92 protein-coding genes, 8 pseudogenes and 1 riboswitch are annotated in these 115,343 nt (G+C 69.4%); of the genes and pseudogenes, 29 read left to right on the forward strand and 71 right to left on the reverse strand.

From position 1 onward, the window contains the following. Nucleotides 1-209 precede the first annotated feature (209 nt). Nucleotides 210-491, forward strand: coding sequence for a hypothetical protein (locus AB0915_RS00005; protein ID WP_366688888.1), 282 nt, complete (start codon nucleotides 210-212; stop codon nucleotides 489-491). 21 nt (nucleotides 492-512) lie between these two features. Beyond that, on the forward strand, nucleotides 513-653 hold the full coding sequence (locus tag AB0915_RS00010) for a hypothetical protein (protein WP_366688889.1): 141 nt from the start codon (nucleotides 513-515) through the stop codon (nucleotides 651-653). A 31-nt stretch (nucleotides 654-684) separates the two neighbouring features. On the opposite strand, the gene AB0915_RS00015 is transcribed toward AB0915_RS00010, so the two are convergent. Genes AB0915_RS00015 through AB0915_RS00030 form a run of 4 tightly spaced genes read right to left on the reverse strand, consistent with a single transcriptional unit; the run spans nucleotide 685 to nucleotide 5,622 of the window. Then, nucleotides 685-2,187 carry an ATP-binding cassette domain-containing protein gene (locus tag AB0915_RS00015; RefSeq protein ID WP_366688890.1) on the reverse strand — a complete coding sequence of 501 codons (1,503 nt, stop codon included), beginning with the start codon at nucleotides 2,185-2,187 and terminating at the stop codon, nucleotides 685-687. 32 nt (nucleotides 2,188-2,219) lie between these two features. Next, nucleotides 2,220-3,065: an ABC transporter permease subunit gene (locus AB0915_RS00020; protein ID WP_366688891.1), complete on the reverse strand. Its 846-nt coding sequence runs from the start codon at nucleotides 3,063-3,065 to the stop codon at nucleotides 2,220-2,222. Further along, the gene (locus tag AB0915_RS00025) at nucleotides 3,062-4,069 is read right to left on the reverse strand and encodes an ABC transporter permease (protein WP_366688892.1); all 1,008 of its coding nucleotides are present in this window, start codon (nucleotides 4,067-4,069) and stop codon (nucleotides 3,062-3,064) included. The genes AB0915_RS00020 and AB0915_RS00025 overlap by 4 nt, the downstream gene beginning before the upstream one ends. Then, on the reverse strand, nucleotides 4,066-5,622 hold the full coding sequence (locus AB0915_RS00030; protein ID WP_366688893.1) for an ABC transporter substrate-binding protein: 1,557 nt from the start codon (nucleotides 5,620-5,622) through the stop codon (nucleotides 4,066-4,068). The genes AB0915_RS00025 and AB0915_RS00030 overlap by 4 nt, the downstream gene beginning before the upstream one ends. 378 nt (nucleotides 5,623-6,000) lie before the next feature. On the opposite strand from AB0915_RS00030, the gene AB0915_RS00035 reads away from it, so the two are divergent. The 6 genes from AB0915_RS00035 to AB0915_RS00060 are packed head-to-tail and all read left to right on the forward strand — an operon-like array spanning nucleotide 6,001 to nucleotide 11,873. Further along, nucleotides 6,001-6,990: a TauD/TfdA family dioxygenase gene (locus AB0915_RS00035; protein ID WP_366688894.1), complete on the forward strand. Its 990-nt coding sequence runs from the start codon at nucleotides 6,001-6,003 to the stop codon at nucleotides 6,988-6,990. A 45-nt stretch (nucleotides 6,991-7,035) separates the two neighbouring features. Then, complete coding sequence (locus AB0915_RS00040; protein ID WP_366688895.1) at nucleotides 7,036-8,025, forward strand: ornithine cyclodeaminase family protein; 990 nt, start codon at nucleotides 7,036-7,038, stop codon at nucleotides 8,023-8,025. Further along, complete coding sequence (locus tag AB0915_RS00045; protein ID WP_366688896.1) at nucleotides 8,016-8,930, forward strand: hypothetical protein; 915 nt, start codon at nucleotides 8,016-8,018, stop codon at nucleotides 8,928-8,930. Before AB0915_RS00040 ends, AB0915_RS00045 begins: the two co-directional genes overlap by 10 nt. After that, nucleotides 8,855-9,388 carry a hypothetical protein gene (locus tag AB0915_RS00050; protein ID WP_366688897.1) on the forward strand — a complete coding sequence of 178 codons (534 nt, stop codon included), beginning with the start codon at nucleotides 8,855-8,857 and terminating at the stop codon, nucleotides 9,386-9,388. The genes AB0915_RS00045 and AB0915_RS00050 overlap by 76 nt, the downstream gene beginning before the upstream one ends. Nucleotides 9,389-9,443: 55 nt before the next feature. Next, nucleotides 9,444-10,475 carry a cysteine synthase family protein gene (locus tag AB0915_RS00055; protein WP_366688898.1) on the forward strand — a complete coding sequence of 344 codons (1,032 nt, stop codon included), beginning with the start codon at nucleotides 9,444-9,446 and terminating at the stop codon, nucleotides 10,473-10,475. A gap of 6 nt (nucleotides 10,476-10,481) precedes the next feature. Further along, nucleotides 10,482-11,873, forward strand: coding sequence for an MATE family efflux transporter (locus tag AB0915_RS00060; protein ID WP_366688899.1), 1,392 nt, complete (start codon nucleotides 10,482-10,484; stop codon nucleotides 11,871-11,873). 447 nt (nucleotides 11,874-12,320) lie between these two features. Here the strand turns inward: AB0915_RS00060 and AB0915_RS00065 are convergent, their stop codons facing one another. The 4 genes from AB0915_RS00065 to AB0915_RS00080 form a co-directional block, all read right to left on the reverse strand. Further along, a complete protein-coding gene (locus AB0915_RS00065) occupies nucleotides 12,321-13,694 on the reverse strand; it encodes a class I SAM-dependent RNA methyltransferase (protein ID WP_366688900.1) in 1,374 nt (457 codons plus the stop codon). 101 nt (nucleotides 13,695-13,795) lie between these two features. Further along, nucleotides 13,796-15,841 carry an APC family permease gene (locus tag AB0915_RS00070; protein ID WP_366688901.1) on the reverse strand — a complete coding sequence of 682 codons (2,046 nt, stop codon included), beginning with the start codon at nucleotides 15,839-15,841 and terminating at the stop codon, nucleotides 13,796-13,798. A 120-nt stretch (nucleotides 15,842-15,961) separates the two neighbouring features. Continuing rightward, the gene (locus AB0915_RS00075) at nucleotides 15,962-16,996 is read right to left on the reverse strand and encodes a 1-aminocyclopropane-1-carboxylate deaminase (RefSeq protein ID WP_366688902.1); all 1,035 of its coding nucleotides are present in this window, start codon (nucleotides 16,994-16,996) and stop codon (nucleotides 15,962-15,964) included. A gap of 63 nt (nucleotides 16,997-17,059) precedes the next feature. After that, entirely contained in the window at nucleotides 17,060-17,749 is a 690-nt protein-coding gene (locus tag AB0915_RS00080; RefSeq protein ID WP_366688903.1) for a GntR family transcriptional regulator, read from the reverse strand. Nucleotides 17,750-18,055: 306 nt separating this feature from the next. Between AB0915_RS00080 and AB0915_RS00085 the strand changes: the two genes are divergently transcribed. Further along, the gene (locus tag AB0915_RS00085) at nucleotides 18,056-18,724 is read left to right on the forward strand and encodes a TrkA family potassium uptake protein (protein WP_366688904.1); all 669 of its coding nucleotides are present in this window, start codon (nucleotides 18,056-18,058) and stop codon (nucleotides 18,722-18,724) included. Then, the gene (locus tag AB0915_RS00090) at nucleotides 18,724-19,401 is read left to right on the forward strand and encodes a TrkA family potassium uptake protein (RefSeq protein ID WP_037701202.1); all 678 of its coding nucleotides are present in this window, start codon (nucleotides 18,724-18,726) and stop codon (nucleotides 19,399-19,401) included. The genes AB0915_RS00085 and AB0915_RS00090 overlap by 1 nt, the downstream gene beginning before the upstream one ends. Nucleotides 19,402-19,486: 85 nt before the next feature. Here AB0915_RS00090 and AB0915_RS00095 read toward each other — a convergent pair whose 3' ends face one another. The 12 genes from AB0915_RS00095 to AB0915_RS00150 form a co-directional block, all read right to left on the reverse strand. Next, entirely contained in the window at nucleotides 19,487-20,248 is a 762-nt protein-coding gene (locus AB0915_RS00095; RefSeq protein WP_366688905.1) for a DUF3159 domain-containing protein, read from the reverse strand. A gap of 3 nt (nucleotides 20,249-20,251) precedes the next feature. Next, complete coding sequence (locus AB0915_RS00100) at nucleotides 20,252-20,659, reverse strand: OB-fold nucleic acid binding domain-containing protein (RefSeq protein WP_345514291.1); 408 nt, start codon at nucleotides 20,657-20,659, stop codon at nucleotides 20,252-20,254. Between the two features lie 139 nt (nucleotides 20,660-20,798). Next, nucleotides 20,799-21,491, reverse strand: a complete 693-nt coding sequence (locus tag AB0915_RS00105; RefSeq protein ID WP_037701205.1) for a response regulator — start codon at nucleotides 21,489-21,491, stop codon at nucleotides 20,799-20,801. Nucleotides 21,492-21,544: 53 nt separating this feature from the next. Continuing rightward, nucleotides 21,545-24,088 carry a sensor histidine kinase KdpD gene (locus AB0915_RS00110; protein WP_366688906.1) on the reverse strand — a complete coding sequence of 848 codons (2,544 nt, stop codon included), beginning with the start codon at nucleotides 24,086-24,088 and terminating at the stop codon, nucleotides 21,545-21,547. Nucleotides 24,089-24,295: 207 nt separating this feature from the next. Beyond that, nucleotides 24,296-25,045 (reverse strand): ABC transporter ATP-binding protein, encoded by a 750-nt coding sequence (locus AB0915_RS00115; protein ID WP_366688907.1) that lies wholly within the window; start codon nucleotides 25,043-25,045, stop codon nucleotides 24,296-24,298. Between the two features lie 158 nt (nucleotides 25,046-25,203). Next, on the reverse strand, nucleotides 25,204-25,872 hold the full coding sequence (locus tag AB0915_RS00120; RefSeq protein WP_358860405.1) for a potassium-transporting ATPase subunit C: 669 nt from the start codon (nucleotides 25,870-25,872) through the stop codon (nucleotides 25,204-25,206). A 16-nt stretch (nucleotides 25,873-25,888) separates the two neighbouring features. Next, on the reverse strand, nucleotides 25,889-27,985 hold the full coding sequence (gene kdpB / locus AB0915_RS00125) for a potassium-transporting ATPase subunit KdpB (RefSeq protein WP_366689009.1): 2,097 nt from the start codon (nucleotides 27,983-27,985) through the stop codon (nucleotides 25,889-25,891). Nucleotides 27,986-28,029: 44 nt separating this feature from the next. Further along, on the reverse strand, nucleotides 28,030-29,694 hold the full coding sequence (kdpA, locus tag AB0915_RS00130; RefSeq protein WP_366688908.1) for a potassium-transporting ATPase subunit KdpA: 1,665 nt from the start codon (nucleotides 29,692-29,694) through the stop codon (nucleotides 28,030-28,032). A gap of 7 nt (nucleotides 29,695-29,701) precedes the next feature. After that, a complete protein-coding gene (gene kdpF, locus AB0915_RS00135) occupies nucleotides 29,702-29,791 on the reverse strand; it encodes a K(+)-transporting ATPase subunit F (RefSeq protein WP_358860383.1) in 90 nt (29 codons plus the stop codon). 358 nt (nucleotides 29,792-30,149) lie between these two features. Beyond that, nucleotides 30,150-30,923, reverse strand: a complete 774-nt coding sequence (locus AB0915_RS00140) for a DUF3710 domain-containing protein (RefSeq protein ID WP_366688909.1) — start codon at nucleotides 30,921-30,923, stop codon at nucleotides 30,150-30,152. A gap of 1 nt (nucleotide 30,924) precedes the next feature. Continuing rightward, nucleotides 30,925-31,458, reverse strand: coding sequence for a dUTP diphosphatase (gene dut / locus AB0915_RS00145; RefSeq protein ID WP_358860385.1), 534 nt, complete (start codon nucleotides 31,456-31,458; stop codon nucleotides 30,925-30,927). Continuing rightward, nucleotides 31,458-32,042 carry a PaaI family thioesterase gene (locus AB0915_RS00150; RefSeq protein WP_366133744.1) on the reverse strand — a complete coding sequence of 195 codons (585 nt, stop codon included), beginning with the start codon at nucleotides 32,040-32,042 and terminating at the stop codon, nucleotides 31,458-31,460. Before AB0915_RS00150 ends, dut begins: the two co-directional genes overlap by 1 nt. Nucleotides 32,043-32,100: 58 nt before the next feature. Here AB0915_RS00150 and AB0915_RS00155 point away from each other — a divergent pair, with 58 nt between their 5' ends. Next, complete coding sequence (locus tag AB0915_RS00155; RefSeq protein ID WP_366688910.1) at nucleotides 32,101-32,559, forward strand: DUF3093 domain-containing protein; 459 nt, start codon at nucleotides 32,101-32,103, stop codon at nucleotides 32,557-32,559. 13 nt (nucleotides 32,560-32,572) lie between these two features. Here AB0915_RS00155 and AB0915_RS00160 read toward each other — a convergent pair whose 3' ends face one another. From AB0915_RS00160 to AB0915_RS00175, 4 genes are all read right to left on the reverse strand, one after another. Further along, on the reverse strand, nucleotides 32,573-33,553 hold the full coding sequence (locus AB0915_RS00160) for a hypothetical protein (RefSeq protein ID WP_366688911.1): 981 nt from the start codon (nucleotides 33,551-33,553) through the stop codon (nucleotides 32,573-32,575). A 12-nt stretch (nucleotides 33,554-33,565) separates the two neighbouring features. Beyond that, complete coding sequence (locus AB0915_RS00165; protein ID WP_003965732.1) at nucleotides 33,566-33,862, reverse strand: DUF4193 domain-containing protein; 297 nt, start codon at nucleotides 33,860-33,862, stop codon at nucleotides 33,566-33,568. 406 nt (nucleotides 33,863-34,268) lie between these two features. Then, on the reverse strand, nucleotides 34,269-35,504 hold the full coding sequence (locus AB0915_RS00170; RefSeq protein WP_366688912.1) for an ATP-binding protein: 1,236 nt from the start codon (nucleotides 35,502-35,504) through the stop codon (nucleotides 34,269-34,271). Nucleotides 35,505-35,510: 6 nt separating this feature from the next. Continuing rightward, complete coding sequence (locus AB0915_RS00175; RefSeq protein WP_358860390.1) at nucleotides 35,511-36,164, reverse strand: response regulator transcription factor; 654 nt, start codon at nucleotides 36,162-36,164, stop codon at nucleotides 35,511-35,513. A 357-nt stretch (nucleotides 36,165-36,521) separates the two neighbouring features. Here AB0915_RS00175 and AB0915_RS00180 point away from each other — a divergent pair, with 357 nt between their 5' ends. Continuing rightward, complete coding sequence (locus AB0915_RS00180; RefSeq protein ID WP_366688913.1) at nucleotides 36,522-36,695, forward strand: hypothetical protein; 174 nt, start codon at nucleotides 36,522-36,524, stop codon at nucleotides 36,693-36,695. Nucleotides 36,696-36,795: 100 nt separating this feature from the next. Here the strand turns inward: AB0915_RS00180 and AB0915_RS00185 are convergent, their stop codons facing one another. Together AB0915_RS00185 and AB0915_RS00190 are read right to left on the reverse strand one after the other, a co-directional pair. Next, nucleotides 36,796-37,614, reverse strand: a complete 819-nt coding sequence (locus AB0915_RS00185; RefSeq protein WP_366689010.1) for an inositol monophosphatase family protein — start codon at nucleotides 37,612-37,614, stop codon at nucleotides 36,796-36,798. Nucleotides 37,615-37,647: 33 nt separating this feature from the next. Then, nucleotides 37,648-38,775 (reverse strand): ferrochelatase, encoded by a 1,128-nt coding sequence (locus AB0915_RS00190; RefSeq protein WP_366688914.1) that lies wholly within the window; start codon nucleotides 38,773-38,775, stop codon nucleotides 37,648-37,650. A 380-nt stretch (nucleotides 38,776-39,155) separates the two neighbouring features. Here AB0915_RS00190 and AB0915_RS00195 point away from each other — a divergent pair, with 380 nt between their 5' ends. Continuing rightward, nucleotides 39,156-40,403: an MFS transporter gene (locus AB0915_RS00195; RefSeq protein WP_366688915.1), complete on the forward strand. Its 1,248-nt coding sequence runs from the start codon at nucleotides 39,156-39,158 to the stop codon at nucleotides 40,401-40,403. Next, on the forward strand, nucleotides 40,360-41,682 hold the full coding sequence (locus AB0915_RS00200; protein WP_366688916.1) for a D-arabinono-1,4-lactone oxidase: 1,323 nt from the start codon (nucleotides 40,360-40,362) through the stop codon (nucleotides 41,680-41,682). Before AB0915_RS00195 ends, AB0915_RS00200 begins: the two co-directional genes overlap by 44 nt. Nucleotides 41,683-41,698: 16 nt before the next feature. On the opposite strand, the gene AB0915_RS00205 is transcribed toward AB0915_RS00200, so the two are convergent. Next, on the reverse strand, nucleotides 41,699-42,820 hold the full coding sequence (locus AB0915_RS00205) for a hypothetical protein (RefSeq protein ID WP_366688917.1): 1,122 nt from the start codon (nucleotides 42,818-42,820) through the stop codon (nucleotides 41,699-41,701). A 495-nt stretch (nucleotides 42,821-43,315) separates the two neighbouring features. On the opposite strand from AB0915_RS00205, the gene sepH reads away from it, so the two are divergent. Beyond that, nucleotides 43,316-44,371: a septation protein SepH gene (gene sepH, locus AB0915_RS00210; protein WP_366688918.1), complete on the forward strand. Its 1,056-nt coding sequence runs from the start codon at nucleotides 43,316-43,318 to the stop codon at nucleotides 44,369-44,371. Between the two features lie 100 nt (nucleotides 44,372-44,471). Here the strand turns inward: sepH and AB0915_RS00215 are convergent, their stop codons facing one another. Beyond that, entirely contained in the window at nucleotides 44,472-45,299 is an 828-nt protein-coding gene (locus AB0915_RS00215; RefSeq protein WP_366688919.1) for a sulfurtransferase, read from the reverse strand. Between the two features lie 233 nt (nucleotides 45,300-45,532). Between AB0915_RS00215 and AB0915_RS00220 the strand changes: the two genes are divergently transcribed. Further along, nucleotides 45,533-46,309: a VOC family protein gene (locus tag AB0915_RS00220; protein ID WP_366688920.1), complete on the forward strand. Its 777-nt coding sequence runs from the start codon at nucleotides 45,533-45,535 to the stop codon at nucleotides 46,307-46,309. Nucleotides 46,310-46,540: 231 nt separating this feature from the next. Here AB0915_RS00220 and AB0915_RS00225 read toward each other — a convergent pair whose 3' ends face one another. The 6 genes from AB0915_RS00225 to AB0915_RS00250 all read right to left on the reverse strand — a co-directional run bounded on the left by AB0915_RS00225 (nucleotide 46,541) and on the right by AB0915_RS00250 (nucleotide 52,873). Then, nucleotides 46,541-46,960, reverse strand: coding sequence for an SRPBCC domain-containing protein (locus tag AB0915_RS00225; RefSeq protein ID WP_366688921.1), 420 nt, complete (start codon nucleotides 46,958-46,960; stop codon nucleotides 46,541-46,543). Further along, nucleotides 46,957-47,280 carry a metalloregulator ArsR/SmtB family transcription factor gene (locus tag AB0915_RS00230; RefSeq protein WP_366689011.1) on the reverse strand — a complete coding sequence of 108 codons (324 nt, stop codon included), beginning with the start codon at nucleotides 47,278-47,280 and terminating at the stop codon, nucleotides 46,957-46,959. The genes AB0915_RS00225 and AB0915_RS00230 overlap by 4 nt, the downstream gene beginning before the upstream one ends. A gap of 76 nt (nucleotides 47,281-47,356) precedes the next feature. Further along, entirely contained in the window at nucleotides 47,357-48,007 is a 651-nt protein-coding gene (locus tag AB0915_RS00235; RefSeq protein ID WP_366688922.1) for a thymidine kinase, read from the reverse strand. Between the two features lie 53 nt (nucleotides 48,008-48,060). Further along, complete coding sequence (locus AB0915_RS00240; protein WP_366688923.1) at nucleotides 48,061-49,248, reverse strand: nucleotide pyrophosphatase/phosphodiesterase family protein; 1,188 nt, start codon at nucleotides 49,246-49,248, stop codon at nucleotides 48,061-48,063. After that, entirely contained in the window at nucleotides 49,248-49,844 is a 597-nt protein-coding gene (locus tag AB0915_RS00245) for a DUF5998 family protein (RefSeq protein WP_037701269.1), read from the reverse strand. Before AB0915_RS00245 ends, AB0915_RS00240 begins: the two co-directional genes overlap by 1 nt. 74 nt (nucleotides 49,845-49,918) lie before the next feature. Next, entirely contained in the window at nucleotides 49,919-52,873 is a 2,955-nt protein-coding gene (locus AB0915_RS00250) for a GNAT family N-acetyltransferase (RefSeq protein WP_366688924.1), read from the reverse strand. Between the two features lie 165 nt (nucleotides 52,874-53,038). On the opposite strand from AB0915_RS00250, the gene AB0915_RS00255 reads away from it, so the two are divergent. Then, complete coding sequence (locus tag AB0915_RS00255) at nucleotides 53,039-53,320, forward strand: HPr family phosphocarrier protein (RefSeq protein WP_366688925.1); 282 nt, start codon at nucleotides 53,039-53,041, stop codon at nucleotides 53,318-53,320. A gap of 193 nt (nucleotides 53,321-53,513) precedes the next feature. On the opposite strand, the pseudogene AB0915_RS00260 reads toward AB0915_RS00255, so the two are convergent. From AB0915_RS00260 to AB0915_RS00275, 4 genes and pseudogenes are all read right to left on the reverse strand, one after another. Then, nucleotides 53,514-54,232, reverse strand: a pseudogene (locus AB0915_RS00260) (GntR family transcriptional regulator). 214 nt (nucleotides 54,233-54,446) lie between these two features. Beyond that, nucleotides 54,447-55,229: a M23 family metallopeptidase gene (locus AB0915_RS00265; RefSeq protein WP_366688926.1), complete on the reverse strand. Its 783-nt coding sequence runs from the start codon at nucleotides 55,227-55,229 to the stop codon at nucleotides 54,447-54,449. Between the two features lie 13 nt (nucleotides 55,230-55,242). Then, nucleotides 55,243-55,409, reverse strand: a riboswitch (cyclic di-AMP (ydaO/yuaA leader). A gap of 208 nt (nucleotides 55,410-55,617) precedes the next feature. After that, nucleotides 55,618-57,000 carry a pitrilysin family protein gene (locus tag AB0915_RS00270; protein WP_366133806.1) on the reverse strand — a complete coding sequence of 461 codons (1,383 nt, stop codon included), beginning with the start codon at nucleotides 56,998-57,000 and terminating at the stop codon, nucleotides 55,618-55,620. A 26-nt stretch (nucleotides 57,001-57,026) separates the two neighbouring features. Then, the gene (locus AB0915_RS00275; RefSeq protein WP_366688927.1) at nucleotides 57,027-58,403 is read right to left on the reverse strand and encodes a pitrilysin family protein; all 1,377 of its coding nucleotides are present in this window, start codon (nucleotides 58,401-58,403) and stop codon (nucleotides 57,027-57,029) included. Nucleotides 58,404-58,616: 213 nt separating this feature from the next. On the opposite strand from AB0915_RS00275, the gene AB0915_RS00280 reads away from it, so the two are divergent. Next, nucleotides 58,617-61,067, forward strand: coding sequence for a DNA topoisomerase IV subunit A (locus AB0915_RS00280; protein WP_366688928.1), 2,451 nt, complete (start codon nucleotides 58,617-58,619; stop codon nucleotides 61,065-61,067). A gap of 37 nt (nucleotides 61,068-61,104) precedes the next feature. Here AB0915_RS00280 and AB0915_RS00285 read toward each other — a convergent pair whose 3' ends face one another. Next, on the reverse strand, nucleotides 61,105-62,208 hold the full coding sequence (locus AB0915_RS00285; RefSeq protein ID WP_366688929.1) for a GTP-binding protein: 1,104 nt from the start codon (nucleotides 62,206-62,208) through the stop codon (nucleotides 61,105-61,107). 23 nt (nucleotides 62,209-62,231) lie between these two features. Further along, nucleotides 62,232-62,461 (reverse strand): annotated as a pseudogene (locus tag AB0915_RS00290) (citrate/2-methylcitrate synthase); the annotation flags it as partial. A gap of 15 nt (nucleotides 62,462-62,476) precedes the next feature. On the opposite strand from AB0915_RS00290, the pseudogene AB0915_RS00295 reads away from it, so the two are divergent. After that, a pseudogene (locus tag AB0915_RS00295) lies at nucleotides 62,477-62,614 on the forward strand (citrate synthase); the annotation flags it as partial. On the opposite strand, the pseudogene AB0915_RS00300 reads toward AB0915_RS00295, so the two are convergent. After that, a pseudogene (locus AB0915_RS00300) lies at nucleotides 62,605-62,818 on the reverse strand (LacI family transcriptional regulator); the annotation flags it as partial. The pseudogenes AB0915_RS00295 and AB0915_RS00300 overlap by 10 nt on opposite strands. A 53-nt stretch (nucleotides 62,819-62,871) precedes the next feature. Here AB0915_RS00300 and AB0915_RS00305 point away from each other — a divergent pair. After that, nucleotides 62,872-63,677, forward strand: a pseudogene (locus AB0915_RS00305) (PAS domain-containing protein); the annotation flags it as partial. A gap of 64 nt (nucleotides 63,678-63,741) precedes the next feature. Here the strand turns inward: AB0915_RS00305 and AB0915_RS00310 are convergent. From AB0915_RS00310 to AB0915_RS00335, 6 genes are all read right to left on the reverse strand, one after another. Continuing rightward, a complete protein-coding gene (locus AB0915_RS00310) occupies nucleotides 63,742-65,334 on the reverse strand; it encodes a cation acetate symporter (protein WP_366688930.1) in 1,593 nt (530 codons plus the stop codon). Beyond that, nucleotides 65,331-65,774, reverse strand: a complete 444-nt coding sequence (locus AB0915_RS00315) for a DUF485 domain-containing protein (protein WP_366688931.1) — start codon at nucleotides 65,772-65,774, stop codon at nucleotides 65,331-65,333. The genes AB0915_RS00310 and AB0915_RS00315 overlap by 4 nt, the downstream gene beginning before the upstream one ends. A 131-nt stretch (nucleotides 65,775-65,905) precedes the next feature. Beyond that, nucleotides 65,906-66,586, reverse strand: a complete 681-nt coding sequence (locus AB0915_RS00320; RefSeq protein ID WP_366688932.1) for a response regulator transcription factor — start codon at nucleotides 66,584-66,586, stop codon at nucleotides 65,906-65,908. Next, entirely contained in the window at nucleotides 66,583-67,746 is a 1,164-nt protein-coding gene (locus AB0915_RS00325; RefSeq protein WP_366688933.1) for a histidine kinase, read from the reverse strand. Before AB0915_RS00325 ends, AB0915_RS00320 begins: the two co-directional genes overlap by 4 nt. Then, the gene (locus tag AB0915_RS00330) at nucleotides 67,743-68,261 is read right to left on the reverse strand and encodes a DUF1453 domain-containing protein (protein ID WP_366688934.1); all 519 of its coding nucleotides are present in this window, start codon (nucleotides 68,259-68,261) and stop codon (nucleotides 67,743-67,745) included. Before AB0915_RS00330 ends, AB0915_RS00325 begins: the two co-directional genes overlap by 4 nt. Nucleotides 68,262-68,393: 132 nt before the next feature. Continuing rightward, a complete protein-coding gene (locus AB0915_RS00335) occupies nucleotides 68,394-70,514 on the reverse strand; it encodes a DNA topoisomerase IV subunit B (protein WP_366688935.1) in 2,121 nt (706 codons plus the stop codon). A 435-nt stretch (nucleotides 70,515-70,949) separates the two neighbouring features. Here AB0915_RS00335 and AB0915_RS00340 point away from each other — a divergent pair, with 435 nt between their 5' ends. Then, a complete protein-coding gene (locus AB0915_RS00340; protein ID WP_037701300.1) occupies nucleotides 70,950-71,183 on the forward strand; it encodes a hypothetical protein in 234 nt (77 codons plus the stop codon). 105 nt (nucleotides 71,184-71,288) lie between these two features. Here AB0915_RS00340 and AB0915_RS00345 read toward each other — a convergent pair whose 3' ends face one another. From AB0915_RS00345 to AB0915_RS00375, 7 genes and pseudogenes are all read right to left on the reverse strand, one after another. Next, nucleotides 71,289-72,119 (reverse strand): serine protease, encoded by an 831-nt coding sequence (locus AB0915_RS00345; protein WP_366688936.1) that lies wholly within the window; start codon nucleotides 72,117-72,119, stop codon nucleotides 71,289-71,291. A 128-nt stretch (nucleotides 72,120-72,247) separates the two neighbouring features. Next, nucleotides 72,248-73,798, reverse strand: a complete 1,551-nt coding sequence (locus AB0915_RS00350; protein WP_366688937.1) for an RNA polymerase sigma factor — start codon at nucleotides 73,796-73,798, stop codon at nucleotides 72,248-72,250. A gap of 325 nt (nucleotides 73,799-74,123) precedes the next feature. After that, complete coding sequence (locus tag AB0915_RS00355; protein ID WP_366138294.1) at nucleotides 74,124-75,011, reverse strand: FadR/GntR family transcriptional regulator; 888 nt, start codon at nucleotides 75,009-75,011, stop codon at nucleotides 74,124-74,126. 160 nt (nucleotides 75,012-75,171) lie between these two features. Further along, entirely contained in the window at nucleotides 75,172-76,998 is a 1,827-nt protein-coding gene (locus AB0915_RS00360; RefSeq protein ID WP_366688938.1) for an ATP-binding cassette domain-containing protein, read from the reverse strand. A gap of 112 nt (nucleotides 76,999-77,110) precedes the next feature. After that, entirely contained in the window at nucleotides 77,111-77,875 is a 765-nt protein-coding gene (locus AB0915_RS00365) for an NUDIX domain-containing protein (protein ID WP_366688939.1), read from the reverse strand. Between the two features lie 284 nt (nucleotides 77,876-78,159). Further along, a complete protein-coding gene (locus tag AB0915_RS00370; RefSeq protein WP_366688940.1) occupies nucleotides 78,160-79,458 on the reverse strand; it encodes a DUF4192 domain-containing protein in 1,299 nt (432 codons plus the stop codon). A gap of 442 nt (nucleotides 79,459-79,900) precedes the next feature. Continuing rightward, a pseudogene (locus tag AB0915_RS00375) lies at nucleotides 79,901-80,619 on the reverse strand (helix-turn-helix domain-containing protein). 170 nt (nucleotides 80,620-80,789) lie between these two features. Here AB0915_RS00375 and AB0915_RS00380 point away from each other — a divergent pair. Further along, nucleotides 80,790-82,241, forward strand: coding sequence for an APC family permease (locus AB0915_RS00380; protein ID WP_366689012.1), 1,452 nt, complete (start codon nucleotides 80,790-80,792; stop codon nucleotides 82,239-82,241). Nucleotides 82,242-82,612: 371 nt separating this feature from the next. After that, on the forward strand, nucleotides 82,613-84,040 hold the full coding sequence (locus AB0915_RS00385) for an amidase (protein ID WP_366688941.1): 1,428 nt from the start codon (nucleotides 82,613-82,615) through the stop codon (nucleotides 84,038-84,040). 251 nt (nucleotides 84,041-84,291) lie between these two features. Here AB0915_RS00385 and AB0915_RS00390 read toward each other — a convergent pair whose 3' ends face one another. Next, entirely contained in the window at nucleotides 84,292-86,451 is a 2,160-nt protein-coding gene (locus AB0915_RS00390; RefSeq protein ID WP_366688942.1) for a RecQ family ATP-dependent DNA helicase, read from the reverse strand. 198 nt (nucleotides 86,452-86,649) lie between these two features. Here AB0915_RS00390 and AB0915_RS00395 point away from each other — a divergent pair. Together AB0915_RS00395 and AB0915_RS00400 are read left to right on the forward strand one after the other, a co-directional pair. After that, nucleotides 86,650-86,977 (forward strand): annotated as a pseudogene (locus AB0915_RS00395) (hypothetical protein); the annotation flags it as partial. 284 nt (nucleotides 86,978-87,261) lie between these two features. Beyond that, nucleotides 87,262-87,900, forward strand: coding sequence for a hypothetical protein (locus AB0915_RS00400; protein WP_366688943.1), 639 nt, complete (start codon nucleotides 87,262-87,264; stop codon nucleotides 87,898-87,900). Between the two features lie 66 nt (nucleotides 87,901-87,966). Here AB0915_RS00400 and AB0915_RS00405 read toward each other — a convergent pair whose 3' ends face one another. The 8 genes from AB0915_RS00405 to AB0915_RS00440 form a co-directional block, all read right to left on the reverse strand. Beyond that, on the reverse strand, nucleotides 87,967-88,587 hold the full coding sequence (locus AB0915_RS00405) for a hypothetical protein (RefSeq protein ID WP_366688944.1): 621 nt from the start codon (nucleotides 88,585-88,587) through the stop codon (nucleotides 87,967-87,969). A gap of 60 nt (nucleotides 88,588-88,647) precedes the next feature. Beyond that, entirely contained in the window at nucleotides 88,648-89,358 is a 711-nt protein-coding gene (locus AB0915_RS00410) for a ribonuclease HII (RefSeq protein WP_366688945.1), read from the reverse strand. Nucleotides 89,359-89,475: 117 nt separating this feature from the next. Then, on the reverse strand, nucleotides 89,476-89,892 hold the full coding sequence (locus AB0915_RS00415) for a TetR-like C-terminal domain-containing protein (protein ID WP_366688946.1): 417 nt from the start codon (nucleotides 89,890-89,892) through the stop codon (nucleotides 89,476-89,478). A gap of 75 nt (nucleotides 89,893-89,967) precedes the next feature. Then, a complete protein-coding gene (locus tag AB0915_RS00420) occupies nucleotides 89,968-91,194 on the reverse strand; it encodes an IS701 family transposase (protein WP_366689013.1) in 1,227 nt (408 codons plus the stop codon). 144 nt (nucleotides 91,195-91,338) lie between these two features. Continuing rightward, on the reverse strand, nucleotides 91,339-91,776 hold the full coding sequence (locus AB0915_RS00425) for a hypothetical protein (protein WP_366688947.1): 438 nt from the start codon (nucleotides 91,774-91,776) through the stop codon (nucleotides 91,339-91,341). Nucleotides 91,777-92,052: 276 nt separating this feature from the next. Continuing rightward, nucleotides 92,053-92,394 (reverse strand): hypothetical protein, encoded by a 342-nt coding sequence (locus AB0915_RS00430; RefSeq protein WP_366688948.1) that lies wholly within the window; start codon nucleotides 92,392-92,394, stop codon nucleotides 92,053-92,055. Between the two features lie 564 nt (nucleotides 92,395-92,958). Continuing rightward, nucleotides 92,959-93,429: an NUDIX domain-containing protein gene (locus AB0915_RS00435; protein WP_366688949.1), complete on the reverse strand. Its 471-nt coding sequence runs from the start codon at nucleotides 93,427-93,429 to the stop codon at nucleotides 92,959-92,961. A 2-nt stretch (nucleotides 93,430-93,431) separates the two neighbouring features. Then, nucleotides 93,432-94,151, reverse strand: a complete 720-nt coding sequence (locus AB0915_RS00440; RefSeq protein WP_366689014.1) for an XRE family transcriptional regulator — start codon at nucleotides 94,149-94,151, stop codon at nucleotides 93,432-93,434. Between the two features lie 273 nt (nucleotides 94,152-94,424). Here AB0915_RS00440 and AB0915_RS00445 point away from each other — a divergent pair, with 273 nt between their 5' ends. Further along, entirely contained in the window at nucleotides 94,425-94,676 is a 252-nt protein-coding gene (locus AB0915_RS00445) for a hypothetical protein (RefSeq protein ID WP_366689015.1), read from the forward strand. After that, entirely contained in the window at nucleotides 94,664-94,909 is a 246-nt protein-coding gene (locus AB0915_RS00450) for a hypothetical protein (protein WP_366688950.1), read from the forward strand. The genes AB0915_RS00445 and AB0915_RS00450 overlap by 13 nt, the downstream gene beginning before the upstream one ends. 818 nt (nucleotides 94,910-95,727) lie before the next feature. On the opposite strand, the gene AB0915_RS00455 is transcribed toward AB0915_RS00450, so the two are convergent. Next, the gene (locus AB0915_RS00455; RefSeq protein ID WP_366688951.1) at nucleotides 95,728-97,008 is read right to left on the reverse strand and encodes an IS701 family transposase; all 1,281 of its coding nucleotides are present in this window, start codon (nucleotides 97,006-97,008) and stop codon (nucleotides 95,728-95,730) included. Nucleotides 97,009-97,089: 81 nt separating this feature from the next. On the opposite strand from AB0915_RS00455, the pseudogene AB0915_RS00460 reads away from it, so the two are divergent. Beyond that, nucleotides 97,090-97,839 (forward strand): annotated as a pseudogene (locus AB0915_RS00460) (site-specific integrase); the annotation flags it as partial. A gap of 231 nt (nucleotides 97,840-98,070) precedes the next feature. Here the strand turns inward: AB0915_RS00460 and AB0915_RS00465 are convergent. Beyond that, the gene (locus AB0915_RS00465) at nucleotides 98,071-98,715 is read right to left on the reverse strand and encodes a hypothetical protein (RefSeq protein ID WP_366688952.1); all 645 of its coding nucleotides are present in this window, start codon (nucleotides 98,713-98,715) and stop codon (nucleotides 98,071-98,073) included. Nucleotides 98,716-98,793: 78 nt separating this feature from the next. Then, complete coding sequence (locus tag AB0915_RS00470) at nucleotides 98,794-106,761, reverse strand: polymorphic toxin-type HINT domain-containing protein (protein WP_366689016.1); 7,968 nt, start codon at nucleotides 106,759-106,761, stop codon at nucleotides 98,794-98,796. A gap of 613 nt (nucleotides 106,762-107,374) precedes the next feature. Between AB0915_RS00470 and AB0915_RS00475 the strand changes: the two genes are divergently transcribed. Then, on the forward strand, nucleotides 107,375-110,572 hold the full coding sequence (locus AB0915_RS00475; RefSeq protein ID WP_366688953.1) for an FG-GAP-like repeat-containing protein: 3,198 nt from the start codon (nucleotides 107,375-107,377) through the stop codon (nucleotides 110,570-110,572). An 85-nt stretch (nucleotides 110,573-110,657) separates the two neighbouring features. On the opposite strand, the gene AB0915_RS00480 is transcribed toward AB0915_RS00475, so the two are convergent. From AB0915_RS00480 to AB0915_RS00500, 5 genes are all read right to left on the reverse strand, one after another. After that, complete coding sequence (locus AB0915_RS00480) at nucleotides 110,658-110,837, reverse strand: hypothetical protein (protein ID WP_366688954.1); 180 nt, start codon at nucleotides 110,835-110,837, stop codon at nucleotides 110,658-110,660. Nucleotides 110,838-110,864: 27 nt separating this feature from the next. Next, nucleotides 110,865-112,616 (reverse strand): DUF4153 domain-containing protein, encoded by a 1,752-nt coding sequence (locus tag AB0915_RS00485; RefSeq protein ID WP_366688955.1) that lies wholly within the window; start codon nucleotides 112,614-112,616, stop codon nucleotides 110,865-110,867. Nucleotides 112,617-112,800: 184 nt separating this feature from the next. Next, nucleotides 112,801-113,712 (reverse strand): ADP-ribosylglycohydrolase family protein, encoded by a 912-nt coding sequence (locus tag AB0915_RS00490; protein WP_366688956.1) that lies wholly within the window; start codon nucleotides 113,710-113,712, stop codon nucleotides 112,801-112,803. A 12-nt stretch (nucleotides 113,713-113,724) separates the two neighbouring features. Further along, on the reverse strand, nucleotides 113,725-114,384 hold the full coding sequence (locus AB0915_RS00495) for a histidine phosphatase family protein (RefSeq protein ID WP_366688957.1): 660 nt from the start codon (nucleotides 114,382-114,384) through the stop codon (nucleotides 113,725-113,727). 291 nt (nucleotides 114,385-114,675) lie between these two features. Then, nucleotides 114,676-115,281 (reverse strand): YdbC family protein, encoded by a 606-nt coding sequence (locus tag AB0915_RS00500; protein WP_366137315.1) that lies wholly within the window; start codon nucleotides 115,279-115,281, stop codon nucleotides 114,676-114,678. Nucleotides 115,282-115,343 lie beyond the last annotated feature (62 nt).

Consider the following 115,343-nt stretch of genomic DNA (forward strand, 5'->3'; position numbering starts at 1 on the left):
GATCCCGGCGGAGAGCGTGCGACCCGCCCGGATTGCACCCGTGGCATCCATCACAGTGATCTGATCTGACCAGATCACTCAGAAAGCAACGCACCCGTCATCGGAAACATGTCCCGCGACCAGACTCAAGAAAAGATGCAGGTCAGAGAACGTTTCGGGCGCTGCTACCAGGCGCAGAGCGTCAAACGAGCGTCACGACGAAGACCAGGATGACACTCCCCGAGACGCACCTGCACTACCGGGCCACCACCAGGCCGTGTGAAGTTCCCCCCGAAGTTCCCCCATGGGGCTGGACAGCCCCATGGGGGAACTTCGCCTCGCTGGTCACGACCTACGTCAACGCCAGCGGCGCGCTCGGCCCCTGCCTGGCCCATCCGCGGCCCCTGCTCGTCGGTGCCGCGATGACAGCAGCCACCGCGGTGTGCGGGGCGTCGTTTCTGCTGGGGCACGCGGCCGGCACGACACTGCGGCTGGACCGGGGCGGACGTTGATCTCTCGCACTGGCCTGCGGAATGAGCGACAGCAGCGCGGGCGCCGTACTGATCACGGCGGCGATGCCGGACAAGCCGTACCTGCTCATGCCCGTCCTGGCCTACGGAATCGTCCAGAAGAGCCTTGCCGGACTCGTGGTTCGCCAGCCCGCCCCGTCATGACCGGGCGTCGCCCAGAGATCAACTGTTGTTGTCAGCTGCAGGGACGCGTTTGGTCGTGGTCGCCGGTGAGGTTCCGGTCGCCGAACCGCTCCAGGATGACGGCGGTTAGCCCGTTGTCGGCGATGCGGCCGTCCTCCAGGACGTGAACCGCGTCGGTGTAGCGGGCGACCAGGTGGTGCTCGTGGGACACCACCACCAGGGTCATCTGGTGTTCGGCGCGCAGGCGGGTAAGAAGATCCATGATGCTGGCGGCGGTGTAGGCGTCGAGGGCGGAGGTGACCTCGTCGCAGAGCAGGATGTCGGGCCCCGCGGCCAACGCGCGGGCGATGGAGACGCGCTGGCGCTGCCCGCCGGACAGTTCGCCCGGGTAGCGGTCGGCGTAGGCGGCGGGGAGGTCGACCTGGGCAAGGAGTTCGGAGACGCGCTCGGGGCGGACGCTCTTGCGTAGGTCTGCGTGAAGACGCAAGGGGCGAGCCAGCTGCTGGCCGACGGTGTGCCGGGGGTTGAGCGCGGCCAGCGGGTCCTGCGGCACGAGTTGGATGCGCCGCTGTTGTTCCCGGGTACGGCGCTGCACGCGTGAGGCCAGCGGGCGGCCGTCGAGGGCGAGGTGCCCGGTGTGGGTGGGGTGGATTCCGGCCATCACGCGCAGCAGGGTGGTCTTGCCGGATCCGGAGGGCCCGATGATGGCAGTGGCTGAGCCGGGTGCCGCGGTGAACGCGACATCGCGCAGGACGGGACGCTGCCGTCGGCCGTCGCGGAAGAAGGCATCAATCGTGTGGGCTGCGATGCCGTCACCAACAGTGTGGTCGTCTGCGCCGGTTGCCGCGATGGTGGGCTCGCCCGCACGCGTATGCGGCAGGGGAGGTGTCTTCGCGGTGAGCCGGATGGTGTGGTCTGCGCAGGTTTCGACGAGGTGCGGGTCGTGGGTGGCGATGACGACAGCGAGGTTGCGGCTGGCGGCGAGATGGCGTAGCAGCTGGGCGATCTCGTCGCGCACCGCGTTGTCGAGTCCGGCGGTGGGCTCGTCCAGGAGGAGGAGCTTGGGGGCGCGGGCGAGGGCGCGGGCGAGGGCGACCCGGCGTTGCTGTCCGCCGGACAGGGCGGTGGGCCTGCGGCCGGCGATCCCCGTGTCCACGGGCAGGCGGCACTCTGCCAGCAGCTCCAGAACCTTTTCCTCGCCCGGGTCGATGGCTAGTTCGGCGACCAGACGGCGCGCGGTCATGCGCGGGTTGAGGGCGGACCCGGGGTCCTGGCCGACGTAGGCGACCGTGGTGCGGCGGAGCGTGCGCAGTTCCTCGGCCGGCAGCTGGTGCGGGGTGCGGCCAAGGACGTCGAGGCTGCCGGTGACGGCGGCGCATGGGGGAAGGTGGCCGATGAGCGCGCGCAGCAGGGTGGTCTTGCCGGAGCCGGAGGCGCCCATGAGGGCAGTGACCTGTCCGGCGTGGATCTGTGCGGTCGTCTCGGGCAGCAGGACGGGGCCGTCGGGCAACCGTATGGCGAGGCCGGACACGGAGGCGACTGGCGTGTGGGACACGGTGGTTGAGGTGGGGGCAGGGGCGAGGTCGCTCATGAGCGGGTCACCGCCTTCGCTGTGGTGTCGGGGGCCAGGGAGAGCGTGACCAGGTTGACGGTGATGGCCAGCAGCGCGATGGCCAGGCTGGGTGCGATGACGGCCCAGGGGTTGAGGAGGATGCCGGAGGCGTTCTCACGGACCATCAGCGACCAGTCCGAGGCGGGCGGCTGGGGCCCTATCTGCAGGAATCCGGCCATGGAGATGACGTAGACGGCCTCGACGAACCGGAGTCCGAACAGGGTGAGGATGGTGGCGCGGAGATTGGGCAGGATCTCGCGCAGTGCGATGTGCAGGGTGGACTCCCCGCGGGCCAGGGCTGCTTCGACGTAGCCGGCCGTGGCGAGCGGGGCTGCGGCAGCGGCGACGACCCGCACCGCGTACGGGGTGCCGAGGATGATGGCGGCGGCGATCACCGCCCAGCGTCCGCCGCCGGGCCAGGCAAGGGCGATGAGCATGATGCCCAGCAGCGGCGGCAGGAGGATCGCCACGTCCGCGCTGCGTTCGACCGCACGGCCCAGCCCGGGCCGCAGCACCGCGAGGCAGCCGATCAGCATGGCGGCCACGGTGGTGACGAGGGCGACGAGCAGGGCACCGACGATCAGGAGGGTGCCGCCGTGCAGGACACGGCTGAGCACGTCGCGGCCTAGCTGGTCTCCGCCCAGCAGTGCGCCGTCGCCGGGGGTGGCGAACGGTGCGGTGACGGGGGTGTCGATGGTGTGCGGGGCGATCAGCGGCCCAGCGAGCGCGAGTAGCAGCGGCAGGGCTGCTACGACCACGAGTGTCGTGGTCTTGGCCCTGCGGGAGGGCCGGCGTGCGGCCACGGGCAGGGCGGCGGTCATGAGCGGACTCCCAGGATGGCGTAGCGGATGAGGTCGGCGGCCAGCAGCACGAGACTGATGACGGCACCTGCACACATGACGACTCCGGCGATCAGCGGCGTGTCCCGTGCGGCGACCGCGCCGACCAGGACGCTGCCGATACCGGGGTAGTTGAACACGGTCTCCACCACGACCGCCCCGCCGAACAGCAGACCGGTGGAAGTGGCGATGCCGGTGGCAATGGCCGGAACGGCGCCGGGCAGCTGGTGGCGCAGCAGAATCCGGCGCAGCGGCAGGCCGTCGAAGTGCGCGGCCTCGACGTGCGGGGTGAAAGCCTGGTCGGCCAGAGCACCGCGCACGACGCGGGTGTTCCACCCGGTCTGCGGGATGACCAGGGCGAGCACCGGCATGATCAGCATGGTCCAGGTAGCGGGCCTGCCGTCGCCGCCGGTCACCGTGACCGCGGGCAGCCAGCCCGTCCACAGGGACAGCACCAGCAGCAGCACGGCAGAGACCACGAACTCGGGCACCGCGAACGCGGCTGTCGAGGCGTGGGAGATGACCCGGTCGCCCAGACGGCCGGGCCGGGCGGCGGCCCAGCAGCCCAGCAGCAGCGACAGCACCACGGTGATCACGAACGCGGTCACCGCGAGGACCAGGGTGTTGGGCAGCGGGTCGGCGAGCAGGTCGGTGACCTTCTGCCCGCGGGCCGAGGTGCCGAGGTCGCCGGTGGGCAGTGCGCTCATCCAGTCGGCGAACCGCTCCCACACGGGCCGGTCCAGGCCCAGCAGGTGACGACGCTCGGCGAGGTCTGCCGCGCTCTCCCCACGCTCGGATGCGGCGCTGGCCGCGTCCCCCGGCAGCAGTTCGACCGCCGCGAACACCAGCGCGAGCAGCACGACGAGCATCAGCACCCGGCGTGCGACCATCCCCGCGACACGCACGGCGGCAGTCCCCGCCCGGCGCGCGGTGGCCGCTCCCGCAGTGGGAGCGGCCACCGGGCCGGTCTTGGCCGTCTGGCTCAACGCAGCCACACGCCTTCGAGCTGGACGCGGCCGTAGCCGGGCAGCTTGGGCAGGTTCTGCACCTTGGCCGCGGCCAGGTCGATACCGTCGGCCATACCCCACAGCAGGTAGCCGGAGCGGTCGTGCTCGATCTGCTGGAGGTCCTTCAGCGCGGCGGCACGCTTCTTCGGGTCGCTGCTGCTGATGGCCTTGCGGTAGGCGGCGTCGAACCCGGCATCGTCCCAGCCGGCCTCGTTCTGGCCCGCCTCGCTGACCATGGTCTTGGAGGCGAAGAACACGACCGAGTCGTTCGTACCCCAGTAGCTGGTGTAGAAGTCGCCGGACTTCCAGGTCTTCTCCCAGAACGCGCCGGATTCCTGCTTGACGACCTTGATCTTGATGCCGGCCTCGCGGGCCTGGTTGGCGAAAAGGGTCGCGGAGTCTGCCAGGCCGGAGATGTCCTCGGTGGTGACCAGCTCGTAGGTTTTGGACAGGTCGAAGCCCGCGTCCCTCAGCAGCTGCTTGGCCTTGGCGAGGTCCCTCTCGCGCTGAGGGATGTCCTTGGCGAAGTCCACGTCGCCGGTACCCAGGATGTCGTTGGCGACGGTGCCGTACCCGGACAGAACCTGCTTGACCATCGCCTCGCGGTCCACGACCAGGCGCATCGCCTCCCGCACCCGCACGTCCGCGAACGGACTGCCCTTGGCGGTGCGCATCACGATCGGCATCGCCATGTCGTTGGGGCGGCGCAGCACTTGGACGTCGTTGCGGGACTTGGCGGTACGCGCGGCCACCGCGCCGGCATTCGAGGCGAGGTCGATCTGCCCGGCCAGCAGGGCGTTCGTCATCGCTTGGGGGGTTTCGAACATCGTGACCTCGATCGCGTCGAGGTACACGTCCGGGCCGTACCACTTGTCGTTGCGCACCAGGCGGGCGTTGCCGCCCCTGAACCAGTCCAGCTTGAACGGGCCGGTGCCGGGCGCCTTGGCGATGTCCGCGTCCTTGGTGTCCTTCTTCATCACGAAGGACGAGAACCGGGTCATGAGGGGGAAGTCGGCGTTGGCGTAGTCGGATACGACCACGACCGTGTCCGTGCCCTTGGCGCTGATGTTCTTGGCCTGGATGCCGGGCAGGCGTGCCGCGCCGGAGGGGGTGTTGCGCAGCCGCTTCAGCGACCACACCACGTCCTCAGCGGTCACGGGTGTGCCGTCGTGGAAGACCGCGCCCTTGGCTATCTTGAACGTCCAGGTCTTCAGGTCCGCCGACGGCTCCCATGATGCGGCAAGCCGTGGAGCGGTGTTGGTCTTGGCGCCCGGGACGGTGAGGGTGTCGAAGACGAGCGCGAGGATCAGGTAGTCGCTCTCGTTGGCCTGGGTGCCGTGTGGGTCACGGGTGATCGCGCTCGCATGCCCCAGTGCCCCGACGCGCAGCGTGCCTCCGGTGCGGGGCTTACCGGTGGCACCAGAGCCCGCGGTGCCCTTGGAGTTCTCACTGCCGCCACTGCAGGCTGTGAGAAGTCCGGCCACTCCGATGCCGGTGCCGGCCCACAGCAGCTGTCGTCTGGTGACGCCCACGTCTGATCCTCGTCTCAGATGATTACTTGGTCGTTCTTAGGGTTACCTAACCGAAGTCAGCCAGACTCCGCAAGCCACCCCCCCCCCGGCTCCGAGCACCGCCAGACTCGATCGCCTTGCCCTCAAAGCGCCTGGCCAGGGGTCAATTGACGGCTCATCAGATCGCTGCGAAACGGCCATGAACGGGACTGCGTTGATGCAGTTGATCAAATTAGTTAGGGTTGCCTTACCTGAGCGGCGTTGTTACGTTCGCGGTGTCCGGCGGCGCCCCGAGCCGCGCAGCGCCTGACCTTTCGCGTTCCCTTGCCCCGCTTTCGAGCCGGTACGGCGATGCCGCATGCCCGTGCTCTGTTCCGCCCCGCCCTGGAAGGTGCCACCGTGCCCACCTGCCCTGCCCCGGTACGCCCTGTCGACGATGCTGCCGCAGCCGAGCTGACCACCCTCGCGGCGAAGCTGCTGGCCGACCACAGCTCGGCCACCTCTCCCGAACTGCTCGCTGCCCTCCCTGGCGCGTGTGCTCAACTCTCCGACGCAGTCCGGCATGCGCTGCGGCCTGTGGACACCGCCGACGGGCTGTTCGTCCTGCGCGGCCTGCACCTGGATGACACCGAACTCGGCCCCACCCCCGGCCACTGGTCGAGCGTCGGCGACGCCGGCGCGCTCTGGGACGTGATCCTGCTGCTCGTCTCCACGCTGACGGGCACGCCGATCGCCTGGGACGGCCAGCAGGGCGGCCGGTTCGTCCACAACATCGTTCCCTCGCCCGGACACGAGAGCGAGCAGACCGGATCCTCCAGCGATGTGCTGCTCACCCCGCACACCGAGGACGCCTTCCACCCCGGCCGCGCCCACCTCCTCCTGCTGTGCTGCATGCGCAACCACGACAACATCGCCACCACTGCGGCCAGCATCCGCCGCACCGCCCTCACGCAGGCGGACGTGGAACAGCTCAAGCGCCCGGTCGTGCCGATCCTGCCCGACGACGCCTACGAGGACGCCCAGCAGTTCGCCGGACGCCCCGCCCCGGTACCGACCCTGTTCGACACCTCCGAGGGTCTGACCATGCGGTTTGACCCCGCCTACACCCCGCTGGAGGAGGCCGAAGTCGAGTGGCACGAGGCGTACCGGCGGCTGGAGGGCGAACTGGGCCGTGTCTCGGTCGCGGTGAGCCTGGAACCGGGCGATGTCCTGGTCGTGGACAACGACATCGTCGTCCACGGGCGGGTGCCCTTCACGGCCCGCTACGACGGGACGGATCGCTGGCTCAAGCGCGCCTCTGTCCGCGTCGAGGGCCGTCCGACCCGCCCCCTGGCCGAACGCGACGAGCACGGCTACGGGCAGGCCGCCCTGACCGCCTGGGCCGTCTGATCAGCCTGCACCACCTGCCGCTCCACCACTTCGAAAGGGCCTTTCATGGACCGGGACGACACCACCCTGCGCGTACTGTCCACCAGCGACCTCGCCGGTCTGGACATCTCCCTGACCGACGTCGTCGACACCGTCGAACAGGCTTACCGCACCCTGGCGGCAGGCAAGTCGGACAACCCGCGCAAGCTCACCGTCAAGCCCGCCGACGGCCACTCCGTCTCGTACGCGATGCTCGGCCGCGACGGCGTCCGCAACGTCGTCGCGATCAAGACCTCGTACAAGCACGGATTGGCCGAGAGCCGCGAGAGGCAGCACTACTACACGACCCTGACCATCTACGACGACATCACCGGCCTGCCAGTCGCGATGATGGACTGCTCCCGCATCGGATCCCTGCGCACACCGGCCGTCTCCGCGCTGCTGGCCCGCGAATGCGCCGCCCCGGATGCCTCGACCGCGCTGGTGATCGGCACCGGCACCCAAGGCCGACTCGCCCTGCCGTTCCTGCTGACCTCCCTGCCGAAGCTGGACCGCCTGCTGCTGTCGGGCACCCACCCCGACGGCATCGCCGCCGTCCGCGCCGAACTTGCCCGCCACTTCCCCGACCGTGACGTGGAACTGGTCAGCGACCTCAAGGCCGCCGCCCGCCAAGCCGATGTGGTCGTCGCGACCGCCGGCGCCCACACGCCCGCCGCCATCGAAGCCGACTGGCTGCGGCCTGGCGCGACGGCGATCCTCGTCGGCCACGGCCTGGCTCCCTCCACCCTGCACCGCGCCGACCGGGTCATCGCCACGAGCGAGGCTCAGATGCAGGTCACCGGCACCGACATGGCCGACGCCGACGGCAACCTGCCCGCCGTGGACCTGGAGCTTCCGGTCATCATCGGGGGGGTCTCCAAGGCCCGCACCACAGCCGAGCAGCGCATCTTCGCGTACAACAGCGGCCTGGTCGTCACCGACATCACCCTGGGGCACCGTTTCGCGCAGCTCGCCCTCGAACAGGGCCTCGGAACGGAGATATCGCTGTGGAAGTAGCCTCTGCCCCCGCCTGGCCGACGCTTCCCTCCCTGCCCAGCCCGGGCACAATTCCGGTCGTCACCAGTGGACTTGCAGCCGAACTCGCCTACGCGTTGGGCGGCCCGTTCCACTTCCTGCTCCCCGATGCCTTCACCGCCAACCTCATCGCCATGCAGGACGCCCTCGCCGACGCCGGGGTGGACGGTTTCGTCTACTACGCGAAGAAGGCCAACAAGGCAGCCGTCTTCGTCGACCGCGCCGCCACCGGCGGAGCGGGCGTCGACGTCGCCTCCACCGCCGAACTGCGCGAAGCTCTCGGCCACGGTGTCCGCGGCGAACACCTCATGGTGACCGGCCCGGCCAAGGACCCCGTCCTGTTGCGCCTGGCCGTCACGCACAGCGCGACCATCGCCGTGGACGCCCTCGACGAGCTCGATCAGGTGATCTCCCTGGCGCTGACGGGCCGCGTGCGGCCAGCCCGTGTGCTGCTGCGCGCCCTGCCCGATGCCCAGCCGCACTCCCGGTTCGGGATGAGCGAGGGCGAACTGACCACCGCACTCAAGCGTTGCCTGGAGGCCGGGGACGCGATCCGGATGGAGGGCTTCAGCTTCCACCTGTCCGGCTACGCCCTACAGCCCCGCGCGGACCTCGCCGCCCGCCTGGTCGACCTGTGCCTCCCGCCCGGCTCCAGGGCCTGGAGGCCAGCCGGATCTCCATCGGCGGCGGCCTGCCCATCAGCTATACCGACGCCGACAGCTGGCACGCCTTCCTCGCCGCGCAGCGTCCCGCCCACTACCACGCCGGCAAGGCGTTCAAGACCGGCGACTTCTACCCGTACCACTCGCCTGTGGCCGGCGCGGACGCCCTGGCGGCCCTGCTGGCGACCCGCCCGGAGAACACCGACAGCACGCTGGCGGACCTGATCAGGGACGCCGGGCTAGAGCTGCTCCTCGAACCCGGCCGCGCACTGCTCGACCAGGCCGGCGCCACCGTGTTCCGCATCCAAGGCGTCAAGGACCGCGACGGCTATCAGCTCCTGACGGTCGACGGCACCAGCCTGAGCCTGTCCGAGCAGTGGTTCAACAGCGAATACCTCCCCGACCCGCAGCTGATCCCCCAGGAGCAGGACGCCCCCACCGGGGTGTTCCCGGCCAGCGTGGGCGCCGCGACCTGCCTGGAATCGGACATGCTCACCTGGCGCAAGATCCCCTTCGCGCACCCGCCGCGCGTGGGTGACCTGCTGCTCTACCCGAACACGGCCGGCTACCAGATGGACTCCAACGAGTCCCCCTTCCACGACCTGCCGCTGCCGCCCAAGGTCGTCATCGACCACATCGACCGGCCCCGGCCGCGCTGGCGGCTGGACCGCCACTTCACCTGATCACCAGTACCGGCACAGCCGTCGTCTTGCCGTCCCCCCTCACAGGAGTCTTCTGATGCCCGGAGCCCTTCAGCGGCCCGCCGTGGTCTCCCGCATATCCGACCTGATCGGCTACACCCCCCTGCTGGAACTGGCCACCACCGAGACCGGCAGCCGCCTGCTGCTGAAGCTGGAGATGTTCAATCCCACCGGCACTGCGAAGATCCGCATGGCCCGCGCCATGATCGACGCCGCCGAAACCGCCGGCGACCTGCGTACCGGAGGCCGGATCATCGAATCCACGTCCGGCAACACCGGACTTGGCCTCTCCGTCATCGCCGCAGAACGCGGCTACACCTTCACCGCCGTCGTCGACAACCACGCCGCCGCCGACAAACTGCGCGCCATGAAGGCGCTGGGCGCCGAACTCGTCTACGTCGACGCCGACAGCGACGGCGACGAACTCCACACCGCCGCCCGCGAAGAACTCGCCGAGAACATGGCCCGCGGCCAGGACAACACCATCTTCACCGAACAGCACAACAACCCGGCCAACGGCGTCGGTTACTTCCCCGTCGCCCACGAACTCGCTGAAGCCCTGGACGGCCGCCTCGACATCCTCATCGGCGCTGTCGGCACCGGCGGCGGCCTGTGCGGCACAGGCCGCGAACTAGCCAAGTTCATCACCGACTTCACTGTCATCGGCGTTGAGCCCAAGGGCTCGATCGCTTTCGGCGGCACCGCCCACGACTACTACCAGTCCGGCACCGGCACCCCCGAAGGCGCCGAGATCGGCGCCCTGGTCGACTTCGACCTCATCGACGAAGGCGTCAAGGTCGGCGACATCGAAGCCTTCGCCACCTGCCGCGCCGTGGCCCGCACCGGCCTGCTCATCGGCGGCTCCGCAGGCGGAGTCGTCCACGAAGCCCTGACCCGCCTTCCCTTGCTCCCGCCGGGCACCACTATGGTCGCCCTGATCAACGACGGAGGGGAGAAATACATGGACACCGTCTTCAACGACGACTGGATGGCCGAACACCACCTCCTCAGCCCCGACGCCGAACGCGGAGTCGAAGAACAGCTCACCAAGCTTCGCAGGAACCGGTAACCACCCATGCTGACCGCCCTCCTCCGCGACAGCCGCGCACTCGGAGCCCTCGCCGTCCCCCTCATCCTCACCCAGCTCGCGCAGGTCGCCCTGACGACCACCGACACCGTGATGATGGGCCTGCTGGGCACCACCGAACTCGCAGCCGGCGGCCTCGCCATCGTCATCTTCAACCAGATCCGCACCATGGGCGTCGGCCTGGTCACCTCCGTCGGCAACCAGATCGCCGCGGCAGCCGCCCGAGCCGAACAGGCCACACCAGGCGCGGACGACAACAGCACGGAGGAGGTCCGGGGCATCGTCCGGGCCAGCATGACCGTCGCCACCCTGGCCGGCGTCGCCGGGGCGCTCGTCATGATCCTCATCGGACAGGCCCTGTCCCTGCTCGGCCAGGACGCCGACGTCGTCGACCTCGCCCAGACGATGCTCTACGCCCTTGCTCCCGGCCTGCTGCCCTGCCTGTGGTTCCAGGCCATCCGTCAGTTCACCGTCGGCATGCGCCGCCCCCAGGCGCTCCTCCAGATCACCCTCGCCTCCATCGCCGTGAACGCCGGACTCAACTGGGCCTTCATCCACGGCACCTTCGGCCTGCCCCGGCTCGGCCTGACCGGCGTCGGCATCGCCACCTCCAGCGTCTACCTGCTGTCCTTCCTCGCCCTCTACCTGGCCGCGAAGCGAGACAGCGAACTGGCACCGCTCCTCACCCTGGATATCACCCGCGCTGACGTCGCCACCGTCAAACGCCTCTTCGGCCTGGGCATCCCCATCGCGGCCACATACGGATCCGAAGCCGGATTCTTCTCCGTCACCGCGCTCATGGCCGGATCCTTCGGCCCCGACGCGCTCGCCGCGCACACGGCTGTCAACCAGCTCGTCTCCATCGTCTTCCAGGTCGCCGTCGGCCTCTCCCACGCCGCGTCCATCAACGTCAGCCGCGAACTCGCCCTCGGCAACCACGACGGTGCCCGCCGCATCAAGAACACCGCCCTGGCCTGCGCCGGCGCCGTCATGACCCTGGTCGGAATCGTCTACCTCACCCTGCCCCGTCTCGTCCTCGCCCCGTTCCTCGAAACCGGCTCCGACGAGGCCCTCAGCATCGCCACCCACCTGCTGATCGTCACGACGTTCCTGCAGTTCTTCGACTGCACCCAGAACATCGGCGTCGGACTCCTGCGCGGACTGGACGACACCAAGAGCGGCTTCCGCATCACCCTGATCGGCTACTGGGCCGTCGGACTGCCCGCCGCCTGGCTCTTCGCCAACGCCCTGGGCCTCGACACAGTCGGGATCTGGCTCGGACTCCTCACCGGCCTCGCCACAACCGCACTGCTCCTCCTTCGCCGCTACAACGCCGCACTGAACGCCACGCATCCCCAGCCAACCCCCACCGCGGCCTGACCACCGACCCCCGGCACCACACAGCCGCCGGCCCCGCGCGGGGGTGCCGCTCGGTGTCCCGGGTGCCGTATCGAAGCTCGCGTCGCGCCCCACGACAGCTGACGACCCACACCTTCACATCGACCGGGTCCTCGCGGCAGGTCAAAGGAGCGCGGTAGTCGACGACGGACTGGCTGACCACCATCCTGGAGATCCTCGAGAACCTCGCCAACAGACAGGAAGTTGGCCTACGGCTCCCGGCGAAGGCATTTTGGCGCCGCAGCTCTCGACTTCCGGGCACTTCCCCGTAGTCGAAGAGCAGCCCGACCAGCGGCGGAGATGGCCTGACATCCCATCAGAACGAGCGTCAAATGAGCGTCAAGACACCTCTGAGAGCGTCATATGAGCGTCAAAAATTAGCCCGTAACGCCCACAGTGCACATCATGCGCACCGAATGAAACCGCAGGTCAACGGCCCTTTTCGGTAGGCTCCAGAATCGCGACGCACTCCACATGATGCGTCATCGGGAACAGATCGAACGCCCGCAGAGTCCGCACCTTGTAGCCGCCCTCCCGGAAGTACGCCAGGTCGCGGGCGAGTGCCGCCGGGTCGCAGGCGACGTAGGCGATGCGGCGGGCGCCGAGGCCGGTCAGGTGCTTCACCGTCTGCTTGCCCGCGCCCGCGCGCGGCGGGTCGAGGACGATCAGGTCGCACTCGGTGATGCCGGTGCGGGGCAGGACCTGCTCGACCTTGCCGTGCTCGATGCGGACCCGGTCGAGGTCCTGGAGGTTGTGGCGGGCGTCCTCCACAGCGCGCTTGCCGGACTCGATGCCGAGAACCGCGCCCTTCTCGCCGATGCGCTGGCCGAGGGCGCCGGCGAACAGGCCGACGCCGCAGTAGAGGTCGAGGGCCATGTCGTTCTTGCGCGGCAGCAGGCCCTGCATGACGGCTCGGACGAGCGTGTTGGCGGCCTGCGGGTGGACCTGCCAGAAGCCACCGGAGCCGACGCGGTACGTGCGGTCGTCGGCGCGTTCGCGGACGAAGCCGCGGCCGTGGACCCGGTGGATGCCGCCGTCGCGCTCGTCGACGCGCAGCACCGAGACCGGCTTGTCGAGCTCGACGAGCGGCAGCCGGGCGCCGGGCTTCGGGGTGAGGATGACCTGGCGGTCGTTGGAGCCGGTGGCGGTGATGGCTTCCACCGAGGCCATGCCGGTCCAGTCGCGCTTCTCGATGCCGAGTTCGGAGACTCCGGGCGCCGCGATCATGCAGTGCTCGATCGGTTCGACGTCGTGCGAGCGGTGCTTGCGCAGGCCGGCCCGGCCGTTCTCGTCGATGGCGTACTGGACGCGGGTGCGCCACGCGGGCACCTCGCCCTTGGGAAGCTTGTCGCCCTCGGCCGGCATGACGGTGCCGTCCCAGCCTGCCTCTTCGGGGGTGAGGCCCGCGAGGCGCTGGAGCTGTTCGGCGATGACCTCGCCCTTGAGCCGCCGCTGGGCGCCCGGCTTGGCGTGCTGCCAGTCGCAGCCGCCGCACTTGCCGGGGCCGGCGTACGGGCAGGGGGCCTCGACGCGGTCCTTGGACGGTTCGATGATCGTGACGGCGTCGGCCCGCAGGAAGCGGGAGTCCTTCGTGCCGTCGGTGACCCGCGCGACGACCTTCTCGCCGGGGAGGGTGTGCCGCACGAAGAGGACCTGGCCCTCCGAGGTGCGGGCGATGCAGTGGCCGCCGTGGGCGACGGGGCCCACCTCGACCTCGTACTCCTCGCCGATCAGCGAATTCTCGGTCTGTGAGTCCCCGGTCTGCGAGTCCTCGGCCGGCGACGAGGTGGATTCGTTCTGCATGAGGGGGTGGCTCCAGAGATCAAAGGAAAAACGGCCGGACAACAACCCACAAGTCTACGCGGGTGGCGTCCGGCCGCTTACCAAACGGCGGGCAGGGAGGGTCAGCTCTTGCTGGTCTCCTTGGTCCTTCGTTCCACGGGGCCCCGGCGCACCGAACCCGGAGCGTTCCAGTCCGCGCGCTTCCTGGCGCGCTTCTTCGCGGCCTCGGAGGATTCCAGCTGGTACGGGACGGACGTCACCATGACACCGGGGGTGAACAGCAGCCGCCCCTTGAGGCGCAGGGCGCTCTGGTTGTGCAGCAGATGCTCGTACCAGTGGCCGACCACGTACTCCGGGATGTAGACGCTGACCACATCGCGCGGGCTCTCCCGGCGGAGGCTCTTCACGTAGTCGATGACCGGGCGGGTCACCTCGCGGTACGGGGAGTCGAGGATCTTCAGCGGGATGTTGATGCCGCGCCGTTCCCAGTCCTCCTTGAGCGCCTTCGTCTCGGCCGGGTCGACGCTGATGGAGAGCGCCTCCAGTTGGTGGGAGCGGATCAGCTTGGCGTACGCGAGCGCGCGCAGCGTGGGCCGGTGCAGCTTGGAGACCAGGACGATGGAGTGGACCCGGGACGGCTTCATGGTGTCGTCGGACGGGACCTCCTCGGCGGAGATCTCCTCGGCGACGCGGTCGTAGTGCCTGCGGATCGCGGTCATCGTCCCGTAGAAGATCACCATGCCGAGCAGCGCCACCCAGGCGCCGTGGGTGAACTTCGTGGCGAGGACGACGACGAGCACCAGGCCCGTGAAGAAGGCGCCGAAGGTGTTGATCGCCCGCGAGCGGATCATGTGGCGGCGCTTGGCCGGGTCCGTCTCGGTGCTCAGATGCCGGTTCCAGTGCCGCACCATGCCGGTCTGGCTGAGAGTGAAGGAGACGAACACACCGACGATGTAGAGCTGGATCAGCCGGGTGGAGTCGGCTCCGTAGATCCAGGTGAGCAGGATGGCCGCGCCTGCCAGCAGCACGATGCCGTTGGAGAAGGCGAGCCGGTCACCGCGGGTGTGGAGCTGGCGCGGCAGGTACCGGTCCTGGGCGAGGATCGAGCCGAGCAGCGGGAAGCCGTTGTACGCGGTATTGGCGGCCAGGAAGAGCACGAGGGCGGTGGCCGCGGCGAGGAGGATGAAGAAGAACGATCCGTCGCCGAAGACGGCGGCCGCGACCTGGGAGATCACCGGGTCCTGGACGAAGCTCGAACCGACGGGCACGCCGTTGTGGATCAGCTGCTGCGCCGGGTTCTCCGCCATCTTCACACCGGTGGTCATGGCCAGGGCGATGATGCCGCAGAACATGGTGACGGCCAGCAGCCCCATCATCGCGAGAGTGGTCGCGGCGTTCTTGCTCTTCGGCTTGCGGAAGGCGGGGACACCGTTGCTGATCGCCTCGACGCCGGTCAACGCCGCACAGCCGGAGGAGAACGCTCGCAGCAGCAGGAAGACGAGGGCGAAGCCGGCCAGGCCCTCGCGCTCGGGCCTGATCTCGAAGTCCGAGGTCGGGGCGTGCATGGTCTCGCCGAGGACAAGACCGCGGAACGCGCCCCAGGCGATCATGATGAAGACGCCCGCCACGAAGAGGTAGGTGGGGATGGCGAAGAGCTTGCCGGACTCCTTGACGCCCCGCAGGTTCATCAGCGTCAGCAGCACGATGGCCCCGATCGCGCAGAGCGTCTTGTGCTCGACGACGAACGGGACCGCGGAGCCGAGGTTCTCCACACCCGAGGCGATCGACACGGCGACCGTCAGGACGTAGTCGACCAGCAGGGCGCTGGCGACGGTCAGACCGGCCTTGGGGCCGAGGTTGGTGGTGGCGACCTCGTAGTCACCGCCACCGCTCGGGTAGGCGTGCACGTTCTGCCGGTACGAGGCGACGACCGTGAACATCAGGACCACGACAGCGAGGGCGATCCACGGGCTGAAGTGGTACGCCGACACGCCCGCGACGGACAGCACCAGGAGAACTTCTCCTGGTGCGTACGCCACCGAGGACAGCGGGTCGGATGCGAAGACGGGGAGGGCGATGCGCTTGGGGAGGAGCGTTTCCCCCAGCTTGTCGCTGCGCAGCGCCCGGCCGATCAGGATCCGTTTGGGCAGGTCGGTCAGTTTGGACACGCAGAGGATCGTAAGCGTTCCGTATGGAGGCCGCTGACGCACCACCCCCGTGGCCCCGCAATCTCCTGCACATAGCCGAGAACGCCACGGAATCCTTAACGGAATCCTTGCACTCGCCGCCTACGAGAACAGCGCGCTGTAACCGTTCAGTGCCGGTTGGCCACCGAGATGGGCGTAGAGGACGGTGGCGTTCCGGTCGATCTCGCCGCGCGCCACGAGGTCGACGGTGGCGGCCATCGACTTTCCCTCGTAGACGGGGTCGGTGATCATGCCCTCGGTACGGGCGGCCAGCCGCATGGCGTCGAGAGTGGTGTCGTCGGGGATGCCGTACGTCCCCGCGTGGTACCGCTCGTCCAGTTCGATGTCGTCGACGGTGAGTTCCCGCCGTACGCCGATGAGCTGCGCGGTGGCGGCCGCGATCCTGGCGATCTGGTCGCGGGTACGGGCGGGCTCGGCAGAGGCATCGACGCCCAGGACGCGGCGGGGGCGGCCGCCCGCCTCCTCGATGGCGGCGAAGCCCGCGACCATGCCGGCCTGGGTGGAACCGGTCACCGAGCAGACGACGACGGTGTCGAAGAAGACGCCGAGCTCGCGTTCCTGCCCGGCCACCTCGTACGCCCAGCCCGCGAAGCCGAGTCCGCCGAACGGATGGTCGGAGGCACCGGCCGGGATGGCGTACGGACGTCCCCCGCCCTCCTCGACCTGGCGCAGCGCCTGCTCCCAGCTCTCCTTGACGCCAATGCCGAACCCGGCGCGCACCAGGCGGACATCGGCGCCCGCGAGACGGCTGATCAGGATGTTGCCGACCTTGTCGTAGACGGCGTCGGGCCACTCCACCCAGCTCTCCTGGATGAGTACGCACTTCAGGCCCGCCCGGGCCGCGACCGCCGCCACCTGACGGGTGTGGTTGGACTGCACGCCGCCGATCGAGACGAGCGTGTCGCAACCCTTCGCCAGGGCGTCGGCGACGAGGTATTCGAGCTTGCGGGTCTTGTTGCCGCCGTACGCGATGCCGGAGTTGCAGTCCTCGCGTTTGGCCCAGACCGCGGCGCCGCCGAGGTGAGCAGTGAGGCGGTCGAGGCGGTGGACGGGCGAGGGACCGAAGAGGAGCGGATAGCGGGCGTACGAGGAGAGGGAGGCGGCGGAGGTCGTCATGGGGCTCCTGACGTCATGGGGTGGCGGGTTCGGCGGGCTTCTGCTGTTCCTGCGGTCGGCCGGTCAGGGCGCGTCGGCCGATGTCCCTTCGGCGGGTTCGTCAGCGGGTTCGTCAGCCAGTTCTTCGAGGACGCGCCAGATCTCCGCGGTGATCAGGGCGGCGGCCTCCGCATCGCGCGCCGCGCACGCCTCGATCAGCCGGTCGTGCAGTCCGGCCGAGCCGTGCGCAGCGCTCTCCGTGCCGAACTGCCGCCATTCCAGGCGCCGGATCAGCGGTGTATAGCGCTCGACGGTGGCGGCGACGGCCCGATTGCCGCAGGCGGTGACGAGGACGTCGTGCAGTTCGTCGTCGGCGCGCAGCGCGCCCGCGACGTCACCACCCCGCGTCGCTGCCCGGAAGCGGTCGTTCGCCGCGCGCATCGCGGTGATGTCCGCGTCGCTGAGCAGGGGTACGGCGGTGCGGGCGGCAAGTTCCTGCATGGCGCGTACGACGGCGGCAGCGTCGCGTACGTCGCGCGGGACGAGCCGTGTCACCCGTGTATAGCTCTGCGGCTTGCTCTCGACGAGGCCTTCGCCGGTGAGCCGGGACAGGGCGTCGCGGACCGGGGCGCGGGAGAGTCCGAGCCGTTCGGCGAGGTCGGCGTCGCGCACGGACGCGCCGGGTGGGATCTCGCCACGGACGATGGCGTCGCGGATGGCCCCATACGCGGTGTCCCGCAGCAGAGTCCGTTGGACGGGCCGGAGAGTCTCCATGAACTGACATGTTAGATGTCTGTGACCGCGAGACTCAAGAGTTCACCCCCGGGGCCCGATGTCCTGTGCTGTGCACGGCGCCGGCGGCGGGCGCCTGCCCCGGCGTTCCGCTTTACCACCCCTTTGCAGGCACCGCCGCGGTGAAAGCACACTCGAATGGGGCGACGCGTCCACGGCCGCATAAGCTCATCCCGGGCAACGCCGGAAAACGTTGCCCCGTTGTTTGCCCGGCAAGCTGAGGAAAGAGTATGAGCAGGGTGTTTTCGCAGGTCAGCCGGACGACCAGGACTGCGAGGTAGGCGCAAGGTGCACATCGTCATCATGGGCTGCGGGCGAGTAGGAGCCGCTCTCGCGCAGACCCTGGAGCAGCAGGGGCACACCGTCGCCGTGATCGACCGGGACCCCACGGCGTTCCGACGCCTCGGGTCCGGATTCGGCGGACGGCGGGTCACCGGTGTCGGTTTCGACCAGGACACCCTCCGTGAGGCGGGGATCGAGGAAGCCGGTGCGTTCGCCGCGGTGAGCAGCGGCGACAACTCGAACATCATCGCCGCCCGGGTGGCCCGCGAGATGTTCGGCATCGAGAACGTCGCGGCGCGGATCTACGACCCGCGGCGCGCCGAGGTCTACCAGCGCCTCGGCATCCCCACGGTCGCCACCGTGCGGTGGACCGCGGACCAGATGCTGCGGCGGCTGCTGCCGTCGGGCGCCGAGCCGCTGTGGCGGGACCCGAGCGGTGCTGTCCAGCTCGCCGAGGTGCACACCACGCCGTCGTGGATCGGGCACAAGATCAGCACACTGCAGGAGGAGACGGGCGTCCGCGTGGCGTTCCTCACCCGACTGGGCGAAGCCATACTGCCTTCGTCGCAGACGGTGCTGCAGGAGGGCGACCTGGTCCACGTGATGATGCGAACGGACGAGGTCGCGAAGGTCGAGGCGGCCTTCGCAGAGGGTCCTGAGGAGGGCGGTCACTGATGCGTGTCGCGATTGCCGGGGCCGGCGCGGTGGGCCGTTCCATCGCGGGCGAGCTGCTGGAGAACGGCCACGAGGTGCTGCTCGTGGACAAGGCGCCGACCGCCATCTCGGTGGAGCGGGTGCCGATGGCCGAGTGGCTGCTCGCGGACGCCTGCGAGATCACCTCGCTGGACGAAGCGGCGCTCCAACGGTGCAATGTCGTCATCGCCGCGACCGGCGACGACAAGGTGAACCTGGTCGTCTCGCTGCTCGCCAAGACGGAGTACGGCGTGCCGCGGGTCGTCGCCCGGGTCAACAACCCGAAGAACGAGTGGTTGTTCAACGAGTCGTGGGGCGTCGATGTCGCGGTCTCCACACCGCGTCTGATGTCCGCGCTGGTCGAGGAAGCGGTGAGCGTCGGCGATCTGGTCCGGCTGCTGCGCTTCAGCCACGGCGACGCCAACCTGGTCGAACTGACGCTGCCCCCGGAGTCGGCGCTGGCCGGTACCCAGGTCGGCGATGTGGCGTGGCCGGAGGACACCTCGCTGGTCACCATCATCCGCGGAACGCGGGTGCTGACGCCGAGTTCCGAGGAGACGCTGGAGGCCGGTGACGAGCTGCTGTTCGTGGCCGCCCAGGCGCGCGAGGAGCAGCTGGAGGACCTCCTCTCGGTGCGTCGCGAGATCAGCGGCGGCTGACGGCTGCCTTCCCGTATTCATGTACGCCGAAGGGGCCCGGAACCGTATGCAACGGTTCCGGGCCCCTTCGGCTGTCGCGGACCGGTCAGATGTCGTGGTGACGGACGGCCGCGGCGGCCTCCGCCTTGCGGGCTTTCTCGGCCTGCTCCTCCGCCTCCATCTCGGCGAAGACGTCGATCGGCGGCGGCGCCTTCGCGAGGAAGACCCAGGTCAGATACACCGCGAGCAGGAACGGCGGGATCTTCAGGGCGACCAGGACCCAGCCGAGCTGCGCGGTGTCGGCCCACCAGTAGAGCGGGAAGAGGATCGCGCACTTGGCGAGCAGGATCAGCCCCCAGGCCCAGCTGGCCTTGGCGTACGCCTTCTTGCGGCCGGGGTTCCTGGTACGCCAGGAGAGATTCTCCTTGAAGACCGGGCCCAGCATCAGGCCGATCAGCGGCACCCCTGCGAGGGTCGTGACGAGGTACGCGAGGGCCAGACCCAGCGTGTAGAGCATCCCGGGCAGGTAGAAGTCCTTGGCATTGCCCGTCATCATCGCGAAGACCACACCGAAGGCGACGCCGAAGACCCCGCTGAAGGCGTGCTTGACGGTGTCCCTGCGGATCAGCCGTACGGCGACGAGGAGCAGCGACACGGCCAGCGCCGCGATGGCCGAGGTGTGCAGGTCCTTGTTGATGGTGAAGACCGTGACGAAGAGCAGCCCGGGAAGGACTGTCTCCACCATCCCTCTGATGCCGCCGAATGCCTCGAAGAGGGCGGCTTCGGTGACCGCCTTGGCGTCGGCCTCCTGCTGGGCGGTCGGGTTGGTGCGGTCCGTGTCGGACGTCGGCTTGTCGAGAGACGTCACCGGCTACTCCTTGCCGAGCGGTCGGAGTTCGTATTTGGGGTTGAACAGCACCCGGCGCCCGTGACTCATGGCGATCCGGCCCGAGGCGATGAGCTTGCGGCCCGGCTCAATGCCCACGATGGAGCGCCGGCCCAGCCAGACCACGTCGAGCGGTGCGGTGCCGTCGAAGAGCTCCGCCTCCAGGGCGGGCACTCCGGCGCGCGGCCGCAGGGTGACGGTCCGCAACGTACCAGTCACCTTGACGATCTGGCGGTCGGTGCAGTCGGAGATCCGCGTGCAACCCGATGCCTGCGAGTCCTCCTGCAGCTCCTCCGACTCCAGATCCTGCTGGGAGCTGGACAGCCGGTCGAGCATCCGGCGGAAGCGGCCGGACGGCCTCTCCGCCTTCTCGGGACGTGGAACAGCACTCATACCCGAAGGGTACCGGGCCACGGCGGTCCGGGCGGATGTCCGTTCTTTCACTCGAACGGGGTGCCCGGTACGGCTCGTTCTTGATGCCCGTCCAGTACGCGCGGCGCGCCGGCCGCCGTCGGTCCGGTGCGCTCGGGCGTCAGCCGCGTTCGAAGCGGTAGCCCATGCCCGGCTCGGTGACGAAGTGCCTGGGGTGCGAGGGATCCGCCTCCAGCTTGCGCCGGAGCTGTGCCATGTAGACCCGCAGATAGTTGGTCTCGGTGCCGTACGAGGGCCCCCACACCTCCTGCAGCAGCTGCTTCTGGCTGACCAGCCGGCCGCTGTTGCGGACCAGGACCTCCAGCAGATGCCACTCGGTCGGGGTGAGCCGCACGTCGCGTCCCTCGCGGTGGACCTTCTTCGCCGCCAGATCCACGGTGAACCCCTCGGTCTCGACCATCACGACGTCGTCGGCGCCGTCCTGGCCGACCGGCTCGGCCCGCCGTACCGAGGCACGCAGCCGGGCCAGCAGCTCGTCCATGCCGAACGGCTTGGTGACGTAGTCGTCGGCCCCGGCGTCCAGCGCCTCGACCTTCTCGTCGGAGGTGTGACGGGCGGAGAGCACCAGGATCGGCACCCGGGTCCAGCCGCGCAGTCCCTTGATCACCTCGACGCCGTCCATGTCCGGCAGCCCGAGGTCGAGGACGACGACATCGGGGTGGCGCGCGGCGGCGAGCTGCAGGGCGGTCGCACCGTCGGGCGCGGCGTCCACCTCGTACTTGCGCGCCTTCAGGTTGATCACGAGGGCACGTACGATCTGCGGCTCGTCGTCGACCACAAGCACCCGGGTCATCGGGGACCTGCCTTTCTGCTGTACGGAACTGCTGACTGAGGCGTTACGAGGATTCATGAGGCGACCCGCGCCGGCAGGTCGGCGCCGACCGGAACGTATCCCGACACCGCTTTGAGCGTCAGGACCATGGTCATGCCACCGCCGGGGGTGTCCTCGGCTCCGAGGGTGCCGCCCATGGACTCCACGAAGCCGCGGGCGACGGCGAGTCCGAGACCGACCCCGGCGCCGCGCGGGGCGTCGCCGTAACGCTGGAACGGCTCGAAGATCCGCTCCTTGCCCTCGTCGGGGACGCCGGGCCCGCGGTCGGCCACCCGTAGCTCGACCCGGGAGCCCAGCGCGCTGGCGGCCACCGTGACGCGTTCCCCGTCGGGGCTGTACTTGACGGCGTTCTCGACGATGTTGGCGACGGCCCGCTCCAGCAGCCCCGGGTCGACGGCGACCATCGGCAGCGACTCCGGGATGTCCAGGTCGACGCTGTCCTCCGGTACGCCTCCGAGCGCCATCGGGACCACCTCGTCGAGGTCGATCTCGCGGATCAGCGGTGTGACGGTGCCGGTCTGCAGCCGCGACATGTCGAGGAGGTTGCCCACCAGGTGGTCCAGGCGGTCGGCGCCGGCCTCGATGCCTTCCAGGAGCTCCGCCTGGTCCTCGTCGGACCAGGCGACGTCGTCGGAGCGCAGTGAGCTGACGGCGGCCTTGATGGCGGCCAACGGGGTCCGCAGGTCATGGCTGACGGCTGCCAGCAGCGCGGTCCGTATCCGGTTGCCCTCGGCGAGCCGGCGGGCCTCCTCCGCCTCCCCGATCAGTCGCTGCCGGTCGAGTACGACGGCGGCCTGGGCGGCGAACGCGCCGAGCACGCGACGGTCCTCGGCGGGCAGCACCCGGCCGGACAGCGCGAGCGCCATGTGGTCGCCGACAGGCATGTCCACATCGGCGTCCTCGGGGCGGGCGACCGGCCCGGGGCCGACGCTGCCCGCGCAGGTCCATGGGTCGACGTCGCTCTTCCGCTCCAGCAGAGCGACGGACTCCATCGCAAAGGTCTCGCGGACCCGCTCCAACAGGGCGTCCAGCGTCGTCTCGCCGCGCAGGACGCTGCCCGCGAGGAACGAGAGGATCTCGGACTCGGCGCGCAGCCGGGCCGCCTGATGGGTACGGCGGGCTGCCAGATCGACGACGGAGGCCACCGCCACCGCGACCGCGAAGAAGATCACGATGGCGACGAAGTTCCTCGGATCCTGGACCGTCAGGGTGTGGGTCGGTGGGGTGAACCAGTAGTTCAGCAGCAGAGAGCCGACGGCCGCCGAGGCGAGGGCGGGCAGCAACCCGCCGATCAGGGCTGCTGCGACGGTCAGGAAGAGGAAGAGCAGGACGTCGTTGGCGAGCCCCGGACCGCTCTTCATGCCGGTCAGCAGCACCGTGAGGAGGGCCGGGCCGCCGACCCCGACCAGCCAGCCCCAGACGATCCGGGCCCGGCCCAGCCGGGCGCCGCGGGCGATCGGCAGTCCGCGGCCCTTGGCGACCTCTTCGTGCGTGACGATGTGGACATCGAGGTCGGGGCCGGACTCGCGGGCGACGGTGGCTCCGACGCCGGGTCCGTAGATGTACTGCCAGGTCTTGCGGCGGCTGGAGCCCAGCACGATCTGGGTGGCGTTGACACCACGGGCGAATTCGAGGAGCGCCGAGGGTATGTCGTCGCCGATGACGTGGTGGAACGTACCGCCGAGGTCCTCGACGAGGGTGCGCTGGACGGTGAGTTCCTTGGGCGACGCGGAGGTCAGTCCGTCACTGCGGGCGATGTAGACGGCGAGGATCTCGCTGCCGGAGCCCTTGGCGGCCATGCGGGCTGCGCGGCGGATGAGCGTACGGCCCTCGGGGCCGCCGGTGAGTCCGACGACGATACGTTCGCGGGCCTGCCAGGTGGAGCGGATGTTGTGTTCGCCGCGGTACGCCTGGAGGTACTCGTCGACCCGGTCGGCGACCCAGAGGAGGGCGAGCTCGCGCAGGGCGGTGAGGTTGCCCGGGCGGAAGTAGTTGGACAGGGACGCGTCGATCCGGTCCGGCTTGTAGATATTGCCGTGGGCCATCCGGCGGCGCAGCGCCTGGGGCGACATGTCGACCAGTTCGAGCTGGTCGGCGCGGCGGACGACCTCGTCGGGAACGGTCTCGCGCTGCCGTACGCCCGTTATCGACTCGACGACGTCGCCGAGCGACTCCAGGTGCTGGATGTTGACGGTGGAGATGACGTCGATGCCGGCCTGGAGGAGTTCCTCGACGTCCTGCCAGCGCTTGGCGTTTCGGGAGCCCGGCACATTGGTGTGGGCCAGCTCGTCCACCAGGGCGACGGCCGGGGCGCGTTCCAGGACCGCGTCGACGTCCATCTCGGTGAAGACGGCGCACCGGTACTCGATCTCGCGGCGCCGGATCTGTTCCAGGCCGTGCAGCATGACTTCGGTGCGCGGCCGGTCGTGGTGCTCAACGAACGCCACGACGCAGTCGGTGCCCCGCTCCACTCTGCGATGGGCCTCGGAGAGCATCGCGTACGTCTTGCCGACGCCCGGTGCCGCACCCAGGTAGATCCGAAGCTTGCCGCGTGCCATGGCCCCATTGTCTTTCAGAACGGCTGCGGCCTGTGCGGCAGCCGCTCTCGAAGGTACCCCGAAGATTTACGGCGAATGAGACACAGGGTCGGGCAGAAGCCCGAATTGACAGAATTCTGATGCGCCGGACCGGGCTGGTTGCGCATGTCCCGAAAGCGAGCAACAAAAGGTGCCCGGGACGAACCCGGGCACCCGCCTCCCCCGCCCCTACGCGGACTCGGCGATGTGTCCGTCGCTCAGCTCCAGCACCCGGTCCGCCAGTCCCAGCAGCTGCGCATCGTGCGTCGCCACCAGCGCGGTCACCCCCTCGCTCCGTACCACCGCGCGCAACAGCTCCATCACGGCGAGCCCCGTCTCCGCGTCGAGCTGGCCCGTCGGTTCGTCCGCGATCAGCAGTGCGGGCCGGTTGGCGAGCGCGCGGGCGATGGCGACTCGCTGCTGCTGGCCGCCCGAGAGTTCTCCGGGCCGCTGCGCACCGTGGTCGCCGAGCCCGACCAGGGAGAGCAGCAGGGCCACCCGGTCCTCCCGCTCGCGCGGATCCGCCTTGCGCAGCCGCATCGGTACGCCGACGTTCTCCGCGGCGGTCAGGATCGGGATCAGACCGAACGACTGGAAGATGAAGCCGATCCGATCCCGGCGCAGCTCCAGCAGCCCGTTCTCGCCGAGCTCGGAGAGGTCCGTGCCGTCGACGGTGATCCGGCCGCGGTCGGGGCTGTCGAGGCCGCCGACCAGGTTCAGCAGGGTGGTCTTGCCGGAGCCCGAGCGCCCCTTGAGTGCGACGAGTTCGCCACGCGGTATGTCGAAGGAGACCCCCCGCAGCGCGTGGACGGCGCCCGCGCCGGTTCCGTACGAGCGGTGCAGGTCCTCGATGCGGACCATCGGCCCGCAGGCCGGGTCCTCGGCGACGGCCGTGCCGCCCTGTCCGCCGGTGCTCTTTCCGCCGGTGCTGTCGGTCATGCGCTCCCCCATGCGTGGTTGGTCCCCGTCGGCCGCCAGTATGTGCACGAGGCACACGGCTGGGCAATGGCCTGGGCCCCCCGGGCGGGTACGGCGCCGGGCCGCAGTGGTCCCTACAGTACGACCACGGCGACCCGGCGCATTTGCCGACGAAGGGATCAGCCCCCGTTCACCAGCTCCTTGAGCGCGATGTTGAGCTGAAGGACGTTGACTCGCGGCTCGCCCACGAAGCCGAGGATCCGGCCGTCGGTGTGCTGCTTCACGAGCTTCTCGACCTGGTCGACGCCGAGGTGGTTCCGCTCGGCGACGCGGCGCACCTGGAGCTGCGCGTACGCCGGGGAGATGTCCGGGTCGAGACCGGACCCGGAGGAGGTGACGGCGTCGGCCGGCACGTCCGAGGGCTTGACCGGATGCCCGGGTACCGAGTTGTCCTTGACGACGGCGGCCTTGGCGTCCGTGACCCAGTCGATCAGATCCTTGTTGTCGCCGGACCGGTTGGTCGCGCCGGACAGGATCAGCTTGTACTGCGTGTTGACGCTGTTGGTGCCGAGGCCGTTGGACGGGCGTGGCTGGAACCACTTGAGGTCCGGGGCCGGGGTCTCCTGGCCCTTCTTCAGCGGCAGGTCGTAACGCTGACCGATCAGTTCGGAGCCGACGACCTTGCCGTTCGCCGTGATCTCGGAGCCGTTCGCCCTGCCCGGGAAGAGGCCCTGGGCGACGCCGGTGACGGCGAGCGGGTAGATCACGCCGCAGACGATCGTGAGGACGAGCAGGGCGCGCAGCCCGGCCCAGAGCAGCCGAACGGTGTTTCCCGCGGAGTTGTTCATGGAGGTCATGGCGCGATCAGCCGATTCCGGGAATGAGGGAGAGGATCAGGTCGATGATCTTGATGCCGATGAACGGGGCGATCAGGCCGCCGAGTCCGTAGATCCCGAGGTTCCGCCGGAGCATCGAATCGGCGCTGCTCGGCCGGTAGCGCACGCCCTTCAGGGCGAGCGGCACCAGCGCGATGATGATCAGTGCGTTGAAGACGACGGCGGACAGGATCGCGGACTCCGGCGAGGACAGCTGCATGATGTTCAGCCTGTCCAGGCCCGGGTAGACCACCGCGAACATCGCCGGGATGATCGCGAAGTACTTCGCGACGTCGTTGGCGATCGAGAAGGTGGTCAGCGCACCGCGGGTGATCAGCAGCTGCTTGCCGATCTCGACGATCTCGATGAGTTTCGTCGGGTTGGAGTCCAGGTCCACCATGTTCCCGGCCTCCTTGGCGGCCGAGGTACCGGTGTTCATGGCGACGCCGACGTCGGCCTGGGCGAGCGCCGGCGCGTCGTTCGTGCCGTCACCGGTCATCGCGACGAGCTTGCCGCCGGCCTGCTCACGCTTGATGAGGGCCATCTTGTCCTCGGGCGTGGCCTCGGCAAGGAAGTCGTCGACCCCCGCCTCCTCTGCGATCGCCTTCGCGGTCAGCGGGTTGTCGCCGGTGATCATCACCGTACGGATACCCATCCGGCGCAGCTCGTCGAACCGCTCCCGCATCCCTTCCTTGACGACGTCCTTGAGGTGGATGACCCCGAGGATCCGGGCACCCCGCTCGTCGTCGACGGCGACCAGCAGCGGTGTACCGCCCGCCTGGGAGATCCGGTCGGTGAGCGTGCGGGCGTCCGGCGAGACGGTGCCGCCCCGTTCCTCGACCCAGGCGACGACCGAGCCGGTCGCACCCTTGCGGATCCTGCGTCCCTCGACGTCCACACCGGACATCCGGGTCTGTGCGGTGAAACCGACCCACTCGGCCCCGACGAGCTCACCCTGGTGCCGCTCGCGGAGCCCGTACGTCTCCTTCGCCAGGACGACGACGGAGCGGCCCTCGGGCGTCTCGTCGGCCAGCGAGGAGAGCTGGGCGGCGTCTGCCAGTTCGGCCTCCGTCACCCCCCTGACCGGGACGAACTCGGCGGCCTGCCGGTTGCCGAGCGTGATGGTGCCGGTCTTGTCGAGCAGCAGGGTCGACACGTCGCCGGCGGCTTCGACGGCGCGTCCGGACATGGCGAGGACATTGCGCTGGACGAGGCGGTCCATGCCGGCGATGCCGATCGCGGAGAGCAGCGCGCCGATGGTGGTCGGGATGAGGCAGACCAGCAGCGCGGTCAGCACGATCAACGACTGGCGCCGGCCCGCGTAGATGGCGAACGGCTGCAGGGTGACGACGGCCAGCAGGAAGACAATGGTGAGGGACGCGAGCAGGATGTTCAGCGCGATCTCGTTGGGCGTCTTCTGCCGGGCCGCACCCTCGACCAGGTTGATCATCCGGTCGATGAAGGTCTCACCGGGCTTGGTGGTGATCTTGATGACGATGCGGTCGGAGAGCACCTTCGTGCCACCGGTGACGGCCGAGCGATCGCCGCCCGACTCCCGGATGACCGGTGCCGACTCCCCCGTGATGGCGGACTCGTCGACGCTGGCGACGCCCTCGACGACGTCACCGTCGCCGGGGACGATGTCACCGGCCTCGCAGACCACCAGGTCACCGATGCGCAGATCGGTGCCGGGTACGCGCTCCTCGTTCTTCCCGACGAGCCGGCGCGCGACCGTGTCGGTCTTGGCCTTGCGCAGCGTGTCGGCCTGCGCCTTGCCGCGGCCCTCGGCGACCGCCTCCGCCAGGTTGGCGAAGATCGTGGTGAGCCAGAGCCACGCGGCGATCGTCCAGCCGAACCAGTCGGTCGGGTCCAGGGCGGCGAGGACGGTGGTGAGCACCGAACCGACCAGGACCACGAACATCACCGGCGACTTGACCATCACCCGCGGATCGAGCTTGCGGACCGCGTCGGGGAAGGACATGAGCAGCTGCTTGGGGTCGAACAGCCCCGCGCCGACGCGTCCCTCGGTCCGGTGACCGGTGGGCGCGTCCTGGTGCGGTGCCAGGTCCTTGGTGACAGTGGACATCGCGTCCTCATGCATCGATTCGTCGTGTTGCGTCGGTGTGGTGGTCATGACGCCAGCCCTTCGGCCAGCGGCCCCAGCGCCAGTGCCGGGAAGTAGGTCAGACCGGCGACGATCATGATCGTGCCGACCAACAGCCCGCTGAAGAGCGGCTTGTGGGTGCCGAGCGTGCCGACGGTCGCCGGTACGGGCCGCTGCTCGGCGAGCGAGCCGGCCAGGGCCAGGACGAAGACCATGGGCAGGAACCGGCCCAGCAGCATCGCGAGCCCGATCGTGGTGTTGAACCACTGGGTGTCCGCGTTGAGCCCGGCGAATGCCGAACCGTTGTTGTTGGCGGCGGAGGTGTAGGCGTACAGGATCTCGGAGAAGCCGTGCGCACCGGAGTTGGTCATCGAGTGGACCGGAGTGGGCAGGGCCATCGCCGCCGCGGTGAAGCAGAGCACCAGTGCCGGGGTGATGAGGATGTAGCAGGCCGCGAGCTTGATCTCGCGGGTGCCGATCTTCTTGCCGAGGTACTCGGGCGTGCGGCCGACCATCAGGCCCGCGATGAACACCGCGATGATCGCCATGATCAGCATGCCGTAGAGGCCGGAGCCGGTACCACCGGGGGCGATCTCACCGAGCTGCATGCCGAGCATGGTGATGCCGCCGCCGAGGCCGGTGAAGGAGGAGTGGAAGGAGTTCACCGCTCCGGTCGAGGTGAGCGTCGTGGCCACAGCGAAGATCGACGATCCGCCGACCCCGAAGCGGGTCTCCTTGCCCTCCATCGCCCCGCCCGCGATGTCGAACGCGGGTCCGTGGTGGGCAAACTCGGTCCACATCATCAGCGCGGTGAAGCCGAGCCAGATGATGCCCATCGCCGCGAGGATCGCGTAGCCCTGCTTCAGCGAGCCGACCATCCGCCCGAAGGTGCGGGTCAGCGAGAACGGGATGACCAGGATCAGGAAGATCTCAAGGAGGTTGGAGAGCCCGTTGGGGTTCTCGAAGGGGTGCGCCGCATTGGCGTTGAAGTAACCGCCGCCGTTGGTGCCCAGCTCCTTGATGGCCTCCTGCGAGGCGACCGCACCGCCGTTCCACTGCTGCGAGCCGCCCATGAACTGGCCGACCCCGTGGATGCCGGCGAAGTTCTGGATGGCGCCGCACGCCACGAGCGCGAGCGCGGCGATCACGGCGATCGGCAGCAGGATCCGTATCGTGCCGCGCACCAGGTCGGACCAGAAGTTGCCGAGCTCACCGGTGCGGGAGCGGGCGAAGCCCCGTACGAGCGCCACCGCGACGGCGATGCCGACGGAGGCCGAGACGAAGTTCTGCACCGCGAGGCCGCCGGTCTGGACGACATGGCCCATGGCCTGCTCGCCGTAGTACGACTGCCAGTTGGTGTTCGTAACGAAGGAGGCCGCCGTGTTGAACGCCTGATCGGGGTCGATCGAGGAGAAGCCGAGCGAGCCGGGCAGGCTGCCCTGGAGCCGCTGCAGCAGGTACAGGAAGAGGACGCTCACCGCGGAGAACGCGAGGACGCCACGGAGATAGGCGGGCCAGCGCATCTCCGTGTCGGGGTCGGCGCCGATGACCTTGTAGATCCACTTCTCGACCCGGAGGTGCTTCTTCGAGGAGTAGACGCCGGCCATGTAGTCGCCGAGCGGACGGTAGGCCAGGCCCAGTGCCACGACGAGCGCGAGCAGCTGGAGCACACCAGCGAGGACGGGGCTCATATCGGGCTCAGAACCTCTCCGGGTACAGAAGGGCGAGGACGAGATAGCCCAGCAGGGCGGCGGCCACGATCAGACCGACGATGTTCTCGGCAGTCACAGCTTCGCCACCCCCTTGGCGACGAGAGCCACCAGCGCGAAGACCGCGACCGTGGTGACGACGAAGGCCAGATCGGCCACCGTGTGCTCCTAGATGAGGTTCGAATTCTCGGACCTCCTGAGCAAACCCCTGTCCGAAGCCCCCGCGGCCTGCGTTGATGGCTTCCTTACGGGGAAGGACGCGCCCTTGACGGCGCCCATACGTGCCCCATACGCGCCCCATACACGCGCCGGTGAGCGTGCTCGGTCGCACGCTCCGCACGCGCGCTCCGCAGGCATGCAAAAGCCGGTGGGCCGCACCTCCCTCGAAGGGAAGTACGGCCCACCGGCCGAAGCTGTCACACGCCCCGGGAGGCGGTTCAGCGCACCTCGGTGATCTCGGGCCCGCGCTGGAGCTGGCCCATGCCACCGGAGAACTTCGAGCTCTCCTGGTCCTCCTGCTGCACACCCTCGGGCACCATCTGGGCGTCGCTGGGGAGCTTGAGGACGATCGGGTCGCGCGGGGCCATCGGGCCCTCGCCACGGACGACCACGGTGTCCCGGAAGATCGTCTCCAGCAGCCCGGCGGCCTGCGGCTGCACGGCGCCCTGGCCGGAGATCACTCCGCGCAGGAACCAGCGCGGCCCGTCGACGCCGACGAAGCGCACCAGCTGCACGCCGTTCGTCCCGTCCGGAAGCTGCACGGGGACCTGTGCCCGCAGCTCCCAGCCCAGCGGGCCCTCGACCTCGTCGATGATCCCGCCCTGCTGGGTGATGCCGGTGGCGATCTCCTCGCGGACCTCGCCCCAGATGCCCTCCTTCTTGGGGGCGGCGAAGGCCTGCAGCTGGATCGCGCTGTCGCGCAGCACGACCGTGGCGGCGACGATCGCGTCACCGGCGACCTCGACGCGCAGCTCCATTCCGTCGACCCCGGGCACGAAGATGCCGCCCAGGTCGACCCGGCCCTCGCCGGGCTGGGAGACCTCGTCGATGTCCCACGGCCCGTCCGGCCGCGGCGCCGGCGGGAGATTCGCCCGGCGCGCTCCGCTCTCGGCGGCGTCGGTGTCGTCGAGCTCGTCGACGACCTGCTCGGCCTCGCGCGCTTCGTCCGCCGCGTCCTCGGCGGAACCACTCTTCTTGCGACGTCCGAACACGTCACTGTCCTTCCCGGTCGGGTACGACCGAAGCGTAGCTGTTCCCGCCCTGGGTGATCCCGCCCCTGACGCCGTCAACATCACCCGTGGCATGCCCTCCGGTGGAACCGAAGCCGCCCTCGCCCCTCGCCGAGCCGGGCAGTTCCGACACCTCGTGGAAGCGCACCTTCTCGACCTGCTGGACGACCAGTTGGGCAATCCGGTCGAACCTCTCGAACCGCACGGTCTCGCGCGGGTCGAGATTGATGACGATGACCTTGATCTCTCCACGGTACCCGGCATCAACCGTCCCCGGGGCATTGACGAGGGCGACTCCGCAGCGGGCCGCGAGGCCGGACCGCGGATGGACGAACGCGGCGTACCCGTCGGGCAGCGCGATCGACACGCCGGTGGGCAGCATCGCGCGTTCGCCCGGGGCGAGCTCGGCGGCCTCGGTGGTCACCAGATCGACCCCGGCGTCGCCCGGGTGCCCGTACGCCGGAATCGGCACTTCCGGGTCGACCCGGCGGAGCAGTACGTCGACGGGACGGCGCATCAGGGATTCACCTCGAAGGCACGGGCGCGCCTGACCTGGTCCGGGTCGGCCATCGCCGCCTGGATCTCGGCGGGGCGGCCGTTCTCGATGAAGTGGTCGACCTTGACCTCGATGAAGAGGGCCTCGGCGCGGACCGCGACGGGCCCGTCCGGGCCGCCGATCCGGCCGGTCGCCCGGGAGTAGATCTTCCGGCCGTGGACGGCGGTGACCTCGGCGTCCAGGTGCAGCACCGTGTCGACCGGCACCGGGCGCACGAAGTCGGTCTCCAGCCGCCCGGTCACCGCGATCACCCGCAGCAGCCAGTTCAGCGAGCCCAGCGTCTCGTCCAGCGCCGTGGCCAGGATGCCGCCGTGCGCCAGGCCCGGGGCGCCCTGGTGGGCGGCCTTCACCGTGAAATCGGCGGTGACGCTGACACCCTCGCCGGCCCGCGCCTGGAGGTGCAGTCCGTGCGGCTGTCCTTCACCGCAGCCGAAACAGTGTTCGTAGTGCGCACCGAGGAGCTCGCCGGGGACCGGGGCGTCGGGATGCCGGACCGGTTTCACCGCGTCGGCCGGTGGCTGAAGAGCCGCAGATGTTCCACTCACAGGCGCAGACCTTACCCGCGCGGGTAGCCGCAGGTCGCGCCGTGCCAAGCTTGGGTTCATGCAGCCTTCCACCCCGCCTTTCGACGAACGCCTGACCGCACCCCGTTCGTGGTGGTTCATTGCCTTCCTGATGGGGGTCGCCTGCGCCCTGATGCTGCTGCCGCTGGGCACCCTGCCGCTGCTGGCGGGCCTGGTCGGCGGCACCGCGCTGGCCTCGCTCGCGGTCAGCTCGTACGGCTCCGCCCGGATCCGGGTGATGGCGGGCGCCCTGGTCGCGGGTGACGCCCGGATCCCGGTGACGGCACTCGGCGAGGCGGAGGCGCTGGAGGGAGAGGAGGCGCGCGCCTGGCGCACGTACAAGGCGGACACCCGTGCCTTCATGCTGCAGCGCAGCTACATCCAGACGGCGGTGCGGGTGGAGGTCACCGACCCGGAGGACCCGACCCCGTACATCTATCTGTCGACCCGCGAGCCGCAGGCCCTGGTAGCGGCGCTCACGGCGGTACGGGCCGCATAGCCGTTTCGCGCCGTCAGCCCTCGATCTCCTTCGGGAGGTCCGTGTGCGGCTTCCGCGGCCGCTCCAGGGGCGGCAGCTCCGGGAGCCGGTCCCAGGGGATCTGGGCCTTGCGCAGGTCTTTCCTGACCCGATCGGCAAGCTTCTTCGTGTCGCGCCGGTTCATCATCGCGCCGATGGCGGCGCCGGCCAGGAACGGGATCAGGTTCGGCAGATCGCGCATCATCCGCTTCACGATCTGCTGGCGCAGCTCCCGCTTCATCCGGCCGCCGAGCGCCGCATCGATCGTCGCCGGATGGGTGACATCGATGCCGCGCTCCTCCGTCCACGACGTGAGGTACGCGGTGCTGCGCTGGGTGAGGCCGCCCGGCGGGCGCAGGCCGTAGACCTCGTGCAGTTCGGCCACGAGCTTCATCTCGATCGCGGCTACGCCGGTGATCTCCGCGGCCAGCTCGGCGAACATGGCGGGCGGTACGGGCAGCATGGCCGCCGCGCCGATACCGGCGCCCACGGTGGCAGTGCCCTTGCTCGCGCCCGCGACGAGCTTGTCGGCGAGCTCCTCGGGGCCGAGGCCCGGGAACTGCCTGCGCAGGGTGGCGAGGTCGCGCACAGGGACGCGGGGAGCGGTCTCGATGATCCGGTCGGCGATATGACCGATCGCCGCCCTGGCGCTCTCCCCGCCCTTGCGTACGCCCCGTTTGACTGATTGCAGACGGCCTGCCCCGGTCGCGGGCTCCGTCCTGCCGGTCCGCTCGGCCCCATCGGCCGTGCCGGCTGCTGGTATTGCTCGGCCCGTCTCCGCGGCAATGGCGGCTTCCACTGCTTCGAGCGAGGCCGAACGGCCTCGCTCGTCGTCAGAAACGCCCGCGGAGGGTGGCAGGGCGGACCGCTCGGCAAGGGCTGCTACGCCCTCTGCCGGGCCTGTACCGCCCTGATTCGCCTCCGACGGCTCCTTGCGTCGCAAGCGCCGCTTCCGGAACGGTGTGTCGCCTGCCACGTCCGACCGGACCTAGTCGCAGTCGCGGCAGATCGGCTGGCCGTTCTTCTCGCGGGCCAGCTGGCTGCGGTGGTGCACGAGGAAGCAGCTCATGCAGGTGAACTCGTCGGCCTGCTTGGGCAGGACCCTGACGGCGAGTTCCTCATTGGACAGGTCCGCTCCGGGGAGCTCCAGTCCTTCTGCCGCGTCGAACTCGTCGACGTCGACGGCGGACGCCGTCTTGTCGCTCCGACGGGCCTTGAGTTCCTCAAGGCTGTCCTGGTCGACGTCGTCATCGGTCTTGCGTGGGGTGTCGTAATCCGTTGCCATGTGTCGCTCTCCCCCTCTGGGTGTCTGCGGTGTCTCAGCGCACGTAACGCGTGAGAGGCCGGACTTGTGCCCGACCCGAGGCGGAGATTTTGCCTCACATCAAGGTCTGTTACTCAATCGACACCCGAGCGGACCTCTCTGGAGCGGTCGGCTTGGGTGGCGAAGGGGACCGTACACGGTCCGAATGCCGCGCTTCACGGGCGCCACCCCGTGTACTTCCCGTGATATCGACCCCCGAAAACCCCGACTTTTGCCGGATTTTGGTTGGGAGGCCTGGTCACGGAGCGTGGAACGCCCGAGATTCGCTCCTGTGATCGATCACACATGGATCCCTCGGGCGCGGGTCCCGAAAATTCCGCTCAAAGCGAACGAAGTAATCCCTGTACGTGTCGCTCGAACCAGCCTCTCAGACCGGCAGGGTGACGCGCATCACGAGACCACCACCCTCACGGGGTTCCGCGATGATACGGCCGCCGTGAGCACGCGCCACGGACCGCGCGATCGACAGGCCGAGCCCGACCCCCTTGTCGCTGCCCGTTCGCTCCGTACGAAGCCGCCTGAAGGGCTCGAAGAGGTTGTCGATCTCATACGCCGGCACCACGGGGCCGGTGTTCGAGACCACCAGCAGCGCCTGGCCGGGCTGCAGCTCGGTGGTGACTTCCACCCAGCCCTCCTCCCGGATGTTGTAGCGCACGGCGTTCTGTACGAGGTTCAGCGCGATCCGCTCCAGCAGGACACCGTTGCCCTGGACGACGGCGGGCACGATCTCCTCACGGATCTCCACGCCCTTCTGCTCGGCCTCGGCCCGGGTCTGGTCGAGCGCGCGCGTGGCGACCTCCGCGAGGTCGACCGGCTTGCGCTCGATGATCTGGTTGTCGCTGCGGGCGAGCAGCAGCAGCCCCTCGACCAGCTGCTCGCTGCGCTCATTGGTGGCCAGCAGGGTCTTGCCGAGCTGCTGGAGCTCCGGCGGAGCCTGCGGGTCGGAGAGGTGGACCTCCAGCAGGGTGCGGTTGATCGCGAGCGGGGTACGCAGCTCGTGCGAGGCGTTCCCGACGAACCGCTGCTGCGCGGTGAAGGCCCGCTCCAGCCGGTCGAGCATGTCGTCGAAGGTGTCGGCGAGCTCCTTGAGCTCGTCGTCGGGACCGTCCAGCTCGATCCGCCGGGACAGGTCCGTCCCGGCCACCTGGCGGGCAGTGCGGGTGATGCGGCCCAACGGGGAGAGCACCCGGCCCGCCATGGCGTAGCCGAAGGCGAAGGCGATGACGCTCAGACCGACGAGGGCCAGCAGCGAACGGTTCAGGAGGGTGTCGAGCGCCTGCTGGCGCTGATGGTTGACACACGAGTTCATGGCTGCGTTGACGGCAGCCGGTGACGACCCCTCTCCGGAGAGGTTGCACAGATCGCTGGAGACCTGGCCGCTGACGACCTTGAACGGCAGCTCACTGCCCACGTGCAGGGCCTGTGCGGCCAGCATGTAGATGATCGAAAGCAGCAGGATGCCGGCGATCAGGAACATCCCGCCGTACAGAAGCGTGAGCCGTATCCGGATGGTCGGGCGCAGCCAGGGGTACGGGGGCTCCAGCTGTTTGGGGTCCCAGGTGGGTTTCGGGGGCGCTGTCGGGGGCGCCGGGATGGTGGACACCAGGCCTCAGATCCGGTAACCGGAGCCGGGCACGGTGACGATGACCGGTGGCTCCCCGAGTTTGCGGCGCAGGGTCATGACCGTCACCCGGACCACATTGGTGAACGGGTCGGTGTTCTCGTCCCAGGCCTTCTCCAGCAGCTGCTCCGCGGAGACGACCGCGCCCTCGCTGCGCATCAGCACCTCCAGCACCGCGAACTCCTTCGGCGCGAGCTGGATCTCCTGCGCGTCGCGGAAGACCTCGCGGCGGTTGGGGTCCAGCTTGATACCGGCGCGCTCCAGGATGGGCGGCAGCGCGACCGTCGTGCGGCGCCCCAGGGCCCGTACCCGCGCGGTCAGCTCGCTGAAGGCGAACGGCTTGGGAAGGTAGTCGTCGGCGCCGAGCTCCAGGCCCTCCACCCGGTCGCTGACGTCCCCGGAGGCCGTGAGCATGAGCACCCGGGTCGGCATGCCCAGCTCGACGATCCGGCGGCAGACGTCGTCGCCGTGCACCAGGGGGAGGTCCCGGTCCAGCACCACGACGTCGTAGTCGTTGACCTCGATGCGCTCCAGGGCCGCCGCACCGTCGTATACGACGTCGACGGCCATGGCCTCCCGGCGCAATCCGGTGGCCACCGCATCGGCGAGCAGCTGCTCGTCCTCCACGACGAGTACACGCACGGCGCTTTCCTTCCTTAGAAACTTCAGAACGTTCGAATGAGCCCACGGACCGTGATCGGCCCGGCTCAGCAGCACTGTCTGTCCGGCACCATCCTGCCTGCAACGCGTATAAACCGGCGGTAAGGCGGCGCGGCACGACCTGCGGCTTCGGGGAATTCACCGGATTTCCGGGCCAGTTGAGGTTTCTCTGAGCCAGGGCCTGGGGAGGACGAATTCACACCCGCGATCACGCCATGCATGTGGCGCACCATGGCCGCTCCGTCCCCGGAGAGTGCGTGATCACCCGCCCTACCGCCCCTGGCGGAGGGAGACCCGGGCACACCCCCGTGCCACCGACCCACGATGAGGGGGCGCACCATGGACGCTTTCACCGCAGGTCTGCTGCAGCGAATCAAGACCACCGAGTCCGACCTCACCAGGGCCCGCGAGACGGGCGACGACTTCCTCGCGGATGTCGAGCAGGGAGAGCTGGACGACCTGCGCCGCCTCGCCGCCGAGCACGGTGTCGAAGTCGGCGCCACGGCCGTCTGATCAGTCGGCACAGGGCCCCCGGCATCCTCTATGGCGCCGGGGGCTCTGTGCTGTCGTGAACGCCCGCCACAGCGCGCCAGGCGCTTTGCGGCCGGGTGCGTCAGTCGTGCCAGGCGCCCAGATCCTCCAGGAGGATCTGCAGGGGCTCGAAGACGCCCGGTGACGCGGCCACGGTCAGGTCGCCGTCGGCGGCCAGTCCGGGCCGGCCGCCGGTGCGGGCGCCGGCCTCCCGGGCGATCAGGTCACCGGCGGCGAGGTCCCAGGGGTGGAGCCCGCGCTCGTAGTAGCCGTCCAGCCGGCCTGCGGCGACATCGCAGAGATCGACGGCGGCGGAGCCGCTGCGCCGGATGTCGCGGAGTTTCGGGATCAGCTGCTGGGCGACGTCAGCCTGGTGCGTACGGACGTCGGTGACGTAGTTGAAGCCGGTCGAGACCAGCGCCTGGTCGAGCGGCGGTGCGGGCCGGGTGCGCAGCGCGGTGCCGTCGCCGTAGGCGCCGCCCTTGGCGTACGCACCGCCGCCGAGGACCGCGTGGTACGTCTCACCGCGCATCGGGGCCTCCACCACGCCCACGACACGCTCGCCGTCCCGTTCCGCTGCGATGGAGACGGCCCAGGTCGGCTGACCGTAGAGGTAGTTCACCGTGCCGTCGAGCGGATCGATGACCCAGCGGATGCCGCTGCTGCCCGCGGAGCTGGCACCCTCCTCGCCGAGGAAGCCGTCCTGGGGGCGGAGCTCGGCGAGGAAGCCGGTGATCAGCTTCTCGGCGGCGATGTCCATCTCGGTGACGACGTCGATGGGGCTGGACTTGGTCGCGGCCACCCCGAGATCGGCGGGGCGGCCGTCGCGGAGCAGCGCACCGGCGCGCCGGGCGGCCTCCAGGGCGAGGCCGAGCAGTTCGGACAGGACGGGGTCGGCCACAGGGCTCACAGGGGTCACAGGGGTACAACGCTCCTAGGCGTAGGGACTGTCGGCGCCCGCCGCGGCGGGCTTGAGGGCACGGGCCGGGCAGCAGCCGACGGGGCAGAGATCGTGGCTCGGGCCGAGCGCCCCGAGCGCGCACCGCTCCACCGTGCGTCCCTGCTCGGTGGCGGCGCGCTCCAGGACCAGCTCGCGCACGGCCGCGGCGAACCGCGGGTCCGCACCGACCGTCGCGGACCGCCGCACCGGCAGACCGAGCTCGGCGGCCTTCGCGGTGGCCTCGGTGTCGAGGTCGTACAGGACCTCCATGTGGTCCGAGACGAAGCCGATGGGGGCCATCACCACAGCGGGCACGCCCGCCCCGTGGAGCGCCTCCAGGTGGTCGCAGATGTCGGGCTCCAGCCAGGGGGTGTGCGGGGCGCCGCTGCGCGACTGGTAGACGAGCTGCCAGGGATACGCGACACCGGTCTCCTCGCGCACCGCGTCGACGATCACCCGGGCGACGTCGAGATGCTCGGCGACATACGCGCCGCCGTCGCCGTGCGCCTCCTCGGGGCCTGAGGTGTCGGCGGCGGAGGTGGGGATGGAGTGTGTGGTGAAGGCGAGGTGTGCCCCGGCCCTGTCCTCTTCGGGAAGCTCGGCGAGCGACGTGAGGACACCCTCCACCATGGGCCGGACGAAGCCCGGATGGTTGAAGTAGTGCCGGAGCTTGTCCACGCGCGGCACCGGCAGCCCCTCGGCCTCCAGCACGGCCAGCGACTCGGCGAGGTTCTCGCGGTACTGGCGGCAGCCGGAGTACGACGCGTAGGCGCTGGTGGCGAGGACGGCGATGCGGCGGTGTCCGTCGGCAACCATCTCGCGCAGGGTGTCGGTGAGGTAGGGCGCCCAGTTGCGGTTGCCCCAGTACACCGGCAGATCGAGTCCGTGGTGCGCGAAGTCCTTGCGCAGGGCGTCCAGCAGGGCCCTGTTCTGGGCGTTGATCGGGCTGACGCCGCCGAACAGGAAGTAGTGCTTTCCGACCTCCTTCAGCCGCTCCTCGGGGATGCCGCGGCCGCGGGTCACGTTCGCCAGGAACGGGACCACGTCGTCCGGGCCCTCGGGTCCGCCGAAGGAGAGCAGCAGCAGGGCGTCGTAGGGGGCGGGAGCGCGCAGTTCGGACATGGGAACGATCCTGCCACCCGCCTGTGACAGCGCTCCAACCGACATCCATCGGCGTGCCCGTGACCCGGCAACCGCCCCGGCGCCGGACGCCGTGCGCCGCCCGTAGCGGCCTCCCCCGCGACAGGGAGTGGATCAGCGAGCGGCGTCATGCGGCTTCGATGGCAAGGCGGAGGACGGAGTCGACGCGGAGCGTCGGTGCCGACGACAACGCCGAAGGGGGCCCCTCCCTGCTCGAGCGAAGCCGAGCAGGGAGGGGGAGGAGTCGCAAGGCGTCGGGAGCCCACTCCCCGTCGCGGGGAGGCCGTAAGCTGTATCGGCCGCCTTCGCGCCTGACAAGCACCCCTGACACCCCGTGTGACCTCGCCGTACCGGAGCCCTCCTTGCCCAGTCCCTATCGCGCGATCTTCGCCGCCCCCGGCACCAAGCGGTTCTCGGCTGCCGGATTCCTCGGCCGGATGCCGCTGTCCATGATGGGCATCGGTGTGGTGACCATGGTTTCCCAGATCACCGGCCGTTACGGTCTCGCGGGCGCGCTCTCCGCAACGCTGGCGATGTCGGCGGCGGTGCTGGGACCGCAGGTCTCCCGGCTGGTCGACCGGCACGGGCAGCGCCGCATCCTGCGCCCCGTCGTCCTCGTCGCACTGGCGGCGGTGGCCGGGCTGCTGATCTGCGCGCAGCTGCGGCTGCCGGACTGGACCCTCTTCGTGTTCGCCGCCGGGGCCGGCTGCGTGCCCAGTGTGGGGTCGATGATCCGGGCCCGCTGGGCGGAGATCTACCGGGGCTCGCCGCAGCAGTTGCACACGGCGTACTCGTGGGAGTCGATCGTCGACGAGGTGTGCTTCATCTTCGGGCCGATCATCTCGATCGGTCTGTCCACTGCCTGGTTCCCGGAAGCGGGTCCACTGCTGGCTGCCGGGTTCCTGCTGGCCGGCGTCGTCTGGCTGACCGCCCAGCGCGCCACCGAGCCGGTCCCGCATCCGCGCGAGCAGCACACCGACGGCTCGGCGCTGCGCTCCCCCGGTCTCCAGGTGCTCGTGGGCACCTTCGTGGCGACCGGCGCGATCTTCGGCGCGGTCGATGTGGTGACCGTGGCCTTCGCCGAGGACCAGGGGCACAAGGCCGCGGCGAGCCTGGTGCTGGCCGTGTACGCGCTGGGGTCCTGCCTCGCCGGAGCCGTCTTCGGACTGCTCCGTCTCAAGGGGAGGGCGTCCACCAGGTGGCTGGTGGGGGTGTGCGCCATGGCCGTGAGTATGATCCCCCTCCAACTGGCCGGGAACCTGCCGTTCCTGGCCGTGGCGCTCTTTGTCGCGGGTCTCGCCATCGCACCGACGATGGTCACCACCATGGCCCTCGTCGAGCAGCACGTACCGCGCACCAAGCTGACCGAGGGCATGACCTGGACCAGTACCGGGCTCGCGGTCGGCGTGGCGCTCGGCTCCTCGGCCGCCGGCTGGGTCGTCGACGCGTCCGGGGCGAAGGCGGGGTACGCGGTGCCCATCGTGGCGGGAGCGCTCGCGGCCGCGGTGGCGTTCCTGGGGTATCGCCGGCTTGCCAAGCCGGTTCCTACGGGAAGGCGCGGGGAAGATGACCGACACCTACGCACGGACGACGACGAGCGCGTGGCGTAACTGGGCGGGGAATGTCACCGCGCGTCCGGCCCGGGCCGTCTCCCCCGCCTCCGTGGACGAGCTCGCCGAGGCGCTGCGCCGGGCGTCCGAGGACGGCCTGAAGGTGAAGCCGGTCGGCACCGGGCACTCCTTCACCGCGACCGCCGCCACCGACGGTCTGTTGATCCGCCCCGATCTGCTCACCGGCATCCGCGAGATCGACCGCACGGCGATGACGGTGACCGTCGAGGCCGGCACCCCGCTGAAGCGGCTCAACGTCGCGCTCGCCCGGGAGGGCCTGTCGCTCACCAACATGGGCGACATCATGGAGCAGACGGTCGCCGGGGCCACCTCGACCGGCACCCACGGCACCGGCCGCGACTCAGCATCCATATCCGCCCAGATCCGCGCCCTCGAACTGGTCACGGCGGACGGCACGGTGCTGACCTGCTCCGAGAAGGAGAACGCCGACATCTTCGCCGTCGCCCGGATCGGGCTCGGCGCACTCGGTGTCATCACCGCGATCACGTTCGCCGTGGAGCCGGTCTTCCTGTTGACGGCCCGCGAGGAGCCGATGGCCTTCGACAAGGTCACGGCCGACTTCGACGAACTGGTCGCCGAGAACGAGCACTTCGAGTTCTACTGGTTCCCGCACACCGGCAACTGCAACACCAAGCGCAACAACCGCAGCGCGGGCCCCGCCGCTCCGCCCGGAAAGGTCAGCGGCTGGATCGAGGACGAGCTCCTCTCCAACGGGATCTTCCAGGTGGCCTGTTCGCTCGGGCGGGCGGTCCCCGCCACCATCCCGTCGATCGCCAAGCTCTCCAGCCGTGCCCTGTCGGCCCGTACGTACACCGACATCCCGTACAAGGTCTTCACCAGCCCGCGCCGGGTCCGCTTCGTGGAGATGGAGTACGCCCTGCCGCGCAAGGCCGCGACGGAGGCGCTGCGCGAGGTCAGGGCGATGGTCGACCGCTTGCCGTTGCGGATCAGCTTCCCGGTGGAGGTCCGCACGGCCCCCGCGGACGACATCGCGCTCTCCACGGCCTCGGGCCGGGAGAGCGCGTACATCGCCGTCCATCTGTACAAGGGCACGCCCTACCAGGCGTACTTCACCGCGGTCGAGCGGATCATGACCGCGCACGGCGGCCGCCCGCACTGGGGCAAGGTCAACACCCGCGATGCGGAGTACCTGGCCGGGGTGTACCCACGGTTCGGCGAGTTCACCGCCGTGCGTGACCGGCTGGACCCGGACCGGCTCTTCGCCAACGACTATCTGCGCCGGGTCCTGGGCGACTGACCGCCGCGCCGGCCGGTCACCGGCCGGCGCCCGTGCCGGTCGTGGCCGGTGCCTCCTGCCCCGGTGCGACGCCCGCACCGGTGGGGTCCGGGGCGACGCTGCCGGAGTCGCCGGGCGCCGTCGGAGTGGGCGTGGGAGCCGGAGCCGTCGGGCCGCCGCCCGAGCTCGACGGTGTGGGCGCGGGCGTCGGCTCGGCCGTGGAGCGGTCGCCCTGGCCGGTGCCCGGACTCGGGCTCTGCCCGCTCTGCGAGTCCGCGCCCGGCGTCCCGCCGCTCTCCTGACCTGGCGTCCGCCCCTGACCCGGGTCCGTGCTGACGGACGGTGCCGGGTCTACGGGCTCCGAGCCCCGTTCCCCGCCCCGTACGACGGATCCCACGGTCGTTCCGTGACCACCGCTCAGATCGCCGCCGGAGACGAGCTCGTACGTGGTGATCCCGGCCATCGACACGGCGAAGACCGCAGCGGCCCCTACGGCCGACCGCTTCCAGCCGCGGATGCGGGTGCCGTGGGTGGTCGACGCGGAGAACTCCTCGTCCGGGACCGGGCCGTGCGGCACCGGCCGCCGGGCCCCGTCCCCGGGACGCGGCTCGAACAGCCGGGTCCCATCCGTGTCGGGAGACGTGAGCAGCTGGGTCCTGTCCGTGCCGAGGGGCCTCAGCGGCCGGGTCTCGTGATCGGCGAGCGGCTCCAGTATCTGCGTACGGTCCGGGTCGGCCGCGACCGTGCGCAGCACCGCCGTCGCGTCCGCGGATCCCTCGGGCGGTCGGCGAGCACCCCACGTCTCACGCTCCGCCACGTCGCGTGCCGCGGGCGCCTCCTGCGGATCAGCCGCTCCGTACGCGTCCCGCACCTCACGCGTCCCGCCCGCCCTGCGGGTCTCCCGGCCCGTGAGCTTCGCGTGGACCGTGACCTCGCGGATCTGCTCGCCGGTGCGACGGAAGAAGTGCTGGAAGACCGAGCCGCCGCAGGTGGCGACGATGCTCATCACTCCGGCGCCGAGAATCGTTCCGTACACCCCCAGTTGCGAGGCCGCCACTGCCGCCGCGACCGCCGCCACTGCGCTGCCGGCCACCTGCGGCAGGCTCAGATCGATACGCCTCTCTCTGGGTTCTGTGTCACTTTCCGGCTTCCGCACCATTTCCAGCCCTTGATTGACATCTCTCCCACCATGCAACAGGAAGGGACAATTGGGCGAAGTGAATAGTTCCGCTTCAGGTGATTCTGTGAAGCAGGACACGCGTCATGGGCATTTCGCGTCCAGTTGGGTAGTTGGACTCCCGCATCCGCCGAGAACTTCGGCGGCGCGCCGGTCCACCCACGTGGCCCGAATGGAGTACTGTGGCGAGCCCTGGGGCCGGACTCCCACGTGGGGTCCGGGACCTTCGGGGCGGGGCCGAAGGAGGCACTCGATCCGGCGGCGCCACGGCATCGCACGGAGGCCAGCTACGCGGGGTGACATTTGGTCACTCAGCGTTGCGCAAAGGTCACCGTGTCATACCGGCGATCCAGGGCTCACGCCCGACACGCCGGGCAACACGGCAATGTTGTGGCAGGCTGCACCCGGGCAGGCCACACTCGACTAGCGGAAGCAGCGACGCACGTGACGTCGGCAGGCACCACCCGGGAGGTCCCCATGCCCGAACTGCGTGTCGTGGCCGTCTCCAACGACGGCACACGACTGGTGCTCAAGGCTGCGGACAGCACGGAGTACACGCTTCCGATCGACGAGCGACTGCGCGCCGCCGTGCGCAACGATCGCGCGCGCCTCGGCCAGATCGAGATCGAGGTCGAGAGCCACCTCCGCCCCCGCGACATCCAGGCCCGGATACGAGCCGGTGCCTCCGCGGAGGAGGTCGCTCAGTTCGCCGGAATTCCGGTCGACCGTGTCCGCCGCTTCGAGGGCCCCGTGCTCGCGGAGCGCGCCTTCATGGCCGAGCGGGCCCGGAAGACTCCCGTGCGCCGTCCCGGCGAGAACACCGGCCCCCAGCTCGGCGAGGCGGTGCAGGAGCGCCTCCTGCTGCGCGGCGCCGACAAGGAAACCGTCCAGTGGGACTCCTGGCGTCGCGACGACGGCACCTGGGAGGTCCTGCTGGTGTACCGGGTGGCGGGCGAGCCGCACTCGGCGAGCTGGACCTACGACCCGCCGCGACGGCTGGTCCAGGCCGTGGACGACGAGGCGCGTTCGCTGATCGGCGAGACCGACGATGTCGCCGCGCCCGAGCCGAGCTTCCCGTTCGTGCCCCGGATCGCCCGGCTGCCGCGCGACCGGCCGCTGGACCGTGCGCTCGACCGTCAGATGGAGCGGCCCGCTCCGCCGCCTCCGCCCGAGCCGGAGGAGCACATCGTCGGAGTCTCGGCCGGTGAGCGTGACTCGCTGACCAGCCTGCTGGAGGCCGTGCCGAGCTTCCGTGGCGACATGGTGGTGCCGGAGCGGCCCGAGCCGCCGACGACCGAGCCCGCCGCTCAGGAGCCGGAGGCCGACGAGCCGCCGGCCGCGGCAGCCTCCGCGGGCGCCGGTTCCGCCTATGCGGATGTGCTGATGCCGCGCGCGGTGGCCGGCCACCGCGACCGGTTGACCGGGACGACCGACCGCCAGGCGGAGGCGGACGGTGTCCGTCCGGGCCGGCGGGCCGCGGTGCCGAGCTGGGACGAGATCGTCTTCGGCACCCGCCGCAAGAAGCAGGACTGACCCGGGTGACCGTGGCATGACGAGGGCCCGTACGCCGCTGCGTACGGGCCCTCGTGCGGTCTGCCTCCGAAACCGGTCACCGCAGTTCCGGATGGCGCCGCTACTGGGGGTCGGGGCCTGTGGCCACCGGCCGGGACTCGTCGGCGGACCACTCGGACCAGGAGCCCGCGTACAGCGCGGCGGGGATACCCGCGACGGCCAGGGCCAGCACCTCGTGCGCGCCGGAGACCCCGGAGCCGCAGTAGACGCCGACCGCCGGCGCGCCGTCCGTGCCGAGCTCCTTGAAGCGGGCGGACAACTCATGCGCGGGCAGGAACCGCCCGTCACCACCCGTGTTCTCGGACGTCGGGGCCGAGACCGCACCGGGGATGTGGCCGCCGACCCGGTCGATCGGCTCCACGTCGCCGCGGTAGCGCTCCGCCGCCCGCGCGTCGAGCAGCAGTCCGGAGCGGGCCAGCGCCGCCGCGCCGTCCGCGTCCAGCAGGGGCAGCGCACCCGGTTCGGGCCTGAAGTCGCCCTCGGCAGGGGTGGGCGACTCAGTGGAGAGCTCGCCGCCCCAGGCTGCGAGACCGCCGTCCAGCACGCGGACGTCGGGGTGGCCCGTCCAACGCAGCAGCCACCATGCGCGTGCCGCGGCCCAGCCCTGACCGCCGTCGTACACCACGACCGGAGTGTCGCGAGAGACCCCGGCGCGGCGCATCACGGCGCCGAATTCCTCGGGGTCGGGCAGTGGATGACGGCCGCCGCTGCCTGCCGGACCGGCGAGTTCCGCGTCCAGATCGACAAAGACCGCACCAGGGATGTGCCCGGCCTCGTAGTCGGGACGGCCATGCGGTCCACCGAGCTGCCAACGCACGTCCAGGAGCACCGGCGGACGTGGCCCCGCCGACTCGCTCGCACATTCGAATGCGGAGATGATGGGCTTCATGGGTGCCATCCTCGCGCAGAAGCCCGCCCACTTGTAACAACATCGAAACGGGCGTACCGCATCAAACCGGACTTCCTCCGTCGAGATCCGGGAACATGCGGCGCGGCCGGGGCGCATCGCGCGCCGGGTGGTGCAAGCATCTGCACGGGGCGCACACCTCCCGCACCGCCGGTCGGCGCGTCGGCCCCGTTCCCCCCGTACGGCCACCACGATGGTCCGAGGAGAGAGTGACGATGACCGAGGCTGCCGTTCGGCGCACACCCGGAACACCTTGCTGGGTGAGTCTGATCGTGCACGGCCTGTCCACGACCCAGAAGTTCTACGCCGAGCTGTTCGGCTGGGAGTTCGGGCCCGGCCCGCAGCAACTGGGCCCGTACGTGCGGGCGCTGATCGACGGGAAGGAGGTCGCGGGCATCGGGCAGCTGCCGCCGGAACGGCACCTGCCGGTCGCCTGGACGACCTATCTGGCCACCGACGACGCCGACGTCACGGCGGAGACCATCCGCTCCTGCGGCGGCACCGTCGCCGTGGGGCCGCTGGACGCCGGTGAGGCCGGCCGGCTCGCCGTCGCCTCCGACCCGAGCGGCGCGGTCTTCGGGATCTGGCGGGCCGCCGCGCATCTCGGTACGGCGCTGGCGCGGGTTCCCGGCACCCCGGTCTGGAACGAGCTGGTGACCCGCGAGACCTCGACGGTCGCCAAGTTCTACCAGACGGTCTTCGGCTACGAAGCAGAGGCGGTGGTCTCGGCCGACTTCGACTACCAGACCCTGCACCTGAACGGCCGCCCGGTGGCCTCGCTGCACGGCGTCGGCCGCGCCCTGCCGCGCGACCGGGGCCCGCACTGGATGACGTACTTCGAGGTCGCCGACACCGACGAGGCTGCCGCACGGGTGGTGGATCTCGGCGGGCATGTGCTGCAGCCCCCGCGGGACGGGGCGAGCGGGCGCGTAGCGACGGTCGCGGACCCGGAGGGCGCCGCCTTCACGATCGTACGGTCCGAGGAACGATGATCCCTCACGCCGTGGGCGGCCGCGTCCGCCGCGCCGCCTGAGAGCCTGTCGGGTGACCTTCGATCGGAGAGCGGACGCGGCGTGGTGCGTGCGATTCCAAGGCGCCGGGATGGCCTCATAGCGGAGCTACTAGGGCATTTCGGCAACGCCGGAAGCGTGCCTGCCACGCCGTGGCCGCCCGATCAGAGGTCGCCCGACAGGCTCTGAGCCCCTTGCGTTCGCGCGGGCCCGCTACCGGTCCTCACCGGCGAGCACCGGTTCGATGCGGAGCAGGACGTCCGGCCACCCGTCGCCCATGCCGTGGAACGCCGCTTTGCCCAGGGGCGAGTCGACGTCGAACCCGGCATGTTCCAGAAACAGCCGGGTGCCCGTCCCCTCGGGGTGAAGCCGCCAGGTGACGGTGGTGTTCAGCGAGCCAGGGGCGAAGCTGTAGCGCAGAAGACGCTCAGGCTCGACTGCGAGCACCTCGCACGCCTGCCGACCCCAGGGACCCATGTCCAGGGTGAAGCGGTGCCCCACAACAGGCCGCACATCACCGGCGGCCCACCACCGCGCGTGCAGTTCGGGATCGGTCAGCGCCCGCCAGACCGCCGCCGGCGCATGGGCGATGAACTGGTCAGCATGAATGACGGCGGGGTCTGCGCTGGTCATCGGTTCTCCTCGTCGATCAGATCGCTCAGCGCGCCCATCCGGGCCCGCCAGTAGCGTTCGAAGGGATGCAGCCACTCGACCGCCTCGGCCAGTGGGCCTGCTTCCAGGTGGTAGTAGCGGTACCGTCCGCGCGGCTCCTCACGCACCAGCCCCGCACCTCTGAGCACCGCCAAGTGCTCGGAGACCGCAGGCCTGCTCAGTTCGAACGCGCCGGCGAGATCGCCGGCCGCGCGCGGGCCGCCACGGAGAGCCTCCAGGAGTGTGCGCCGCACCGGGTTGGCCAGAGCGCCGAAAACATCTGCTTCCGCCATGCCCGTCATCATGCGTCGGAAAATTCCGACACGTCAAGCGCGCGGAGACGAGATGTGGAAGGAGAGGCTCCGCGGGTCCGGCGGCTCAGCCGGACGTCACCGGAAGCACGTCCGGCGACAGGACACCCGCGCGGGCCGTCGCACTGGTCATCCTGCGCTGGTGGTGGCGCCTGCACAGCACCTCGTAACCGACCTCGTCCGTCTGCTGGTTGACGTCCCCCACCACGACCTGGGCGCCTTCGACGACCATCTCGCCGCCCACCGTGCGGGCGTTGTGCGTCGCCCGTGCACCGCACCAGCAGAGCGCTTCGACCTGAAGGGTCTCGACCCGGTCGGCCAGTTCCATGAGGCGCTGGGACCCGGGGAACAGCTTCGTCCGAAAATCGGTGGTGATACCGAACGCGAAGACGTCCAGGCCGAGGTCGTCGACGATCCGGGCGAGCTGGTCGATCTGTACGGGAGCGAGGAACTGTGCCTCGTCCACGATCACGTAATCCGCCCGGCCGCCACGGGTGACGTGGTCGACGAGATGGGCGTACACATCCATGCCCTCGTCGGCCTCGACGGCCTCCGTGACGAGCCCCAGCCGTGAGGAGAGCTTGCCCTCGCCCGCCCGGTCGTCACGGGTGAAGATGACGCCCTGCAGCCCGCGGGCCGACCGGTTGTGCCCGATCTGCAGCGCCAGCGTGCTCTTTCCGCAGTCCATCGTTCCGGAGAAGAACACAAGCTCGGACATGAGGGGGTGAACACCTTTCGGTTCAGCAAGGGCAGGAGAGGGAGAAAAACGGGTTACGAGCGTACTTCGAGGAGAGGGACGAGCTGCTCGACGGGGGTCATCGAGCCGTGCATGCCCACCATCGCCGATTCGTGCGGCTCCTGGACGGACGCGGTGACCACCACGTCGTCGCGGGCGGCCGCCACCACGTCTCCGACCCTGCCGTACACCCGCTCGTCGACCTTCGGGCCGAACCAGCCGGCCGCGATCGCCTCGTCCCGGCTCGCCACCCAGAACTGCTCGCCGAGCACTTCCTGCCAGACAGTCAGCACATCGGCCTCGGCGCCGGGTACGGCGTACACATGGCGGGCCCGGCCCTCGCCGCCGAGCAGGGCGACGCCCGCGCGCAGCTCCCAGTCCTCGTCGAAATCGATCCGGGACTGTTCGTCGAAGGGGATGTCGATCATGCCGTGGTCGGCGGTGATGTACAACGCCGAGCGGGGCGGGAGCTGCTCGGCGAGGCGCTGCACGAGACCGTCCACGTACATCAGCTGGCCGCGCCAGGCGTCGGAGTCGACGCCGAAGCGGTGCCCCTTGCCGTCGATCTCGCTGTAGTACGTGTAGACGAGCGACCGGTCACCGGCGGCGAGCCGGTCCGCGGCCAGGTCCATCCGGTCCTCGCCGGAGAGCCTGCCGTGGAACGTGCCACCGCTCAGCGCGACCTCGGTGAGCGGGGTGTGCTGGAAGGTCGGGGCGGAGACCTGCGCGGTCGCTACACCGGCCTCGTCGGCGAGCCGGAAGACGGTGGGATACGGCTGCCAGACCGCCGGCGAGGTCCAGGGCTTCCAGCGGAGCTGGTTCATCAGCTCGCCGGTCTCCGGATTGCGGACGGTGTAGCCGGGAAGGCCGTGTGCGCCGGGCGGCAGCCCCGTACCGACCGAGGCGAGCGAAGTCGCGGTGGTGGCCGGGAAGCCCGCCGTGATGGGACGGCCCGTGCCCCCGCGAGAGGTGGGGAGCAGCGAGTGCAGATACGGCGCCTCGTCCGGATGGGCCTTGATCTGCTCCCAGCCGAGTCCGTCGATCAGGAAGACGCAGTTCCGGTCGGCGGGGGTGAGCTCCGGTATCGCCGCCGTGAAGCCGGGCACGCCCTGTCCGGCGACGAGCGTCGGCAGCAGATCGGCGAGCGAACCGCTGCCGTACGCGGGGACGGGAGCGGTGTCGAGAGGGAGCGGAACGGGGTCCTGCCAGGCCGGCTGGGCCATCAGCGGCCGGTAGCCGCGGTCGCGGCCGTCGCCTCGGAGAGGGACTGGGCGAAGGCAAGGGTCTGCCGCACCGTGTCCGGGCCGTCACCGGCCTCGCTGACGCGCAGGCTCAGGTCGTCGGCGGTGGAGCTGCCGGTGTAGCCGTGGTCCGCCTCGCAGTTGGGGTCGCCGCAGGCGGCGGGCTCCAGGTCGATGCGGGAGACCGCGCCCCAGCCGATGGTCAGGACGACCTCGCGGGGCAGTGTGCCCGGGACGTACTTCTCCGGGTCGGCCACGACGCGACTGACCACCACCGACGAGATCCGGTCCAGCTTGACGGACTCGGTGGAGGTGGTGGCGTACGGCGACGGGGAACTGGTGTCCGCGTTCTGCTCGTCGGTGTGGCTGACGATGAAACGGTTGTCCGTCAGGACCAGGACCGTGACGTGCCTGCGCACCTCGTTGGAGTCGAAGGTCGTCTCCTGGTGCACCAGGTACGAAGCGACCGGCTCACCCCCGACGGCGGCCTCCACCGCCTCGGCCACAAGGGCCGGGTAGTAGCCGCTGCGCTCGATCGCCGCGCGCAGCCCCTGGGTCGTCGTACCGGTCTTCGCCATACGGACCATCCTACGGGGGGTGGATGACTGCCGGGGACGCTGTGGACAGGGCCTGCGGCGGATTGTCGGTGGATTCAGTAGTTGGGCAGGCGACGGGGGCCGAGGTCGGTACGGGCCGGTGGCGGCGACAGCCGGACGGTCGCGCCGAGGACGGTCAGCCCCTGCGTGGCGACCACGACCGGTTCCAGTGCGACGGAGACCACCTCGGGGTGATCGTCGACGAGCCGGGACACCCTCAGCAGCAGTTCCTCGAGCGCCGCGGTGTCGACGGGCGCCGAGCCCCGCCAGCCGAAGAGGACCGGGGCCGCCCGGATGGACCGGATCAGTTCGGCGGCGTCGCGGTCGGTGGCAGGCACGAGGCGGTGGGCGGTGTCCCCGAGGAGTTCGGAGGGCGCGCCCGCGAGACCGAAGGAGAGGACGGCGCCCGCCGCCGGGTCGATCGTGGCCCGCACGACGGTGTCCACGCCGCGCGGTGCCATGGACTGGACGACCGGCTGCAGCTCGGTGGGCTTGCCGAGCAGGTCGGTCAGCTCTCCGTACGCCCGGCGCAGTGCGGTCTCGTTGGCAAGGTCGAGCCGGACGCCGCCGAGGTCGGCACGGTGGCGCAGATGAGGCGCGGTGGTCTTGAGCGCCACCGGAAACCCGAGCCGGGCAGCCGCGGCAACGGCGGCGTCCGGGCCGGGGGCGGGGAGCGTCGGCCGTACGGGGATGCCGTAGCGGCCCAGGAGTTCGCGCGCCTCGTCGTGGCTGAGCTGACGGCCCCGGGGATCGGGGTCGGGCCCGAGGAGTGCGTCGATACGTTCGGCGGCGCCTGCCTCGTCGATGGTGTCCTCAAGGAACTCGGGCACCTTGCCGGGCACCGCGGCCTGCCGTCGCCACTGCGCGTACTTCACCACCTCGGCGAGGGCACGGACGGCACGCTCGGCGGCGGGGTAGGCGGGGATCCGGCCGGTGGAGGGAGCAGACGGCGTGGGGGCACCGGAGCCGGGGGCGTTCGGCTGGGCCGGGGGATCCGGCGGAGCTGAGCCGGCTGGGGCGCCGGTGATGCTCGGCGTGGCTGAAGCGCCTGTGGGGCTCGTGACGCGCGGGGTGCCCTTGCCGACCGCCGCGGCCGAAGCACCCGGGGCAGCCGTCGCGGCCGCCCGCGGCGCCGCGACCGTGCTGCTGGCGGCCGCGAGCGCCTCCGCCAGGCCGCCGATCTCCACGTGGACCACGGCCACCGGCTTGGCCGGCCCCGTGGCCGCCGCCGCGCGCAGCGCGGCGGCCAGGACCTCGCCGTCACCTGTTTCCGCCTGGCCGTTCTCGCCGACCCACGGGATCGCTGTCACGATCACCGCGTCGCAGCTCCGGTCGGCGAGTGCCTCCGCCAGCGCATCCCGGAAGTCCTGCGGGGTGGCCGCGGTGGTGAGGTCGCGGGGCGGGCGCGGGCGCAGCCCCTCGGCCAGGCAGGCGTCGTACGTGAGGAGGCCCAGGGACTCGGAGTTGCCGAGGATCGCGACCCGGGGACCCGCCGGGAGGGGCTGGTCGGCGAGGAGCAGGCCCGCGTCGACCATCTCCGTCACCGTGTCGACGCGGATCACGCCCGCCTGCCGCATGAGCGCGGAGACGGTCGCGTCCGGGATCCGGCTGATCGGCACCGCATGACCGGGCGGGGTGCTGCCGCTGTGCCGGGCTCCCTTCACCACGACGACCGGCTTCACCGCCGCGGTGCGCCGCGCGAGGCGGGTGAACTTCCGCGGATTGCCGAGGGATTCGAGGTAGAGCAGGGCGACGTCGGTGTCCGGGTCCTCGTACCAGTACTGGAGGAAGTCGTTGCCCGAGATGTCGGCGCGGTTGCCCGCGGAGATGAACGTCGACAGACCCGCGCCGCGCCGGTAGAGCCCGGAGAGCAGGGCGATGCCGATCGCGCCCGACTGCGTGAACAGACCGATGCGCCCCGGGGCGGGCGGCTCGGGGGCGAGGGAGGCGTTCAGCCGTACGGCGCCCGCGTTGTTGATGATCCCGAAGGCGTTCGGGCCGATGATGCGCATGCCGTACGAGCGGGCCTGGCGGACCAGTTCGCGCTGTCTTTCCCTGCCTTCGGCACCCCATTCGGCATATCCGGCGGAGAGGACCACGAGGCCCTGGACGCCTTGTTCGCCGCAGTCGGCGACGGCCTCCGGGACCCGGTCCGCGGGCACGGCGACGACCGCGAGGTCCACCGGTTCACCGATCTCGCCGATGGAGCGGTGCGCGGGGACGCCGTCGATCGTTCCCTGGTCTGCGGCGAACGAGCTGTTCACGGCGTACGCACGGCCGGTGAAGCCCGCGCCGAGGAGGTTGCGCAGAACCGTGCGGCCGACCCCGCCGGGGTTACGCCCCGTGCCAATGACGGCGACCGAACCCGGTGCGAGCAGCCGCTGCACCGACCGCGCCTCCGCCCGCTGCTCACGGGCGCGCTGGACGGCGAGGGACTCGGCGGTCGGTTCGAGGTCGAGGGTGAGATGGACGGCGCCTTCCTCGAAGCTGCGCTGCTGGGTGTACCCGGCGTCACGGAACACCTTGATCATCTTGGTGTTGGCGGGCAGCACCTCGGCGGCGAAGCGCCGGATGCCGCGCTCACGCGCCACTGCGGCAATGTGCTCGAGGAGCGCCGATGCCACGCCACGGCCCTGGTGCGCGTCCTGGACGAGAAAGGCGACCTCTGCCTCGTCGGCGGGGACGGAGGCCGGCCGGCCGTTCGCGTCGATCCGGTCGTAGCGGACGGTGGCGATGAACTCACCGCCGACCGTGGCGGCGAGCCCCACCCGGTCGACGTAGTCGTGATGGGTGAAGCGGTGGACGTCCTTGGCGGACAGACGGGGGTAAGGAGCGAAGAACCGGTAGTACTTCGACTCGTCGGAGACCTGCTCGTAGAAGCTGACCAGGCGCTCGGCATCGTCCGTGGTGATGGGCCTGATACGGGCCGTACCGCCGTCGCGGAGCACCACATCCGCTTCCCAGTGGTCGGGGTACGCGTGGTGCGGACTCTGCTCCGGCGTGGGCTGCATGGGCAAAGCCTACGGCGCGATCAGCGGTCGCGTAGGGCCCGGGGCCGAGGCAGTCTGAGAGCTCCGACCGGCCGTGCTGCACGGGCCGGGGCGCGCGTCGGCGGGAGACAGCGCACTGCGTGAGAGTCTGGTCTAGACAACCATTGATTTGTGAAGGGCAGAACCATGGCTGAGCGTCGCGTCAATGTCGGTTGGGCCGAGGGCCTGCACGCCCGCCCTGCTTCCATCTTCGTTCGTGCGGCCACGGCGTCCGGCATCCCCGTGACGATCGCCAAGTCCGACGGCCCCCCGGTGAACGCCGCCTCCATCCTCGCGGTGCTCGGCCTCGGCGCGCACGGCGGCGAGGAGATCGTGATCGCCTCCGAGGCGGACGACGCGGAGGCCGCGCTCGACCGGCTGGCGAAGCTGGTCACCGAGGGGCTCGAGGAGCTCCCCGAGACCGTCTGATTCCAGGGTTCCGATCAGGGGGAAGCCTTTCCGGCCAGTTCCTGTCGGGTCCATTTCTGTGACGGAGCCGCGATACCCCCAACCGGGACCGCGGCTCCTGCGTTTCCTGATACCGGCAATGCCTCCGGAGCGAATTTCGGGCAGCCCAAAGAAAGACCCGCGTACTTAATTCACTTTGTATACGGCGCAGGTGTTAACGCCGGCCGCTCGCGATGTTTACGGCATGTTGCGAATTCCTCACCCGGCCGCCGGAACGGGGGCGCCGGCATCACGGCCCGGAGCACCGCCCGCGCGGCGCAACCGGTGCGCGGCGGCGGCCCGCTCGGCGTGCTGGGCGGCCAGCGCCCTGGCCCGTTCCGCGTCGCCGCGCCCCACGGCGTCCACGATGGCTCCGCGCTCGCCCCAGCAATCGGCCAGACGGGCCGGCTGCTCGACCGCGTACATCCAGGCGATCTTGTGGCGTAGCTGGGTGAGCAGCGCGACGAGCCCGGGGCTGCCGGACGCCTGGGCGAGCGTCTCGTGGAACCAGCCGCCCAGGGAGCGCAGATCCTCCCCCTCACCCCGCCGCGCTCTGTCCTGACCCAGCCTGACCAGGCCGCGCAGCACCTTGAGGTGCGCCTCGGTGCGGCGTTGTGCGGCACGGGCCGCACCGAGCGGCTCCAGCAGCATCCGCACGTCCAGAAGGTCGGCGGCCTCCTGTTCGGTGGGCTCGGCGACACAGGCACCGGCATGTCGGCGGGTGACCACGAAGCCCTCGGACTCCAGGGTGCGCAGCGCTTCCCGCACCGGGACACGGGATACCCCGTAACGACGCGCGAGCAGCTCCTCGGTGAGTCTGCCGCCGCGTTCGAAGACACCGGAGACGATGTCGTCACGGATTGCCGTACATACCGATTGCGCCGGAATACGCATGTCCGAACCTCCGCCTTAATCCCCCGCGAAACGCGGCCGATCGACGCCTGTTCCGTGACTCTATTGCACGGCGGCTGCATTTCCGAAGCCGGGCCGAAAACCATGAATACCCTTTGACCCGGGGACGGTTCCGCGGGGCGGTTCGGCAGGAACGGACACGCCGAAGGCCCCGGCGGAAGCCGGGGCCTTCGGCGTATTGCGGATGGGACGTCGGTCAGACGTTCACGCCATGGGCGCGCAGGTACGCCACGGGGTCCATGTCGGAGCCGTACGAAGGCGTGGTGCGGGCCTCGAAGTGGAGGTGCGGTCCGGTGGAGTTGCCGGTCGAGCCGGAGAGGCCGATCTGCTGGCCTGCGCCGACGCTCTGGCCGACGGAGACGCCGATCGAGGAGAGGTGGCCGTACTGGGTGTACGTGCCGTCCGTCATCCGCAGCACGATGTTGTTGCCGTATGCGCCACCCCAGCCCGCCTCGACGACCGTGCCGGCGCCGACGGCGACGACGGAGCTGCCGGAGGCGGCGTGGAAGTCGATGCCCGAGTGGCGGCCGGAGGACCAGAGGGATCCGCTCGACTTGTAGCCGGTGGTGACGTACGAACCGGCGACCGGGAGCTGGAAGGAGCCCAGGCGGGTGCGCTCGGCGGAACGGGCGGCGCGGGCCTTCGCGTCACGGGCCGCCTTGGCGCGGGCCTCGGCCTTGACCTTCGCCGCCGCGTCGGCCTTGGCAGCCTCGGCAGCCTTCGCGGCGACGTCGGCCTGGCGCTTCTGCACCTCGGCCTGGGTGGCCACCTGGTCGGCGAGGGCATCCTCGATGGCGACGATCTGGGTCAGACCGGTTTCATCGCCGGAGGGGGCCTCGGCATCCGTGGCGAGGGCCGGAGAGGCCAGTCCGCCGATGACACCGGTGGTCGCCAGCGTTGCGACTCCGGCGACGCGTGCGCTCCTGCGCTTCAGGCGGCTCGGGGCACGGTGCTTCCCGGTGGGGCGGGTGAACGCCATGAAGTAGCTGGTCCTTTCCTTCCTTCTCGCCTACCGGGTTAGCTGACGGGTTCGGAGCAGGAAGGTCTCCTACGGATCCCCGGCCTCACAGGAGGTCGCGGCATCCGATGCACCCCAGGGACTGCGTGGGTCCCCGGCTCCCCAGGCTCGCGCCTGACGGGGACTCGGCGATCACTGCCCGGCGCCACGGATGCGGCATACGAGTGACGGACAGCGGAGCCGACGCTAGGCGGGGGCACTTTCATTCACCAAACGGACAGGGCGCTTTGTAGCGCATCCCACAGAGCAAGCAAGGAACTTTCGTCTCAAATCGGGCAAAAAGGAAGACCCTGGCGGGAAGCGACTCGCCAGGGTCCCTCTTCGCCCCCCTTTGCGGGGCTTTGGTGCATCAGCCGGTGACGACCGACACCTCTCCGATGCCCAACGCCCTGACCGGCTCCTCGATCTGCGCGGCGTCGCCGACGAGAATCGTGACCAGCCGGTCCACGGGGAAGGCGTTGACCACGGCTGCGGTCGCCTCGACCGTGCCGGTCTCGGCCAGGCGGGCGTACAACTGCGCCTGGTAGTCATCCGGGAGGTGCTGCTCGACCTGGTCGGCGAGCGTGCCGGCGACGGAGGCAGCCGTCTCGAACTTCAGCGGGGCGACACCCACGAGGTTCTGCACAGCGGTCTCGCGCTCGGCGTCGGTCAGCCCCTCGGCCACCAGGGTCCGCAGGACCTTCCACAGGTCGTCGAGCGCCGGTCCGGTGGACTCCGTGTCCACCGAGCCGCTGATCGCCAGCATCGCCGCGCCGGTCACCCCGGAGGCGGAGTCCGGGGCCGTCGAGCGCAGGACCTGCCCGAAGGCCCGCACGCCGTAGGTGTAGCCCTTCTCCTCGCGCAGCACCCGGTCCAGCCGGGAGGTGAGTGTGCCGCCCAGGCAGTAGGTGCCGAGGACCTGGGCCGGCCACACGCTGTCGTGCCGGTCGGCGCCGATGCGGCCGATCAGCAGTTGCGTCTGCACGGCGCCCGGACGGTCGACGATCACCACGCGGCCGGTGTCGTCGGCGGTGATCGGCGGGACCGGACGGGGCTCCACAGTGTTTCCGGTCCAGTCGCCGATGGTGTCGGCGAGCAGGGCGTCCAGGTCGATACCGGTGAGGTCGCCCACGACGACGACGGTCGCGGTGGACGGCCGGACATGGGCCTCGTAGAAGGCGCGCACGGCCGCGGAGTCGATCCGCTCCACCGTCTCCTCGGTGCCCTGGCGCGGGCGTGACATCCGCGACGTGGCCGGGAAGAGCTCCTTGGAGAGCTGCTTGGCGGCACGCCGGGCCGGGTTGGCCTGCTCGTGCGGAATCTCGTCGAGCCGGTTGTTCACCAGTCGCTCGATCTCGCTGTCGGCGAACGCGGGTGCCCGCAGCGCCTCGGCGACCAGCCCGAGCGCCTTGGCCAGCCGGGAGGCCGGAACCTCCAGGGAGACCCGCATGCCGGGATGGTCGGCGTGCGCGTCGAGGGTGGCGCCGCAACGCTCCAGCTCAGCGGCGAACTCCTCGGCGGAGTGCTTGTCGGTGCCCTCGGAAAGGGCCCGCGCCATGATCGTGGCCACGCCGTCGAGGCCCTCGGGCTCGGCGTCCAGCGGGGCGTCGAGGAAGATCTCGACCGCGACGACCTGCTGGCCGGGACGGTGGCAGCGCAGCACCGTCAGCCCATTGGGCAGGGCGCCGCGCTCGGGTGCGGGAAAGGCCCAGGGCCTGGCCGTGCCGGGGGTCGGCTGCGGGTGGTACTCCATCGTTACTCCAGTCGCGGCAGCGTCGCTCACTTGTCCGCCCCTTCGTGCGCGTCGGTGTCGGTGTCCGTCTCGTCGGCTTCCGCGTCGGCGGATTCGGCCGGCTCGACCGGCTCGTAGACGAGCACCGCCCGGTTGTCGGGGCGCAGCTGGGCCCTGGCCGCCGCCTGGACCTCGTCCGCGGTGACGTCGAGGACCCGCTGGACGGCGGTCAGGGCGAGCTGCGGGTCGCCGAACAGCACGGCGAACCGGCAGAGTTCATCGGCGCGGCCCGCGACCGTACCGAGCCGGTCCAGCCACTCGCGCTCCAACTGTGCCTGAGCGCGCTCCATTTCCTCGGGCGTGGGGCCCTCGGCGGCGAATCGGGCCAGCTCCTCGTCGACCGCGGCCTCGATCTGCGCCACCTCGACACCGCCGGACGTCTTCACGTCCAGCCAGCCGAGCGAGGGCGCGCCGGCCAGCCGCAGCAGCCCGAAACCTGCCGCAACGGCCGTGCGGTCGCGGCGGACCAGACGGTTGTGCAGCCGGGAGGACTCGCCTCCGCCGAGCACGGTCAGCGCGAGATCCGCGGCGTCGCACTCCCTGGTGCCGTCGTGCGGCAGCCGGTAGGCGGCCATCAGCGCCCGCGCCGGGACCTCCTCGTGGACCTCTTCGCGCAGCTGCTCGCCGATGATCTCGGGGAGCGTGCCGTCGCGCGGCGGCTGCTTGCCGTCGTGGGACGGGATGGAGCCGAAGTACTTCTCGATCCAGGCGAGCGTCTGCTGGGGGTCGATGTCGCCGACGACCGACAGCACCGCGTTGTTGGGCGCGTAGTACGTACGGAAGAAGGTCCGTGCGTCTTCGAGCGTCGCCGCGTCCAGGTCGGCCATCGAGCCGATCGGGGTGTGGTGGTACGGGTGGCCCTCGGGGTAGGCGAGGGCGGTCAGCCTCTCGAACGCCGTGCCGTACGGAACGTTGTCGTACCGCTGGCGGCGCTCGTTCTTGACAACGTCCCGCTGGTTCTCCATGGACTCGTCGTCGAGCGCGGCGAGCAGCGAGCCCATCCGGTCGGCTTCGAGCCACAGGGCCAGTTCCAGCTGATGCGTGGGCATCGTCTCGAAGTAGTTGGTGCGTTCGAAGCTGGTCGTCCCGTTGAGGGAGCCCCCGGCGCCCTGCACCAGCTCGAAGTGTCCGTTCCCCTTGACCTGTCCGGAGCCCTGGAACATCAGGTGCTCGAAGAGGTGAGCCAGACCCGTGCGCCCCTTGACCTCGTGGCGCGACCCGACGTCGTACCAGAGGCACACCGCGGCGACCGGGGTCAGATGGTCCTCGGAGAGCACCACGCGCAGGCCGTTGGCCAGACGGTGCTCGGTCGCTGTCAAGCCGCCGGAGCCGGCCTGGGCTGTGGCCGTGTGACCCATGGGCATGTACGTCCCTTCGATCGCGATACTGGATTTCTTGCGAGACCTGCCACTGTAAGCAAGCGCACCGACACCTGGCGAAGTTCCCGTGCCGTGGAAGTTCGCGTGAAAGAGCGCTTGGGACGGGTCGAGGTCGGCGTTGTCAGTGCGGCGGTCCACAATGGTCCGCGTCAGAACCAGAGGTTGCCCGAACAGATCTGTGAAGGAGTCGCAGCAGCGATGGCCCGCCGCAGTACGAAGACCCCGCCGCCGGACGACTTCGAGGAGAAGATCCTCGACATCGACGTCGTCGACGAAATGCAGGGCTCCTTCCTCGAGTACGCGTACTCGGTGATCTACTCACGGGCCCTGCCGGACGCCCGCGACGGCATGAAGCCGGTGCACCGCCGCATCGTGTACCAGATGAACGAGATGGGGCTGCGCCCCGACCGCGGCTATGTGAAGTGTGCCCGCGTCGTCGGCGAGGTCATGGGCAAGCTGCATCCGCACGGCGACGCGTCGATCTACGACGCGCTGGTCCGGATGGCGCAGCCGTTCTCGATGCGGCTCCCCCTCGTCGACGGGCACGGCAACTTCGGCTCGCTCGGCAACGACGACCCGCCGGCCGCCATGCGGTACACCGAGTGCCGGATGGCCGACGCCACGTCGCTGATGACGGAGTCGATCGACGAGGACACCGTCGATTTCCAGTCGAATTACGACGGCCAGGAACAGGAACCGGTCGCACTCCCCGCCGCCTATCCGAACCTCCTGGTCAACGGATCATCCGGGATCGCGGTCGGCATGGCGACCAATATGCCGCCGCACAACCTGGGCGAGGTCATCGCCGCCGCCCGCCATCTGATCAGGCATCCGGGCGCGGACCTGGAGACCCTGATGCGGTTCGTCCCCGGACCCGACCTGCCGACCGGTGGCCGAATCGTAGGCCTCGGCGGGATCAAGGACGCGTACGCGGCCGGGCGTGGCACGTTCAAGATCCGTGCGACGGTCGCCGTGGAGAACGTGACGGCCCGCCGCAAGGGTCTGGTCGTCACCGAACTGCCCTTCTCCGTCGGCCCGGAGAAGGTGATCGCCAAGATCAAGGATTTGGTCTCGGTGAAGAAGCTCCAGGGCATCGCCGATGTCAAGGACCTCACCGACCGCGAGCACGGCCTGCGCCTGGTCATCGAGGTCAAGAACGGCTTCGTGCCCGAGGCCGTGCTGGAACAGCTCTACAAGCTGACGCCGATGGAGGAGTCCTTCGGCATCAACAATGTGGCGCTGGTCGACGGGCAGCCGCTCACGCTGGGTCTCAAGGAGCTCCTCGAGGTCTATCTCGACCACCGCTTCGACGTGGTGCGCCGCCGCAGCGAGTTCCGCCGGACCAAGCGCCGGGACCGGTTGCACCTGGTCGAGGGTCTGCTCGTCGCGCTGATCGACATCGACGAGGTCATCCGGCTCATCCGGTCCAGCGACAATTCCGCGCAGGCGAAGGAGCGGCTCATCGAGCACTTCTCGCTGAGCGAGATCCAGACGCAGTACATCCTGGACACCCCGCTGCGCCGGCTGACCCGGTTCGACCGGATCGAGCTGGAGAGCGAGCGGGACCGGCTCAACGCCGGGATCGCCGAGCTGACGAGGATCCTCGAATCGGACGCCGAGCTGCGCAAGCTGGTCTCCACCGAACTGGCCGCAGTCGCGAAGAAGTTCGGCACCGACCGGCGTACGGTGCTGCTGGAGTCGGCCGGTTCGCAGGTCGCCTCGGTGCCGCTGGAGGTCGCGGACGACCCCTGCCGGGTGCTGCTGTCCTCGACCGGTCTCCTGGCCCGTACGGCCACCGGCGACCCGATCGTCGTCACCGAGGACGCCAAGCGCGCCAAGCACGACGTGATCGTGTCGGCCGTGCCGGCGACGGCACGTGGCGATGTCGGCGTGGTGACGTCGACAGGGCGGCTGCTGCGGCTCGCGGTGATCGACCTGCCCCAGCTGCCGGACACCCATGCCGCGCCCAATCTTTCGGGCGGGGCACAGGTCTCGGAGTTCCTCACGCTGGAGACCGGTGAGGAGGTCATCTGCCTCACCACGCTCGACGAGTCCTCCCCCGGCCTGGCGATCGGCACCCTGCAAGGCGTCGTCAAGCGGGTGGTGCCGGACTATCCGGCCAACAAGGACGAGCTGGAGGTCATCACCCTCAAGGACGGTGACCGGATCGTCGGCGCCGCCGAACTGCGTACGGGCGAGGAGGACCTCGTCTTCATCACGTCCGACGCACAGCTGCTGCGCTACCCGGCGGCCCAGGTACGGCCGCAGGGCCGGCCGGCGGGCGGCATGGCGGGCGTGAAGCTGGCGGAGGGCGCCGAGGTGCTCTCGTTCGGCGCGGTGGACCCGGCGGCGGACGCGATGGTGTTCACGGTGGCGGGCTCGCACGGCACGCTGGACGACTCGGTGCTGACGGCGAAGCTCACGCCGTTCGACCAGTACCCGCGCAAGGGCCGGGCCACCGGCGGGGTGCGCTGTCAGCGCTTCCTCAAGGGCGAGGACGTCCTGGTGTTCGCCTGGGCGGGTGCGGTCCCGGCGCGGGCGGCGCAGAAGAACGGCACCCCGTCCGAACTGCCGGAGCCGGATCCGCGGCGCGACGGTTCGGGGACGCCGCTGGCCAAGCCGGTCGCGGTGGTCGCCGGACCGGTGTAGCCGGCGGGATACCGTCGGCCGCATGCGCCGGTCGGTTTCAGTCGGCCGGCTGTTGTACGTAACGCAGGACGCCCCACATGCTCTGCTCATGTGCGGCGTCCTGCGTCATGTCCGGCGCCGCCCCTGCTTCCACCGGTGGTTCGGCGCTCTCGCGGCAGTCGGCCAGCTCCTTGTGCAGGGCATCCGGGTCGATGCCGGAGCCGATCAGCACCAGCTGGGTGAGGCGCGGTTCGTCGCGCTTCCAGGGCTGCGGGGCGAACCGCAGGAACCGGCCGACCGCATGCACCTCGTACTTGTTCCCGCGGTCTCCCGCGCCGAAGTCGATGTACCCCTTGATCCGGTAGAGGCCCTCCGGCCGGGAGTCGAGAAACTCCATCGTTCGGCGGGGGTTCATGGGTACATCGGCGCCGAACGAGACACTCTCGTACGTGGTGTGCAGATGCCCGGCGTGCGTTTCGCCGCCCTCCTCGTCCAGCAGGAGGTCCTCGAAGGAGAGCTGACGCATCCGCTCCTCGCCGTCCGGCCGCAGCGCCGGGTCGAAGAGCAGCTCCGGGTCGATGCGTCCGTACTCGGCGGAGACAACGGCCGCCCTGCTGCCGGTCGCCGCGACGGCGTCCCGAATGCGGTCCTGCTCCTCGTCCGTGGCCCGGTCCGTCTTGTTCAGCACGACAAGATCGGCGACGCCGAGGTGCCGGTCGATCTCCGGATGGCGCTCCCGGACGGCGTCGAACTCGGCGGCGTCGACGAGCTCGACCAGTCCCCCGTACACGATGTGCGGGTTGTCGCTGGCCAGCAGCATGCGCACGAGCTCCTGGGGTTCCGCGAGTCCGCTGGCCTCGATGACGATCACGTCGAGGCCGACGGCGGGGCGGGTCAGCGTCTCCAGGAAGGTATCGAGTTCGCTCGCGTCGACGGCGCAGCACAGACATCCGTTGCCCAGTGAAACAGTCGAGCCGACCTGCCCCGAGACGGTCATGGCATCGATCTCGATCGAACCGAAATCGTTGACGATCACGCCGATCCGGTTCCCCGCGCGGTGGCGGAGCAGGTGGTTGAGCAGGGTCGTCTTGCCGGAACCCAGGAACCCTGCCAGGACGATGACCGGGATCTGCTGCCTGCGGGGCGGGGATGACGGGCTCAACGGTGGCCTTCCTCGGGGGGACCTCAGGGCGCCGGTACCGGCTGCGGCGGGGTGGACCGATGGAACGGGCCGCCGGGCGGATGGTCTTCGAGTCCTCCGCCTGCTCCAGGATATTGACGTTCCAGCCGGCCACACGCGCCGCACAGAAGGTCGGCGTGAACATCTCGCGCGGCACCCCGCACAGCTCCATGACGGCCCCGGCGTAGAACTCGACGTCGGTATGGAGCTCTCGGCCCGGCTTGAACTCGGCGAGGAATTCCTCGACCCCGGCCGCAGGGTGCCGGGGCTCGGACACCGGCTCCACACCGCCGAGGATCCGCGGGCGCAGACGCTGTTCGCCCTGCTCGCGCAGGTTCCGCAGGCGGCGCCCGCGCCGGCCGCGGCGCGCGACGTGGCTACCACGACCGTCAGCCCCTGCTGGGGCGAGCGCACCGCCGACGACCTCGGCGAAGGCCGGGAAGATCGGGTTCTGCAGCTCCGGCAGGACGAGTCCGGCCAGCCGGGCCCGCTCGCCGCGCAGCTGGGTCGGACGCTCGTCACCGAGGACGTCGAGCGCGGAGAGGACGGCCTTCCGAGTGGCGTCACAGAATCCGGACTTGCCGTTGAGCACCCGGCTGACCGTGGCCTCGCTGACTCGGCTGGCCGCAGCGGGTCTTCTCCCAGGTGCTGCTGGTGCAGCTCGCCATCGCCACCGGCGTCACCGTACTCGCCACCGGCCTCTTTCTGGCACCCCTCAGCACGCAGCTCGACGACAAAACGATGCGCCGTGCGCTCGCCATCGCGCAGACCACGGCGGCCCAGCCGCAGATCGCCGAGCCCCTGCTCACCACAGCCCCCGCACCCGGAGGGCCCGTGCAATCCGCCGCGGAGCGGATCAGGCGGTCCACCGACGCCGAGTACGTCGTCATGGACCGGCACGGGGTGCGCTGGTCGCACACCGACACCCGCCGGATCGGCAAGGTCGTCTCGACCGATCCCAGTGAGGCGCTCGCGGGCGGAGAGATCATGGAGATCGACAGCGGTACGCTCGGCCGCTCGGCACGCGGCAAGGTGCCGCTCCGCGACAACGCGGACCACCTCGTCGGAGCGGTCTCGGTCGGCATCGCGTACGACGGTGTCCGCGCCCGCTCCTGGCGGCGATCCCGGGGCTGCTCGCCTACGCGGGCGGGGCGCTCGCCGTCGGGGCGCTGGCTGCCTACCTGATCTCCCGCCGCATCCAGCGACGCACCCGCGACCTGGCCTTCTCCGACATCTCCGCGCTGCTGACCGAGCGCGAGGCGATGCTGCACAGCATCCGCGAAGGGGCCGTCGCGCTGGACCGTACGGGACGCATCCGGCTGCTGAACGACGAGGCGCAGCGGCTGCTGGGGCTCGGTCCCGACGCCGCGGGCCGCCCGATCGACGACGTGCTCAGCCGAGGGCGGACCGCGGACGTGCTGGCCGGCCGGGTGGTGGGCGACGATCTGCTGACGCCCGCTGTGACGGACCACCGGCCCGCGGCAGCCACAACCAGCCCCGCCTTTCCCGGACCGGCTACACCGCCCCCGCCCCGGTCAGCGCGCGGACCTCGGTCTCCGCATGCTTGGCGTCGTCGGGTGGCTCGGGTGATGTGACTGTGCCGATCCAGCCGGCTAGGAAGCCGAGCGGGACGGAGACCAGTCCGGGGTTCTCCAGCGGGAAGAACTGGAAGTCGACGCCGGGGAAGAGCGAGGTGGGGCTGCCGGAGACGACCGGTGAAAGCAGGACGAGCAGCACCGCGGGGATCAGCCCGCCGTAGACCGACCAGACCGCTCCCCGCGTGGTGAAGTTCCGCCAGAACAGCGAGTAGAGCAGCACCGGCAGATTGGCCGAGGCGGCCACGGCGAAGGCGAGCCCGACCAGGAACGCCACATTCAGATCCTGGGCGACCAGGCCCAGCCCGATGGCGGCCACCCCGATCCCGGCCGCGGCGACCCTGGCCACGGTGACTTCGCTGTGCTGCTTGGAGCCCGGGCGCCTGAGCGAAGCGTAGAGGTCATGAGCCACGGAGGCGGAGGAGGCAAGCGTGATCCCGGCGACCACGGCGAGAATGGTCGCGAAGGCCACGGCGGCGACCACGGCGAACAGAATCGCTCCCCCGGTGGAACCTTCGCCGCCGCCGAGCACCAGGGCCAGCAGCGGGACGGCCGTGTTCCCGGCGGGACTCGACGCCCGTACGTCCGCCGAACCGACCAGCGCTGCCGCACCGAACCCGAGCACGATCGTCATCAGGTAGAAGCTGCCGATGAGGCCGATCGACCAGACGACCGAGCGGCGGGCGGCGCGGGCGGTGGGCACGGTGTAGAAGCGCGACAGGATGTGAGGCAGTCCGGCCGTACCGAGCACCAGGGCCAGCCCGAGGCTGATGAAGTCGAATTTGGCGGTCCAGCTGCCGCCGTACTTGAGTCCGGGCGAGAGGAACTTCAGTCCGTGCCCGCTCCGCTCGGCGGCGGAGGTGAGGAGCGCGTTGACGTTGCCGTGGAAATGGACCAGAACGAGCACGGTGAGCACAGTCGCGCCCACGATCAGCAGGACGGCCTTGACGATCTGGATCCAGGTCGTGGCGCGCATCCCTCCGAGGGACACATAGGTCACCATGAGCGCCCCGACCCCGATGACGGTCCAGGAGCGGGCGGCGTTGCTCGTACCGCCGAGGAGCAGGGCGACCAGACTGCCCGCACCCACCATCTGCGCCACCAGGTAGAGCACGGAGACGGTGACGGAGGAGGTGCCCGCCGCGATCCGTACCGGACGTTCCGACATACGCGCGGCCACCACGTCGGCGAGGGTGAACCGGCCGCAGTTACGGACGAGTTCGGCCACCAGCAGCAGGACGACGAGCCAGGCGACGAGAAAACCGACCGAGTACAGCATGCCGTCGTATCCGAACAGCGCGATCAGGCCGGAGATACCGAGAAACGATGCGGCCGACATGTAGTCACCGGCGATCGCGAAACCGTTCTCCATGGGGGAGAACAACCGACCGCCGGCATAGAACTCCTCCGCCGAGCCGTGCCGGTTGCGGCTCACCCAGGTGGTGATGGCGAGCGTCACGGCGATGAATGCGCTGAACAGAAGCAACGTCAGGGTCTGGTGATTCCCGCTCAACGCCCGATCCCCCGCGTCATCTCCTGAGTCTCCCACCGCAGATCGAGCGCGGTCCGGTCCCTGCGCAGCCGCGCATGACGTGTGTACGCCCCGGTGAGCAGGAACGTGGTGAGGAACTGCCCGAGCCCCGCGACCATCGCCACGTTGACGGCCCCGGCAACCGGACGGGCCATCAGCCCGGGTGCGGTGACCGCCGTGACAACGTAGGCGAGATACCAGACGACGAAGGCCAGGGTGGCGGGGCCGACGAACCGCCGGTACCGACGGCGCACTTCCTGGAAGGCCACGCTGCGCTGCACCTCCAGATAGATGTCGGCCGCGCTGTGGCTGCGCTGCGGGGCCACGGCCCCCGGTGGTCCGACGGACACGAAGCCCCCCGCACCGTCCAGCTCGCCCCATCCGGAGGCCAGAGCGTCGTACCACGGGTCGCCGACTCGCATCGCTGCAGCGTCGCTCCCTGCTTCCTTCTCCACCGAACAACTCCCCTTTTCCACGGACCACTTCGGCCGCGTACCCAAGAATGGGCAGATCAGGAAGATCTCGGGCACTTCATTCGCCGCTCTTCACCTCTTCAGGTGAAGGATGTCCCGGGCGGGTGTGCGAGACCCCGAACGTACGCATAGCGCACGGCCTGTGCTCTGTCGCGCACCCCGGCCTTGGCGAAGAGATTGTTGATGTGGCTCTTCACCGTGGCCTGCGAGATGTGCAGCTTGCGGGCGATCTCCCGGTTGGACATGCCCTCGGCGATCAGAACGAGTACTTCCGCCTCACGGGGCGTGAGACCGTCGGGCAGTCGCGACTCCTCAGGCACCGGCCCAGCGGGGGCCGGTGCTGTGGTGACCCGCTCCAGCAGCCGGCGCTGCACCACGGGCGAGAGCCCAGCCTCGCCCGACAGCACTGCCTGGATGGCCCGCACGATCTCGTCGCCCCCGGCGTCCTTGGTGAGGTAGCCGCGGGCCCCCGCCTGCAGCGCGGGGAAGAGCGAGTCGTCGTCCGCGAACGTCGTCAGGACCACCACCTGTGTGCCCGGATACTCCTTGCGGATGCGCCGTGTTGCCTCCACCCCGCCGCAACGCGGCATCCGAAGATCCATCAGAACCACATCGGGTGCCCGCTCGGCGACGAGCGCCACGGCCTCGTCCCCGTCCCTCGCCGATCCCACTACCTCGATTCCGGGCAACAGCCCCAGCAGCATCACAATTCCCTCGCGCACCACCGACTGATCGTCGGCGACCACGACCCGCGCGTTCACGCGGGCACCCGCAGACTCACCACGAACCCCTCCTCGCCCGGGCCGGCCTCCAACGTCCCGCCGAGCAGCTCGGCGCGCTCCCTCATTCCCAGCAGACCGTATCCGGAGCCACTGACAGCGAGCTCGTCCACGGGCCGGCGGCCGCCCCGGTCCCTGACCTCCAGGGCGACTTCGCCCGGCAGATACTCCAGCCGTACGAGAACGGTGGCCCCCGGCGCGTGCTTGCGCACATTGGTCAGCGCCTCCTGCGCCACCCGCCGAACCGCCTGCGAGGCGTCCGCTGCCAGCGGCCGCTGCTCCCCGGCCACGGTCACCTCGCCCGGCTCCGCAGTCACCAGCTGTCTCAGGAAGTCCTCCACCGGCGCGACCTCACCCCGGAGCGCGGAGAGCGCCTGACGGGTCTCGGCGAGCCCCTCGCACGCCATTGAACGGGCCGCCACCACTCGCTCCAGGACCTGATCCCGGAACTCCCCGGAAGGCTCTCGCGCGATGAGCAGCCGCGCCGCCTCCAGGTGCACCAGCTGCGCAGAGAGACTGTGCGCGAGCACATCGTGTATCTCCCGAGCGATCCTGGAGCGCTCGCTCAGCGCAGCCGATTCCGCTTCCGCCGCCCTCGCCGCCCGCTCCTGCGCCAGAAGCCGCAGGGCGCTGCCACGTGCCTCGGCATCCAGCCGGAGCACATATCCCGCGAGGCAGAGGCCCCCCGTGGTCAGCGCCGTCGTCATCCACCCGTCGGTGTTGACAGCGGCGTACGCGGCGAGCGCGACGGCCGTGGCGGGAACGGCCGCCGAGAGCGGCAACCGCTCCAGTGCGGTCACCGCGCAGCCGCACCACAGGACCGCGGCAGGCACACCGGCACCGGCTTGCTGCGCCCCGAAGGCCGCCGCCATCAGCAGCGCCATGAGCCCGAGGGAGGGCCACAGCCGGTGTTCCAGACTGGTCCGGAAGAACGCCCATGCGGTCCAGGCGCAGCCCAGTACGCCCAGCAGTCCGACCGCGGCTTCCCAGGGGCCGAAGTTTCCGGCGGTGACGCTGCCCCAGAGCACGAGGGCCAGCAGGAACGCGCGTACGGACCAGGCAATGACCGCCCGTGGGCGCGTGCGCCCCTGCCGGGAGAGTGCCTCCCGGGACGGCCAACTCGTCCAGGTAGCGCGTGTCACACACGGTCCTTCCACACCGGCTGCGACGACAGGCCACCGACAGCATCACCGTACGCCGGGCTCATCCCCCGGGCCGGCCAGGTCAGCACACCGCTGCGCGCGAGCGGCGTCAGCGTGAGAACTGCCATCGGGGCGGCACTGCCCTGACGTATGCCCATCGGCACGGCTGTCCCGGACAGTGCGGCTCTCAGCGCCAGACCTCCCGTCCAGACCAGGAGGGTGGCCTTGGTGCCCCTGCTCCACAGCGATCCGTCCGACTCGCGCCACAGCCGGGTCGTCCAGCCCCAGCCGACGCCGACGACCAGCCCGACCAGTAGTTCGGCGCCGAGGACCACCACGGACAGCGCTTCGTGGCGCGGGTCGGTCAGGCCGGGTCGGCGCAGGGGCAAGAGGATGAGAATCCCGGGCAGGACCCACCAGCGCCAGTCGTCCGAGATCCGTCGTGCCGAGCACTGGCGGACCACGACGAGCGCGATGACGGCGATGATCACCAGGACATTGATGAGCCCTGACATGGCGGCCTCCGAAGCGCGGAAAGGTTCAACACCTTCGACGCTACGGAAAATGCCAGGTCAGAGGATCGACTCAGGGGTTGATCGTGGGTGGAGCCGCCGTCTCCACCCACAGGTGGAGACGGCGGCTGCCGGTCACGCGTCGATGCGCGAGCGGTCCAGTGTGGCCGCCGAGCTGGTGATGAATTCCTTGCGGGGCGCGACCTCGTTGCCCATCAGCAGATCGAAGACCTGCTCGGAGGATTCGAGGTCGCCGATGTTGATCCGCCGCAGTGTGCGGTGGCGCGGATCCATCGTGGTCTCGGCCAGCTGGTCGGCGTCCATCTCGCCCAGCCCCTTGTACCGCTGGATCGAGTCCTTGTACCGGACGTTCTTGCGCCGCAGCTCCAGCAGCGTCTGGCGCAGCTCGCCGTCGGAGTACGTGTAGATGTACTTGTCCTGGCCCTTCTTCGGCTGGACCAACTCGATCCTGTGGAGCGGGGGCACGGCGGCGAAGACACGTCCCGCCTCGACCATGGGCCGCATGTACCGCTGGAAGAGCGTGAGCAGCAAGATGCGGATGTGCGCGCCGTCGACATCGGCGTCCACCAGGAGGACGATCTTGCCGTAGCGGGCGGCGTCGATGTCGAAGGTCCGCCCGGACCCGGCCCCTATGACCTGGATGATCGCACCGCACTCGGCGTTCTTCAGCATGTCCGAGACGGACGCCTTCTGGACATTGAGGATCTTGCCCCGGATCGGCAGCAGCGCCTGGAACTCACTGTTCCGGGCGAGCTTGGCCGTTCCGAGCGCGGAGTCCCCTTCCACGATGAAGAGCTCGCTGCGGTCCACGTCGTCGCTGCGGCAGTCCGCGAGCTTGGCGGGCAGCGAGGAGGACTCCAGCGCCGTCTTGCGACGCTGCGCGTCCTTGTGCTGCCGGGCCGCGATGCGGGTGCGCGCGGCGGCGACCGCCTTGTCCAGGACCGCCCTGGCCTGCGCCTTGGCATCACGCTTGGTGGAGGTGAGGAATGCCTTGAGCTCCTTGGCGACGACATTGGCGACGATCCGGTTGGCCGCCGAGGTGCCGAGGACCTCCTTGGTCTGGCCCTCGAACTGCGGCTCCGCCAGCCGTACGGTGACGACTGCGGTGAGGCCCTCCAGGGCGTCGTCCTTGACGATGTCGTCCTCGGCGACCCGCAGGAGCTTCGCGGAGCGGAGCACCTCGTTGACCGTCTTGGTCACGGAGCGTTCGAACCCGGTCACGTGTGTGCCGCCCTTGGGGGTGGCAATGATGTTGACGAAGGACTTGAGGTTGGTGTCGTATCCCGTGCCCCAGCGCATGGCGATGTCGACGGCCAGCTCACGCGTGACCTCGGTCGCCGTCATGTGCCCGCGCTCGTCCAGGACCGGCACGGTCTCCTTGAAGGTGCCCTGCCCGGTCAGCCGCAGCACGTCGCAGACGGCCTTGTCCTGGGCGAGGTACTCGCAGAATTCACTGATTCCGCCGTCGAAGCGGAACGTCTCCTCGGTCTTGCCCTCACCGTCGAGACCACGTTCGTCGCGTACGACGATCGTGAGTCCGGGGACGAGAAATGCCGTCTGCCGGGCCCGCTGGTAGAGCGTCTCCAGGCTGAGCTTGGCGTCCTTGAGGAAGATCTGCCGGTCGGCCCAGTAGCGCACCCTGGTGCCGGTGCGCGCCTTCGGGACCCGCTTCCCCTTGCGGAGGCCGTTGGCCGGGTCGAACGGACTGTCCGGCCCCTGCTCGGTGAAGATGCCCGGCACCCCCCGCCGGAAGCTGATCGAGTGGGTAGCGCTGTTGCGGTCGACCTCGACGTCGAGGCGGGCCGAGAGCGCGTTGACCACGGAGGCCCCCACACCGTGCAGACCACCGGACGCGGCGTACGAGCCGCCGCCGAACTTGCCGCCGGCGTGCAGCTTGGTCATGACGACCTCGACGCCGGACAGTCCGGTCTTGGGCTCCACGTCGACGGGGATGCCCCGGCCGTTGTCCCGGACCTCGACGGAGTTGTCCTCGTGAAGGATGACCTCGATGTGGTCGCAGTAACCGCCGAGGGCCTCGTCGACGGAGTTGTCGATGATCTCCCAGAGGCAGTGCATGAGGCCACGGCTGTCGGTCGACCCGATGTACATGCCGGGACGCTTGCGAACCGCCTCAAGCCCCTCAAGTACGAGAAGGTGCCGCGCGGTGTAGTTGGAGCCGTCTCGGTCTGCTCCGGTCAGCAGCGCAGTGGACGGCACGGACGTATCGGCGGTCACGCGGTTCGCTCCTCGCTGAATTTCATTTGGGGTCCAGGTGGGTAACGGGCTCGGCTTCGGTTGCCGCTGAGAGCGTACCGAGGCCTGGTAGAGCGGTTGTACCGCCGCCCTCGGGGAATGCTCACACTAGACCAGCCTCGCATACGCGTTCGATCCCTCGTGGGAGTGACGCGCACATCACGTTCCCTTCGAGGCATGAACCATTTAGGCTCCGGGCACGTCCTCATGAACAAACCGGCAAGCCGGCCGGACGGACCGACCAATACAAGCAACGCGAAACCGTAGCGCTACGCAATACGGCACATTCGCCGCCAACCGGCAACAGACAGCCATCTTGAGAAGAAGTTTCGAAGAAAAGCCACGAGCGGGAACGTTTTCGGCCTGGTTGGATGTTGACCCTGGTACGACAGCTCGTCGAGCTAGAGAAGAGGCGACGTGACTACTGTTCTGACCCCCGCGAGCCCGCTGACCGCAGCAGACCGCTGTGACCGTTGCGGCGCCCAGGCATATCTGCGCGTCGTCCTGATCAGCGGCGGTGAACTGCTCTTCTGCGCCCACCACGGTCGCAAGTTCGAGCCGGAACTCAAGAAGATCGCCGCGGAGATACAGGATGAGACGGACCGACTGACGGCCGTGCAGGCCAATGCCGTCGAAGAGGAACAACACTGACACCTCGCATCCACGACGAGCCAGGGTCCGGCTCCGTACCGGCCGACGGGCGGCTCCCCCACCGAGGGGGAACCGCCCGTTCTCGTGCCTTCGGAGCGACGCCGGTCAGCTACTGCCCGGCATCCAGCCCGCAGCCGCGGAGATCCTCGTGTAGACGCCGGGGCTGCCCGCGACCCCGCAGCCATTCCCCCAGGACACCAGGCCGATGAGCCGCCCACGGGCCACCAGCGGCCCTCCGCTGTCCCCCTGGCACGCATCGTGCCCGCCCTGCGGTTCGCCCGCGCAGAGCATCGTCGAGGCCTCGTACGCGGCGCCTCTGCCGCCCGCGTAGGCCCGCTGGCACGTGCTGTCCGGCAGAACCCTCACCTGGGCGGAGCGGAGCGACGTCACGTAGTCACCGCTCCCGGAGATGTCCCCCCAGCCGTAGACGAGGGCTGCGCTACCCGGCTCATCGGCCTGGTCGCCGGCTGTGGCCATGGGGATCACGCTCTCTTTGGGGAGCGCATCGGAAAGCGTGAGCACCGCCAGGTCGCCGGAGTTGGTGGTGCGGTCGTACCCCGGGTTGATCCATGTCCCCTTGACCGCGACCTCCCGGCCGCCGGAGCCGGTCAGCTCATCCCGCCCGGCAATGATCCGCAGGTCGCGCACCTGGCCCACATCGGTGCCGAGCGCTTCCCGGCCCAGACAGTGGGCGGCGGTCAGCACCTTCGTCGGCCCTACCAGCACGGCACCGCAGAACTGGCCCGCACGGGTACCTCCGAATCGGTTACGGCTGGACAGCGCCACGACCCACGGGCTGTCCTTGACATGTGCCGACTGCCCACCGATGACGATGCTGTCGGCAGCCGCCGGAACCGGGGACCCGAGCGGTATCACAACTGCCGCGGCAACCAGGGCGAGCGGCCCGGTCATGGCGCGGACGACGGTACGGGACATGCGTACTCCTGACTCTGCGGTGGATCATGCCCACTCAGAGTCATCCAGCATGTCGGCAGCCGCACCCGCACATGCGCCGAGGGCCCGGTTCCTTGGAACCGGGCCCTCGGCCTGCCTACTCCCGCGACTCAGTCGAGGTAGTCGCGCAGCACCTGCGAACGCGACGGGTGGCGCAGCTTCGACATGGTCTTCGACTCGATCTGGCGGATGCGCTCACGCGTCACGCCGTAGACCTTGCCGATCTCGTCGAGGGTCTTCGGCTGACCGTCGGTAAGACCGAAGCGCATCGAGACCACGCCGGCCTCACGCTCGGAGAGGGTGTCGAGCACCGAGTGCAGCTGCTCCTGAAGGAGCGTGAAGCTGACTGCGTCGGCCGGGACGACCGCCTCGGAGTCCTCGATCAGGTCACCGAACTCACTGTCCCCGTCCTCACCCAGCGGCGTGTGGAGGGAGATCGGCTCTCGACCGTACTTCTGGACCTCGATGACCTTCTCGGGGGTCATGTCGAGCTCCTTGGCCAGCTCCTCCGGGGTGGGCTCACGGCCCAGGTCCTGGAGCATCTGACGCTGCACACGCGCAAGCTTGTTGATGACCTCGACCATGTGCACCGGGATACGGATGGTGCGGGCCTGGTCGGCCATGGCGCGGGTGATCGCCTGACGGATCCACCAGGTGGCGTACGTGGAGAACTTGTAGCCCTTGGTGTAGTCGAACTTCTCGACCGCGCGGATCAGACCGAGGTTGCCCTCCTGGATCAGGTCCAGGAAGAGCATGCCGCGGCCGGTGTAACGCTTGGCCAGCGAGACCACGAGGCGGAGGTTGGCCTCCAGCAGGTGGTTCTTGGCGCGACGCCCGTCCTCGGCGATGATCTCCAGCTCGCGCTTGAGCTTCGGCGCGAGCTTGTCGGAGTTCGACAGCTTGTCCTCGGCGAACAGGCCCGCTTCGATGCGCTTGGCGAGCTCGACCTCCTGCTCGGCGTTGAGGAGCGGGACCTTGCCGATCTGCTTCAGGTAGTCCTTGACCGGGTCGGCCGTGGCGCCTGCGACGGCGACCTGCTGCGCGGGCGCGTCGTCCTCGTCGTCGTCGGAGAGGACGAATCCCTTGTTCTCGCCCTCGCCCTCCTCCTCGTCGCCCTTGCCGACCTGTACTTCCTCGACAGCCTCGTCGCCGTCGAGAAGCTCGTCGGCGTCCTTCTTGCCGGCCTTCTTCGTTGCAGTCTTCTTGGCCACCGTCTTCTTCACGGCGGTCTTCTTGGCAGCCGCCTTCTTGGCTGCCGCCTTCTTCGCAGGGCTGGCCGCGGCAGCGTCGTCGGCCACCACGTCCACGGTCTCGGCCGACGTGGCGGCGGTGGCCGCGACGGTCCTCGTCACGGTCGTCTTGGCCGCGACAGTCTTGGTGGCGGTGCGCTTGACCGGGCTCTTCGCTGCGACGCTCTTGCGGGCGCGCTTCGGCGACTCCGCGGCACTGACCATCAGCGTCACACCCTCTTCCTCGAGGATCTGGTTGAGGCTGCGCAGAACATTCTTCCACTGGGTTGGCGGAATCTGGTCAGCCTCGAAGGCCCGACGCACGTCATCGCCGGCGATCTGCCCATCAGCCTTTCCCCGCTCGATGAGCGCCATCACAGACTCGGACTCGGCGATCTCCGGCGGGAGCGTACGGGATGTGCTGGCCGACACGAACAACCTCTCGGAACGATGGAAAACGGCTTCCGGCCCGGCCCAGGAGAGGGCTGGAACCGACGACCGTCGGGCTGGGAATGTACCGACGGCGCGGGTTTGGCCTCAGAACTGCACAGCGCCGTCAATGGCTGCTGTATTCCTTCCGCGGCGGTCACCTCTTAAGTCATCGCACCGCCTCAAGGAGTGTTACGCCCAATCCGCGTGGCCCGAGTCACACCCCATTTACGGCGAACGCGACCAAGAGCGACATCTTTCAACAATTGAGCCGCCGGACCGCGAGGGTCCGGCGACACATGGTTCGTACACCCTGGCCGTACCGCGGTCAGTGCTCGCGCGGCGCCGGCACCACCCGCTCCACCTCGGGGTGAACGACGAGCAATTGACGCATGGCCGCCTCGGCACCCGCCGCGTCGCCGGTCGCGAGGGCGTCGACGATCCGGACGTGGTGACCGAGGGACGCCTCGCCGGGGCGGTCACAGCCGGTGACCGGACCACCCGAGACCTGGAGGGCGGCGGAGACGATGCCGGAGAGATGTTCGAGCATGCGGTTGCCGGCGGCCTGGATCAGCAGGGAATGAAATTCGGCGTCGGCCCGCGAGTAAGTGATCACGTCACCCTGCGCGAGCGCGTGCCCCATGATCTCGATCATGTCACCGAGCCGCTGCTGAAGGTCCTCCCGGCCGTGACCGGCGGCGAGGCGAGCGGCGAGCGGTTCGATCGTCCAGCGGAGCTCACCCAGCTCACGACGCTGGTCGTCGCGCTGCGGACCGAAGGCTCGCCATTCGATGATGTCGGGATCCAGCAGATTCCAGTCGCTGACCGGACGGACCCGGGTACCCACATTGGGCCGGGCGCTGACCAGGCCCTTCGCCTCAAGAACGCGCAGAGACTCACGTACGACGGTGCGGGAGACCTCGAAACGCTGGCCGATCTCCTCCGGCACGAGCGGGCGATCGGCACCCAGATCACCGGAGACGATCATCTGACCGAGCTGCTGAACGAGCTGCCCGTGGAGGCCACGGCCGCGACTGGCCGAACCCCGCCGGCCCGCTCGCCCCAGCTCTGCATCGGTGCCGTCCCACGAACGGATGGCGGCGCGCTCGCCGGCCGGCGCCTCCGTATAGGGGTAGCGGTCGAGTTCACCCGAGCCGGCGAGGCCGGAATCGACGGAGCGGGCGGCGGTCATCATGGTGTGCGCAAGGGTACTCACGCATCCTTTGTCGGCGCGGCTCGCCCGCCCCTTGAGGTCTTTGGTGAAAAGCACACGAAAGGGTGATCGGCGCTCACCCCCCAATTGACGCCTTATCCGTACAAAACGGGCATCCTCAAGGGAATTGCAGGCCTCGTGACCGGGCGGCCACGCTCCGTGATCACCAACCGACCCTGCCGCGAAGGCTGGTGAACACATACGCGCAGATGAGGACCGAGAGCAACAACGCCAGCGCCGCCCCCACGGGGTGCACGACCACGCGCACCCCCGCCATCACCCAGGAGTCCATGCCGTCCGGCCACTGCACCCAAGCCAGTTCGCGGAGCCTGCCGGGGAGTCCGAGTACCGAGTGGCTGGCCGGCTCCGACAGCACTTTTCGGACAAGCGGAACGACGAGAGCGGGCACAGCGAGCACTGCGGCGACTCCGGCGGCGGTCACTCGGAAGATTCCGGCGGCCAGCAGACCCGCCCAGGCGCAGCCCACGTTCAGGCCCACCCAACTCGCTGCGAGAAAAGCTGTATTCGACGGAACGCTGACCAAGTCGCCTCCGTACACGAGACGGAGTGCCTCGGCGGAGGCCGCCACAACGATCAGAGCGAGGAGCAGCGCGACACCCGCGGAGACCGCCAGCTTGGCCAGGAGCAGACCGAGGCGGCGGGGGACGGTGCCGCGGCCCGCCGCAAGCGCGGGGTAGCGGAACTCGTCGCCGAAGGAGAGCGCGCCGAGCAGTCCGGCACCGGCAGCAGCAGGCGGCAGGGGCAGTGCCGTGGGCCAAGCTGCGAGCAGGTTCGGCAGCGGGGCATGGCCGGTGCGGGCGAGAAGGACGGAGAGTCCGACCGAGACGACCAGAACGGCCGCCATGATGAACGTCGTTGTCCTGACGCCGAAGAGACGGCGCAGTTCGTAGCGGAGTGGCCGGTGCGGACCCCGAGCCGGCCGCCGGCGGATCGACGGCGCGTGTTCCGAACCCGGGACGGGCGTTGCCGTTTGCGGCACAGCTTCCGGCTCGGAGGCAGTCGGCTCCGGTTGCGCCCGTGCCGCCTCCGGGCCCGACGCGAGTGACGCCCGCCCCGGCGATGCGGCCTCCGCCTCGGAAGCGATGGCCGTCGCGGGGCCGGTGTCGGCGATCTCGTCGGCGAGTTGGTGAACGGGAACACCGTGACGGAATGCCGTGTCGCCGATCTCCGCACACGTGCTGCCGTACACCGAGAGGCGGCTGCCCGCTTCGGTGACCACCTCAACGGAACGCCGGGCCGCGCGCGCCTCACGGCTCACGACTGCGGCGAGCCGTGCGGCGTGCGGAGTCCGGACAGCGACGCGGGGGCGCAGACGGGTACGCGAGAAATCGATGACGGCCTGGTCGGAGACCAGCCGTCCGGCATCGACGGTGACCACATGGTCGGCAGCGCGCGCCGCCTCCTTGGGGTCACAGGTGGTGTAGAGGACCGTTCCTCCCTGCGCGGCATGGGCACGCAAGAACCCGTGCAACCAAGCTTTCTCGCGTGGCGAGAGCCCCTCTCCGGGATCGTCGAGGATCAGCGCATGGGGGTCTCCGAGCAGCGCCGACGCGAGGCCCAGCCTGCGGTCCATGCCGAGCGAGAGCGCTCCGATGCGCTGGTCGCCGAGCCCGGCGAGGCCGACGGTGTCGAGCAGCTCGTCGGCCCGGGAGGCGGGTACCCCTGCTGCGGCGCTGAGCATGCGGAGCTGGCCACGGACGGTGCGGACGGGATGGCCGGGCACGTCCCCGAGGAGCACTCCCACTTCACGGGCGGGATGCGGGATGCGGTGCAGCGGCCTGCCACGGAAGTAGGTGACACCGCGACCCGCCTCGATTTCGAGCATCAGACGGAGGGCTGTGGTCTTGCCGGAACCGGGGGCGCCGAGGAGTGCCGTGACGCGGCCGGGTCCGGCTTCGAAGGTGAGGTCGTCCACGGCGGGCGGACGGCCGCGGTGGGGGGCGCTGGTGAGTCCGATGGCCTGGAGCATCGCTTCTCTCGCGGGAGGTGAGACCGCTCGGCGGCAGGGCGAATACCGCAGCACGATAACCCGACATATCAGACTTTCAGTGCATCATGAGTCCTGCGGGCGTTCCGCGAGGTCAGACCTCAGGCCTCAGCATCGGCGGGTTGAGCACGGTGGCCGCGCCGGCCCGGAAGAGCTGGGCGGGGCGCCCGCCCTGGCGGGTGGTCGTTCCCCCGGCAGGCACCAGAAAGCCGGGGGTGCCCGTCACCTTGCGATGGAAGTTCCGCGGGTCCAAAACCACCCCCCAGACCGCTTCGTACACCCGACGCAGCTCTCCGACCGTGAACGCAGGAGGACAGAAAGCGGTGGCCAGCGAGGAGTACTCGATCTTGGAACGTGCCCGCTCGACGCCGTCGGCGAGGATCTGCGCATGATCGAAGGCGAGCGGGGCGTGCTGCTCACCCTCGCGGCCGAGACCGCCCTCCGGCCCGAGCAGATCCTCGACGGGTGCCCATCGTGCACTGTTCGCGTCGCCGCCCGCGCGGGGAGCGGGCAGGTCGGGGGCGAGTGCGAGGTGAGCCACGCTGACGACTCGCATCCGGGGGTCGCGCCTGGGGTCGCCATAGGTGGCGAGCTGTTCGAGATGGGCACCGTTGCCGACCGCCGGGGCCACCGGGTCCTGCGCGCACAGTCCGGTCTCCTCGACGAGCTCACGCGCCGCAGCGGCTCCGAGGTCCTCATCGGCTCTGACGAAGCCACCGGGAAGTGCCCACCTGCCCTGGAACGGGGACTCGCCACGGCGAACCACCAGCGCACAGAGCGCATGACGGCGCACGGTGAGCACAACCAGGTCGACGGTGACAGCGAACGGCGGAAAGGTCGACGGGTCGTAGGGCGGCATGCCGTGATCATAGTCGTCTGCCTGACGATAAACACTCCCTTCGTCATGATCTTCATCCAGCCCGGCCCCAGAAAGCTGGTCGGCTCGCCGCCCACGCGATGAGAGTCGTTCTCCGGGGCACGCCACGGCAGCACCCCGTAGGCCGTCGTGTTCCGGTGCGCAGAAGCTGCGCACCGGCGGCTCCCCCTCGTCGCTCTTGTCGGTCTCGTCTGTGCCCGCTCAACTCGATGCCCTGCGCCGCGCCCCCGCTCTCCTGCCCGACACCGGGCGATCGGGATCCATGGTCATCGGCCGCCCCGTGCCCCGCCGTGACCGTGGGCCCGCGGCTCACGGTCACGGCGTCGCGCGACCGCCCTTGGCCGGGCCTGGCCGGGCTGTGCCTTGTTCCGCCTCACCGCCGACGGGCGTACCGTGCGAGGCCGGACGACTCGCTCGGCACGATGATGACCGCGCTCCTTCTGCTCACTGCTCTCCCCGCGCAGGCAGCGGCGCAGAGCCTCCGGATCGAGTCCTTCGTTGCACGCCTGATGGAGCAGTTGAGCGAAGGTGTAGTCGGGGTCCACCCGGAGGGCCAGCCCCAGTGCGACCCGGGCGCCCGGCTCGTCGCCTGTCGACCAGGAGACCCAGCCGGCCAGCGTGAGCGGCGCAGCAGCGTGTTCCTCGTAAGGTCCGACGCAACGGCGTGAGAGCGCCTGCCACAGCCGCAGGGCGGATCGGGCTTCGGGCCCTTCCATCCATTCCGCGGCCTTGTCCCGGGTCTCCCGGTCCTGGAGACCGAGGATCATCGCGGCGGCCTCGTCATTGCTGATCAGCGAGTCGTCCTGGCAATCGGCCGCGGAGGGCGCGGTCGCCGGCGCCTCCCGGAGGCGTTTCATCAGGACGCGCGCGAGCCCGAGGGTCTCGCGAGCCACTTCCTTGCGTCCCTCCTTGTCGAGGATCCTCGGCACCAGTGCAGCGCCGGCCGAGTCGAGGGCCTGCGGTTGCTCTGCCACGGCCGGGGTCTTCAGAGGCGCCAGTCTGGCTTCCATCTCCCTCAGAGATCCCCGGACCTGAATACCCGCGTAAGCGGCGGCGGCCGCCATCACCGAAGTGCCCGGCAGGGACAAGCCGTTGCCCTCGCTCGGGCAACAGCGTGCGTCCGGACAGCAGTAGGACCAGTAGCGTCCGCCGGAGATGCAGAGTGCTTCGAGGACGGGTACATCGAGAGCCCCGCAGGCCGTGCGCAGACGCTGGGCCAACGGCCGCAGTCGCTCCATCGTCTGGCCCGGGGTCTCTCCGTCGGCAGGATCCTGGCAGAGGAATACGACGATCGCATCAGGGTGCTCACCGCGCCGCTCGCTCCCCTTGACCAGGCACTCGGCGAGTTGCTCGGCGACGTGCGGCCATTCCTGCGGCGACTGCGGAATCCCGAGCCTGAGCCGCCCGCCGAAGCGGCCCCGGCCGCCGTGCAGAGCGACCATGACCACGCTGTCGTTCGGATAGAAGCCCATGAGATACGGAAGTGCATCGGCGAGTTCGGCGGGCCCACGCAGAGTGATCCGCTGCTCGTCGGCCGGTCCGGTGGATTCGTGGTGCTTGTTCATGGCATGACCGTCCCGCGGGCAGCAGAAATCCGCGACCCCCTGTGGATAACTTGTCCACAGGGACGCGGGGTCGTTCGCCGTTTGTCGTAGCCATCCGGTTGCATGGGGGGCATGACCAACGCAGATCGCACGCGGACAAGCGCAGAGCGCTCGTTGTCCAGCAGACCGGCTGGGGCAGGGCAGCCGGGGTCGTCCAGTTAGAACGGGGTGGAGCTGGTGTCCTGAAGCGCGTGGGCGGGATCCATGGAGGACTCCTCGGGTGGTGCGTGGAACGGCTGGGCTTGCGGATCCTGCCATCAGACTCCGCCCCCAAAGGAGCGTCAACAGCGTTGACCTAAGATTGCGCGCTCACCCGGATTCGAGGCCGCGGTCAGGTGCCCGGCCGCGATCCGTCCGGCCTGGGCCCCTGGCGGGGCCGAGGGCGAGAGCGCCTGATCCGGTCTCAGCCGGCCTCCCCACCTACCCCGGACAGCCTGGCTTCGACAGCGTCGAGCAGCAGCTCGAGCGCGAACGGATAGCCACTGAGCATCATGTCGGCGGCCAGCAGGCGCACAGTGGCGGCGATGTGGGGGGCAGGCGCTCGCTTCCAGGCGGCCGTAGCGATCCTGCCGCACCTGGAGATCGGCCGCCTGCGCGGGAGCAGACAGGGCAAGCGCGGCCGCGTCCAGGGCCGCAAAGGCGAGCGCCTGGTCCACGAAGGCGTAATAGATCCGCACCGCTTCCCGGTTGGGGAAGCCCGCCGACCGCAGCACGCCGAGGATCATCTCCACGGCCCGGATCTCCTTGTCCCGCCCGGTCGTCCGGTGCGCCGCCAACAAGGCGACCTGCGGGTGCGCCTGGTGCGAGGCATGGACGCACAGACCCAGCTCGCACAGGCCGGTACGCCACTCGCCGGTGGGCTTCCAGCCGGGCTGGGCACGGCCGATGAGCTCGTCGGTGACCGCCAGCAGCAGGTCGTCGGTGTTGCGGGAGTACCAGTAGAGCGCACTGGGGTCGGCGCCCAGTGCGGCTCCCAGCCGCCGGACCGTCAACACATCCGCGCCCATGCTGGCCGGCCAGTCGCAGGACCGTCTCCACAATGCCCCGTTCGGACAGCACTGAGCCCTGCTTCGTCGGCCTTCTGCGCCGTCGCTACGGCTCCGGAACCACACGCTCAGTCATGACTCCGGGCTTATGACAACACGATTGACGTGTGAAAGGGTCAACGGTTTCATGACCTGCCATCCGAGCTCTCCGGCCACCCTCCCCCGAGAAGGCGGCGATCGTTGGTGGTACCAGTGAAGAATGCAAGCACCGCGCCGAGAAGAAGCACCCAGGCGTCCCAGTCCGCGATGCGGAAGTCCATAGGCGTCGTCGACAGCATCGTTCTCGCCGCGTCGAGCACCGCGGCCACCAGCAGTATCGGCATCGGACTCGGTCTGATGGCGAGCATCGTCGGCCTGCACCTACCGGCGATCATGCTGTTGGCCTTCCTGCCCGTGCTCGGCATAGCCGGCGGATACGGGCGGCTCAACCGTGTCGAACCCAACGCCGGCAGCAGCTACAAGTGGGTCGGCAGCATCTTCAGCCCCTGGCTGGGCTTCCTGACCGGATGGGTCAACGTCGTCGGCACCATCGTGTTCATGGCCTACACCACCACGGTGACCGGCTCGGCGATCATCCAGCTCCTCGGACAGGCCACCGTCCACAGCGTTGCCGGCCTCTCCCTCGATCCGGACTCCACCCTCCAGTCCACGCTCCTCGGCATGGCCGTCCTGGTCGCCGCCGCGCTGGTCGCCGTCCGCGGGCTCGACCTCGCGGCGCGTCTCCAGAAGTACCTGCTGATCTTCGAGTACGGCGTGCTGCTCGCCTTCTGCGTCTACGGCCTGTTTGCCGGAGACCAGCCGTTCTCACTCCAGTGGTACAACCCCTTCGACATCCCCTCAGCCGAAGCCCTCGCCCAGGGCATGGTGCTCGCGGTCTTCTGCTACTGGGGTTTCGAGTCGGTCTTCAGCGTCGGTGAAGAGGTCAGTGACCCGCGGGACGCCTCTCGCGGCGGGTTCATCGCCCTGACCGTCATGGTGCTCCTCTTCCTGCTGGCCGGCACCGCCTTCCAGCGGGTCCTGCCGCTGGACGAACTGGCCGACAACGGCGCGCAAGGGCTCGCCTACTTCGGCATGAAGCTCGCCGAGCAGCCGCTGGCCGCACTGCCGCTCATCGCCCTCATGTTCTCCGCGGTAGCGTCGCTGCAGGCCGCAGTCATCCCCACCGCCCGCGGGATGTACGCGATGGGCCGCGACGGCGTCCTCGGCTCCGTCTGGACGCGCCTCCACCCCAGGCACGGGACCCCCGCCGTCGGCACCCTGCTGATCACCGCAATCGCCCTGGTCCTCGCCGCGATGGCGCTGGTCATCCCCACCGTAAATGACTTGATCTTCGCTGCCGTCAACGCGATCGGCATCGTCGTCGCCCTGTACTACGCCCTCACCGCCGTGGCCGCCGCGGTGCGCTTCCGCCACCTGCTGCGCACCTCACCACTGGAGGCCCTGCGCGCGGTCGTCGCACCGGTGCTGGGCGCGCTCGCGCTGCTCGCCACCGGCGTCTACCTCGCCTGGACCTTCTATCGCTCCACCGATCACTTCGAAGTCTCCGCCGACAACGGCTGGTTCGCACTGCTCGTCCCGGTGTTGATGATCGGCTCCGGCCTGCTGGCCGCCGCGTGGGCCCGCTGGCACCGCCGGTCGCCCTATTTCATCCGTACCCGCGACGCCGCCGCTGACAGCGAACCGATCAGCGCCGGCTGACCAGCGCCCTGTCAGCGCGCGGCACGGACCGCCGACCCATCGTTCCCTCCAGCGGCCCGCTCACGGACTGCTGACCCATCAGGAGAACCTCCAAGGCCCCGTGCACACCGGGGACTCCGCCCGCACCCGGGCGAGCGGCCTCACCGTCACCGGGGAGCGGATCTCGGCCGTCGGCCATGACGAGGTACGGGGGCCGATCGGGCCGATGGCCAAGTCTTCCTGCCCGAACAGCGGCTCGACTTCGCCACCGCGGTCGCGGCCTGCACGGCGGGTCCGGCCCACGTCAACGGCACGGATGGGATCCGACCCGCATATCCGAAGGCCACCGCGCACCCACCCGACTCATCCGATTCATCGCAAAGGACCATCACATGACCGACCTGACCGACATCGCCTATCTGCCGGCCACCGAGGCCCTGCGCCGTTTCCGTGACCGCTCCTTGTCACCGGTCGAGCTGATGACCGCGGTCATCGCGCGCGCCGAAGCCGTCGAGCCGAAGGTCAACGCTCTTGCCGAGCGGACCTTCGAGGAGGCGCTCGCCGCCGCCCGCGAGGCCGAAGCGCGGTACGGGGGCAAGGGCGAGGCACCCCGCGCGCTGGAGGGTCTCGCCGTCGCGACGAAGGAGGAGCAACCCATCGCGGGCCGCCGCATCACGGACGGCTCCCTGGCGTACCAGGGCGAGATCGCCGAGCAGACGCACCCGGTGATCGAGCGGGTCCAGGCTGCCGGCGGTATCGTGCACGCCCGGACCACGACCCCGGAGTTCAGTTGCGCGGGGTACACGCAGTCACGGCTGTGGGGCGTCACCCGCAACCCATGGAACCTGGAGTTCACTCCGGGCGGCTCCTCGGGCGGCGCAGGCGCCGCGCTCGCGGCGGGTGAGGCAACGCTCGCGACCGGTTCCGACATCGGCGGCTCGATCCGCATCCCCGCTTCGTACACGGGCACGGTCGGCTTCAAGCCGCCGTACGGGCGCGTGCCGGCGATGACGCCGTTCAACCTCGACACGTACTGCCACGACGGTCCGATGGCGCGCACCGTCGGAGACTGCGCCCTGCTGGAGAACGTCATCGCGGGACCCCACCCGTTGGACGCGGTCTCGCTGCGGCCCCAGCTCGTCCTGCCCGAGCGGTTCGAGGGCGCCGAGGGCCTGCGGGTGGCGCTTTCGGTCACCCTCGGGGACTGGCCGGTCGAACCCGAGGTCGAGGCCAACACCCGCGCGGTCGCGGAGGCGCTGCGCGCGGCCGGAGCCATCGTCGAGGAGGTCGAGGTCCCCATCATGCGGGCGGACGTGATGCGGGCAGCGATGATCCACTTCGGCTCCATCTTCGGCCCTTACATCGCGTCGGTCGCCGCCGCGCACGGCGACCAGCTCACCACGTACGCGCTCGACTTCGCCCGGCGGGCCGCCGAGGCCGTCCGCGAGCCCGGCAGCTTCCTGCAGGGCCTTGAGACCGAGGCTGCGGTGCAGACAACGCTCGGCGCCCTGCTGGACCGCTACGACGTCCTGCTGTGTCCGACGAGCGCCATCCCAGCGCTCAAGGCGGACGACGACTACCTCTCGACCAAGGTGGTGATCAATGGCGTCGAGCTGGACTTCTATCTGGAATCCGCGATGACCACGGTGTTCAACATCGCCAGCCGCTGCCCGGTGCTGAGCGTGCCGTCCGGTTTCGCCTCGACCGGAGTACCGACAGGGGTGCAGGTCGTCGGACGCACCTACGACGACGCCGCGGTGTTCCGCGTCGCAGCAGCCATCGAGGCCGTCCGCCCCTGGAACAGCGTCCCGGTCCTCTGACATGACGTCTGCCACCGGTGCAGGACGCCGACCTGTTGAGGTCACGGGCTCGACCAGGACCGGAGCATCGCCTGAAGCAGCAAGCTGATGAAAGACCGGAAAGGGTCTCCGGCACAGATCGGAGGCCCTTCCGGAAGCACAAGCCGGTAGCGGCGGACGAGTCGGACTGTACGCCGGGTAAAGGCCCGGCCCGAGTGTGGCCCATCGCCGTTCATGGCAACGAGTTGGTGGCATGAACCGAACAGGCGATGTCAGCCCGCTGCGGCGAGGACCAGCGGCAGGATCTCTTCGCTGCCTGCCTGGCGGAGCAGGCGGGCAGCGACTGCGAGGGTCCAGCCGGAGTCGGTGTAGTCGTCCACGAGCAGGACAGGGCCGGGACAGCCGGCCAGGGCACTGGCCAGGTCCGCAGGCATGGTGAAGGCGCCGGACAGCGTTCTGAGGCGTTGGGCGGAGTTGCTGCGGCGTGCCGCGTGCGCGCCGCTCGGCCCGGTGTGCGTCAAGGTCCCCAGGAAGGGCAGGCGGCCGATGGACGCGATTCCTTGAGCAAGAGAGCCGACCAGTTGAGGCCGGGTCAAGGACGGTACAGCGACCACTCCTACCGGCCGGGCAGAGGCATCCGGGACGTTCGGCGCCCAGCCACCCGGGGAACGCGCCCAATCGGCGAGGACCGTCACCGCGGCCCGTAGGACATCGTCGGGGACCTGTCCATCGGGCGCGCTCTCCGCCAGCAGCGGGCGCAGTCGGTTGCCCCAGCCGATGTCCGAGAGCCGGCCCAGGGCACGCCCGGTGGAGCACTGTTCCTTGGCCGGGATGCGCCCCTTGAGGTCGATGCCCAGTGCGGGCATCCCCGTCGGCCACATCCGGCGCGGCTCAACCTCCACCCCGGGGCGGTCCAGTTCCTTCGTCGCGCCCGTCAGCGTCTCCATCGAGACAGAGGCATCGGCCCAGGCGCCCGCGCAGTTGTCGCAGCGGCCACAGGGGGCAGCCCCTTCGTCGTCCAACTGCTGGCGCAGAAACTCCATCCGGCACTGGGATGTGCTCGCATAGTGGCGCATGGCCTGCTGCTCGGCCGCCCGCTGCTTGGCGACCCACGCGTAGCGTTCAGCCTCGTACACCCACTCGGCTCCCGTGGCCGTCCAGCCGCCCTTCACCCGCTTGACCGCGCCGTCGACATCCAGCACCTTCAGCATCGACTCCAGCCGGCTGCGCCGAAGGTCCACCGCCGCCTCCAGGGCGGGCACGGACAGCGGCCGTCCCGCACCGGCGAGGGCCGAGAGTGTCTGACGAACCTGCGCCTCGGGAGGGAAGGCGGTGTCGGCGAAGTATCGCCAGATGGCCTCGTCCTCCTTGCCCGGCAGCAACAGCACATCGGCGTGGGCCACACCGCGGCCTGCACGCCCCACCTGCTGGTAGTAGGCGATCGGCGAGGAGGGCGACCCCATGTGCACCACGAACCCCAGGTCTGGCTTGTCATAGCCCATGCCCAGCGCCGAGGTCGCGACCAGTGCCTTCACTCGGTTCTCCTGCAGGTCGACCTCGGCCTGCAGCCGGTCGGCGTTCTCCGTCTTCCCCGTGTATGAGGCGACGCGGAAGCCGCGCTGCCGCAGAAAAGCCGTGGCCTCCTCGGCCGCGGCGACAGTGAGGGTGTAGATGATCCCCGAGCCCTGCAGGTCGTCCAGATGCTCAGCAAGCCAGGCCAGGCGGTGCGCGGCATCCGGCAGCTGCACCACACCCAGCCGAAGGCTTTCCCTCTCCAGCGGGCCGCGGAGCACCAGGGCCTCGCCGGCACCGGTGCCCAGCTGTTCGGCCACGTCCGCGGTCACGCGCGCGTTGGCGGTCGCCGTCGTGGCGAGCACCGGCACGCCTGCGGGCAGCTCGGCCAGCATCGCCCGCAGCCGCCGGTAGTCGGGCCGGAAGTCGTGACCCCAGTCGGAAATACAGTGCGCCTCGTCGACCACCAGCAGACCAGTCGTGGCCGCAAGCTTTGGCAGCACCTGATCGCGAAAATCCACGGAATTCAGACGTTCCGGGCTCACAAGAAGAACGTCGGTCTCGCCGCGCTCCACCTCTCCGTAGATCGTCTCCCACTCTTCCGGATTGGCCGAGTTGATGGTGCGCGCGTGGATACCGGCCCGCGCCGCCGACTCGACCTGGTTACGCATCAGCGCCAGCAGCGGCGAGATGATCACCGTGGGACCCGAGCCACGACGCCGCAGGAGAGCGGTGGCCACGAAGTACACCGCCGACTTGCCCCAGCCGGTGCGCTGCACCACCAGCGCCCGCCGGCGCTCCTCCACAAGAGCCGCCACCGCCTGCCACTGGTCCTCCCGCAGCTGCGCCGAACCCCCCGGGGCACCGACCAGCTCAGCGAGGATGGCATCCGCTTCAGTACGCAGCTCCAGGTTGTTCATGGCCCCCATGCAACCCGATAGCACTGACAATCAGCGAATCCACCCAGCGTGGCAAAGGGCTTACGAAGGGTGCGCCTACCACGCACGGATCGGCGGCCTTCAGGGCCGAGCGCTCGGCCCTGAACGCCCTCGATCGGCACATTTACGCAGGTCAGAGCTTCAAACCCGCCTGGAGTTCGAATGCCTTCCCAGTCCCGCAGCCCCGAAAGGCTCAACAATCCCGACTTCCGGGACCAGGTCCTGCCCCGCCCCGCCGCCACCGGGCTGCTCGTGGTCGACGAGGCGCACTGAATCTCCGACTGGGGCCACGACTTCCGGCCCGACTACCGACGGCTGCGGACCACGCTCGCCGATCTGTCCGTCCGCGCTCGGCATGGGATTCGAGAAACTCGACCTCGGCTTCGTCGTGCACCTCGGCTCTCCCTCCTCCCCCATCGACTGCTACCAGCAGGTGGACCGCGCGGGCCGGGGCGTCGAGCGCGCCGAGGTACTGCTGCTCCCGGGCAAGGAGGACGAGGCGATCTGGGCGGCGCGGCTGCTGCGCAAGGCCGGTGCGGAGGGGGTGTTTCCGCTGGTCCTCGCCGTTCAGGCGTGACAGGGGCGTCATCCGTCCACGGTTTGGGCAGGGATATCCGTGTCATTCCGGCCGATTTCCATCAGCCGCGCCAATTGCTCGTTGCCGCCTGCCGATACGCCAGGAAGAATTGAACTCGCTCCCCGCACGGTCCTTTCGCGGCCCGGAAGGGCTGTGCCGCGGTGCGCCCCACCCAACCCTGCCCGCACCGTGGGCGCGTATGCGAAGGGAGGATCGTGACCTTCGGATTCGCTCCGTCCGCAGCCACTTCGATGTCGGCGTCCGCGGTGTCCGCCGACTCCGCCAACCGCCTTGCCAGAATGCTCGAACCGGCCGAGTGGGCCGCCGCGGGCATACCGTTGCTGCGCAGCCCGCGCGAGGTGGTCAGCGGCCTGCACACCCGGCACCGGCCGACCCCGCAGACCGCTGTCGTCGCCGTACTCGACCATGAGGAACGCCTCACAGCCAGCGCCTCGTTCGCCCGTCGCTCCGTCTCCGCGGACGGCTGGGAGTTCCGGAACGCACTGCTGGCGCATTTGCGCCGGGTCATCCCGCACGATCTGCGCCGCCGCACCCCCGTCCGCACCGCGGTGCTGCTCTACTGCCGCGAGGGTGACGAGCGGTGGACGGAGGAGGACGGGGCGTGGATGTGGGGTCTGCGGGACGCCTGCACGCTGCACGGCCTGCGGTGCGGCGCGTACATCACGCTGACGCGGGGCGGGTGGCAGGTGCTGGGCGAGGGCCGGGGCGGCCGTCGGCCCAACTCCATATCGACGCCTGCGGCTCTCGCCGACACGGTTGCCGAGCATGATCCGTTCCCGCTGCGCACCGGCGGCGGTGCGGCGGAGGCACTGCGACGTACTGCGGCCCGCTGACCCGGGTCGTGGGCCCGGCCACCCCGTCGGGCAGCCGGGTCACCACGGCCGTGCGCATCGTTCGGCTCAGACGCCGGCGCCGAGCACGGCGTTGATCCGCTGCGGGTCACCGCAGACGACCAGCAAGGCTCCGGCTCGCTCCCTCGCGAGAGGCAGCACACGGGCGGTGGCGTCATCGAGGTCACCGTTGACCGCGACGATCACCACGGGGCGGGCCTTCACCCGGTCCGCGGCCACGGCACCGGCGAAGAAGACGTCGTCGCCCGCGTCGTGCTGGGCCCAGTAGGCGGCTTCTCCGAAGGAGAGTTCGTGCACCGCCCAAGGGTGCTGCTCACCGGTGGTGAGCACCAGGATGTCGCCCGGAGCGCGTCCGGAGTCGAGCAGCAGATCGACGGCCTCGTCGGCGGCGTCGAGCGCACTGCCGACCGAGGCCGGGATCAGCTGGAACTGCGGCGCGGAACGATTCTCCGACCGGGCCGCCTGAGGCTGACCGGAGGTGGGTTGCGGGCGCTGCGCCGGGGGCGCGGGCCTCGCGGGGCCAGGACCCGGACGACCGGGGCGCGGCGTGGCCGCGGAACGCGGGCCGGGTACGGGACGGGGGGTCGGCGCGGTGCGGCCTGCGGCCGGAGTGACGCGGGGACCCTGGGCGCTCTCGTGAATCTGAGGCTCCTCGGGGATGAGAGGCATGGGTGGTTGTCTATCAAACGCCGACGCAGAGGGCGTCGGCGGGTAGGCACAAATGCGCGATCAGAAGTCGAAGCCGAGTTGGCCCCCGCTTTCCAGTGCAGCCGCCTCGGCGGAGATGCGGATCTTCTTCAGGTGCTGCCACCTGGGCAGCGCGTCGAGGTAGGACCACGAGAGGCGGTGCAGGGGCGTGGGCCCCAGCGCCTCCAGGGCGGCCCTGTGCACGGGGGACGGGTAGCCGGCGTTCGCATCGAACGCGAAAGCGGCATACTCCCCCGATTCCGCGCCCAGTTCGGCCATCATCGTGTCCCTGTGGACCTTCGCGATCACCGAGGCGGCCGCGACCGCGATGCAGGACTGGTCGCCCTTGATGACGGTTCGGACCGTCCAGGGCTTTCCCAGGTAGTCGTGTTTGCCGTCGAGGATCACTGCGTCGGGGCGCACGGGCAGCGCTTCGAGGGCGCGTACGGCGGCGAGGCGCAGAGCCGCGGTCATCCCGAGCTCGTCGATCTCCTGCGGGGAGGCGTCACCGAGGCCGTAGGCCGTGACCCAGTCCTGGAGCAGCGGCGCCAGCTCGGCGCGGCGCTTCGGGCTGATCAGCTTGGAGTCGGTGAGTCCGGCGGGGGGCTTGCGCAGGCCGGTGACAGCCGCGCACACGGTGACCGGTCCGGCCCACGCTCCGCGTCCGACCTCGTCGACACCGGCGACGGTCTTGGCACCAGTGGTAGCGCGCAGTGAGCGCTCGACGGTGTGCGTGGGTGGTTCGTACGGCATGGCGCCAGTCAGGGTACGCCGACAGAGACGCCACGAACACCCCGGGGCGCCTGACCGTCGTGCGGCCCGTGGCGTCGCTCCGACGGAACCTCACGGTCCGGCTGCCACCAGTTGCGTTCAGCTGCCGGAAGGCCGAAGCAGTGGAACCATGATCTGATCGATCAATTCGGCGATATACGCATCCGGCCATTCGCTGCCGCACACCTTGCTGCGGTACACCATCATCGCGAGGATCACGTCCAGGGCCGACTCGCTCGTCGCATCGGAACGGACGTCACCCCGCTCGACACCCCGGCTCACGACCTTCCGAAAGAGCTCGGTGGACGGCTGGATCACGCCTTGGAAGATCACGGCCTGGAAGCGTCCGGAGACGCTCGAGTCGCACTCGTGAAGCACGGAAAGCAGGGCGGTTCCGGGCCTGGAGAGCATGGCGTCGCGCAGCCGTCGGCCCAGCTGGTAAAGATCTTCGCGAATGCTGCCGCAGCCGGGTGCCTCACCGATCGCGGGCAACGCCGCCTGCAGCGCCTCCGCCACCAGTCGACCATCGGTCTCTAAAAAACCGAGCTCATCAAGCCGCAGCGGCCCTAGTACTCCAGCTGTAGATCGTGATCATGCTGGGGCTGCGCTCTGGCGGTGGTAGTGGCTTGCTTGGGATCGTGCCTGGTGGCGGCGTCGCCAGTGGGACCAACGGAGCAGGTGTGCCGCGTCGTGGACGGGTTGGGCTACGAGGGTGATGAACAGGCGGGCGATCTCGTTGCAGGTCAGCGGCATCAGGCCGTCAGGGGCGGGCCGGTTGGCGTGTTCGTCGGCGCGAACGACGGCGAGGAAGGCGTGGGCGAGCATGGCGAGGGTGACCCAGCGGGACCAGGACGCGTAACGGCGGACCTGGTGCTCGTCCAGTCCAGCAAGACCCTTCCCGGACTGGAATGTCTCCTCGACCCGCCACCGCGATCCCGCGACTCGCACCAAGGTGGTCAACGGCACCGACTGGGGCGAGTAGCAGCGGTAGTAGGCAAGTTCGCCAGTGGTGCGGTTGCGGCGGATTAGCAACTGGCGGGGGTCGGGCAGGGCAATGACCGCCCAGTCGTAGAAGCGTTGCCCTTTGGCTCCGGCCCCGGCGGACAGCTTTTGCCAGGCCCGTCTGGGGAGCTTCTTGGCCAGGGCCTCTGCTTTGAACTTCCCGCCATGGGTGGTGACTTCGTGACTTCGGGCCACGGCGAGAACATAGCCGGTGGCGCCTTCTTCCAGTGCGGTCCGCAGTTTCGGGTTGCCGCCGTAGACCTCATCGCCGGCCACCCAGGGGGCGCGGTGGCCGGCGTCCAGGAATCGGGCGATCATGCGGGCAGCCTGTTCGGGCTTGGTTGCGAACGCAGTGTCCGGGGCGAGTCCGGCGGCCCGGCAGCGGTCGGGCTGGTCGGTCCACGAGCGTGGGATGTAGAGCTCACGGTCCACCGCAGCGTGTCCGCACCGGCCGGCGTAGACCAGGTAGACGGCGACTTGGGAGTTCTCGATCCGGCCGGCGGTGCCTGTGTACTGGCGCTGAACGCCGACGGTGTGGCTGCCCTTCTTCACGTCGCCGGTCTCGTCGACCACGAGCACCGCCTGGTCGTCGTGCAGGTGCTCGACCACGTAGTCGCGCAGGTCGTCGCGGACCGCGTCGGCGTCCCACTTGGCCCGGTTCAGCAGGTGCTGCATCCCGTCCGGGGTTACCTCCCCAGCCCATTCTGCGATGGTCCAGCAGTTCTTGCGCGGCAGGTCCGAAAGCAGCCCGAGTACCAGCCGTCGTATCCGGCGGCGGGGTTCAACCCGGGTGAACCGGCTCGCTATGCGGTCCATCAGGCCCTCGAACGCATCCTGCCAGCGGGCAGGGCCTACGCTGTGACCTGCGGCCACCGCATGATCGTTTGTCTTCACACACCGATGATCAACGGTGGCCGCACCCATGTCCGCACCGGCAGGAGCGCGATCCAGGGGCTGGAGTTAGGCCGTCCAGCAGTACAGACGGGCATCTCGTCCACCAGCGGTGCGGGCGAGGTTGGCCAGCTCGTCCAGGAGCTCGGTCGCCAACTCCGGGTCGAAGGTCTCGCCTTCCACTGCCCGTTCTCGAACCCACAGCTCGCTGACCTCGGCCAGTCTGGGCTGATCAGCAGTGGCAAGCGCGTCCTGGAGAGGTGCGGACGCAACAAGGACCAGGGGGCCCTCGCCGTCACGGGGGTCGGCCACGACCCGCGGCTCATCAGCAGCAACGAGGTCTTCGAAACGACGACCCGTGAAGGGGCTTTCCCACTCGATCATCGCCTCTTCGATGTCGAAGTTGCCGAAGACCAGAGACTCGAAAACCCCATCGGGCCCGCGCTCCACGACAGCCGCCGCCGCTTCGTCATCCGGTGCAGCGAAGAACTTGATGATGATGCTCACCGGGGCATGGTGCCTGCTCAACACGCCCCGGTCCACCCCCGCCATCCGACGGATCACGATCAGCCGTGCACCCTCGCTCCCCGGCCGAGACAACCGTGATCACGATCTACAGCTGGAGTACTAGCCAGCCCGACGACCGCGGCGAACCTCCGCTCTGTGGAGCACCCGTCCGCTGACGTTGCCGTCAACTACTGCCGTCAGGCGCCCCCGACACACACGAGCGGCCCCACCGGAATAGACCCGGCGGGGCCGTTCGCCTTTCATTTCTGTTCAGCGTCAAGCAGCGGCTGCAACCCCGCGATAGAAATCGGCTGCTTGCTTCAACGCAAAGGCCAATGCTGACAGGCCTTCAGAGTGACGCCAGTCCCGAGTTGCCTCTTCGCAGGCCCTCCACACTCGAACATATTCGTCATCAAGCTCTGACGACTTGATCACGATGTCATCGAACTCGGCATCCGAGAATTTGCGCCTACCGGCATCTAGAAACCGTTCATTCAACTCTTCGCGTGCGACGAGAAGTTCACCCACTCGACGAAGATGCAATCCGCCGACTCTCGGGCTGACGATAATCTCCGCCAAGACCTTGACGTACTCGGACGGCCCACCTGCTTGACTCACCCTCTGTTCATCCTTCCTCGTAGCACGGCCATCCCGCGACGCCCTTCCGGGAGGTTGACCCCACCGGCCCGCAGAATGTCAACACAATAGGTCACACAACTATTGTCCATCCCGTCGTACGCTCCGAGATCCGCATCAATGGTCCTCCCTTGAGCCGCGTGGGCAGCTTCTGCGTTCGGCAAGTCGAAGGTGAGACTCCTCGTGTTAGGTCCGAGGTCTTCGGGGAATGCGTGCGCACCTGTGGTCGGAAGCCCGTTGTACTGGCCCGGCCTGGCGGGAATTCCATTAATTACCTGCTCGGTAATCTGCGATCGACCGTCGGCCATATCGATGCGAATTATGGCGTGTCCGGTAGGACCCATATCCGGGTCGTACGAAACGGTGGCAGTACCACCACAGTTATGAACGAGGACCGGAGCGGTGCCCGCGAGCACATAGTACGTGTGCTACGCGAAGCCTTCGACCTGCTTTTTCGCAGGTCAAGTGCGGTTTGCTGGTCCGGTGACGTGCGTGAGTGTCCGTGGTTGTCCGGGGTTGTTGCCGTCGCTACTGCCGTCAGCCTGTTCAGCCCAGGTACGGCTTCTCGCGCTGTTCCAGGTAGTGCTGGAGCCTGAGTCGTTGGGTGTGGTGCATCGGCAACTGCCCGATCTCTTCCGGCGGTACGAACCGGAGTTCGGTGGACTCGTCGGAGATCTCCAGTTGGCCGCCGGTGATGCGGGCGGTGAAGCAGACGTTGAACTGACGGCGGACCTCGCCGTCGGTGTAGGCGATGATGTGTTTCGGGTCGGTGTAGGTGCCGACCAGGCCGGTGATCTCAACGTCCAGGCCGGTCTCTTCCTTGACTTCGCGGACGGCTGTGCCTGGCAGGGAGTCGGTGAGGTCCATTCCTCCGCCGGGCAGCGCCCACAGGTCGTTGTCGCGGCGGCGCTGGAGGAGGATGCGGCCGTGGTCGTCGGTGACGACGGCGGATGCCGCGACGACCATGCTGTTCGGCTTGGGCGCGTTCGGGTCGTCGTAGTACTCGGTGCGGGCCACGGTCAGCCTTCCTCTCGTACGGGGGTTGCGGTCGCCCACACGGCGTCGAAGCTCTCGGTGTAGGTGTCGAACATGCCGCCTGCTTCGTGTCGGCGAAGATGCCACAAGGGGGCGGCGTACGCGTTGACGCCCCAGACATGTGCGTTGACGAGTTGCTGGTCGTCAGCGCGGTAGAGGGAGTTGTAGAGCGTGGTTTCGTGGGTGCGGACTTCGATGCCCGGGGCGCTGGCGAGGGGTCTGTAGTGCATGAGGGCGAGGCGGCAGCGGGATTCGATGCCGTGGCCGAACCGCTCCTCCTGACCGCGGGCTTGGACGTTGTCGCTGTCGGCGTCCCCGATCGCGATGCGGACGGTGCAGCCTTCGGCGGCGCGTTCGGTGAGGAGTTCGTTCAACCGCGGGTACGCCTCGTGGAGGAAGACGGCCGCGTAGACCAGGATGTCGATCCGTTCCCGCGCCTGGGCCATCAGGTCGGTGAACATCGAGACGGGGATGTCGGCCCGCTGCTCGTAGAGCGCCACCAACTCAGGGCTGATGGCGCGGGCGGGGCGGGCCTGGCGGAGCGCCGGCCAGAGTGCGTGCACGTCTTCTCCCAGGGCCTTGGCCGCCTGGAGGGCGGTGGCACGACGTGGGATACGCCCGAGGTTCACCCAGCGCTCGACCGACTTGGGGTCGACCTCGACCTGCTGAGCGAGTGCGGCGTACGTCCAGCCTCCCGCCGCCATGACGGCTCGTAGTCTCTCGTTCAGCACGAGTCTCCCCCCTCATCTCAGGACGGCACTAGGGACGTTCTACACGGTGCAGGACGTCCCGAAGTGGGGTTTGGTGGAGGTTCCTTCGTCCCGGTGACCGGCGTGAGGATCGGTGCCGACCCTGCGGCACCAACAGGCCCAGGGGCACGCATCAACGCTGCCGAGGAGCGTCACCGTGCCAATGAGCACCACCCCATGTGTTCCCGCCCTGCGACTGGACGTCCGGTCGTGCGCCGCCTCGCCGGGGTGGTCACGATGACGGCCCCCACCCCTGATGCCGACGGGCACACCGTCTCGCCCGATGCCGGCGCCCTGGTGGTCGACCGGCGGAGCGGCAAGGTGGGCGTGGTGATGGGGCATGTGGGGCCGTACGTGCAGCTTCGACCGCCGCGCGGTGGCCTGGAGTGGGACGTGCCACCCGCAGACGTTCGCCCGCCGACTCCGACGGAGGAGTTGAGCGCGAAGGTGGCCGTGGCCAACCGGAGGTGGGGACGGTGACCCCTCGCTCGGTCCTGCGCTACGAGACCTGGACGCTCCAGCCCGACCGCGAGCCGGACGCGGAGCCGGTCCTGTACGCGATGCAGTGCGCCGTGGACCAAGAGACCTCACCGTCAAGCGAGGACTTCGCCGAACCGCAGGACTGGGTGCTGCGGCACTGCGGCCAGAACCCGTCCCACCACACCTACCGGGAGATCATCACCCGCCCCTGGCGGGCCTGGCGGCGAACGTGACCCGCCTCTCTCGACCAGGCGTCGCACCGCGCTGACCCACCCAACTCCCGTCCCTGCCGGGCACGGCCGATCGAGGCTCCCCCTCCTCGTCAGCCCTGGCAGGGGCGGGCCCTTACGTGCGTGCCGTGCCCATGGCCATGAGGTTCTGGCTTCAGCCACAGAAAGTCAGCCACGACGGCGGGCGCGCCGACCGATCACCCGTCACGTGTGTCTCGCTCAACCCCGCACTGGCATCAGCCCAGTTATCTCCATCGTCACGGTCCCAGCCAGGCACAACGGCCGCGTTCCGGACGACAGCTCCGCCGGGGTGTCGACGCCGCACGGTACGAGCTCGCCGGACGGCCTCTCGGGAACCCGGCCGGTCTGCTGCTGAGCGGTCGGACAGCGGAGCTTCCGATTGACAGTCCGGCCTATGCCTCTGGGCCCTGCGCGCCGAGTGGTCGGCGGCCGTCGCCAGCGGGGCGGTAGACAGGAGCGGGCGGCGGTCTCCGACCGCCGGCGCGCGGCGGCCCGCTTCAGCGGGACGCCCTTGATCAAGTAAAGAAACTCTGAACAGCTTGCCCTCCGACCCTTCAGCTGTAGATCAGGGGCCTTGCGGTAGTTCTGGCGGTGTGTGATCTCGGGCCCGTGTCGTGCGCTGCTGTGCTCGGCGGTGCCGGTGGCAGGAGCGGGCAACGGCCTGATGGAGGCGTCGGTAGGCGGACCAGGCCAGGCCGTGGCGGATGCGCTCGTCGCGTTCGGGCAGCGGGGTGAGCAGGAGGATCAGGCGGCGGATCTCGAAGGCGGTGAAGCGTACGGGGACCGGCGGGCTGGTGGGGTCATGACCGGCCCCCTCTCTGACCGCTGCTCGCGGCTGCGGCCGACGGCGGTTGTCCGAAGCGGGTGGAGGCCGGCGGGCCGCTCTCGCGGGCGGTGGCCGCGTCGCAGCCGGCCAGGAACGCGGCTGCGAGCTGGGCGAGAGTGATGTGGCGGTACCAGCCGTGGAAGGAGCGGACCTCGTAATCGGCCAGACCGCACGCGGACTTCGCGAGCTTGATCGCTTCTTCGACCCGCCAGCGTGCCCCGGGCACCAGGACGATCTCCTCCACCGGTGTGTCGGCAGGGCCCCAGCCCAGGTAGTAGTCCCTCTTGCCGGGCTCCCCGGAACGGCGCCGGGCGATGAACCACCGCGCCCATACCTCCCCGTCGGCCAGGTCGCCGGGACCGGGGAGCCTGCGTACCCACCACTGCCAGCTACGGGTGTCCAGCTGCGAGGGGCCTGCCGCCAGTTCGACCCAGTCCTCCTCCCGTGCCACGCGTTCCACCAGGCGCGCGGCGTGCCGCCACCCCGGCCGCGCCATCACCGGCGTGTTCGCCTGGATGTTCACCACGTACGGCAGCCGACGCTCCTCCAGAAAGGACCGGAATGCCTGCTCACGCCCGTACACCTCGTCGGCAGCCACCCACACGGCCCCTGCGCCACCGGGCAGGTCGGGCAGCGCGCGAGCGATCATGGCCTCCGCCAGCCGCGGCTTCGTCAGGAAGCCGCGCTCCGGCGGCACGTGCGCCGCCCGGCAGCGCTCCGGAGCGTCGGTCCACTCCTTGGGCAGGTACAGCTCCCGGTCGATCAGGGTCTGCCCGGCACCGGTGGCCCACGCGGCCATCACCCCGACCTGGCAGGGGAAGACCCCGCCGAGCGCGCCGGAGTACTGCCTGGCCACCCCGGCCGAAGCCTTGCCGCGCTTGGCGAAGCCGGTCTCGTCCACGACCAGCACTCCCGCCCCGCCCGGCCCCGCACCCACCCCGTCGTCCGCCAGCTGGGCGACGGCGTAGCGGCGGGTGAAGTCCCGCACCCCATCCACATCCCAGCGCGCCCGGTCCAGCAAGTGCTGCTGATTCCACGGCGCCCGGTCCCCGGCATACTCCGCAAGCTGCCAGCCGTTCTTGCGCGAGGCCGGGCCCAGCAGCCCCCGGATGCACGCCTCCCCGCGCCACTGCGTCTCCACCCGCCCGAAAAACCGGCCGACCCCCACCAGTAGATCGTCCAGCCGCCCGGCCCACTCCTCCACCCACTCCCGGTCCGAGACCTCGAACGGGACCTCCAGCAACTCCGCCTTCATACACGGCAGTTACCCCCGGAAGGAGAGCACTGAACTACCGCAGCCATCATGATCTACAGCTGAAGGGTCAGACTCCGGTTCCAGCGCGCCGTCCGCGAAGACGAGCTGCCCCGCAACGTCGCCCGGAACGTCAAGACCACCGGACTCCGGCCAAGGCGTTTCCAGCCCCTTACCGCAGCCGAGGTGCGCCGATTCCTCGACGCGGCCCGCAGCGACCGGTTCCACGCGTTGTACGAACTCGCCCGGCGCACCGAACTCCGCAACGGCGAACTCCTCGGCCTCCACTGGGAAGACCTCGACCTCAACGCAGGCACCGCCACCATCCGCCGCTCCCTCCAGCGCACCCGAACCGGCGGCCTCACCCACCTTCCCACCAAGACCCGGGCGTCCGAACGCCGTATCGTGCTCCCGACCGAATGCATCCACTCGCTCAAGAAGCGCAAGGAACAGCAGGGCAAGGAGCGCGAGACCGCAGGGTCAGCCTGGAGAGACAGCAGCCTCGTCTTCGCCACCCCGACCGGCGGCCCTCTCGACCCAGCCAACCTCACCCGCTGCTTCGGCCGACTCCTCGACCGGGCCGGACTCCGCCGCATCCGACGGCACTCGACCGCCACCCTCCTCCTGGAGCAAGGCGTCGACCTCATCGTGATCAAGGAACTCCTCGGCCACGCCCACATCGGCCTCACCGCCACCGTCTACGCCCACGTAAGGCTCCGCCTCCAGCACGACGCCATCAACGCGCTCGGCACAGTCCTCAACAGTCCGGAGAACGCCGAGACGGTCAGCTCGGACGGCCATGAACCGCCACCCCGCACACTCCTCGTCCGCTGACGTTGCCGTCAACTACTGCCGTCACCCCACGCAGAAGCCCCGCCAGAAGGTCACTGGGCGGGACTTCTGTTTGCTCGTGTACAGGTACCGTGCACGAACTCGTTCGCCGCAGCAGGGGTGATGGCCTGCCGATGGAGTCGGTGGCCGATTTAAACGTGCGAGCCAGTCGAGACCTCGGCCCGACCGCGGCGACGGAGATGCCTCAGCTCAGCACTCGTCGTCGGGGTCGCGTTAAATCCACTGGACGGTGGTGTCGACGTCCAGATATTCAAGGGACGCCAGGTCGATCCCCGCAATGCGCACAGCGGAATAACCAGACCTGTTCAGCCATGGTGAAGCGGGATCGACCGCTGGCCCCACGGACGCGAGCAGAGAATCGCTCATGAACGTGCGATAACCAGGATCCGGCCACTTCCAGCCGCCGAAACCGACCTCCTGCATCGGATCGAGAATCGAGGGCAGCGCCTCGTCCGGCACCTGATCACCCAACCGCCGGAAGTCTGCTGCCATGAGCGTTCCAATGACGGTCGCATGCTTAAGGAATTCAGTAAGGGACTCCGGAACGCGATCCAAGTTTCCGCCCGGAATTCCCTCAAATACCACACCTGGGTCATCCGCACCAAAAGTCCAGATCCAGTCACCAGTTGCGTCTTTCATGAAGACGAACCGCCCCTGATCCATATGGATCTTGGAAGGCTCGACCATTCGGTTTCCCCCACGCTCCAACTTCGTCCAGCGGGAGGCGAGCCCATGCCACTCCTGGAGTGGCTGAGGAAGCCAGAGAGCCTCGGTCGACATGGGCTGAACGTCGGATTGCGGTGCGCCGTGCCATCGGGTCAGGAATTCAACGAGATCGATATCAGATGGATTGATCACCTCGCGATTATGTCATGACCTCGAGGGCAGGAAGCTCCCGGCAGATGCGTGGCCTGCCGGGAGCTTCAATGCCGCCGATTAACCTCCGATGAACATTCGGTTTCTGATCGCTCCGTTGTCATTTCTCCAGATCACCAGCAAGCGCCCGCCTGTAGGAAGCATCGCCCGCATAGCGTCCCTGCAGTACTGGCACGCACCATAGGTCCCGGTGATGTAGAGCGTTGCGTTCACTCCGGGATTTCGCCGCATGATGGCAGCGCTCTGGTTCTCCAGGTGGTGGAAGTTCTCACGCGTCGTACCCGGAGGAGCCACGTGACCCGGAAGACAGTTTCGGCACTGTCCGTTCGGAGTCCGACCCGACGAGAGGTCGAAGCGCTGGCCGTCTGCGAGGGCGAGATGTCCGGACATTCCACCCGGTTCCGCGAAGGCGTTGGCCGCCTCGTGTGCTCGGCTGAGGCCGTCCTCCATTTCCTCTGCCGTGGGGCAAGTGGCGTTGTGTACCAGGACAGAGGACGGCCCCGCCAGCACATAGTACGTGTGGACGTCACCGACGGTCAGGTTGTGAACCGTCGCTCCGGGGCTCGTCCAGCGCTGGACCGAGCTGATCTGGACGTACACACCGGCGCTGGTCTGCAGCCACTGGCCGTCATGCAGGTCGGTGGCCTTGATCCACTTGCCCAGCTCGGGGACCCAGAACGGGTGGCCGTCGGTCGCGGTGACCTGGGCCGTCTTGGTGCCCTTCTTGCCGTCTACGTCGATCGTGACCTTGACGAGGTGCTTCAGGCCCTGGCCCTTGATCTCGGCCGTGACCGTCTCGATCCGAGTCTCGCCCGTCTTCGGATCGGTCGCCACGACCTTGTCGCCGGCCTTGACCTGCTCGATCGGCTTCGTGGTGCCGTCGGCCATGAGGACCTTGGTGCCCGGCACGAAGCTGTTGCCGGTCGAGCAGGAGCCGCTGCTGCCGCCTTCCTCCACCTTGCCGGCGCCGCCGGAGCCGCTCGATCCGCCCTTGCTGCGGGCGGATCCGCCGGAGTTGCCGCCGCCGCCTCCGCCGGAGCTCTTGCTGCCGCCGCCCTTGCCGCCGCCTGTGCTGTGGGAGGAGACCTTCGGGGCGGCCTTGACCTGGGCCTGTTTCTGGGCGGGATTGCCTGTCTTCCGTTTCGCGGCGGCAGCCGCGTCGGCTAGTTTCTTGGCGGCCTCGGCGGCTTTCTTCTTCGCTCGTTGCGCGGCTTCCTTCTTGGCTTTCTCGATGGCGAGTTTCTTGGCCCGTAGCGCTGCCGCTTCGGCGGCCTTGGCTGCCTTGAGGACGGCCTCGGCGGCCTTCTTGGCGACCTTGAACGCCTTGATGGCGTCGATCGTGCGGTTGACGGCCTTGATGACCGCCGGGATCTTGCCGAGCTTCGACCACGGGATCGCGTCGACCGCGATGCTCACGCAGGACCACATGTCACCGCCGAAGCAGGCCATGGCGTCGTTGATGCCGATGAAGTCCTTCAGCGTCTCCCACGCGACCCCGAGGATGACGGAGGTGAGGGACTTGCCCTGCATCGCCTGCGCCTGCGCGACCTGGGCCGCCGACAGACCCGCGCCCGCGAGGGCCGCGGCCTTCTCCGAGGCGGTCAGGCTGATGGCCAGACCCGTCGGGTCCGAGTACGTGACCGGGTTGTTGTGGGCGTAGACGTACCCGTTGGCCTGCTGCGGGTCGTTCAGGTCGAGCACCGGGTCGGCGGACAGGAAACGTCCGACCGTCGGATCGTAGAGACGGGCGCCCAGCGGCTGGAAGCCGGAGGCGTCGTCACGGGACTTGCCCAGGAATCCGTTGCTGTTCTGGAAGTTCTGCCCCACCGTGTCGGCGCCACGCTGGTTGCCGAACGGATCCTGCTTGCGTATCCGGACCGGCATGCCGCTGGTGAGCGCGACCTCCGCGTACGCGGAACCCTGGTGGTCCGAGGCGAGCGCGGTGAGCACCTCCCCGCCCGTGCCGTTGGCGTAACGCATGACCGCGCCGCCGGGGGCCGCGTAGGTGCGCTCGGTACGGACGAGGACGCCGCCCTGCTGGACGGTGACCTGCGCCTCACCGAGATTCAGCGTGGCCTGCTTGCCCTGGATGGTCAGCAGACGTCCGCCGTCGGGGCCGTAGATGTGCCGGGTGTCGTTCTGCGGCAGCCACTGCTGGGCGGCCTGGGCCGCGTCACAGGTGGCGAGCACGATCGCGGTGCCGCTCACGTTCGCCGCGCCCTGCACCGCGAGGCACAGGTTGGAGTCGACGTGGGTCAACTGACCCGCGGCGTTGCGCTTCAGCTGCTGGGCGCTGCCGCCGTCGCACTTCTTCAGCTGGACCGCGGAACCGGCGGCGTTGGCGGCCGGCTGCAGACACCAGGTGTCGTACATCTTCAGGGTGCCGAGGTCCGGGTTCGCCTGCGGAGCCGAGGCCGTGGCCGGGACCGGGTCGAAGTGCCAGGCCTGCGCCACCGTGCCGTTGCACTGGTAGAGCTGGACCGGCTGACCCGCCGCGGCGAGACCGGACTTGAGGTCGATGCACTTCTGGCCGAGACCCACGTACGGGGTCTTGCCTCCGGAGCCCGAACCGGTGATCCGCTCGACCTGGCCGTCCCAGGTCCACGTCAGGTCCTGCTTGTCACCGTTCTGGACCGAGGTGATCGACTTGGTCTCGCCGGTCAGCTCGTACAGTCGCGTGGCCTCGGCCGTGACCTGCGCCCCCGCGGGGGTCGTGTACTTCTTGGTGACCTTGGTCAGGGTGTGCGGCTGGTCCTTCGCGGCGTTCTTGCCGTACGCGTAGTCGGTGACCGCGTCCTTGGCCGTGTTGCCGCCCAGGTCCTTCTCGGTCAGCTTGGTGCGGTTGCCGAGAAGGTCGTACTCGTACTCCTGCCAGTAGCCGGAGCCGTCCTTGCCCGACGCCACGTTGAGCGTGCCGTCGGTGTTCTTCGGGTTGGTGCAGTTGGTCTGGTCCTTGGAGGTCCAGGCCGACTTGAGCTGACCCACCGGGTCGTAGACGAAGCACTGGCGCTCCTCGATCCCGGTGGAGTTCTCCTGGATCGAGGTGACGTTGCCGGCCGGGTCGTAGGTGTAGCCCCGGTCCGAGACCAGGGTGCCACCGACCACGGACTTGTCCGCGTCGTCGCCGCCCTTCTCCCGGTAGACCGACTGCTTCGTGAGCGCGCCGCTGGACTCGTCGAACGCGTTCTGCGTCCACACCCGGTAGGGCTGGGCGCCCAGGGTGGAGCGCATGACCTGGCCGTACGGGTCGTAGACCGTCTCGGAGCCGTACCAGTCCTTGCCGGAGATCGAGAGCGGCAGACCCTGCTTGTTGTAGCGGACGACCAGCTTCTCTGAGTCGAACTTGCCCACCGCGGGAAGCGTGGTCTCGTCCAGCATTCCGTTGTCGGAATACGTGTAGCTGTAGGTGTAGTCCTTCTTGAAGCCCCACGTGTCGACGATCGACTGCGGCAGGGACAGCGTGGTCGAGGTCGGCGCGTAGTCCTTGGTGTAGCCGTCGACCTTCTGGGTGTACGCCAGACCGTCGGTGTAGCGCGTGGCGGTCGCGGGCATGCCCTTGCCGCCCGGGACGGTGTCGTACGTGTAGTCGGCCAGCACGGTTCCGGCGGCGCTGTTCAGGCGCTGCTGCTTCGGCCGCGACAGCTCGTCGTAGCCGCTCCAGACCTTGGTGCCACGGGCGTTCGTGAGGGTCAGAACGCGGCCGAAGGCGTCGTACTCCGTAGAGGTCGTGCCCGTGTCCGGGTCGGTCGCTGTCAGCGGCTTGCCCTGGTGGTCGTATGTCCAGGTCCACGGGTGCGTCTTGTCGGCGGAGGCGGTCGCCTTCTCCAACTGGCCATGCGCGTCGTAGTCGTAGCTCGTCGACGTGACCCCGCCGGGCGCCGCCGGATTGTCGGTGTCCGTGCGGACCGTGCGGCCCAGCGCGTCGGTGAAGACCGTGTAGGACGAGTCACCCTGCGGCTGGACGACCTTCGACCAGTCCTCGCCGTACTCGTACTTCGTGGCCCGCTCCTCGTACGCCTTGGAGTAGGACTCCTTGGTGTTCGGGTCGACCCACTTGAGGTACGGGGTCTCCTTGACCACGCGGCCGAGGCCGTCGTAGGTGTAGCGGGTGATGTTGGGAACGACCGTGTCGGAGACCGGGGTGAAGAGTTCGCCCGGCGTGGCCTCCTGGGTCAGATAGGCGTTGTTGGTCTGGTAGACCTCACCGGCGCTGTCGTACAGCGTGTCGGTGATCAGCCAGCCGGAGCCGTTGTCCGACTCCTCCTGCGTCTGGCGCTCACGGCCGAGGCCGTCGTAGAGGGTGACGGAGGTCTCGATCCGGTCCTCGTAGCCACGCGCGTACGTGGTGACGTACGGAGGCTTGCGGATCTTGGTTTTCGGGTCCTTCGGGTCGGTCTCCTCCTTCGGGACCGTGTAGACCGCGCGGAAGTCCGGGACGCCGCTACCAGGGGTACGGCCCGGGGCCCACGCCTCGGCCAGACGACCCAGCGGGTCGTACACGGCCTCACTGACGAAGTTGTTGACGTCGGTCGTCTTGAGGGTGACCGCGCGGCCCGGCTCCAGCTCCTGGATCTGGCTGTGGCCGAGGACGTTGGTCGTGGTGACCTTGAACACCTGGCCCTGGGGCGGGTCGTAGGTGATCGTGGAGGACTTCGGGCTCAGCTGCTTCAGCTGTTCCGGGCTGGTCGTCCGGATCACCCGGCCGACCTCGTCGAAGCCCGTGGTGCCGTTGGTCTCGAAGCCGGTGCCGGCGCCGTTGAGCGACCACGACTCGGTGGCCAGACCGCGGCTGTTCGCTCCGAGTGCGGTGTCGTAGGCCGTGCCGTCGTACGCGGTGCGGTTGGCGCCGCTGAGCGTGGACAGGTCGGTCCACTTGGCGTTCACACAGGTCGTCGGCGAGACCAGGACCTGCTTCGACAGGCCGATGAGGTTCTTGGTGGTCTGGTGCAGGTAATCCAGCTTGGTGCAGGACTCGTCGCCGGTCTTCTCGGTGTCGCCCAGCGACTCCACGAACTCGGGCAGACCGTACGTCGCGTCGTACGTCGTCGTGGTCTTCACCGAGCGCAGGGTGCGGCCGACGTTGCCCTTGTCGTCCTTGTCGTCCTTGTTCTTGCCGGACGCCTTGGTGTAGGCGATCTCCTCGGGCTCCGTGACCCGCCACGCCTTCAGCGGGTCCAGGCCGTCGTCACGGTCGCGCTTGGCCAGCTCGGTGGCCTCGGGCTTGGTGATCGAGCGGGACAGCCAGTCCTTGTCGGCCTTGGTGGAGTCGGTGTACGTGAGCTCCTCGGCGATCCGGCCGGCGAATGCCTCGCGGTCCTTGGCGATCTCGGCACCGGTGATGTCCTTGACCGGAACGGTGTCGCCCATGCCGCGGAAGTAGCGGGTGACGGACTTGGAGCGCGGGCTGTCGGGGCCCGGGGTGTCCTCGTCGGGGGTGGAGCCCTCGCCGCTGTCCGCGGCGGACTTCTTCGGGCCGGTGATCACCGTGGTCTGCTCGAAGCCGGCGAACTGCGAATACGTACGCGTGGACTTCTTGGTGAACTCGGCGTCGGCGAATTTCCACGCCGGGTTCTTGTACTCGTAGGAGGTCCGGGTCGTGAAGCTGCCCTCGATGTTGGGCAGTTCCTCGATGGAGTCCACGACGTACTTGTGGAACCAGTCGATGTCCTCGACCTCGGGGTCCGGGTTCCAGAACGACGGGTAGCACAGCCGGTGGTTGGCTTTCAGTGCCGCCTTGTCGTCCTTGCCCGGAAACGGACCGTTGAGGCAGTCGTCCTCGATCGGCTTGTAGTTGACGACGGTCTCGCCGCCGTACTCGTTGACGACACGCGCGATGCGCAGCCGGGAGAAGCCCGGACGCGACGGGTGGACCGCCTTGACGCGGTTGGGCATGTCCTCGGTGTTCGGCTCGAACCGCACCGAGTTGAGCGTGATGCTGTCGTCGGTGGAGCCCTTGCGGGCGTAGCCGGTGCGCTGGACGGACTCCAGCCACAGGGCGGTGTTCGCGCCGGTCTTCAGCTCGGCGAAGGACTGCTTGAGCTGGTACTCGTCGACGACGTCGGGGGTGGTGGTGTCGGTGCTCCGCTGGGCCTTGGTCGTGATCTTGTCGAGGCGCTTGCGGGTCCAGAAGGACGGGCCGGCGTTCCAGCACTTCTTCTTGGCTGCACAGCGCAGGTCGGCCGGGGTGTCGAACCAGGGCCGGTACTTGCCCGGGTCCTTGGAGTTGAAATTGTCGTCGTTGCAAATGACGCCGCCCACGGCGTAGCAGCGCTCGGCGACGGTGAAGTCGACGCGGGCCGGGGCCGTGGCGGTGAAGATGCTGTCCTTGCGCTGGCCGTAGTGAATGTGCGACAGGTAGCCGTCGCGGTCGTAGACGACCGGGGCCTTGAAGTTGAAGTTCCGGGCGTAGTAGTTCTGGTCCTTTTTCCACCACAGCGACATGGCGTTGCCGTGGACGTCCTCGACGTAGTCGAGGCCCCAGCGCCAGCCCTGGGTGCACCAGGAGTTCTTCCAGTCGTCGGTGGTCGGACCCTTGTAGCAGTCCTCGCCCGGGTGGTTGCCGTAGACCGGGACCGTGAGCACCGAGTCGGTGGTCGGGTCGTCGTCCGCGGTGTTGTCCTTGGTGCCCTTGTCGGACCAGCCGGGCAGCTTGTTCAGACCGAAGTGGTACTTGGTGCCGTCCTTGGTGGTGACGACCCAGTACTCACCGTCCTTCGCATTGTTGCCGGTGGCCTTGCCGGTGATCCGCTCGATCTTGGAGCCGTCGCCGTTGGCGGTGAACCACTGGCCGACGGGCTTGCCGTCGCTGCCGTTCGGGCCCTTCGTGGCATCCCAGACCAGCTCGGTGGTCATGCCGCCGAGCGAGAGGGTCGCGTTGTCCGAGCCCCAGCACAGGTCCGCGGTGCGGTGCGTCTTGTTGTTCGCACCGTCCTTCTTGGAGTCCTCGCGGCAGTTGACGTACGTACGGGTGATGGAGCCCGCGTTGTAGTCCCAGCCGTCACCGATCCACGACGCCTGGTTGTTCGACGAGGAGGTCCGGCCGTCGACCGACTGGGAGGAGTACGCCAGGCTGACCTTCGGCATCAGGCCGCCGGCGGTCTCGGGGACCTGCACGTCGTACGAGTACGTGAACGCACCCGACGAAGAACCCGCCGACCAGGAGCCGGACGACAGCAGCGGGGAGGCCGTGAAGTCGCCCTGCACCGAGGAGCCGGTGTCGAGCATGCCGAGCGCGGCACCGCCGGTCGTGTTGGCGACAGGCCGCACCCCGGTCTCGTAGGACGCCTTGGTGGCCTGGCCGGCCGAGGCGACGTCCTCGCCGAGCAGACCGGCGACCGGGATCGTGCCGGTGACGAGGGTGCGGGTACTCGCCTTCTTCGCGGCCTTCGACTTGGTCGGCGCGTCCTTCGCCGCGACGACCTTGACCGAGGAACTCAGCCGCTGGAAGTGGGCCTTGCCGTTCTTGACGTCCTTGTCCCCCTCGGACACGGACATCGTCGTGACACCCGCGTCGTCCGCGCAGTCACCCTCCGTCGGCGAGGAATACACGCACTCCGGCAGCAGCATCAGACCGAAACGGTCAGCCGCCTGCGGACCATACAGATCCGCGAAACCGGTCGTGTCGACCGTCAGGGTCACCTCGGCGGTCGGGTCGACCGTCGCCGGCGGGGTCACCTTCATGACCAGACCCGACACACCCGCGTCCTGCGACGCGGTCTGCGGAGCCAGCCCCACAGTCCAGTTGCCGGCGAGGGCCGAGGCATCGCCGCCCTCGGGCACACCGATGGCAATCGGCAGATTGTTCGTCTCATTCGTCACCGGCACCGTGGCACCGGGCGCGGTCGTCGACTCGATCTTCGCGCTACCACTGCCGTCGACCCACGGAGTGATGTTCGCCGGCGTATAACTCTCGATCGGAACCTCGGGCGCCAGCGTCAGCGTCTTCTGGGCCGTCTCGTCGCCGGGGAGTTCGGTGCTCTTGGGCAGCTCCGGCAGCTCGACCTTGGAGAGGTCCTTGTCGCGGCTCATGCCGGGACCGGGGATGGCCAGCGCCTGACCGCCCAGGCTGGTCACGGTCAATGTCGAGGACAACAGGAGGACGGTCGCCGTGCGGCTTCGCCGCCGGCGCCTTCGTTGTGACTCTGTCAGGGCTGGGCGTCCTCGCCCCAGCCATGACAGCGGACCTGAAGCACGCATACGCGTCGACTCCCACCCTGGCAATTCAGACAACGGACGAGGTGCGGAAACACCAAAAGGCACACGCCTGGATCAGGCGCGTGCGTGCGCACTCTCTGTCATGGACGGACCACATTTCAAGGTCACCGGGAGGGTCCGGAAACAGATTCCAGTGATCTCCGCCACGGCGCAAAGTGGATCATCGTGCCACAACTGACGCCTCGTCAGAGGTTTATGGATGATTCACCGGATGAAACTCAATAAGAATCCATAAAAGCCCTGAACCGGACGCAATTGACACTCAGTCAAATCGTTTCCAACGAAGAGTAACGAGTTTATAAACTCTTTACGCATCGACGCCGGTCCCCGGGTGTGTCATCGTGTGCGCGCCTTCTGCCTCGCGGCCTGCCGACGGGGCTGTCTGTGCTGTCCTCAATCCGATTGGTTCCCACGGGAGTAGACCGCCGTGACCGCGCCGCCCCGATATCTCAGCCCGTTCGTGCGCACGCGCACGCGGCTGTCCCTGACCCTCGGCCTCGTCCTGGCCGCCCTGATCGCCGCGCTGCTGCCCTGGTGGCAGCCGGGCGGCAGCACCCCGCCCACCGCGTCCGGCAGCACCGCCGACGCCACCCGCGCCTCGACCGGCCCGCGCGACGAGGCCACCGCCGTGGCCCTGGCCGTTCGTTCCGGCAAGCAGGTCCTGATCGACACGGCCACCACGGCCACCTCGCTGACCTGGGCGCTGCCCGACGGCCAGCTGCGCACCCGGACCAACGCCACGCCGGTCCGGGCGAAGAACGCCGAGGGCCACTGGGCCCCGGTCGACAACACCCTCAAGCGGACGCCGAAGGCCCCGCACGGCCTCGGCATCGCACCCGTCAACCCCGTCGTCCCGGTGCGCTTCGCGAGCGGCAGCGCCCATCCGGCGCGTGCCGACCGCTCGTTCACGCGCGCCGAGGCCCCGGGCGAGACGGTGCTCGCCGAGATCGACCTCGATGGCCACACGGTCGCGTACACCTGGCCGGGCGCGCTGCCCGAGCCGGTGCTCGACGGCCCGCGCGCCCTCTACTCCGAGGTGCTGCCGGGCGTCGACCTGCTGCTCGTCACCCGGGAGGAGGGCGGCCTGGCGCAGGTCCTCATCGTCAAGACCCCCGAGGCCGCGCGGCAGGAGGCGCTGAAGACCGTCACGTACGGGCTGCGCTCCGACACCGCCGTCTTCCGGCAGGACACGGCGGCCACCCGGGTCCAGGTCCTCGACAAGGCCGGCGCGGACGGCAAGGAGATCGGCACGATCCCGACGCCGTTCGCCTGGGACTCCAGCGGCCGTGACCCCGAGCTGCCCGAGGGCACCCCGAACCGCACCTCGGTCGCCACCAGCGCCGACGTCCTGAAGCTCTCCGGCCTCACCGGCATCGAGCCGGGCGCCCAGTCCGCGCCGCTGCCGATCACCCTGACCGGTGAGAACACCTCCTCCGCCCGGCTCGGCCTCGGTCTCGCCGCGACCGGCCTGGCCGACCGCGAGGGCGTGAGCTATCCGCTGTTCGTCGACCCGCCGCTCAACCCGAGCTGGGCCGCGTGGACGGTGGCCTACAGGCCGTACCCGACCACCAGCTTCTTCAACGGCACCAACTTCTCCAACGGCACCTCCGACGCCCGCGTCGGCTACGAGAAGGACACCGGCGGCCTCGCCCGCTCGTTCTGGCGGATGGGCTGGGACAGCTCGATCAAGGGCGCCACGGTCTCCAAGGCGACCTTCAAGGTTCTCAACAACCACTCGTGGTCCTGCGACAAGCGTCAGTTCGAGTTCTGGCTCACCGGCGCGATCTCGTCCGGCACCACGTGGAAGGCCCAGCCGAGCTGGTCGTCGGTGATCGAGAAGAAGTCCTTCGCGCACGGCTGGTCGTCGTCCCTCTGCCCGGACGATTTCGAGGTCTTCGACTTCACGTCCACTGCCCAGACCGCGGCCGACAAGGGCTGGGCGAACATCACTGTGGGCATGCAGGCCACGACCGAGACGGACACTCAGACCTGGCGCAAGTTCAAGGCGACCACGGCGCAGATCGAGTCCACCTACAACCGCAAGCCGTCCGAGCCCACCGCCGGCACCTCCAGCCCCGGTGGCGCCTGCACGCCCGGCCCCGGCGCCGGTATAACAATCGGCAAGACCAACATCACCCTGTCGGCGACCGCCAAGGACGCCGACAGCAACCTGAAGTCGCTGCGCTTCCGCATCTGGAAGACCGGCGGCACCGTGCCGGCCGGCACCTTCGTGACCACCAACTCCAGCGGTGCGGCCTCACTGACCATCCCGGTCACCGACCCTCTGCTGAAGGACATCACCACCAACACCACGCTCTCCTGGGACGTGATGGCCCGGGACGCGGTGGGCGCGGACTCCACCGTCTACCCGCCGGGCACCGAGCCGTGCCGCATCACGGTCGACCCGAGCGGCCCGTCCCAGCCCATCGTCACCAGTGACGTGTTCCTGCGCGCCACCTCGAACGGCGCGACCTGGGCGACGGTGAACTTCGGCGACACCGGTCCGATCACCTTCGAGTCGCCGGGCGCCACGAAGTTCACGTACGCGTGGGGCGGGGTAAGCCCCGCCACCGTCACCGCCAACGCCAGCGGCGTGGCCACCGTGGCGGCCCTCAAGCCGCTGAACGCGGGCCCGAACACCCTCCAGGTGTACGCCTACGACAGCGTCGGCAACGCGAGCGCGCGCACCGACTACACGACGTACGTCCCGCCGAAGGAGGTCGCCGACAGCCCGGGTGACACCGGCGGCGACGGCATCCCCGACCTGCTCGTCATCGACGCCGCGGGCACCCTGCGCACCTATCCGGGCCAGGAGGGCGGCGAGCTGTACGGCCAGCTGGCCTCGTCGTACAAGATCGGGGCCGACGGCAAATCGGTGCTGAACCCGCCGGGCCACTGGTACGACCCGGTGTCCAAGAAGGCGGCGCTGATCGCGCACTACCAGGACACCTACCCGGGCGACGGGACGACGGACCTCTTCGCGGCCACCCCGGACGGCGGGTTCTGGCTCTACCCGGGCGACGGCTACGGCTCGTTCAACGTGGACCAGCGGCTGAAGGTCCGGCTGCCCGCGAACGCACCGGCCCCGTCCACCTGGACCCAGCTCAAGGCCGTCGGCGACATCACGGGCGACAAGCACCCCGACCTCGCCGTGCGCGCCAGCACCGCCTTCTGGGTGCTCTCGGGCTACTCCGGCGGCACCTTCCAGAGCGCCACGCTGATGGAGGGCACTGCCTGGGGCACCGTGCGTGACATCGTCAACCTCGCGGACATGAACAAGGACAACGTGCCCGACCTGCTCTGGCGCAACGTCGACAACGGCAACATGTACGTCCGCCACGGCAAGCGCGGTGCGGTGGCCGGCAGCGTCGACCTGGAGTCGCTGAAGCAGGCCGTGAACTCGGCCGACGGAGTCGACGTCCCGTTCGGCACCAGCTGGACCAAGGCCGCGATCGACCACGCGATCGGGATCCCGGACATCAACAAGGACGGGATCCCGGACATCTGGGCCCGCTTCGTGGCCGACGGGCACATGAGCATCTACCTCCCGTCGACCACCAACACCAACCCGCCGGCGAAGACCGTCATCGGCTCGGGCTGGATGGTGATGCTGGCCTTCGGATAGTCCCCTCCGGCAGGAGGAGAGGGGGGTGGGCCCCCGGTGCCGTGCGACGGCACCGGGGGCCCACCCCTTTCCGCCAGGGCACGGTCTACGGGGCTTCGCCCTCCGCGACGGCCTGCCGCACCTCCGCGACCCGCGCCCGCTCCTCGTGCACGAACCGCTCGCGGTCCAGGGCCTCGGCGATCTGGCGAAGGGTGCGTCCTGCACACCTGCCCGGATCGCCCGGTACGACTCGGACCGGGCCCCTGCACCGTGCGTGCGACGCCATGCAGGGTGAGTGCGGGGCGGGTAGGGGTCAGTACGGGTCGTACGAGTCGTCGCCCTCGTCACCGTTGCGCCCGCTGTCTCCTTCGCTCCCCTGCCCCCGGCAGTCCGTCACAAGAGCATTCGCGCTCCGCTTCTCCAGAATGTCGCGTGCCCGCGCCTGGCCCCAACTGGTGGCGTACCACGGTGCATCGGATACACGGAGCGTGTGCTGGATCTCGTTGAGGGCACAGGACCGCAGCGGTTCGGGAAGCCTGTCGAGAGCCGGTACGGCGTCGGCCGAGAGTCCCCGGAGGTAGTCGATGTCGATGGTGTGATGGCTGCGGTAACGCTGCACGTTCTGTTCCGCGATCAACCCGTCGGGCGAGACGAGGCCGAACGTGAGCACGGCGGCGGCGGCGCTCGCCGCCACGGCGCGCGGCAGCATACGGGCGCCGAACACACCCGCCGCCATGATCAGGACGAGCACCACGCCCAGCCAGAGTTCCACCGCAGCCACGGATATGCGCAACCGGGTCAGGCCGTAGGCATCGACGTACAGGTCCATGCGCCGCAGCGCCGAGGCGACCACCACGAGGGTGAGGAGGCAGAGCGCGCCAAGAACGGTCCGTACGAGCGTGCGATCGCGCGAGTTCCCGCGCGGTGCCCAGCGCAGTGCGAGAGCGATGACCAGGAGGGTGAGCAGGGTGGCCCACAGCAGCTGCCAGAAGCCCTGGCGGGCGTATGCGGAGTAGCTGAGATCGGTCTCGGCCATCACCCTGTCGTACCCGCCGAGCAGCACGGTGAGCTGGATGGCGATGAATACGGCGAAGAGCAGATTCAGCACGATGAGCGGCAGCGCCCATTCCAGGCGCCCGCGGGGCTTCCCGTCACGCACGGTGATGTCGTCCCAGCGCACCGGGGCGGCGGCGGTGTATGCGGCGGTGAGCGCACCGACCAGACCGACCACGAACAGGAAGAACCGCCACGGGGCCTCGCCCAGCGACACCTCGGGGATCACGTTGCCGAGCACATCGGCGAACGCGGCATCCGCACTGGCGAAGAGCGTTCCGAAGACGATGAGCAGGCCGATCGCCGCCGCAGTGGAACGGAACACGACACCCCACCGACCGCGGGAACCGGTCATACGGTCGCGAACACCACCTGCCCCCCACCTCAGTCCCCCGGCCACGGAGGAGAAGAGACCCACGGATCCGAGGAACACGCCGAGCCAGCTGCGGCTGCCGTGCAGCGTCAGCGAGCCCAGCGCGACGGCCGACACAACGGCGAGGAAGACCGGCCAGCCCGCATCCCTGAGCGCCGGGACCGCAAGCAGAGCAAGGCCGCCGACCGCCCAGACCGCGGACCAGGACCGGAGCCGACGGCCCGCTGCCTGCGCGGCGAAGTAGGCCGCGAGTGCGGCGGGGACTGCCACGATCAGCAGGTTCGGGCCGAGTCCGTCACCGAGCAACAACGCGCTGAGGAGCGCGGTGGCGGCGGCCGCCCAGAGCGTAGCGTTACGGATGGCGGCCGGGCGGGCCGGGCGCAGCCGCGCGAGCGTACCGGCTGTCTGCCGACTGCTCTGCCATGGGTTGGGCTGCTGCGGTTGCCACCCTTGTTGCGCGTACGCCGGGATCCTCGGCGCCTGCGGAACGGCGTCCCGGGACTCCGGCACCTCGGACGGCTCCGGTCGCTGCGTCGGCTCACCCTCCGGCTCCGACTTCATCGCGCGAGACGGTTCCGACGTGCGAGGCGGCTCGGGCCCCTCTGGCTGGACGGCTGAGTCTGACGCGTGATCGGGCATGGGACCCCTCCCCACCGAGGTCCGCTCACACGGCAGCTGAAGAGTGCGAGCAGCCCGGCATCTCATTCGGCACACGCCCGTCACGGTGATCACCGAGGGCGGCGTGGCCGAAAGGTTAGCCCCCTGCTGCCGCTCGCAGCCGTCCGCGGCAGGGATGTGTCAGTACCGTGACAGTCGGCCCGTCTCAGCTGCGACCCGGGCGGGGAAGCCAGTCCGGCAGCTCTTCCGCCTGCGCCGACCAGTCGGCCGGCGGTGCGCCCGCCTTGCCCGCCGCGACGATCCCACCGACGATCGCGCAGGTCGTGTCCACGTCCCCACCGGCCTGAGCGGTCACCCAGAACGCCTTCTCGAAGTCGCCGAGGCTCCGCGCCGCAGACCAGAGAGCGAACGGCACCGTGTCATGTGCACTGGTACGGCGGCCGTTGCCCAGAACCGCGGCCACGGTCCCGGCATCGCCGAAGTCGAGCATGTCGCGGGCCCGGCGGAGCCCGGCGCCCACCGCGCTGCGCGGTACGAGCGCGACCACGCCGTCGAGGAGTTCCTCAGGCGTCGGTGGCCCCCCGGGTGCGGCTGCGAGCGAGGCGGCCGCCGCCACGGCCATCGCACCCACGACGGCTTCCCGGTGCTGATGCGTGGTGTATGAGGAGATCTCGGCCTGGTGCGTGGCCTGCTCGGGGTCGTCCGCGTACCAGGCGCCGAGAGGTGCGATGCGCATCGCTGAACCGTTGCCCCAGGAGCCCTGGCCATTGAAAAGCGCCGACGCCAGCTCGCGCCAGTCGCCGCCCTCCCGGATCAGTCGGAGCATCCGGTTCACGGCGGGGCCGTATCCCCGGTCGAAGTCGTGATGGTCGGCGAAGGAGTGGGCGAGCGCGTCCTGATCGATACGGTCGTGCCCGACGAGCACGGCCAGGACCGAGCAGGCCATCTCCGTGTCATCGGTCCATTGCCAGGGTCCGGGCGGCAATGCGCGCTGTTTCAGGAGCGGATAGTTGACGGGCACAAAAAACTGGGATCCCAGGGCGTCCCCCACGGCCAGCCCGCGCAGGCTGGCCAGGGCGCGCTCGAAGCGTGAGGCGGTAGCGGAGTCAGCGGTCATCGCCCTTCCACCCTATCCGGTGATGCCGTAGGGGTCAGGAGTGCGCCACCGCTCGAACGGCTGGTCAAGGGTGTAGCGCCCGTCCTCGCCGAGTATCAGCGTCCGCTTCTCCCCGTTGCCGGGATTGGACAGTGACTCGAATTCGGCCACCGTCCAGTGGAACCAGCGCATGCAGAACAACCGCATGGTCAGTCCATGGGTGACCAGCAGAACGTTGGGCGGATGGTCGGGGGCTTCGAAGCTCCGGTGCAGACTCTCCAGAAATGCTCCGACCCGGTCGTACACATCGGCGCCGGACTCCCCCTGCGCGAAGCGGTAGAAGAAGTGCCCATAGGCATCCCGGTACGCCTTCTGCAGTCTTACGTCCTCGCGGTCCTGCCAGTTTCCCCAGTCCTGTTCACGCAGCCGTGGCTCCTCCCGCACCCGCACCCGCTCCAGGTCGAGGCCGAAGGACCTGAAGGTCTCGTGCGTGCGGCGGTAAGGCGAGACGTACACGCTGACCCGCTCCGTGCCGAAGAGTTCGCGCAGCTGGGCCCCCGTCTCCCTGGCCTGCCGCAAGCCCGTCGCGGTGAGCCGCAATGCATGGTCGGGCTCACGCTCGTACACCGTGTCATCGACATTGCCCTCGGACTCGCCGTGCCGGACGAGGACAATGCGCTGCGGTCGTGCCATGTACAGACCCTAGACCGGTTCCAGCTCATGAGATCGGTTCCAGCTCAGTCAAGCAGCAGATCCGCGGGCCGGGCCGGCGGGCGGGCGGGCGTGAGCCGCCTGCGCTGCCCCACGGAGAGCGATCCGCCGGGTACCCGCAGGTCCTGGTCACGGAACAGCCCGTTGCCGCAGACATCGCCGACCGGCCTGCCGACGCAGCCCGGGCTGCCGCCCCGGCACGCCGTTCAGCACCCGCCGTACCGCGGCAGGACCTGGCTGATCACGAGCGCAAGGGCCCCGGGTGCCGTCGGCTCAGACCGTCCAGGAGGGTTCGAGCTGCACGACATCCCCCGCCAGAGCCGCCACATCGTCCTCGGTCTGCGCCCGTTGCGAAAGCCGTTCGACGCTCCCCGGCCGGTACTTGCCTCGCTCAGCGCTCGACTGCCACATCGACAACACGAGGAACTCGTGCCCCGGCGCTTCGCCGAACACACCGCGCAGCATTCCGGGCGATCCGGCCATCGCCGGATTCCACACCCGCTGCTGCATCAGCGTGAAATGCTCCACGCGGTCCTCATGCACGGTGCTGTGTGCCACTCTGACGACGTCCGCATCAGTGAAATGCGGCTCGAAGCCGGTCTTCACGTCGAAGCGGCATTCGAACAGTTTGACCTGGATGTCGCTGTACGTTCCGGACTGCGCCGCAGCCAACTGGTCATGCGCGCGCGCCATGAAGGAGTCGTAGAAGACCCGGTTCTCCCAGAACGCGAACACATGGGCAACCTCCGGTCGCCCCCGACTCCACCCGCCCCCCTGTCCCCTGAACCCCGGCTCACCGAGCAGCCCCGCCCACTTTCGCTGCCCCCGCTCGAAACCACGACGATCCATCACGGTGCAGCGAATCCACTTGACCAGCACCGAGCTATCGTACGGCGCCGAACGTGGCGCGGGTCATGCTCTGCCGGAGTGCGCCCGAACCG

The organism is Streptomyces sp. NPDC048411, assembly GCF_040704695.1.
GTDB lineage: Bacteria > Actinomycetota > Actinomycetes > Streptomycetales > Streptomycetaceae > Streptomyces.

Coding starts and splice junctions, on each gene's coding strand:
- AB0915_RS00440 (WP_366689014.1), bottom strand. CDS start 94,151: ATGGCGGCGGGAGGCTGGACGTACGCCGCACTCGCTCAGCAGGTCGAG.
- AB0915_RS00235 (WP_366688922.1), bottom strand. CDS start 48,007: ATGTCCGAGCTTGTGTTCTTCTCCGGAACGATGGACTGCGGAAAGAGC.
- AB0915_RS00155 (WP_366688910.1), top strand. CDS start 32,101: ATGCAGCCTTCCACCCCGCCTTTCGACGAACGCCTGACCGCACCCCGT.
- AB0915_RS00215 (WP_366688919.1), bottom strand. CDS start 45,299: ATGAAGCCCATCATCTCCGCATTCGAATGTGCGAGCGAGTCGGCGGGG.
- AB0915_RS00005 (WP_366688888.1), top strand. CDS start 210: ATGACACTCCCCGAGACGCACCTGCACTACCGGGCCACCACCAGGCCG.
- AB0915_RS00390 (WP_366688942.1), bottom strand. CDS start 86,451: ATGAACAACCTGGAGCTGCGTACTGAAGCGGATGCCATCCTCGCTGAG.
- AB0915_RS00365 (WP_366688939.1), bottom strand. CDS start 77,875: ATGCCGCCCTACGACCCGTCGACCTTTCCGCCGTTCGCTGTCACCGTC.
- AB0915_RS00345 (WP_366688936.1), bottom strand. CDS start 72,119: ATGTCCCGTACCGTCGTCCGCGCCATGACCGGGCCGCTCGCCCTGGTT.
- AB0915_RS00205 (WP_366688917.1), bottom strand. CDS start 42,820: ATGGTGCGGAAGCCGGAAAGTGACACAGAACCCAGAGAGAGGCGTATC.
- AB0915_RS00420 (WP_366689013.1), bottom strand. CDS start 91,194: ATGGACCGCATAGCGAGCCGGTTCACCCGGGTTGAACCCCGCCGCCGG.
- AB0915_RS00115 (WP_366688907.1), bottom strand. CDS start 25,045: ATGACCGACAGCACCGGCGGAAAGAGCACCGGCGGACAGGGCGGCACG.
- AB0915_RS00090 (WP_037701202.1), top strand. CDS start 18,724: ATGCGTGTCGCGATTGCCGGGGCCGGCGCGGTGGGCCGTTCCATCGCG.
- AB0915_RS00255 (WP_366688925.1), top strand. CDS start 53,039: ATGGCTGAGCGTCGCGTCAATGTCGGTTGGGCCGAGGGCCTGCACGCC.
- AB0915_RS00065 (WP_366688900.1), bottom strand. CDS start 13,694: ATGCAGAACGAATCCACCTCGTCGCCGGCCGAGGACTCGCAGACCGGG.
- AB0915_RS00315 (WP_366688931.1), bottom strand. CDS start 65,774: ATGCGAGTCGGCGACCCGTGGTACGACGCTCTGGCCTCCGGATGGGGC.
- AB0915_RS00380 (WP_366689012.1), top strand. CDS start 80,790: ATGCGGAAGTCCATAGGCGTCGTCGACAGCATCGTTCTCGCCGCGTCG.
- AB0915_RS00245 (WP_037701269.1), bottom strand. CDS start 49,844: ATGGCGAAGACCGGTACGACGACCCAGGGGCTGCGCGCGGCGATCGAG.
- AB0915_RS00485 (WP_366688955.1), bottom strand. CDS start 112,616: ATGCCCGATCACGCGTCAGACTCAGCCGTCCAGCCAGAGGGGCCCGAG.
- AB0915_RS00120 (WP_358860405.1), bottom strand. CDS start 25,872: ATGAACAACTCCGCGGGAAACACCGTTCGGCTGCTCTGGGCCGGGCTG.
- AB0915_RS00110 (WP_366688906.1), bottom strand. CDS start 24,088: ATGGCACGCGGCAAGCTTCGGATCTACCTGGGTGCGGCACCGGGCGTC.
- sepH (WP_366688918.1), top strand. CDS start 43,316: ATGCCCGAACTGCGTGTCGTGGCCGTCTCCAACGACGGCACACGACTG.
- AB0915_RS00330 (WP_366688934.1), bottom strand. CDS start 68,261: ATGTCAGGGCTCATCAATGTCCTGGTGATCATCGCCGTCATCGCGCTC.
- AB0915_RS00060 (WP_366688899.1), top strand. CDS start 10,482: ATGCTGACCGCCCTCCTCCGCGACAGCCGCGCACTCGGAGCCCTCGCC.
- AB0915_RS00410 (WP_366688945.1), bottom strand. CDS start 89,358: ATGCCGTACGAACCACCCACGCACACCGTCGAGCGCTCACTGCGCGCT.
- AB0915_RS00100 (WP_345514291.1), bottom strand. CDS start 20,659: ATGAGTGCTGTTCCACGTCCCGAGAAGGCGGAGAGGCCGTCCGGCCGC.
- AB0915_RS00370 (WP_366688940.1), bottom strand. CDS start 79,458: ATGAACAAGCACCACGAATCCACCGGACCGGCCGACGAGCAGCGGATC.
- AB0915_RS00010 (WP_366688889.1), top strand. CDS start 513: ATGAGCGACAGCAGCGCGGGCGCCGTACTGATCACGGCGGCGATGCCG.
- AB0915_RS00495 (WP_366688957.1), bottom strand. CDS start 114,384: ATGGCACGACCGCAGCGCATTGTCCTCGTCCGGCACGGCGAGTCCGAG.
- AB0915_RS00270 (WP_366133806.1), bottom strand. CDS start 57,000: ATGGAGTACCACCCGCAGCCGACCCCCGGCACGGCCAGGCCCTGGGCC.
- kdpB (WP_366689009.1), bottom strand. CDS start 27,985: ATGTCCACTGTCACCAAGGACCTGGCACCGCACCAGGACGCGCCCACC.
- AB0915_RS00405 (WP_366688944.1), bottom strand. CDS start 88,587: ATGCCTCTCATCCCCGAGGAGCCTCAGATTCACGAGAGCGCCCAGGGT.
- AB0915_RS00225 (WP_366688921.1), bottom strand. CDS start 46,960: ATGACCAGCGCAGACCCCGCCGTCATTCATGCTGACCAGTTCATCGCC.
- AB0915_RS00480 (WP_366688954.1), bottom strand. CDS start 110,837: ATGGCGTCGCACGCACGGTGCAGGGGCCCGGTCCGAGTCGTACCGGGC.
- dut (WP_358860385.1), bottom strand. CDS start 31,458: ATGCGCCGTCCCGTCGACGTACTGCTCCGCCGGGTCGACCCGGAAGTG.
- AB0915_RS00265 (WP_366688926.1), bottom strand. CDS start 55,229: ATGGCGTTCACCCGCCCCACCGGGAAGCACCGTGCCCCGAGCCGCCTG.
- kdpA (WP_366688908.1), bottom strand. CDS start 29,694: ATGAGCCCCGTCCTCGCTGGTGTGCTCCAGCTGCTCGCGCTCGTCGTG.
- AB0915_RS00055 (WP_366688898.1), top strand. CDS start 9,444: ATGCCCGGAGCCCTTCAGCGGCCCGCCGTGGTCTCCCGCATATCCGAC.
- AB0915_RS00490 (WP_366688956.1), bottom strand. CDS start 113,712: ATGACCGCTGACTCCGCTACCGCCTCACGCTTCGAGCGCGCCCTGGCC.
- AB0915_RS00240 (WP_366688923.1), bottom strand. CDS start 49,248: ATGGCCCAGCCGGCCTGGCAGGACCCCGTTCCGCTCCCTCTCGACACC.
- AB0915_RS00470 (WP_366689016.1), bottom strand. CDS start 106,761: ATGAGCCGCGACAAGGACCTCTCCAAGGTCGAGCTGCCGGAGCTGCCC.
- AB0915_RS00455 (WP_366688951.1), bottom strand. CDS start 97,008: ATGAAGGCGGAGTTGCTGGAGGTCCCGTTCGAGGTCTCGGACCGGGAG.
- AB0915_RS00040 (WP_366688895.1), top strand. CDS start 7,036: ATGGACCGGGACGACACCACCCTGCGCGTACTGTCCACCAGCGACCTC.
- AB0915_RS00385 (WP_366688941.1), top strand. CDS start 82,613: ATGACCGACCTGACCGACATCGCCTATCTGCCGGCCACCGAGGCCCTG.
- AB0915_RS00280 (WP_366688928.1), top strand. CDS start 58,617: ATGGCCCGCCGCAGTACGAAGACCCCGCCGCCGGACGACTTCGAGGAG.
- AB0915_RS00230 (WP_366689011.1), bottom strand. CDS start 47,280: ATGACGGGCATGGCGGAAGCAGATGTTTTCGGCGCTCTGGCCAACCCG.
- AB0915_RS00190 (WP_366688914.1), bottom strand. CDS start 38,775: ATGTCCGAACTGCGCGCTCCCGCCCCCTACGACGCCCTGCTGCTGCTC.
- AB0915_RS00080 (WP_366688903.1), bottom strand. CDS start 17,749: ATGGAGACTCTCCGGCCCGTCCAACGGACTCTGCTGCGGGACACCGCG.
- AB0915_RS00180 (WP_366688913.1), top strand. CDS start 36,522: ATGGACGCTTTCACCGCAGGTCTGCTGCAGCGAATCAAGACCACCGAG.
- AB0915_RS00275 (WP_366688927.1), bottom strand. CDS start 58,403: ATGCCCATGGGTCACACGGCCACAGCCCAGGCCGGCTCCGGCGGCTTG.
- AB0915_RS00105 (WP_037701205.1), bottom strand. CDS start 21,491: ATGACCCGGGTGCTTGTGGTCGACGACGAGCCGCAGATCGTACGTGCC.
- AB0915_RS00020 (WP_366688891.1), bottom strand. CDS start 3,065: ATGACCGCCGCCCTGCCCGTGGCCGCACGCCGGCCCTCCCGCAGGGCC.
- AB0915_RS00075 (WP_366688902.1), bottom strand. CDS start 16,996: ATGACGACCTCCGCCGCCTCCCTCTCCTCGTACGCCCGCTATCCGCTC.
- AB0915_RS00250 (WP_366688924.1), bottom strand. CDS start 52,873: ATGCAGCCCACGCCGGAGCAGAGTCCGCACCACGCGTACCCCGACCAC.
- AB0915_RS00220 (WP_366688920.1), top strand. CDS start 45,533: ATGACCGAGGCTGCCGTTCGGCGCACACCCGGAACACCTTGCTGGGTG.
- AB0915_RS00165 (WP_003965732.1), bottom strand. CDS start 33,862: ATGGCAACGGATTACGACACCCCACGCAAGACCGATGACGACGTCGAC.
- AB0915_RS00360 (WP_366688938.1), bottom strand. CDS start 76,998: ATGCTCCAGGCCATCGGACTCACCAGCGCCCCCCACCGCGGCCGTCCG.
- AB0915_RS00200 (WP_366688916.1), top strand. CDS start 40,360: ATGACCGACACCTACGCACGGACGACGACGAGCGCGTGGCGTAACTGG.